This is a genomic window from Bradyrhizobium sp. 27S5 (assembly GCF_037217225.1).
GTDB lineage: Bacteria > Pseudomonadota > Alphaproteobacteria > Rhizobiales > Xanthobacteraceae > Bradyrhizobium > Bradyrhizobium septentrionale.
Map to the genome: position 1 here is coordinate 5,796,491 of NZ_CP147714.1, position 110,959 is coordinate 5,907,449.

The following is a 110,959-nucleotide window of genomic DNA, read 5'->3' on the forward strand; positions in this document are numbered from 1 at the left end:
GACGCTTGCGGTGATGCGCACGCGCGCCGCGCCCTTGGGCTGGGCACTGGTCGTCGGCGATCCCCTGACCGAACTCGACAAGGCCGACGTGCTCGGCGCGCTGCTGCAATATCCGGGCACATCAGGCGCGGTGCGCGACCTCAGGCCTGCGATCGCGTCGCTGCGCGCCAAGGGCGCGCTTGCGATCGTGGCGGCCGACCTGCTGTCGCTGACGCTGCTCACCTCGCCCGGCGAGCTCGGCGCCGACATCGCAATCGGCTCGGCGCAGCGGTTCGGCGTGCCGATGGGTTATGGCGGGCCGCACGCCGCCTACATGGCGGTGCGTGACACGCTGAAGCGCTCGCTGCCCGGCCGAATCGTCGGCCTGTCGGTGGATTCCCGCGGTGCACCCGCCTATCGGCTCGCGCTGCAGACCCGCGAGCAGCATATCCGCCGCGAGAAGGCGACCTCGAACATCTGCACCGCGCAGGTGCTGCTCGCCGTGATCGCCTCGATGTATGCGGTGTATCACGGCCCCGAGGGCCTCACCCATATCGCACGCAGCGTGCATCGCCGCGCCACCGTGCTTGCCGCAGGCCTGCGCAAGCTCGGCCTTGCGCCGACCAGCGACGCCTTCTTCGACACCGTGACGGTCGAGGCCGGTGCGAAGCAGATCGAGATCGTCTCCCGTGCGCTGGCGGAGCGGATCAATCTGCGCATCGGCGCAACCACGCTCGGCATCGCGCTCGACGAGACCACGACGCCGGAGACCGTCGAGGCGGTGTGGCGCGTGTTCGGCGGCAAGCTCAGCTATGCCGAGATCGAGGCGGCCGCACGCGAGGCGCTGCCGAAGGAGCTGCGGCGCAGCAGCGCCTTCCTGACCCATCCTGTGTTCAACACCCACCGCTCGGAGACCGAGCTGCTGCGCTACATGCGCAAGCTCAGCGATCGTGACCTCGCGCTCGACCGCGCCATGATCCCGCTTGGCTCCTGCACCATGAAGCTGAACGCCACCACCGAGATGATCCCGCTGACCTGGCCGGCGTTCGGCAATCTGCATCCGTTTGCGCCTGCGGATCAGGCCAAGGGCTATCACGCGCTTTTTAAGCGGCTGGAGGCTTGGCTGTGCGACATCACCGGCTATGACGCGGTGTCGCTGCAGCCGAACTCCGGCGCGCAGGGCGAATATGCCGGGCTTCTCGCCATCCGCGGCTATCATCTCGCGCGCGGCGAGCCGCACCGCAAGGTGTGTCTGATCCCCTCCTCCGCGCACGGCACCAATCCGGCCTCGGCCGCGATGGTCGGCATGGACGTCGTGGTGGTGGCCTGCGACGCGCGCGGCGATGTCGACGTCAATGATCTTCGGGCCAAGGCGGAGAAGCACTCGAAAGACCTCGCCGCCGTGATGATCACCTATCCGTCGACCCACGGCGTGTTCGAGGAGCATATCAGCGAGATCTGCGACATCGTGCATGCGCATGGCGGACAGGTCTATCTCGACGGCGCCAACATGAATGCGCAGGTCGGGCTGTCCCGGCCCGGCGACTACGGCGCCGATGTCAGCCATCTCAATTTGCACAAGACCTTCTGCATCCCGCATGGCGGCGGCGGCCCCGGCATGGGCCCGATCGGCGTCAAGGCGCATCTGGCGCCCTATTTGCCGGGCCATCCCGCAACCGACGGCACGGTTGCGCACGCCATCGGCCCGGTGTCGGCCGCGCCGTTCGGTTCGGCGTCGATCCTGACCATCTCCTACATCTACATCCTGATGATGGGCGGCGAAGGGCTGACGAGCGCCACGGAGATCGCGATCCTCAATGCGAATTACATCGCCGCGCGGCTGCAGCCGCATTTCCCGGTGCTGTATCGCAACGTCCGCGGCCGCGTCGCGCATGAGTGCATCGTCGATCCGCGGGCGCTGAAGACGACCAGCGGCGTTACCGTGGACGACATCGCCAAGCGGCTGATCGACTACGGCTTCCATGCGCCGACCATGAGCTTCCCGGTGGCGGGCACGCTGATGATCGAGCCGACGGAATCGGAATCGAAGTTCGAGATCGACCGCTTCTGCGACGCCATGATCGCGATCCGCAACGAGATCGCGGAGATCGAGAAGGGCCGCTGGAAGGTCGAGGCCTCGCCGCTGCGCCACGCGCCGCACACCGTCCACGACATCGCCGACGATGCCTGGAACCGGGCCTACAGCCGCGCCGAGGGCTGCTTCCCCGCGGGCGTGTCACGTTCCGACAAATACTGGAGCCCGGTCGGGCGCGTCGACAACGTCTATGGCGATCGCAATCTGGTGTGCTCGTGCCCGCCGGTGGAGGATTACGCGCAGGCGGCGGAGTAGCGCGGGCGATTAGCGTAGGTGCCGTAGGATGGGTAGAGCGCAGCGAAACCCATCACCAGTGCCAATCACGCTCAATGAACGATGGGTTTCGCTTCCACCTTCGCTCTTCGAGCTACGGCGGACAAGTCGCGGTACCCATCCTACGGTCTGGCAATCATAAGGCCCGGCGAGACTGCGGGGCGAACGACGGCGAGCAATGCCGCGGCAGGAGGATTCATGCGCCAGGAATTCTGGTTTCATTTCCCGTTTCGCGTCCGCTATTCCGAAGTCGACGCGCAGGCGGTGGTGTTCAACGCCCACTACCTGACCTATTTCGACACGGCGATCACCGAATATTTTCGCGCGATGGGCTACGACTATCTCGGCGAGGTGGCGCGAACCGACGTCGACTTTCATACCGTGAAGTCGGTCGTCGAATACAAGGCGCCGATCCGGTTCGACGAGGACATCGAGGTCTGCGTGCGGGTCGCGCGGATCGGCCGCTCCTCGATCGTGCTTGCGCTTGCGATCTTCGCCAAGGGCTCCGACGACCTTCGCGCCACCGGCGAAATCATCTGGGTCGCCACTGACCAGAAGACGCACCAATCGGTCGCCGTGACCGAGGACCTGCGGGCGCTGATCGCGAGCCGGGAAAAGGCGCTGGCGCAGGGGTAAGCCGACTGCCAATCCGCGTTGCGCGGATTGAGACACAACGGCCACTCCGCCATCGGGCGCTAGTGCTTCACCAGGGTTGGGCTCCAGCGCCAGAGATTGTCGTTGGTGAGGTGCGTGCCGCCCCACCAGCGATCGATCGGATTGTGACGACTGAAGTCCTCCTTATGGGCGAGGACAGCTTCGCCAAATTCAGTCAGCGACAGCCGGCTTCGCCGATAGGCCTCCATGCGCGCTCGCAAATTCTCAGGGGCGATGACGCGTAGCTCATCATCGAGCCCGGCGATCGCGGGCTGCGGCCCATGCGCGAGCCCTTGAAGCAGCGTCCCGATTTCCATGTCGGTGAATACCGCGCGTTGACCGAACCCGCGAAGGTAGAACAACCCGTTCGTACCCATGAAGCCCGCCGCAATCAGTTCGAGCAGTCGTAGTTCGGTCGCGCCAAGTCCCGATCTGCTCCACGGAAGCTCCTGGAGCAGGTCAAGCAGGGCCGGCCTCAGCAAGGGAAAGCCGCTGAGGTCTCGACATAGCGCATCGAAGCAAGCCTCGGGCGTTGCCGCGCGATAGGCCTGCCAGCAGATGCTTGCGGTCTCGAGGTCGGCAGGCCGTATGTTGATAAGCGGCACTTCGTTCCATCCGCGCCATGTCTCGTGCAGCGTCGACAGAGCGAAAGCGACCAGGCGCAATTTCAACTTGGCCGCCATCGCCGGGTAGGCCCGGAAATGATCGAGCAACCAAATCAGCTGCAATTGATCATTTGGGTCCGGATCGAACCAAAGCTCGACAATCTCGTAAGGTTCGCAGAATTCGATCAGCGCGAGATCCCTGCGCGCCCTGGCATCCTGAGGCCACTGGCTCCGCGTGCTCCAGTGCGACCAATGTCCGACCGGATCCTGGTCCGACCTTAATCCGAAGTAAGTCTCAAGCTCTCCTAGCGGCGGCAGTGGTCCGCCGACAAATCGAAAGCCGGATGTAATAGCGACCTCGGCGAGCCCCGAACGTGTGAGGCTAAGGCCGGACGGACTGGTCAGGATGAGGCGCTTCATCGGCACAACTCTCTCGACGCCGGCACCAAACGAAACGGGCGCCGAAGACGTCGGCAACTCAACGTCCTCAGCGCCCGCTTGCAGCGAAATCCTGCAGCCTTACGGCTTACTCCTCGGTCGGCTCCTCGCCCTCGGCGTCGCGCTCGGGCGTGCCGGCGAGGATCTGCTCGGAGATCAGGCCGGAGTTCTGCCGGATTGCGGCCTCGATCTTGGCGGTGATGTCGGGGTTCGCCTTCAGGAAGGCCTTGGAATTCTCGCGTCCCTGGCCGAGCCGCTGGCTGTCATAGGAGAACCAGGCGCCCGACTTCTCGACGATGCCGGCCTTGACGCCGAGGTCGAGGATCTCGCCCATCTTGGAGACGCCCTCGCCATACATGATGTCGAACTCGACCTGCTTGAAGGGCGGCGCCAGCTTGTTCTTCACCACCTTGACGCGGGTGGTGTTGCCGACCACTTCGTCGCGCTCCTTGATCGCGCCGATGCGGCGGATGTCGAGGCGGACCGAGGCATAGAACTTCAGCGCGTTGCCGCCGGTGGTGGTCTCCGGCGAACCATACATCACGCCGATCTTCATGCGGATCTGGTTGATGAAGATCACCATGGTGTGGGACTTGTTGATCGAGGCGGTGAGCTTGCGCAGCGCCTGGCTCATCAGGCGCGCCTGCAGGCCCGGCAGTGCATCGCCCATCTCGCCCTCGAGCTCGGCTTTCGGCACCAGCGCCGCGACCGAATCGACCACCAGCACGTCGACCGCACCGGAGCGCACCAGCGTGTCGCAGATTTCCAGCGCCTGCTCGCCGGTGTCAGGCTGCGAGATCAGCAGCTCGTCGATGTTGACGCCGAGCTTGCGCGCATAGACCGGGTCGAGCGCGTGTTCAGCGTCGATGAAGGCGCAGATGCCGCCCTTCTTCTGGCCTTCCGCCACCGTGTGCAGCGCCAGCGTGGTCTTGCCCGAGGACTCCGGCCCGTAGATCTCGACGACGCGGCCCTTCGGCAGCCCGCCGACGCCGAGCGCAATGTCGAGCCCGAGCGATCCCGAAGATATCGTCTCGACATCCATCGAGCGGTCGTTCTTGCCGAGCTTCATCACCGAACCCTTGCCGAACTGGCGCTCGATCTGGGAGAGCGCGGCTGAGAGGGCCTTGGACTTGTCCATGGAGGATCCTTCGACGATACGCAGGGCAGTAGCAGACATTGGGATGTGCTCCTTATGGCGGGGATTCGCTAGCGGGACAAACGGGTGATGAGATCGGGCGGAATGCGTTTTTGATTGGAACCTCGTACCACGTTTGTTCTATGTTCGCAATATGTTCTTTCTGGCAAATCGGTGCTGGCCTGCTTTATCCCCTGGTGGCCCGGTTTGAATCTTGGCGTGGTCCGTTTTGGATTAAGCGAACAGAAACCAAGGCTTGGCCGATGTTCTCAGTAGGACTACTGAGCGGCCCTATTCACTGTTCTGGGCATATAAATCTTGATGATGCTCAATCCGTTCTTGCGAGAACAAAAGATAGGGCCGTCCGTGACCGGGATGGACCGAACGGCCCCAGCCAGCCCGTAGTACCAAAATGGAAGAATGGGCCGACACTCCTAGTTACGGGACATCGGGCAACCGGTTGCGCGAGAGGCGTTGCTGAGCCCCTTTCACCGAGTGGCCAATGTCCCCAGGATTAGGATCGCCCAGCCCGAAACTAACCCACGATAACTTGGTTATAGAACATCACCGACACGATTTTGGGCGTCGGTGGCTGAGAGACCTATCGGGCTCCCGCCTTTCATTGGAATGGGAGCGCACTCCATGTGTGCGAAGTGTGTCGAGTTGGACGAAAGAAGCGTCCATTACGCTGCGCTCGCCCGAACGATCACGGATCGGCAGACCATCGACGGCATCGCGCAGTTAATTGCAGAGCACGAAGCCCAGAAGCGCAAGCTGCATCCGGAGCCGAAAGAGTAAGACCGCCCTCAGTTGGCGAACGCGCTTCGTTCCTGTTTTCAATTGATAGCCCCGCAAACGTCTCTGATATCCGCAGATTGTGCCAACGAGAGAAGCGGCGCTCTATTTGGCGACCGGGTGTGAACCTTTGGTTGCTCCGGCAAGACCGACCATCACCGGGATTTTGTTCGTACCCTCTCGGGGCTAGAGCCCAGCGCCGCCTGCAAGATTTTCAAGCGGGCGGCGTTGTGCTGTCCGGTGTCCTTCGATCACTCGAAACGGCCCCGGCGCGCGGGCTAGCGGGATACGCGCCGGGGCCGCCCCCTTGGGCGCTCCGTCCGGAGAGCGCAATTCACTGTATCGGGAAAAAGTGGCAACGGAGCCCGCCCTGGTGGATTACCTCATTTTGACAAGTGTCCTAATTTCCCGCTGCGAGGAACATCCCGTCTTTCGATCCGTTGATGATTCATCACCGCACCGCCCGTGGGCATCGACCGGGGATGAGATCGCCCGGTTAGTGCTCCCGCCCAATACCAGCAGGGTGCAGCGCCATGCAGAAGCGGCGTCGTTCCAGGCACTCGCAATCACTGCAAGAACGTCTTGCCGACGAGGCCATGCGCCTGCGCGAGGAAGCCAGCACGCTTCCCCCGATCCACCAAAAGAAGGAGACCTTGCTGAGGAAGGCGCGGCATGACGAGACCACCGCTCACTTGACGGAGTGGCTGATGTCCCAGGGTTTGCGGATGCCCCTCTAGATCAGGGAGGACGACCATGCAGGCGAACCACCACCATATCGATGGCGTGGAGGTTGCCTTTGTCTGCGCTGCGGCGGTGTCGCTGGTGGCCCTGTTCGTCAGCGTGGCCTGGCTCTTGTTGCGGTGACATCCAGCAGCGACATCCAGCCGGGGAACGCGGACGGCCGCGGGCTGTTCTGCGCTGCCTCATTCCTCGCTTCGACGATCCGAACGAAAAGGGCCCCGGCGAGGGGGACCCGCCGAGGCCAGAACAACTTAGTCACTCGATTCTAGACCTCACACCGACACTTTGCTGGGTGCGTTTGGAGTACCGGAGTCATACGGACCAAAGATGTGAACCTTGCGCCCTCCTCGTCCGTAGCTATCCAGGTCAGGATTTTGCCAACCCTCCTGGGGCTAGAACCAACGCCGTCCGTCGTATTTCAATGCGGGCGGCGTTGCTCATTTTTGGGCCCTGGACCAGCAGTCCGAGGAACGAACCGAAACCTGGAGAGTCGGTTCTCAAGCTCCCGGCCTTAGCCCCCAAGCCCACCGGGAGTAGCGATCCCCGGCGCTGTGAAACCTCCGGCGCCCGGGGATCGTTGGTTGGCGAAAGGCCGATGCAATCTTCAACAGGAAATGACGAATGCGATGACCGGTAGGGACCAGGCAATTGGCTGACGAAAGCCGCCTGCTCCACTAGGCTCGCCCCATGACCTGCTTGTCTCGTCACAAAATAGACGACCCCAGCGCGGGGGCCACGCTGAGGCCGAACTTCCCACATCGCCCGGTGCCGTCGGCGGACAGCAACCGAACCTGTGACAACTGGGCGCTGCTCATGTCGGTTCCTGTTCAGCCAACGTCGTCCGCATATATTTCAAGCGGGCAGCGTTGTGCCGGAAGACACGCTGAGGCCGGAAAACCGGAATCGTCGCGCGGCATCCTCACGCGGGACGCATTGCCGAAATCAATTAACGTGTTAAGATTTATCGACTCCGACAATCAGCCGACAAGAGCCCGGAGCGACGTCAATGCTGGCACCGCGGACCAGAGTTTTCCCAGATGCTCGAACGGCCGTCAGAAGAGTGCGCGGCGGCGATCAGGGTGAGACTCCAGCGACAATCAAGGTGAGACTGCGCCGATGGGGACGGACCGAAGGGAGGGCGCAGCCCGACCGGAGGACCGTCCCCATCGGCGTCGCGCGTTTTTGGACCCGTCTGGCGGCCGGGTGCGGCTGGTGCAAGCTGTTGGTTCGTCTCGACAAGAGGGAATCGATGCCTTGCCTGGCCTCCACATCACCGACCACCAGATGAGGCTGTACATGACGTACCGACTGACACTGTCCCCCGAGGCCGCCGCGGCCAAGGCGGGGTTCTCGAAGGCAAGCGCGTATCGAATCGAGGGCGATTGTCGCCCGCCATCGCAGAAGAAGACGCCGAGGGGCCGGCGCCGGTCCGATCCGCTCGGGCAGTATTGGGACGCCGAGATCGTTCCGATCCTGAAGGCTGCGCCCGGCATCCGCGTGATCGGCGTGCTGGACGAGCTGCGCCGACGGCATCATGACTTGAACCCGAACATCCGCCGCACGCTGGAGCGGCGCATCAACGCCTGGCGGGCGCTCAACGGCCCCGAACAGGACGTGATCTTCCGCCAGCAGCACGAGCCCGGCCGCCTGGGTCTGTCCGACTTCACCGACGTGAGCGCGCTCGGTATTACCATCGCGGGTGAGCCGCTCGATCACCGGCTCTATCACTTCCGGTTGGCGTTCTCCGGCTTCGAGCATGTCCATGTCGTGCTCGGCGGCGAAAGCTTCGTCGCCCTGGCGGAGGGCTTGCAGAACGCGCTGTGGGCGCTTGGCGGCGTGCCGCGGGAGCATCGCAGCGACAGCCTGTCGGCAGCATTCCGCAATCTGGCCGCCGACGCACGGGGGGATCTGACGCAGCGCTACGCCGGGCTGATGGGCCACTATGGCATGGCGCCAACGCGCAACAATGCGGGCATCGCACATGAGAACGGCTCGATCGAGAGCGCGCACGGCCATCTCAAGCGGGCACTGGAAGATGCGCTGTTGCTGCGGGGGACGCGCGAGTTCGCCAGTCTCGATGCGTACCGGGCTTTTGTCGACGAGATTGTCGGCCGGCGCAACGCCAACCTCGCCAAGCCGATCGCGCTCGAGAAGGAGGCCTTGGCGCCGCTGCCAAAAGGCCGCACGACCGACTTCGAGGAGAAAGTGATCCCGGTGACGTCGTCAGGCGGCTTCATCCTGCGGCGCGTATTCTACACCGTGCCTTCAAGATTGATCGGCCATCGCCTGCGTGTGCGCATCTTCGACGACCGGCTCGAATGCTTCCTTGGCGTCACGCCGGTCGTGACGCTGCGGCGCGGTCGGCCTGTGTCCGAGAGCCAGGGCGGTCATGTTGTGGATTACCGGCACGTCATCCATGCCCTGCGGCGCAAGCCGATGGCGCTCCTCAATCTCGTTTATCGCGACCAACTCTTCCCGCGTGCAGCTTACAAACGTCTGTTCGAGACCTTGCGGGAGCATGGTGATGACCGGCGCGCCTGCAAGGTGACGGTCGAGCTTCTGGCGCTGGCTCACGAGCGCGCCTGCGAAGCAGAACTCGCCGAGGTGATCGCGATGGATCTGGACGCCGGACAGTTACCCGATCTTGCCGCGCTGCGCGACCGCTTCCGACCCGAGGCGGCCTCGATCCCGCGTGTCGCCGTCAAGCTGGCGCCGCTCGACGTCTACGATGAACTCGCCTCCGTCAGCGTCATGTCGGGCCGCTCGAACCTGGGAGAGGCAGCATGACCGGTATCGCTACCTCCGTCGATGCTGCCCGTGTCGAGCTGCTTCTCAATGAGCTCCGCCTGCCGGGCGTCAAGGCGATCTGGCCGAAGCTCGCCGCACAGTCGGACAAGGAAGGGTGGCCTGCCGCCCGCTTCCTCGCCGCCCTTGCCGAGCACGAGGCGGCCGATCGCACCCGCCGTCGGATCGAGCGACACATGGTGGAAGCGCGTTTGCCCGCCGGCAAGACGCTCGCCACCTTCGACTTCGAAAGCGTGCCGATGCTATCAAAGGCACAGGCGATGGCGCTCGCCGCTGGCGACGCCTGGTTGAAGGCCGGCGCCAATTTGCTCTTGTTCGGTCCACCGGGCGGCGGCAAGACCCATCTCGGCACGGCGATCGGCCTGGCTCTCGTCGAGAACGGTTGGCGCGTTCTCTTCGCGCGCACCACTGATCTGGTGCAACGGCTGCAGGTCGCGCGGCGCGAGCTGGCGCTGGAGTCCGCGATCGCCAAACTCGATCGCTATGACCTCCTGATCCTCGACGACATCACATATGTGAGCAAGGATCAGGCGGAAACCAGTGTGCTGTTCGAGTTGATCGCCGCCCGCTACGAACGACGCTCGCTGCTGATCACGGCCAATCAGCCATTTGGCGAATGGGGGCGTATCTTCCCGGACCAGGCAATGACGTTGGCTGCCATCGATCGTTTGGTCCACCACGCCACGATCCTCGAGATGAACGTCGAAAGTTACCGTCGAAAAGTTGCCCTCGATCGCAAGCGCGGTCCAGGCCGGCCACCTGTTCACACGACCCCCAACGAACTCGACAAGACTGTGATTGACGCTGGCAGCGCCGCTTGATTGTCGCGCAGCGTCAATCAACGCTTGCCAAGTAGGCGGCCAGCGTCAATTATCTCCTGACTCGGCCGCCTCGTCTCATCTTGATTGACGCGCCGCTCTCATCCTGATTGTCGCGCTATAGAAGAGGAAGCGCTGAAGCTCGCGATTGCGTTCTTCTGTATCCTGGAGCCCGACAGGCGCGCGGAGGTTTTGGCGCTCGCGGAAAAATACGCCAGAGAAGCTCCGGTTGTCGCGGATCGCGTTCACTTCACCCTGCTCGACCACGTGAGGCATGAAAGCTATCCCGCTTCCGAGCGTCTTGATCCGAAGAAATCGATGTCCTGACCGGGACGGCACCGGCAGGTAACCAGAGCCTGCGCCCGGCCATCCTGACGGCTATTGCCGCCCCTGCTCCGACCCGAGTTCCCGGTTCGAGCGGCTGACGAAGCCGGTGCGGAAAGGCGGCCATCCAGCGATGGCTGACCGCAATCCGTAGTTCTCCGGGCAAGAACAAAGTTCCTGCGGCGGATGGTCCCACACACGCTGCGTGCCGCTTGGATAATCAAAGAGTTACCGACAGGCCTGACGACGCCGGACAACGGGTTTGGCACAATCTGCATAATACCTTAGTACCTCTCCTGACCCCCGAAAAAACTACGTAGCCTTCACGGGAAGACTCAAGGTTCCGCCAGTGTTCGTAACATTGGCGCGTCCAGCCGGCGCAACCTGCGCGTCGCGAGGCAGGCGATGCGGCCGGCGGACGGATCCTCTTTCAGGGTCCATCACGAGCCGCGAATGGGCGCGATGTTCACATTACCGTTTTACGGGTGTTGGTTATTGATACAACTTTTAGTTTAAGATTCGAAGACCGCCTTTCAATTGCGGAACCGGTCCAGATGATCCACAGGGGCGTCGAATTCAGTGTCACGCAGCTGGTGGCCGGCGTCTGGAGATGGCGCTTCCAGATCGGCGATCGGATCTTCACGGGCAGGACCGAGGCGAAACTCGACCTGCTGGCGATCCGCCGGGTGCAGCTGCGGATCGACCGCGAGCTGAACAAGGTCGGGCGGGGACGGACCCGCGGACGCAGCGATTGCGATTGAGGCGCAGTCTGTCCGGCAAGCGCCGGATGATTGTCTTGACGCGTTTTCTTCACGCGAACCGGCGTCGAAAACCCTCTAATCCGCGCTGGCCAGCCGCCGCATCGTGAACTCGATGTCGCCGCCAGGCAGCTCACGCCAGCTCTCGACGGCGCTCATATAGGCCGCCTTCGGGTAGCGCTTGAGAAAGTCACGCGCCCGCAGGCGGGCCTGATCACGCGGCAGGCTGAAGGTCTCGCGCAGATAGCCGTCATCCGGCTTGCGCCGCTCGGCCATCCGGCTGGCGAGATCGCGCGGACGAAACACCATTGCCGCAACTCCGGACCAACTGACGCCCCCAATATAGGCGCGGCGCCAGGAGATTCCGAGTCTGGGGGAGACGGACGAAGCCGCCCGAACCGGCGCTACTGGCTGCGCTGCGCCGAGCCTGCCGGCTGCGTGGAGCTTCCGGTCTTGGTCTTCGGCTTGACGGGATGGGCTGTCGCCTTCGGCGCGTCGCTGCGCACGACGCCCCAGGGATCGGACGCCCCCTTGGCATCGGGAATCTTGCTGAGCGAGTCCTTGTAGGCCTTGTCGTTGACCGCGTCCCGATCCTTCTCCTCCTGGGTCTTGCTTTTGACCTCGGGCATCAGGTTGACGTTCGGCATTTGCGCATAGGCCGGCGCCGACAGCAGCACCGCAACCGCAACCGCGCACAAAACTCTCATAACAACGCTCCTTGCATTTTCAGCAGCGGTATATCACCGCAAGAAAGCCGCCGCCAAGCGCGCCTGCCCCTGCCCTAGAGATGGTCTGACTTGCAGGATTTCGGCGACTGCACCCAGTCGTCCCAGATCGGACCGCAGCGCGTGCAACCGCTCAGCGCAAGCCCGATCGCAATCACGCCGCCCAGCATCGCCAACCTGCGGAACATGTACGCCCCCACCACTGACGAGGGGCAATTGGGCTATGGAACTGGGGCATTTTCAAGCCGGGCACGGCGCTTGCACGCCGCGCACGCGCACATCGGTTTGACCAGGCGGCCGCGCAAATTACACTGCGCAACAAAGCAGAAAAGGAATCGATCAAATGACTTTGGCGATGAGCTGGGACGAATGGACGCGGCACGACGGGACGGCGCTCGCCGAGCGCGTCCGGAACGGCGAGCTAACGCCCGGGGAGCTGGCGTCCCAGGCCGCCGCCGCCATCGCCAAGGTCGATCCCGCGCTGTCGGGCGTGGTCGAGCTGTTCGACGACGTGATCGCCGATCCCGCGCGCGACGGCGCCGATCTCAACGGACCGTTCGCCGGCCTGCCCTTTCTGATGAAGGATCTCGGCCCGACATTGAAGGGACGGCTGCAGGAGATGGGCTCGCTGATGATGCGCGGCAATCGCGCGGCGGCAGACACCTTCCTGACGGCGCAGCTGCGCAAGGCCGGCCTCAATTTGATCGGCCGCACCACCACGCCGGAGTTCGGGGTCTGCAGCTCGGCCGAAAACCCCGCCGTCTATGTCACGCGCAATCCCTGGAACACCGACTACACCACCTGCGGCTCGTCGGCCGGCAGCGCGGCGATGGTCGCCGCCGGCACTGTGCCGATCGCGCATGCGACCGACGGCGGCGGCTCGATCCGGATTCCCGCTGGCGTCAACGGCAATATCGGATTGAAGGTGTCGCGCGGCGTGTTCTCGCTCGCACCGCATCTGTCCGATCTCACCGGGCTGGTCTCGATCCAGGGCTGCCAGTCGCGCACGGTGCGCGACACCGCGGCTTTCGTCGACGCCTGCCGCGGCCCGGCGCCCGGCGAGTTCATGCCGTTCTGGACTCCGGCGGAGCCCTATACGGCAATGATCGCGCGCGACCCCGGCCGGCTCAGAATAGCGCTGTCGCACAGCTGGGGCGACTATCGCGCGACGCCGCATATCACAGCCGAGCTCGCGCGGGTCGGACGCTTCCTCGAGGGCCTCGGCCATCAGGTCGATTACGCGCTGCCGTCGATCGACTACGGGGACGCCTTCGCGGCCCAGACCACCTGCTACATCAGCAATTTCGCCGTCGTGATCAGCAACATGCTCGCCGCACGCGGAATGGAGCGGCCGCCGGCGGATTTGATCGAGCCGATCAATATCCGCATCTGGGAGCATGGCAGGCACTTTAGCTTCGCCGATCGCGCCCGCATGCAGGCAACCTTCAACACGACGGCGCGCGGCTTCGGCGCCTTCTTCGAGGATTGGGACATCATCCTGACGCCGATCACGGCGCTGCCGACGCCGAAGGTCGGCACCACGGAATATCTCACCATCAGCGACAATCCGTCGGTGCTCGACTGGTTCGGCAATCTCTGGCGCAACTTCGCCTTCACGCCGCTTGCCAATCTGTGCGGCATCCCGGCGATCTCGCTGCCGCTTGCAACCAACGAGCACGGCCTGCCGCTCGGCATCCAGGCGATCGGAAAGCAGGCCGATGACGGGCTGCTGCTGCAGCTCGCCGCCCAGATCGAACGGGCGATCGACGGCAAGTGGAATGACGGCAAGCGGCCTGGCGTGCATGTCACGCGCGACTAGGCAATAAAGAGCAAGCAAGAAACCAAGCGGAGGAAACGGAACGTCATGCAGCAGGCCGGTGAATTCGGGATCGACGACGCGCGACGCGTGCTCGGCGACGTCTTTGCGCCATGGGTGCAGGACCTCAATCTGTCGATCGAGCTGTTCGACTTTGCGCCGCCCGCCGGTGGCCGTGCCGACTGGCAGCCCGGCGCCATCCTGCGCATGCCGTTTTCCGAGCGGCTGTGCCGCCAGGGCGGCATCGTCTGCGGCCAGGCGCTGATGGCGTTCGCCGACACCGCGATGGTGCTCGCCAATCTCGCGGCCAACAAGGGCTATCGTCCGATGACGACGGTCGACCAGACCACGCATTTCATGCGCGCGGCGACCGCGTCCGATGTGCTGGCCGACGCCCGTGTGGTCCGGCTCGGCCGTACCATGAGCTTCGGCCGCGTCACGCTGCTCTCCGCCACCGACAACAAGCCGGTGGCGATGGTGTCGAGCGCATTCGCGATGCTGCCGGGATAGAGCACAATCCGGAAAAGTGCGAAGCGGTTTTCCCTCGCGACAAACGCTAGGCGTTTGCGCGGGGATTAGGCTCAAACAAGAAACGTCATTTGCCGAGAACGGCCTCGGCGGCATTGACGATGCTGATCGTCGGGTTCTTTCCGCAATAGGTGCCGAACTTCTTGGCATTCTCCGCGAACACATCGGTGTCGATGATCGCCTCGTCGGAATCGCCCTTGTACCAGCCGTCCATCCAGATCAGCACCATCTTGATGGTATCGTCGCCGCCTTCGACGAACTGCTTGCAGGTCATGGTCGACAGATCGAGGACGGTGGCCTTGGCCGGCGCGGACGACAGGGCAAGCGCGACGGCAAGCATGATCGAGGCAGTGAACTTCATCGCAATCTCCATGGACAATGATCTGAAATGAACAGGTCGCCGGAAGCCCAGCGCGTCCGCTCGCGACCTCGTAAGCGAAGCATTGCAGCGAACGCAAGCATGGCATCGCGCAGATCGTTCTGCACGTCGTTTCGGTGCACGGAGTGAGAATCCGTGTCGCCGATTTGTCATGTGACGCCTCAGCGAACGCGCAGTCGAGCTACACGACCTTGACGCGCCTCCTGCGCCAGCGCCAGAACAACCCGACAAGCACGATCAGCACCGCGCCGGCCGCGACTGCCTTCGCGGCAAATCGTCCGCCGGGACGATCAATCAAGCGCGCGAGAAGCGAAACACCCTCGCCCTGACGCGGCAGGCGAAATGCGACCACGCTGTCGCCGACCGATGTGCCGGCTTCGGAATGGCCACCGGCGCCGATGACGACATATTGCTCGCCCTTCCAGAGATAGGTCATCGGATTGGCGACGCCCGGCACCGGAAGCCGGCCGAGCCACAATTGCTTGCCCGATCTGGCATCGAACGCGCGCAGATAGGCATCCATCGCACCGGTGAAGACGAGCCCGCCCGCGGTGATCGCGACGCCATTGACCAGCGGCGTGCCGGTATCGAGCGCGATGCCGAGCGGCGCGAGATCCTCGCTGGTGCCGACCGACGAATGCCAGAGGATCTTGCCAGCCTTGATATCGACCGCCACCGTCTCGCCCCACGGCGGCTTGTTGCACGGCGAACCTACCGCCGACTTCGCCAGCGCCCGCGACATCGCAAACGGCGCGCCCTCCTGCTGGCCGAAATCATGGCCGGGCGGCGGATCGAAGCCCTTGGCCTGGTCGCGCGGGATCAACGTGATGATGTGCGCCGCATGGCTGACATTGGCGTAGAGGATCTGGTTGACCGGATCGAACGCTGCGCTGCCCCAGTTCACGCCGCCGCCGGTCATCGGATAGACGATCGTGCCTTGCGTCGACGGCGGCGTGTAAAGCCCCTCGTTGCGGGATTGCGCAAGCAGCTTCTCGCAAGCCGAGCTCCCGACGCCCGGCAGCAATCCGGCGACATCATCGGCCGTCATGCGTTGCGTCAGCAGCGGCGGCACGTGGGTCGGGAACGGCTGCGTCGGCGACAGTTTCTCGCCGTCGGCGCCGTTCTGCGGCACGGCGCGCTCCTCGACCGGCCACACCGGCTTGCCGGTGTCGCGATCGAGCACGAACACAAAGCCCTGCTTGGTCGGCTGGATCACGACGTCGCGCATGCCCGAACCGGTGTCGATCCGCGCCAATGTCGGCTGCGCCGGCAGGTCGTAGTCCCAGACGTCGTGATGCACGGTCTGGAATGCCCACACGAGCTCGCCGGTCTCGATCCGCAGCGCGACGACGGAATTGGCGTGCTCATCATTGCCGGGGCGCTTGCCGCCCCAGAAATCGGGACTGGGCGATGTCGTCGGCAGGAACACCAGGCCCCGCTCCTCGTCCACCGACATCGGCGCCCAGACATTGCTGTGACCGGCCTCGATCCCGTCATGCACCAGCGGATCGAACGTCCAGCGCGGCTGGCCGGTCCGCGCATCAAAGGCCCGCACCGCGCCGAGCGGCGCATCGACCCGCCGGTTGTCGCCGATCGCGGAGCCAACCACCACCACGCCGCGCCCCGTCACCGGCGCCGACGTGATTTGAAACTCGCCGGGCCATGCCAGCTTCATGCCGGCGTCGATCTTGATCTCGCCACCGTTGCCGAAATCGGCGCAAGGCTTGCCGGTTCTGGCGTCGAGCGCGATCAGGCGCGTGTCATTGGTGCCGGTGAAGATGCGTGACTTGCAGGCCGCGCCGTCAGCCGCACGATCATCCGTCCAGTGCGCGACGCCGCGGCAGACGAAGCGGTTGGCCGGCCGCTGCGCCATGCTGATTTTCGGATCGAACCGCCATTTCTGCGCACCGGTGCCGGGATCGAGCGCGATCACCTCGTTGAACGGCGTGCAGAGGATCAGGCTGTCCTCGACCAACAGCGGCGTCACCTCGAACTTGGTCCGCTTCATGACCTCGGGCGGGCGCGCGTCGAGATCGCCGGTGCGGAATTCCCAGCCACGCACCAGCGTGCCGACATTGTCTGACGTGATCTGCGTCAGCGGCGAGAAGCGCTGTCCGCCGCGGTCACCGCCCCAATACTCCCAGGCGAGCGCCGGCTGGCTACACAGCACCACCGCGGCAACCAGGCGAAACAACGACCGCATTGCGTCCTCCCGCGAGTTGCGATCATCAAGCGTCGCATCTCATGCGGGGAAAGCGTTTACGCGATCGGCGCGTCAGTATCCACCCCTGTGATATCCGCCGCCATCATTGCCGCGATAGCCACCACGACCGCCGCCGATGCCAATTCCGATTCCTATTCCGACAGGCGGCCCGACAGGCTCGTCGACCACGGCAGGAGGCGGACGGCGCGCCACCACGACGTCGTCCTCGACCACGACGCGCGGCGGGCGCTTGCCTGCGCGCCGCGGCGGATCGGGATCGACGCGCTTCTTGGCCGGCGCATCGGCCTTCTGCAACTGCGGCGGCGCGGCGTTGCAGGGACAGGTCGGCGCCGCCAGCGCGACATTCGTCGCGGGCACACTGACCGCAGCGGCCGGCGTCAGATCGGGACGATAGCGCAGCCGTTCGATCATCTTGCGCGCGGTGGCTGTAAGGTCGGTGTCAGGATATTGCGCGAGGAAGCCGCGAAAGGCCGCCGCCGTGTTGGCGAGAATGGCATCATTCCACGCCACCATCCGGCGATGCCGGTCGAGCCAGTCGCGCGCCTGCAGGCCGCGCGGCGTGCCGGCGAAGATCGCGGCGAAGGCCTCATAGGATTCGTCGGTGCCGTCGACCACGATCAACTCGCTTGCGGCCTCGATCGGCTTGCCCTGCAATTCGCGTTTCCATTCGTCGACGGTGCGTTTGGCGGCGGCGGGTTGCGGCGTGGCCGCGGGCGACGCCGAAGCCGAACCTGCCATGAAGCGGAAGTCGTCGGTGAGCGACGAGGAGTCCCATGGTGTCTGGCGGCCGTCGGTCACCTTGTACACCGCAAGGCGAACGCGCTTGAACGTGTCCTCGATCGGAATGCCCGGCTCCTTCGCCGAGGCCAGCAACGCGGTCGTATACGGGCTGTTGGCGCCGCTGCCGTCCTCGGCTTCCGCGCCCGGCGACGTCGAGAACGACACGAAGGTGCCGGGCGCGCCGACCCTGGCATCGACGATGGCAAGCCCGTGCCCCGCGGTCTTGCTGAGCTCCGGGAAAGGATTGTTGCGGCAGGCATCGAGCAGCACGATGCGCATCCGGCTCGGCACCGAGGTCAGCGTGTTCAGGATGTCGTTGAGGCGAACCGCCTGGATCGGGATGTCGGCCTCGCGCTTCGGATCGACATCGACCGGCACCAGATAGTTCTCGCCGTCGATCTGCAGGCCATGCCCGGCATAGAACACCAGCGCCACGGTGTCGGCGCCCTTCGCCGCCACCTGTCCGGCGAAGTCGCTGATCCGGGCGCGCATCTCGTCCTGCGACAGGTCAGATGCCGCCGTCACCGCAAATCCGGCATCGGTCAGCATCTGCGACATGGCGCTGGCGTCGTTGGCCGGATTGGGCAGCGCCGGCACGAACTTGTAGGCCGATTGCCCGATCACCAGCGCCAGACGGTTTTCCGCCAATGCCGGTACGGTGCCGAGCAGGATCGCAGCCGGAACGATCAGGCTGAGGAACGAACGGCGAAGCATGGCGGCCTCCGGCGGTGACGTCGGAAATGGGTCGAAAGCCGTCAGACCAAGGTTCAAGCCACGCGGCAACCGACGCCAGTTCCGCCGCAGAACTGTCGCGGGGGCCGACGAGCGCTTACTGTTTCGGCTTCTTGGCCGGATCGGCGGCCGGCTTGGTGACGCCCCAGGGATCGTATTTCTCCTTGGGTTCGGGGATGCGGTCGAGCGCGGCCTTGTAGGCCTTCTCGTCGACCTTTGGCTTCTGCTCGGTCTTCGCGTCGCCGCCCCCGCCCCCTCGCCGGCCCTGGGCCAGGGTTGGTGTCGCGACCAGCGCCAGAATGACGGCAGCAACCGTGAAGCTTTTCATGTCAGTCTCTCTCCCCCGCGGCCGCAGAAACATCCGGCAATACCGCTGCCCCAAACATAACTTGTCTCTCGACATTTGTTGATCGACAAAGCGCCGCGTGGCGCGAATTCAGCGTCACCAGGGGGGCGCAATCTGGGCCGCGGCACATTAAATTAGCTCCATGGGACAGGGACAGGTACATGTGGCGGCGCTGCTGGCCGGCGCCGCCTTGATGTTGAGTGGCTGCGGGCTGGCGGACAGCCACGCGGTGTGGCCTGAGATATTGAAGGTCAAGTCCACCGAGCCGGCGCCGCTCGAGGCGCCTCCGGATGTCAAACGGCTGGTCGCGAGCAAGCTGGATTCGGTGTTCACCGCCGGCTCACAGCCGACCCATGTGCGGGTTTCCGCCCCGCTGCACGACCCCGGCGGCACCGGCTGGACGGCGTGCGTGCAGGCCGAACTGACATCGGTGATCGGCAAGCCGCTCGGGACGCGGACCTATCGCGTGTTCATCAATAGTGGCGCGATCTTCGATCGCAGGCAGGTGGAAGCCGACGACAACTGCCTGACCGAGAATTACGAGCCGGTCGACGGCGCCGTTGCGGCGCAAGCGCAACAAAGCGCCAAACCGTGAGCCGCCCGCGACATGCTGAACGCGCGGTTAACATGACCTCTCAAATTGCCTGATGGCCTCAACGGCATTTTCCATTTCTTTCCGCTAGCGTTTCCCTGACGAACGCAGGCCGATCAGCCTCGCGCACCGGGGAAAACAGGGACGTGGCCGATATTGCTGACCAGGCAATGATCCGCCGTGCATCGCATGACGATGCCACGGAGAGGCATGTGCTGCCGCCGCTGTCGGGCGCGCCGGTCAGCGCATGGCGCGGCCTCGCCGAACGCGCGATCGAGGCCAATGGCTACTACCAGCCCGACTGGGAATTGGCGGTCGATGCCTCGGCGCGCGGCCGCACCGGCGCGTCGCTGCTCAGCGCTACCGGCGATGCCGGGCAATTGATCGGGCTGTTGCCGGTCGTTTCGATGCGGCGGATCTATCGCATTCCCCTGCCCGCGCTGGTCGGCGCCGAGCCCTATGGCACGCTGTGCACGCCGCTGCTCGACCGCGACGCCGCCGAGCAGGCGGTCGGCAAGATGCTGCAGCAGGCACGCGATGCGGGCGCGCATGCGCTGATCCTCCGCACCATGTCGCTGGAGGGCCCAGCCATGGCCGCCATCCGCGCGGTGCTCGCGCGGGACGGTTTGCAGCCGCGCCTGCTGAGCGCCTATCAGCGCGCGCAGCTCGATGCGACGCGCGATGCCGACCAATTGCTGCGCGACGCACTTGGGCCTAAGAAGCTGAAGGAGCTGCGCCGCCAGCGTCAACGCCTGGCCGACCATGGCGCGGTGCGCTTCGACGTCGCCCGCACGCCGCGAGAAGTTGCCACCGCGCTTGAGACCTTCCTGGTCCTCGAAGCCGGTGGCTGGAAGGGCCGGCGCGGCACGGCGCTCAGCCAGCATGCCGGCGATGAGGCCTTCATCCGCCGCGCGACGTCGGCAATGGCCGAAGCCGGCCGCTGCGAGATCCTCACGCTGTATGCGGGCGCGACGCCGGTCGCAGGCGGCATCGTGGTGCGCCACCAGGACCGCGCCTTCTTCTTCAAGATCGGCATCGACGAGCGCTTTGCGAAACATTCGCCCGGCGCGCAATTGACGCTGGAGCTGACGCGGCACCTCTGCGCCGATCCCGCGATCAATTCGGCCGATTCCACCGCAGCTCCCGGCCACCCCATGATCGATCCGATCTGGCGCGGCCGCTTCGCAATCGGCGACGTGCTGCTCCCGCTACGACGCCACGATCCGCTGCTACCGGCCATTCACGGCGCGCTGTCCATGCACAGGCGCGGCTACGAAGCCGTGCGTGACACTGTCAGGTGGATCCGCCAACGGCGCGCAACGCCCGGATAGCACGACGCCGCTTGCACCAGCCCGCGGATCGAAAGATTGCGCGCGACGGCCTCGGAGCGAGGTGCTCAGCGTTCCCTGAATGCCTCGGAGGCAACCTTGGTGAGCGGCGACAGCAGATAGCTGATGATACGGCGGTCGTCGGTCTTGACTTCCGCGGTCAGGGTCATGCCCGGGGTGAGCGGTATGATCACGTTATCGATCTTCATCGCCGATTCCTCCAGCGCCACCGTGACGAGGAACACAAAATTCTGCGGTTGCCCGGGAGCGCCCGGCGTGTTGGCCATCGCATTCACGGTGCTGGTGGGGTTGGCTTGCTGGCGCCGCGCCGTCTGCTCGTCGATCGCATCGTTGGCGACGTTGATGACCTTGCCATGCAGCGAGCCGAACCGGGTGAACGGGAACGTGTCGACCTTGACCACGACGTCCTGGCCGACCTTGATGAAGCCGATATCGGTGTTCGACACATAGACCTCAGCCTGCAGCCGCCCGCCATCCGGCACGATGGTCAGAAGCTGTTGGCCGGTCGTGACGACCTGGCCAAGCGTCGTGACGGCAAGCGCCTGCACGGTTCCGGAGGTCGGAGCAAGCAGCTTGGTGCGGGCCAGCTTGGTACTGGCCTTGGCATATTGCTGCACGGCGTCGTCGAGCTTTTTCTCGGCATCGGCAAGCTTCGTGCTGTTGTCGGCGATGAATGTCGCGAGATCCTTGTCCTTCTCGCCGCGCAGCTCGACGATCGCAGCCTCGGTCTCGAGCAGCTGGCCCTTGTCGCTGGCAAGCGACGAGCGTGACTTGTCCAGCGACTCCAGCGCATCGAACAGATTGATCTTGGTGCCGACCTCGAGCTTGAGCGATGCCTCGCGAACCGCCACGCGGTCCTGCAGCGTTTTGATCAGCTCGGTCTGATAGGCGATGCTCATGTTGAGGCGTTCGCGGGTCGCGTGCTTCTGCGCGATCTGCTTCTCCAGCGTCCCGATGGTCTCGGCGAGCTGGGAAAGATCTGCCGCCAGCACACGATTTTCGCGGCTGCGGAACGCAGGCGGCACGTCATCCTGCCATTCGACGTCCGCCACCGGGAACAGCGGCTTGACTGGCCAGGCCTTCGCCTGATCGATCGCCACCTTGCGGCGGGCGACCTCCGCGCGAAGCGCACTCGCCGCCTCGCTTTGCCGCCTCGCCTCGGCCTCGGCCTCGGCGGCATCAAATGCCATCAATTCCTGTCCGGCCTCGACGCGCATTCCGTTGGTCACCGACAACGAAACCACCGTGCCCGGATCAAAGGGCTGAATGAACTTGGTTTGTCCGGAAGGAACAATCTTGCCGAGCGCCACCGCATGCACGTCCAGCCTGCCGAACACCGACCAGGCTAGCGCGGCCGCCACGAAGGCGCAGATCGTGAGCATCAGCGCCACCTTGACCGGCGACGCGGGGGTTTCCAGGATCTCCAGCGCGGACGGCAGGAACTCGCGGTCGGCGCCGCGAACGTCCGACTTGAATGGAAAAAGAACCTGGCGAGCCGGTGTGACTTCCTTGCCCATCACTTTGTCCAATCATTCTGCATCGACCACAGACGGCCGTAGAGGCTGCCGCTGTTTGCGATCAGTTGGTCGTGATTTCCCTGTTCGACGATCCTGGCGTCCGACATGCCGATGATCCGGCTGCATGGCCGCACTGCGGCGAGCCGGTGCGCGATGATGATGACGGTGCGGCCCTTGGTGATGGCGCGCATGTTGTTCTGAATGATGCGCTCGCTTTCGTAGTCGAGCGCGCTGGTCGCCTCGTCGAGGATCAGGATCCGCGGGTTGGTCGCCAGCGCCCGGGCGATGGCGATGCGTTGACGCTGCCCGCCCGACAGGTTGCTGCCGCGCTCCTCGATCATCGTGTCGTAGCCCTGCGGCAGCGCCCCGATGAACTCGTCCGCGCCGCCCAGACGCGCGACGTGCATCACCTGCGCCCGCGTCATCGCCGGATTCGCCAACGCGATATTCTCGTGGATGGTGCGGTTGAACAGCAGGTTTTCCTGCAGCACGACACCGATCTGCCGGCGCAGCCAGCTTGGGTCGAGCTGCGCCACGTCCACGCCGTCAAGCAAGACCTGACCGCGCTCCGGCAAATACAGCCGCTGGATCAGCTTGGTCAGGGTCGACTTGCCCGAGCCCGAAGGCCCGACGATCCCGATCACCTCGCCAGCCTTGATCCTGAGCGAGATGTTGCGGAGAACCTCTGGACGGCCCGGCTGATAGCGGAACGACACGTCGCGCAACTCGATATCGCCTTTCGGCGGCGGCAGGGTCGGCAGGCTCGCCGGGATCGGCTCGACCGGCGTGTTGAGGATGTCGCCGAGGCGCTCGACCGACACCTGGACCTGCTGCAGATCCTGCCACAGCTGCGACAGCCGCAGGATCGGCTGCAGCACCTGGCTCGAGATCATGTTGAAGGCGATCAGTTCGCCGACGGTCATCGTCCCCGCGATCACCGCTTGCGCCCCGAACAGCAGGATCATCGCCGTGGTGAGCCTGCCGACATACTGGATCAGGTTCTGCCCGAGTGAGCCCAGCATCGACGCTTCGAAGGAGGTGCGGACATAGGCGGCCAGCCGGTCCTCCCACTCCGCCTGCATGATCGGCTCGACGCTCGCCGCCTTGAGCGTGAGGGCGCCGACGATCGACTCGACCAGGAATTGCTGGCTGCGTGCGCCGCGATTGAATTTTTCCCGGATCTTCTCGCGCAGGAACGGACGGATCAGGCCCGCGATCAGCACGTAGAGCGGCAGCGTCGCCAGCACCACGAGCGTCAGAGGCACCGAATAGAGGAACAGAACGCCGACAAAGACGAAGGTGAAGAACAAGTCGAGAAGCGACGTCAGTCCCTGGCCGGTCAGGAAGTTCCTGATGGTTTCGAGCTCGCGTACGCGCGCGATCGTCTGGCCGGTTGCGCGGGTCTCGAAATAGGCGATCGGAAGCCGGAACAGATGATGGAAAAGCCGCCGCCCGAGCTCGACATCGATGCGGTTGGTGGTGTGGCTCAAGGCATAGGTCCGCAGATATTGCAGCGTCGCCTCGAACAGGCCGAGCGACACCATCCCGACGACCAGCACGATCAGTGTCGACATGGCTTTGTGAACGAGCACCTTGTCGACCACGAGCTGGAAGAACAGTGGAGTGATCAGGCCGAAGATCTGCACGAAGAACGATGCCAGCAAGACGTGCGAGAGCACGCGCCGGTAGCGCCAGATCGACGGGAGGAACCAGCTGAAGCCGAACGTCTTCGGATTGACGCCGGCGCCGCCGGCGCGCCGCGTGATCAGGACGATGTTGCCGTCCCATTGCTGGGCCAACTGCTCGAGATCGACCTCGGCGCTGCTGCGGCGCACCGGATCGGCGAGACGGAACTGGCCGGCCTTGCCGCCTGGCGCGAGCACCAGGAAGCCGCCTTCCTTGAGCCCGATGACGGCCGGCAAGGGACAGCTGGTGAGGCGCTTCACCGTGGCATTGGCGATCCAGCGCGCCTTCAGCTCCAGGCGCTTTGCGGCCGCAACGAGGTCCGCGGACTCAGCGAGCCGTCCGGCCAGTCCCAGCTCGTGGCCGAGTTGCCGGGGATCGGCGGCGATGCGGAAATAGCCCGCCACCAAGGCCACGGAATACAGGCCGGTATCGACCTTCTCGACCGACGCCGGAGCGTCGTCGTTATCGCGGATTGCTGATTGCAACGTCATGACTATCCCTTGCTACAACCGCAAAACCGCTCTCAACACCGAGGACGCGCCCGACGCCGTCCTTTGCCGGTTTGCCGCGTCTGGCCGGATCGAACTGCCGGACAAACTCCGCCCATTCCGGCAGGCAGCGCCGTTTCAGGTCGTACCGATCGACGATCGTGCGGCGCGCGGCCTCCCGCAGGCTCCGGAACTGCGACGGCGCGGCCAGCGCCTCGATCGTGAGTTCGGCCAGCCTTTCTGAATCGAAGAAATTGACCAGCAGACCGTTCTCACCATCGACAATCACCTCTTCCACCGGCGCCGTCTTCGAGGCGATCACCAGCGCGCCGGCGCTCATCGCCTCCAGCATCGACCAGGACAGCACGAACGGATAGGTCAAATACAGGTGCGCGCTTGATATCTGCATCAGCGCAACGAACCTGTCGTACGGTATCGATCCGACAAAATGCACCCGATCGAGCGGCAGCGAATCCTGTACCTCTTCCAGGAAGATGTTCTTCCAGCTGCGGCCGTCCCTCGGCTTCGGTCCATACGAGGCGCCGTCGCCTCCGACGATCACGACCTGGGCGTTTTTCCGCTCTTCGAGGATCGCCGGCAGCGATCGCATGAAGATATGATAGCCCCGATAGGGCTCGAGATTGCGGTTGACGAAGGTGATGACTTCGTCCTGCAGGCCGAGCGACCGGCCGTTCGGCAGGACAAAGGTCGCCGCCGGATCGGGCGCCACCATGTCGGTGTCGATGCCCTCGTGCAGCACCTGGATCTTGGATTGCAGATGCGAGGGGTATCGCATCTTTTGCCACTGCGTCGGAGCGACCGCGGCGTCGGCGTCCGTCATCGCGAGCAGGATCGGCGCATTGCTCAAGCGCGCGGCAAAGCGCTCGTTGAATGACAATGTCGAGTGAAACTCGGGATCGAAACCGATATTCGCCCCGTCGGCCGAATAGTAGAACTCGGCATGGACGGCGAGCCTTGCAGACGGCCAGACATCGCGCACCGCCAGCGTTTCGCCCCAGCCGACATGGCCGAAAACCAGATCGGGCACGAACCCCTGCTCTCGCAACTTCAGCATCTCATCGGCGGCATGCCGCGCCCGCACCACGTGCTGCGAGAAGGAAGCCGCCAGCGGCGACGGTTTGCCGACATTCGCGTCATTGAAACGGTAGCGCCGGACCGGCACGATTTCCGGCCTGGTGTTGCGACTGTCGCAAAGCGCCAGGACCTGGTCGCCGGAGCGCTTCAGGAGCTGAGCAATGTGCCTGAATTGCGCTGGAAAATTCTGGTGGATGAAAAGAATGCGCATGACAATCGGGGTTCGGGGTTGAGGTGCTTTCCTAGCGCTGTTTCTCGACAAGCAAGGTTTTCGGCCGTCGCGATTTGGCGGTTTCGAACAATGAATAGGTCCGGCTGACGTAGTTGGTCACGGCCGACACGCCCTGCATGTATTCTCGCAGCTGCGGCGTCATATCCGCCTCGACCATGCGGACCGGCCGGGTTGGATCCTGGAATTCGAAGCGAACGTAGAACCAGGGATCGCCGCGCTTCAGCACCAGCTCCTTGCTGATGTCATGCCATTCGAAGGCCCACATCATCGGGCGCGGCCAGATATGAATCGGCAGCCGGCCGCCGATCATCACGCCCGGCAACGGCGTCGTGTAGTAGTGATTGAAGGCCGGTAACTGCATCATGTAGACCAGTTCGTCGGCCAGGAAGACGTACGGGCTCCCAATTTGCAGAATTGGCCGCTTCGGATGACGCCATTCCTTGGGGGAGTTGAGCTTGACCAGTTCCGCGAGTGCCTTCGGCCGGATCGAGGACATGTCACCGGCCGTGCTGCTGAGCTTTGGCTCATTGGTTTTCGGATCGATCGCGATCCGAAGCTGAATGTCGACCGGGCAGTTGACCTGGAAGATGCGCGCTTCGTGATCGATCACGGCGGGGCAGTATGTCACGGCCTTGGCGTGCGCGGTGCGCTTCTCTTCCCGGCTGAGCCGGCTCGGGGCCTCCCACATGAAGGTGGCCTTGTTGGTGTCAAGCGTCCAACCAACCTCGACGGCCCTGTTGAGAGACACCTTTCGCTTCAAGAAATCAAACATTCCCCTAACCTCAATACCGGCCATCATAGTTGCTTCGGCCGGTTCATGCACTTCCAACTTCGTCGCGTCGAGATCCCGCAAAACCACGGGCTAACCAACTTGAAACGCTCCGCGCCCGGCCGCTGCAAGAGCGGACGGGCGCTTTCGATCTGGGAAACTGGGGTTTTCGAACCATCCAGCCCGAATACGCGGCGGCGAAAAGGGGGCCCGGGAGAAAGCTCCCGGGCCCCCTCTCGTTAACTGACAATCGAGAAATTCGCCGCCGTGACCGTGGCTGCGGAAGCGCCGTTCAGCCAGACCGCAGTGTCGCCATCGACCTGGACGACGAAGTAGGCGCCGTTCTGGTAGGAGTGCGACAGCACGTCAGCGAACGAACTGAAGCCTGTGCCGTTCAGCTGCACGGTATCGGTGGCTGCGTTGAAGTCCTGAACCACCTCGACGCCCGGCACGTCGTTGGAGACAAACGTATTGTTGCCGCCGCCGCCGAAGTAGTAGTTCACGCCGGTGCCGCCATCGAAATAGTCGTTGCCGGCGCCGCCGAGCAGAACGTCAACGCCGGCACCGCCGTACATGGTGTCGTCGCCGTTGCCGCCGTAGAGATAGTCGTTGCCCTGGTCGCCGTACATGACGTCGTTGCCGTCGTCGCCATTCTCGACCGCCGAGCCCTGGGTGGCGATGATGACGTCGTTGCCCGTTCCGCCGTAGGCATTGCTGAGGTTGCCACTGCTCATGTAGAGCCAGTCGTCGCCGGCGTCGCCTTCGAGCAGATCGGCGCCGGCATCTCCGGTGATGGTGTCGTTGCCGTTGCCGCCATACGACGTATCGTTGCCGGTGCCGCCATACATCAAATCGTTGCCGTCACCGCCGAACAGGAGGTCATCGCCGCCGCCGCCTGCAAGGACATCGTTGCCGAGGCCACCGTACAGACCCGGCGTCACGGAACCGAAAGCGCCAGTGATGGCGGCGCCGCTGTCGCTACCGTCGCCACCGTAGATCGTGTCGTTGCCGTTTGAGCCATCCAAGCGGTCGCGGCCAGCACCGCCATCGATGATGTGGAGCTGCGTAGTCAGACCGCTCGAATCTTCCTGGATGTAATCGTCGCCGCTGCCGCCATACTCGAACTGGCTAACGGCGGTATTGCCACCCTGGATGAAATCGTTGCCGTCGCCGCCGTAGAAATTGCCGTAGGCCGTGCTGGACCAGAGGGCATAGATATAGTCGTTGCCCTGGCCGCCCTCCCAGTAGTCGAAACCGACGATGCTGCTTCCCAGCGTGTCGTTGCCCTGGCCACCATAGAGTGAATCGAAGTTGGCTGCGGGGGTAACGCTGTTGTCGGTGCTGTCGCCGTAAAACACGGGCATGGAATATCTCCGTCAATATTGGCTCTTCGTCGAGCCGGCCAAAAACTTAGAGGCGGCCAAATATGGGGAACCGCCGGGGGACGAAATGGCCTCGAAAGGCCGGTCTTCAAACAAGGCGTTAACCTAGCATCCAACTGTTTTGGTATCGGCGATGGTTGCAAGGTTCAATGCAATCGAAAATCACCTGCTTTAATTTCCAAGGCCGGCCGTAGAGATAGGCGACCGGCGCTTGGCACCAGAAGCCGGAGTTGCGAGGCCGCCTGCCCCGGCTCAAAACACCAAAAGAGGCTCGGAAGAAGGGTCCCGGACCCCGCCTCGCCGACTAACAATAGGGGAATTCGCCGCCGGGCACTGTGGTCGCGCTCACATTTGCGCTGATCAACAAACTGCCGTGTCGCGGCCGACCATGAAACATCTCCGTCAATATGCAGGCTCTTCGTCGAGCCGCTAAAAAAAGCGAGGGCGGCCACAAATCGAAGCCAACCCAAACGATGCCGGCCACGGGGGCCGAACCTCTCAAATACACCGTTACGCTAACACGGCGTTCGGCAGGCACGCTATCGCCCTCAGGTTGCAGGTTCAAGGAGACTGAAAAAAGAAATCAGGTTCCACTGCAACCGCCCCACCTGCTATCAATCTCCGGTATTGTTGATTTTGGATGCTCCGATGTCGTTTCCCCCAGCCGCGATTTTCTATCTCCCCGAAGCCTACTCGCTTGGCGACAAGCGCATCATGGGACGTCAGGCTGCTGGAGCGGGATTTCTCAAGGCGCTGGCGCGCGAGAAACCGGAACGGCTGTTCTGCTACACGCCAAAGCGGGAATTCGTCGATCAGTTCGCGACCGATATAAGGCGTTCCGGATCGGATACCACCACCATCGAATGGCTGCCGCCGCCGGCGCATCGACGTCTTGGCGAACCAGGGCTGCTGTATCTACCCGACCCCGGCCTCGGCCCGTACGCCTGGCGGCGGGCGCGGCATTCGCCTCGCGCCTATAGCCTGTGCGGCATCACGCACACGACGATGACCCATGTTGCGATGGGGATGCTGTCGTCGATGCCGCTCAGTCCGCTCGAGCATTGGGATGCGGTTATTTGCACCTCGCTTGCAGTGCACAAGAGCGTCGACCAGTTGCTTAAGGCGCAGGCCGCATTCCTGAAGGCGAGGCTGGGCGCGCGCCGAATGCCGATACCGCAGCTTCCGGTGATCCCGCTCGGGGTCAATTGCGCCGACTTCACCTTTCGCGAAGGCGAACGGCAACGCGCCAGGCAGATGTTGGGAATCGACGACGATGAGATCGTCCTGCTTTACGTCGGACGCCTGTCTTTCCATGCCAAGGCCCACCACGTTCCCATGCTGCTGGCGGCGGAACAGGCCAGCAAGGGACATAAGGTCGTGCTGGTGCTGGCCGGCTGGTTCAGCCGCGACGCCACCGAGGAGCTCTATGTCCGCGAGTGCGCCCAATTTGGCCCGTCTCTGCGGCGCATCTTCGTCGACGGGCGCAAGGCCAAGGATCTGAAGGCCGCATGGGCGGCGGCCGACATCTTCACCTCGCTCGCCGACAATTTTCAGGAGACGTTCGGCCTCACGCCGGTCGAGGCGATGGCCTCTGGCCTGCCGGTCGTGGTGTCGGACTGGAACGGCTACAAGGAGACCATTCGTCACGGCACCGACGGCTTCCGGGTGCCAACCCTCACTTTGCCGCCAGGTTCGGCCGAGTTCCTCGTCGAGCGGGCAGACTTCGGCTTCGACAATTACGACACCTATACCGCCCTCACGAGCCAGTTGATCGCAGTCGACATCCCCGCCGCCGCGACCGCCTATTCGACGCTGTTTGCCAATCCCGATCTGCGGCGGCAGATGGGAGCAGCGGGGCAGAAGCGCGCGCGCGATCACTATGACTGGTCGCAGATCATGAAGCTGTATGCACAGCTTTGGACCGAACTCGGAGCGCGCAGGCGAAGCAAGGTCGAAGGCACCGTGCCGGCAGGAGCGATCCGGCCGGACCGGCTCAATCCGTTCACGATGTTCAACTCCTATCCGACGCGAACGCTCGACGGCGCATGCGTATTCGCGCTGGGCGAAGGCGTGGACCGCAAGGAAGTGCAACGCAGGCTTTCCACCGAAAGTATCGCGCGGGCCGCTCAGGTAGTTGCCCGGCCGCAGGTTGTGGACGAGATCGTCGGCACCTTTGAAAAGCATGGCCCGTCGTTGTCGATGTCGGACCTGATCCGACACATGCCCAACGTACCCGGTGAATCTGTGGAACGAACGGTGATGGTTCTGACCAAATGCGGTGTCCTCACCCTGCAGTCAAAACCGAAAGCGACGCCTTCCGCGAGCAAACCGTGATCCGGCGGCTGGCTCGAGCAATGGCGCATCGCGGTGGCCGCATTCGCGGCCGCGAACGGTTTACCCTTTCCTAGCCATCCGGACACACCGGGAAACAATTGGCTCCCGCTGTCAGGTTGGTGTCAGCTGGCCCGACTAGCGTTGCAGCGCGCTGTTTCTCAGGCGGCGCGCGCCCTTGCTTGGAAGGCCTCATCCGATGGAAACATCGGGTGGGGCCTTCTGCCTGCGTGCCCGGCAGGACGACCGCGGATGATCGCGGCCCTCACTGCAACGGCGAGTGCGGCGCCGGCAGCATGATGGTCGAGTGCATCTCTTCCAGCAGCAGCGTGCCCTTGCTCAGGAATTCGAGCCAGGCCGGATCCTTCATCGCCCCGCCGCGCGCCGCGGCGCGGGCGTTGAGATCGGGATAGGCCCAGATATGGCAGACCTCGTTGGGCTGCCCGGAATCGGTGTGCCAGAGGCCGACGATCTTGGAGTATTTTTCGCGCTCCGGCAGCACGCCGGTGATCAGATCGAGCCATTGCTTGACGCCGCCGAGCGGCTTGGCGCGATAATTGCGGAATTCGTAGACGTTGCCCGTCGTCGCCGGCGCCACCGGCGGGATGATCGCATTCAGCAGCCGGACCTCCTGGCGCACCAAGAGCGGGCGGATCACCGGAATATACTCGCCGGTCCAGCGCGGATTCTTCGCGAGCTCGGCGCGCAGCCGGCTCCGCTCGTTGAGATCGGCGTAGCTCCACATGTGCATGACCTGATTGAGCGGACCGATCTCGGTGATCCAGTAGCCCTCGAGCTTGCCGAAATTGTCGCCGCGGATATCGCGCGAGATCGTGCTCGCCGCCTTCACCATCTCGCCGACGGTCCCTGGACGTACCGTGTAGGTGCGCAGCTCATAGATCATGGTTGTCTCCCTGATTGTTTGCGATGGATCGTGTGGGCAAGATGAAATGGGCAAGACGAAAAAGCCCGGCGTGAGCCGGGCTTTCGAAGAGGATTGCGGACTACTCGGCCGCCTGTGCGTTGATCTCGGCGGAGACCTGGCGGATGGCGCGGGCGAGCTGCTCGGCCGGCTGGGCGCCTGATACCGCGTATTTCTGCGCGAAGACGAAGGTCGGCACGCCGGAAATGCCCTTCTCGGCGGCCTCCTGGGCCTGCGCAGAGACCAGGGCCGTGTCCTCGTCGGTGGCAAGGCGCTTGCGGACGTCGTCGGCGTCGAGCCCGACATCGGCTGCCGCCTGCACCAGCACGTTGGTGTCGGTGAGATCGCCACCATCGCGGAAATAGAGCTCCATCAGCCGCTGCTTCATCTCGGCCGCCTTGCCCTCGGCCTCGGCCCAGTGGATCAGGCGGTGGCAGTCGATCGTGTTGGGCTGCCGCTTGACGAGCTCGGGATGGTAGGTCAGCCCTTCCTCATTGGCGGCGGCGACCACGCGGCCGGCGATGCCCTTGTAGGCCTCGACCGAGCCGAACTTGGCGGTGAGGTATTCGTCGCGGCTGATGCCCTCGCGGGGCACCCAATTGTTGAGGAAGAACGGCCGCCAGTGCACCTCGACCGGCACATCCGGCACCAGCTTGAGCGCATCCTCGATGCGATGTTTGCCGATATAGCACCAGGGGCAAACGACGTCGGAGACGATATCGAGGCGAAGCGGCTTCAGATCGCTCATGGCGGGGTTCCCGGCGGGATGGAACCCCAAAGTAGGCCGAAAGTGCCCCGAGACAAGCCGCTATTTCATACTGGCTGCCATCTGCCGCATCCGCTCGGCGGTCAGCTCATCGGCCGGAAAGAAGGTCTCCAGCGCCAGTTCCTGCAGCGTGATGTCGACCGGCGTGCCGAACACCATGGTGGTCGAGATGAAGCTCAGGATCTCGCCATTGAGGCGCAGCTTGAACGGGAGCGCGACATTGTTGTCGGGGGCGATCGGAGCCGATCGAGCCGGGATCGGGTAGGACTTCAGGTCCTGATAGAGCTTCAGCAGCTCCGGATCGGCGGTGGCCTCGCACTGGCGGTGCAGCCGCTCGAGCAGATGCGCGGCCCATTCCGGCAGGTTGACGGTGCGCGGCGCGAGCCCTTCCGGGTGGAAGGCGAGCCGCAGGATGTTGAAGGGCTGGCCGAGCAGCCGCTGCGGCACGCCCTCGAGCAACGGCGCCACCATGCGGTTGGCCGAGACCAGATTGTAGTGCCGGTCATAGGCCAGCGCCGGATGCGGCTCATGCGCCTTCAAGACCAGGTTGATCGCCTCGCGCGCCGATTTCAGCGCGGGATCGTCCAGCGGGCGTTGCGGGAATGCGGGGGCGAAACCCGCGGCGACCAGCAGCACGTTGCGTTCGCGTAGGGGCACGTCGAGGCGCTCCGCCAGTTTGAGGACCATGTCGCGCGACGGCGCCGAGCGGCCGGTCTCGACGAAGCTCAAATGCCGCGCCGAGATCTCGGCATCGACGGCAAGGTCGAGCTGGCTGAGATGACGGCGCTGCCGCCATTCGCGCAGGTGCTCGCCGATCAGGACGGGTTTTGCGGGCTCGGCCCGCGCCAAGGATGCATGTGCGTTCATGGTGCAAAACCTACCATGCGAAATTCGGTCGTTCCATTACGCCTGAGGTAATGGATATTGGTACTTAGCGCCTTGAGATTGCTGCACTTATTTTCCGATGGTTCGGCCGATACCAACAAAAATACCAACATTTCGAAGGCAACCGCCGACACTAAAAAGATTTTTTGCGAGCCCATTGGACATCGATCAGCAAAGCCGGCGACTGGTTCGCAACCTGACCAAAATCAGCGGTCTGCCAATTCTTTGTCGACTATCCCAGCGGCCTACTTCCGCGACAGATTTCGACCTAGAATAGCATCGATGTCCACACAACGGTCGAGCAGTGCTTCCTGCATCGCGGAGCTCCTGCTACCAAAATTTTCTCTTACGTTGCAGTGGCTCTGTTCGGAGCTCGCGCGACAATATTGCATTCAAGTTTCGAGGGATAAGGAGCGCGACTACCGCTATATTGAGATCAACCGGGCACTGCGGCCGATGTATCCCGAACTTTTCGGGACAACGATCCGCGGCATCGAGGAGATTGGCGGCACAGTCGAGCAGAACGTCGAGACCGACCTCCTTTCGGTCAATGACGAATTCACGACGTCGTTATGCCTTGTCCGGGCGCAGGAGACGATGGCTGGCTCACATCGCTGGAAGATCCGCTTCGATGCCGGCCTGCGCCCCGACATCACTGTCGCGATTCGGATGAACCAGATGAACAGCGCCATCCTCGACCGCTAGGCCTTTTCGCAGAGTCCATCGCCTGGTCGAACTTCAAGGTCGACCAACCTGTTGAGCTCTTCTTCCGTCAGGCGGACGAAATCGCCAACCATGTTGGCAACGAGATAGTGATTTAAACCCTGTACGCTCGAAATTAAACGGCAACAACGAAAGATCCTTGGTTGCCGTGCTGAAGCTTTCTACCCGGCAAAGAGTCAGGCTCACCCACTGGGGTGGATGCCTGCGAGCATCGCGTTCGGCTCGGTCAGCCACAGACCAAATGCGGCCGGCACTGTTTGGCCTTGTTGTGCGCGGTCGAGCCGGCATATTCGGCTCAGTTCCCGGCAAACACGGTCAGCGGCCGATCGTCGTCGAGCGCGAACCAGACGATGTCCCACGGGCTATCCGCACGTCGTCTGAATGCGTGCGCCTCGGGATGAGGAAGACGCTTCGGCGGCCTATGCCGGATGATGCGCTCAAGATCGTGGCGGAACCTCGAAGCAAGACAGCGCGGTCGCCTGAGCAGCGGGTTTACCTTGTTGCCGCTTTTTCCCGCCCAGACGGCCTCTTGGGGTATCTACTGCTTTCAGCTGCTTCCGCCGCCTCCGAACTCTATCTTGGCGTATAAGCCCGCATGTTCCCGCGATTTCTGGAAGTCAGATTGCAACTTTTCCTTGTAAGATCATCTCCTTTATGCTGGAGGATTGTAGTTTCCAGGCCGAGTGCCAGCGCCACCAAGCATTATTCAGCTTGGTCGCGCTGTGCGCTTGAGTGTCCTAATTCGAATTGCAAAGATGTCATCGCTGACGTTCCCCCTATGGACCGTTCTTGGCCTAGATCAAAGTGGCTAGTCCCGGCGAGCCAATAGACACCCCAGCGTCTCGGCGCTCATACTGCTCACATGGCAAAGATGGTGATGATTGTGAGCGCCTTCGGGTTGCTGACGTTCGCTGTCGCGCTCGCGACCATGCCTTATTTTTGATGCCCGGACGACGCGGCAGGCGGTCTCCCGATGGAAGCGGGGTCACCCACGCGGTGCGCTACTCTTGAATGTGCTTGAATTTCTCGATCCCGCGATATGCTGGCATATAGCCCCCCAAATAGGCGCGAGCGCAACACGCTCAGTCACCGATATGCCCCGGACCGAATTGTGCGGGATCGGTGCGGCCATCCCGTTAGGCCCCCCAGGTGCCAAACGCGCGCTTATTACTCGCCTTATTTGGCGGCGATACCTTTCCATCGACCACCGAGGGCACTTCCTCACCAGTCAGTCGCGGCTGAGCATCGCGACCCACCTAGCGTGATATCAAACGAGTCGTTTGTGGGATGCGTTGTCGCCACCTGGATCGCTGCGTCCGAAACCACTGCGAGGCCTTCGCCACTAATCGGCGAGAGGCTCGCCACGCTTCTGTTGATTCCAGATAGTTGAACACTCTACGCCAATACCCATATCCCCACGCAAACGTGCGGATCGACAAGAGCTTCTTCTTGTTCAAATGAAATAGACGTTCAACGACGGTCAGCTTTAAGACTTCTGCCGCAATGAAAACAACTGCTCCTGCGAAAAAATGGCCAGTCCCGATCAGATAGGCACTTAGTGGTTTCGCCGGCTCCAGCAGGATCACCGGAACCGCAAATAGCGCGAGCGAAGGATAAGGCCGCAGTGAAGTAACCCAGAGCCGTACACGCTCAAGCAGCTTTTGTTTAGCAATCCATGCCGCTATTGGGCGCGTTAAGTACAAAAAGACGCCATCGACGGCGAAATAGATGATGGCAATCACGAAAACAGGTGTGTTCCAAACTCGGGTCATGGACCCCTCCGCTGAGTTAAACGGCGAGAGACCGATCCGTTCCACAGAGGCCGGATAGAACGGCCAGCGGCCAGGGCCGGGAGTCTCGGCCAGAACGACATGCTTGGAGCGCATTAAGGCAAAAGCATTTGATCTGATGCCGTCCTTTGTGCGGTGAATTCAATCTGCGTTTGGAACATTGAATTACACAGCCATGTTGTCGCTACACACGAATGACTATTGCGGTCATCCAATCAACCCTCGGAGTGTCAGATGAGCAAAAAACGGAAACCCGCAACGACGTCAAAGCGCTCCCCCAGCACAATGAAGACAGCTGCCCAACGGGCCAATCAGGCTGTTATCAAAAGCTCGAAAAACACCCCCCTGCGCTCAGTTTCGTTAGGCTCGATTGAACTGCCCACTGAGTGTGATAACGACTCGACACAAGAGGCTCTTCCCGCTGAACCGGCGACAACCTCACAAGACGACTGCAAAGAAACGATGACGCATAACGATTCAAAGGAAGTGTTTGTTTTCTCGTCAGCCACGGCAAACGTGCGGGCTTATCAAGCAAAGTTCCTGGAAATGGCACAAGCCAACATGCAATTGGCTTTTGAATTCACCCAGAGGCTTGCGGCGATTAGGTCGCCCGTTGAACTTCTCAGTGTCATTGGAGAATTCGCAAGCAAGCGTATTGCACTGTTCCAGAAGTATTCGATAGAAATGGCTGAATTAGGTACCAAGCGGTGAAAGGCTAAGACTAAGGGTACCTGATTCTTCTCAAACAGCGAGATCTGCCTCAGCCCCACATCGCATCTAGGGAAGGCGCGAACATGCTCGCATCTTGACGGGCCATTTCGCTTGGCCGCATAGGCCATCGATATCAGATCTAGTCTGCGCCAAGTCGCCTGCCAACTCTTCTAGGACGGGGCTGTCTTAAGCGCCTAGCCGAGCCTCGTGGATGCAATGTCATGACCTCACGCTGAATCCTGCACGACACGCGCTGGTCTGGTCTATGAGAACCAGCCTCATTGTTGTTGGGCTGTGTGAATCACTTTCAGGCATTGCCGCGCAGACTCGATTTCCGCATCGGTCGCTCCCTTGGACCGCGCCCAGGATTCTGCAGCAGGCGCGGTGTATTTCGCCGCGTAAAAGCGAACCACCACGCAAGACACCCGATGAAAGTGTGGCATGTCGCCGGCGTACGCGGGCAAAGCATTCAAGCAAAGCAAAAGAAAAACGGCACTCCACGCCAAATCATGGCAGTCGCCTCCGTGGAACCCAAACTCCAATGCTCTTGCGACGGATCGGTTCCTCTGGCGCATGCTGCGCGGCATCGCGAGGCGTCAACGCTCAAAATGAATGTAGACCAAGTTCGTAACCATCCAGCCAACGCCCCCGCTCAACGGCACGGCAGCCCAATAAAGCCAACGGCTGACATTACGCACGCCTGTTGCCTGCACTTGCACATTCTGAACGGCCTGAACTGTCGGCCTCATGTCGGCGATGTCTTTCGTCCCCGTCGCGTTCTGCACTCCCATTGTTGTGATCTCGGCGCGTAGCGCGTCCACCTTCTGGTGCAGATCCTTCCGCCTACTCCGGCGCGGTGCTCCCGCAGGCTACGCCCTCGACGCGACCGATTCCCTCGCGGACGTCCTGGTATTAACAGACGGCGCGCCGCAGGTTGACCTTTGCCAGCACGGCGCGGTCGGTTTTACAGAGCCGCCGGATCTCGCCGGCGTCGAGCTGGCGGTCCGGCGTATCGACCGGCGCGCTCTCGCATGCTCATGCGGATGCGAGGTTGCGAGGCCATGTTCGAATAACGCCGCCTCGTCGTCACGGCGGATGCGCAACCCCTTGCTGTCTGGCCAGAGCCGTTTCATCGACCGGATCAGGCCAGGGATCTTGGCGAGCTCGCCGCCGCCGATCGCCGCCTTGATCTAGCGCATCCCGGTCCAGCGCGCGCCCGGCTTGTTAAATCCGCCGGCGTCATGATTAAACGCGATCGGGAGGATGACGCCGTTTTAATCCGGCGAGAGCTCGTCGAAGCCAGACAGCAGCCGCCGGCAGATCGCGAGATAGCGCGGAATATCATGGTTCGAGAAAACCTCGAGCGCGACGTCCCACGGGATATCGACGACAACGCGCAGCTTGCGCGCCAGTGCAGCCGCGGCCTGCCCCGTGACGCCGCAGCACTTCGCCAACGCCTTGAGCATGGCATCCGGAATCTTGCCGGACCAATCGGCCAGAAACTGCTGCCGCGTTTTCTGGCCGACGTCATAGCCACAGCCGATCGTCACGCCGAATTGTTCGCCCGGCCAAGGTCTGCCCGCTCAGATGCCTTGAATGCCAGGCTTCGCTGGTGACCTCGGCGGCGACGATCAGGTCAAAGGCCGCGCGGGAGGTCCCATGCAAATCGATAGCGCTCGCAGAAACCGCTGCGGAGGTTCATCGTGATAATCCTTTGTGGAATGAGGAGCGCGGCCCGGTCAGACCAGCTTCGCGCGAATTAGCAGTTGGTCGATCTGACCGTCGGAGGGGGTCCGCGATCAGACGCCGCAAGAGGCCAATAGGTCGCTGGATCGGGGTGGCTAGGTAAGCGGGCCATCAACGGAGCGGATGGTCAGCTCCGGTCAAAGGTCCTCGCAGGAAACTACTGCGCAACTCTTTTGTTGGCTCATATCCCATACAGAAGGAGCACTATGATGGATCGCGAACATGTGAAGGGCGCAGCTGACAAGGCAAAAGGCGCCATCAAAGAAGGTGCCGGCAAGCTCACTGGCGACAAGGACTTGGAAACCCAAGGCAAGATCGATAAGGCCAAGGGCTCCATCCACAACGCCGCGGGAGACGTGAAGGATGCAGCGCGGAACGCTGCTGACGCCGTTAAGAAATGAGCGGTAGGGATGACCAAGAATTGGCCGCCTTCGGGCGGCCTTTTCTTTGCCACCAGACGCTCCGGCCGAGTGGCCGCATCACGAATTCCCCTCCGCTGGCTGAATAATGTACAGATGTCCGCTTGGCTGCCCGTCCTATGCAAGCGGCAAAGCGATTACGCAGGCTAGCCCCTGGTCGCGCCAATCAAAACGCACCTCGCCCTTGAGCTGACCAATCATGTTTTCCAGAATGCGTGTGCCGAACCCGCGGTGTCTGGGCGGCGCGGCGGCAGGCCCACCCGACTCGATCCAACGCAAGCTCAGCCTTCCGTCCGGCGCTAGGAACCATAAGATTTCGACGCGGCCGCTCGCTGTCGATAGCGAGCCGTATTTTGCCGCGTTGGTCGCCAGTTCGTGCAAGGAGATTGCAACCGTCTGGGCCGTACTCGGCTCCAGCATAACAGCAGGGCCCTCAATTCGCACCCGCGCATCTTTCTCCCCGCTGCTGTAAGCCAAAAGCTCCTGCGTAGCGAGGCGGTGAAGCTCGGCTCCCGCCCATCGGGATTCCACGAACAGCGTATGGACCTTTGCGAGGGCATCGATTCGCCCTTCGATCAGTTTTTTCAGATCCTCCGACGTATCAGATTTAGAAAGGCGCACCGTCGCCAGCACGTTGGACAAGATGTTCTTTGTTCGATGCTCGGCCTCTCGCGCCAGATTGACAATTTGCGCCTCGCTTAGTTTGCGCTCCGTTATGTCCTGGAAGCAGTTGACGGCGCCGACAACGTTGCCGCCGCTATCCTTGATTGGTTCGATATCAACAAGTGCGATGCCGCGCGAGCCGTCAGGTCGTTCGATGTGCACTTCCTGCTGGCGCACAGAAACACCGGTGCGAAGAACATCTGCCATTGGGCATTGATGGTGCGGGAGCAAACTGCCGTCGGGGCGAAACATTCGATACGAGCCGCAATACCGTTCATTGGGATCGCCAAGTTTAGGCGAGCGGCCCCAGAGTTCGGCAGCACGGCGGTTGTATCGAAGAACGAGACCGTCGCGGTCACAAACATAGACGGCAAATGGGAGTTGTTCGAAGAAGCCCAAAATCAAGCCCGACGATTTCCCCGTCGAAGCCGACAAGAATGAAATTAAAACCGACAAAGGAAAGCCGATCGCGACGGCCGAAGACGAGCCGTTGGCAAAAGAAATCGCCGATCGCCTCAACGAACAGGCCAATCGGGAGGAGCAAGATCGGTGGTCAGCCTGACTTCGCCGTGCGCTCTGGCTATCGAGACGTTGCAGCAGTGAAGTCGACGAGGCCTACGAGACACTCGCCGGGGGTGCCATCGCGTCAGGAGAAAAGCGCGATTACGGGTCCTTGAGAACGACTCCTGAGTTTTGGATGTTCAGAGCGTCGAAAACACTGGACTGAACGGGTAACCTCGCTTCAACAGCGTAGCCCGGTGCGTCAAGATGGCGCCTCACGGCCTCTTCCGCATCTTGCCTGCCTGACACTCGAGAATAATAGGTCCGCGACGCTTCGAGATCACCAAACGAGCGTGATCTCACGTTGACCGCCCAGCCACTCGACATAAAACCTCCTAAGTTGACCGCCTCAAGCCCTTTCTCGGGCTCAATTGCCACCTCTCTCACGCAGCGGTGACGGAGCAGCGCCGCGCCTCGAAGACCGTGCAGGCCCGATCGGCTAAATTCTATTCCTCGCGAAGGGGTTTGTTCCTAGCGGCTCCGCTGCGCCACTTCCGCCCCGCCAGGTCTGCGGCAGCGTTGAAACATCGACTCGAGGCCGCCAATCTTGCGGCGATCTAAAGCCAGGCTGTTAAAACCGTGACCACCCGGAGCGTGCTGGGCACCTGGTCCGGAGGGCGCGGGAGCATCAGGAGCGCCGATCAGAACGCCACAGGAACCCTACTTTCGCAGAATGGTTTGCTCCTCATGTGAACCCCTACGGAGGAAGCCATGGGCTTTTTTACAAAAAGACATCAAAACCCTTGATGATCTCTTCGTCCACACGTTGCGGGACATTTATTACGCAGAGCAGCAGATAGCCAAGAACCTTCCCGACATGGTCGAGAAAGCGACAGACCAATTCCTAAAGACCGGCTTTGAAACTCACCTCGCCGAGACCAAGGGCCAGATCGCCCGGCTTGAAAAGGTCTTCCAGATGCATGGTGTCGAAGCCAAGGGCGTCAACTGCCCCGCCATCGACGGCATCCTGAAGGAAGCCAGCGAAGTTGCCGGCGACGTTGACGATAAGAGCGTGCTGGACGCCGCGCTGATCGCGGCAGCCCAAGCCGTCGAACACTATGAAATCACGCGCTACGGCACCCTGATCGCATGGGCGAACATGCTTGGCCGCAGCGACTGCGCCTCCGTCCTGCAGCAGAATCTCGACGAGGAAAAAGCAACGGACAGCAAGCTGAACACGATGGCGCTGAAGAGCGTGAACCGTAAGGCAGCGTAGTAGAGGCGTGTAAGCGGAAAACCAAGGGCTGCCCAGACCGGTCGGGCAGCCCTTTGCTTTTAAGTAACGAGCATGCTCCAGCCACAAAACCGGCACGCCCAATGACGAGATTTAGGAGGGAGGCATGCCGCGCGCGCTGAAAGAAGATAATGGGCCGATTTCCGTCCGCGAAGAGTGGCGCGCAAGGCGGAAGCTTCGCCGGGAAAAGCAGCGCCAAGACAACATCCGTCGCGCGGCCAAGATGCATGCCGCCCGGTTGAAGAGCGAAACGCATACCCCGAGACTCCCCCGCCCGCTGAAACAATCCCTCTACGTAGGATGCTCCGGCTGGCGCTACTGGAAATGGCGGGACTCGTTTTACGAAGGGGTGCCGCAGAACGACTGGTTCGAGCTTTACCTGAAGCGCTTCGACACCGTCGAAATCAACGCCTCGTTTTACTCGTGGCCCACTTGTCGCCGGTGTCCAGTCCTGGCGCCGCCAGCCCGGACGGAAAAAGTTCGTTTACACCGTAAAGGTCTGTGAACTCATCACGCACATCAAGACGTTCAAAGGAACGAAGACGCTGGTGAAGGACTTCGGGATGATCGCCGATATCCTGGGCGACCGGATGGGCTGCTTTCTGTTTCAGCTTCCGCCCAGCTATCGCTCCACTAGGGGCCGGCTCAATAACATTGTCGGCCAGCTTGATCCCGCCCGCCGCAACGTCGTGGAATTTCGGCACGCCAGCTGGTGGAATGAAGAGGTTTACCGCGCCTTCCGAGAGGCAGGCATCATCTTCTGCTCTTGCAGTGGGCCGAGACTACCGGACGTACTTATCCGGACCGCGGATGAAGTATATGTCAGGTTGCATGGTCCCAAGCGCTGGTATCGGCACGACTATCCAAAGGAAGAGCTGACGGTGTGGGCCGACAGGATTAAGGCCAGCCGAGCCAAACGAGCCTGGGTCTATTTCAATAACGATAATGACGCCTATGCGCCGAAAAACGCCAGCGCACTGCGGCGCATGTTGCGAAGCTTTGGGCCGCCAACCTCCGCGGCCTAACGCGTCTTTAGATGCTCACGCACCACATTTGCCCCAGTCCGGCCAGTTTCTTGCAACCGCTCGAGAGTTTCGGTGCCGATGTCGTCAGCTTCAGCCTTGAGCGTGTCGGAGGCTTCGCGCACGCTTTGAGCTACCGCTTCCGCCCGAGCATTCAGGTCCTCTTTGACGCTGTCGCTGAGCTCTCCGGCCCAATTGTTTTCGAATTCTGACCCACTGAACGCGCCGGCAACCGCCGCTCCAACCGTCAAACCTATTGCGCCGATCAGAAGCGGTTGTCTCTCGAGCAGCGCCGAGAAGGACGATTGGACCTGTGCGATCGTCTCCTTTCGCGGCAGCGCATCGCCGAGCTTGCCCAAGTTTTCCTGTGCATAGGTAACGCCTTCATCCAACCCCTGCTTGACTGCATCCGCGGCGCTCGACATGGCAGCCGACGCCGTGCTTTTCGCATCGCGCACGGTGTCGCCCAAGTGTTGTGATAATCCGGCTTCCGTTTCCGGAGCGGTCGGCGGACTGCTCGTGAATTTTGGCGCGCTCGGCCGCAGATTGGCTCCAATATCGGCGAGCGGTGCTGTTGCCCCACTCACCGATTTTGCCGCGTTCTTCAGCGTCTCGTTACCCAACAAGAGCCATACCGCACCTCCGCCGATCAGCGCGGCGGCAAGCGGATTTTCCCGAACCGCGTCCCTCAGATTGTCCAGAAAACCTGATTGTGTGCCGCTCATCTCACCATTTCCTTCACACTAATCTTGTCCTTCTCTAGCTGACGCATCGTTTCGCGAGGCGCCAAATTGCGGGCGTCCAGGCGGTTCATGCCGACGGCGAACAACACGCCGGCAACCGCTCCCGCAACGATCGCTGAGACAAGGTATGAACTCGGCTGCGACAAGCCGGCCGCGATCAAGGCTGCTGACAGCGAAAAAAGCGCCATGACGAGCGCGGGAATGACTAGAACGGCGCCCGCGGCGAAGAAGCCTGCAGCGCTGCCGATCTGCTGCACCTTCTCGCCCGCTTCGGCCTTGGCGAGATCAATCTCATTCTGGAAGAGCTTGGCGAACTGCGAGAGCGCCTCGCCGAGGAGGGTCGAAATCGCCTGAAGATCCGATTGAGTGTTCATGATGCATCCTCGCCGCCCGAGGATGTCTGGCTTCCTGACGCCTTGAAGAAGCGTATTGCGGCGAAGCCAGCGAGCACCGACAATCCGAGAAAGGCAGCCGGCTGCCGTTTCGCGAAGTCGGACGCCCCGTCCACGAGATCACGAAAAGTTCCATTGCGGATCTTCTCGGCAGCGTCTTCGACGTAGTCAGCGGCGGAATTGATGCCGCGCGCGGCAAATGGTGCGTCGCTTTCGAAAGCATGGCCGGCTTGCCGAATGTTTCCGGCGAGCCGGGTTACGAAATCTGCCCCGGAGCGCTGCTGCTCCTCGGCCTTGTCCTGGAAGCGATCCGCGGCTCCCTCCGCCACGTCCCGTGCCGCGTCGGCCGCCTCCTTGAACTTGTCACGCGCGGCCTCGGTTGAGGCCCGCAGCGCATCGCCCGCGCGTTGTTTGACGTCGGCGCCTGCTTCGGCGATTTGGTCCTTCAGAGTGTTAGAGGCGGTCGAGTCCTGCGCCTGAGAAGACGCGGCTTGTCGAATATGGGTATCAAATTCGCTCATGACGATTTCTCTTCGGTTCGAGAGGGATTGAATGCCGCCGTCACCATGTCGTCGGCTGCTTCCTTCAGTCTTTCGGACATATCCCGGGTCATCCGGCTGGCGTGTTTGCCAAGATCCGCATCCGATACGCTCTTCGCAGCCGCATCGGCGGCCGACAGTACCGCGTCCTTGGCCGTCACGAATCCCGACTGAGCTGCCTTGCCTGCCGCACGTTTGGCGCCATCGCTCGCCTCGCCGAGTGCGGAAGCTTCAGCCCTTGTGTTGGGAAGGGAGGCCGCAATAATCGCTCCGATCGCGACCCCCACACCGGCGATCAAGGTGGCGTTGTCGTGGAAGACCTGACGCACGGTTTCCGGCGCGGGGGTCGCCTTTTCGCGCGCGGTCGACCGGGCTCGATCGATGCTATCTTTTGCCGTGTCCGAGGCGGTATCGATGCCTGCTTTCACCCGATCGACGGTCTCGGATACCCGGTCTTTCAGGTCGCCGGCGAGCCCGGTCGCGGCGGCTTGGGCTTCGCTCGCCAGGTCGGCGGCCTTTCGCCCCATTGCGGATATCCCATCCGCCGTACCTTTCCCGAAGGATTGAGCGCGTTCGGCGGCATCACCTCCTAATTCCTTGGCCTTTTCGATCGTTGGCGCCGCCGCCTCAATGGCGCGGTTGCGAACGGTCTTCGACGTCAAGGCAAGGCCGGCACCGATCATCAGTAGGGGGAGTGGAAAACCCCGGGCCAGCCGCAGGACGGGCACCGCAACCGCAGTCCCCGCAGCGATGGTCTGCATCGGGTTTTCCATGGCTTGCTGCTTGAGCGAGTCGAGCCAGCCTTGGGTTTTTCGGCCGACGAACTCGGAGACTTCTGACTTAATCCCCTGCGGAGAAACCTTGTAGCGCAGGCCTTCAGCGGTGTCGGTGATTTGCTCTCTCAGCCGATCGACGGTCGTCGCGAGCTGCGCGCGGCTCCGCTCGGACGCGCGCCTCAATTCCTCAACGGATCTTGTCATGGCTGTCACCGATCTATCGTTCTTGTTTAAAAGCGAACTCACGTTTTGTTGAATCGTTCCTGCGAGAGGCGGCGGTTTACTGGAGTGCGCTTATCAGGCTTGGCCGCTCGGCGAAAAGACTTCTCGGAGTGGAGGCACATCCGTCCCAGATAAATGGCGATGAGCGATAGAGAGCGCGTTGTGACAAAATGCGCCCAGCCCGAGCTCGCGAAACGCTACCGCGTGAATAGCAGCGTGACGATTGCCGGCCACGCCGGTTTTGAGGGCTGCCAGCAAAATGCAAGGGCGGCGACGGGGCCCAGGACGGCATGGGTTTGGATCATGGCGTTGATCTCGGCATGCATTCGATCCAGCGAGTATTACCTGCGCTAAAGAAATTCTCTTCGAGGGCAGTGATAGACGAACGGCGCCGCTCTCTGGGAATTTCACCCTTCCAGCTTGTTGTACGGGTCAATCCACTTGTGCCATCCGGCAAACGCCGACTTATGGCGAGAGCCGCTGTTGTGCTGCGATCTTGGCGAACAGTTCTTCCTTGGTCTTATTGGTCGCTAGCTTGCTGATTAGCTCGCGCTCTTCCGCCTCGACACGAAGTGTTTTAAGTGCGCTTGCATGTCCTTCGGGGGCGGCTTCGGTTTGTGGGATTACAGAGAGCTACGGATTCCAATAGCCGTATAACAAGTGATTAGGGCATAGCGCCTTACCTTCGGTCGTCTGGACTTGTAATCTCACACGGCGTAATCGCAGTTGCTCATATCAACCTGCAGCAATCGCCGGTCTCCTCTTCGGACGATGGGTTAAATATCGCCGTCCCCCGTGGATCGCATATGGTGTCCAAGTGATCGGATCGGCCCCGGCCGAAGCACCATTGGTCAACGTCAAGAAACAGGACGCATCCGGCCTGTGGGACGTGAACAGCGATCAGCTTTGGCGCCTTTGCTGACAATCGTCTCCGTCACCCCTGCATCAGCTTTGAGCCACAGCGGACGTTCAGGACCAGTCCCTTGAGCTCCTCCAGAGGAACCGCCACCGGAATGGAACGTTGGCGCCGCAGTGATCAGCGTCAGGAGGTAATCATGTCTCGTGGAATGCCATCGATGACGGCGTTATTGGGTTTGCTGGCTCTGGCAGGATATCAGAACCGGGACAAGCTCGCGGAGATATTTAGGGGTGCAGGCACCCAGCCCGGCGCGAGATACTCTCAGGGGACACCCTTGGGTGGCCTGCTCGGCAATTTGAGCGGCGCGCTCGCGAGCGGCGGGATCGGGAAGCTATTGAGCGGCGGGCTCGGAGAGCTTGTCGAACGCTTCAATGAAAACGGCCACGGAGATGCCGCTGACTCTTGGGTAAAGAAGGGTCCAAATAAAGACCTTCCGCCCTCTCAGCTTAAGCAAGCTATCGGGCCGGATGTGCTAGCCGCTCTGGAGCACCAAACCGGACTGTCGCAGGAGGAGCTTTTAGCGAGACTGTCGCGAGAGCTTCCTGCGGCTGTTGATCAATACACTCCAGACGGGCAGCTCCCGCATTAAGACGCAAAGGATCTGACATGAGCATTTTGTGGACAATCATTATTGGCTTCTTAGCCGGCGTCATCGCGAAGTTCATCATGCCGGGAGACAACGAGCCGACCGGCTTTATTCTCACGGCCATTTTGGGAATCGTGGGCGCGTTCGTGGCGACCTATCTGGGCCAAGCGCTAGGTTGGTACGGCCCGGGCGAAGGTGCTGGGCTCATCGGCGCGGTGGTGGGCGCCATTATAGTTCTGCTCGTCTACGGCATGGTTGCTGGGCGTCGACGAGCTGTTTAGCGGAAGGGACGTCGCGTCATGGACTATCTGCAAAACGGGGCAGAGCTCCTGAGTCCGATGGCGTCGTTGCTCTCGTTAGCGATAGCGTTTCTGATCGCTAGTATCGCAGGCTGGTACATAGGCACTCTCTTGTTATTGCTCCGCCGCTGACCAGGCACGGCCTCAGCCGCAAAGGCGGCCTGCCATGAGAACTATCTCGCGGCCTCGAAAGCCTTGGGGCCCAAGGTTTGGCGGACCTGGCATCGCGGCATTTTCGTCCACACAATTACGCCCTGCCCCAATCAAGACCCGAGTTCCGGCGGAGAGGGTCGGTAGTATCGCGGCAGGCGCCCTTCGATGACCGGGATGAAGCGCAGCCACGGTGTAACGCCACGGCCCGTGCCCTCACTGTCCGGAACGTTGACACGGGAGAGCTTGGTCGGTTTGCAGCTTCCGCTATCAATTTGCAGGAACGGTGCGGGGCGGGCGGCGTTCCTCACGGATGACCGAACCACTTCCCCCGCTTATGGAAAGCTCGCTTCAAATCGCTTGGGACTTTCTCGGCGGTCTCGACGAGATTGACGATGCTCAGCGAACCGCCGAATTCCTCCTCGGGAGCATCAAGTCCCAGATGCTGAAGGCGAGAGAAGGAGGCTTGTGCTATCGAACCGCGCGATCGACAGTTTCCGTCGGCGGCAAGCGGCCACCAGTAGCGTCGGCACCAGCAAATCAAACCCTTCTATTTTGGAGGCGCGACCGTCGTTTTTGTCGATCCGTCCGGCGCCGGCTGCATCCCTGGCGGACTTTGACCCTGGGGACTTTCCGGCGGGGCTCCGCCTGTGCCTGTGTTGATTGGCCCAGTCCAACCTTGGGGCTGCAATTGACCTTTGTCTTCGGGCGCCGAGCGCCCGGTTGGCGTATTGACATCCCCCTTTGTAGCGGGCTGCGCCGTCGCTAATCCACAGGACAGCACAAGGCATATCGATGCTAATCGGGCTCGCACTGAAACCTCCATCTTCTTGCTGAGCAAACAAGCTGATATGCACCTCAGTTCCTGCGATGGCGCCAAATGTCAGATTGACAGCCGATGCACCCGATCCTTGAAAAAGTCGCTTCTTTGAAATTCATTAACTTTTGAACGGTCGCGATATGGGCAACCATCGCAAGACCGATCCGAAAGCGCTTACCCGGCGGGCTTTTCTTCCGGCTCTTTCGGCTCGTCCCGGTTTTCAGCTGTCCGCTCCTTATCCCCGGGCTTCTTCCCAGCCATGTTGCCGGGATTGAAATGATACTTGCCATCCGGATTTTCGCCGGGCTGCTTCTTATTGGGGTTTTTGTTACTTCCGTCCGTCATATCGCGCGTCCTTCGAAGAGAGGTGGCGTGCCGTGGCACCGGAGCGTCCTGAAGGAGCAACAGGAGGCTTCCCGTTTAGTTCCGGTGAGGTAGCCCCGAACACACATTTCGTTCCCATACGAAGATTCACTCGCCCCCAAAATGTCCTGATCGAAGGTGCCGCACCGCGGTGCTGTTATCGGACGTCCAAATTAGCACCAGGGCTCCAAATCGCGTCGTTTTTTCGGAACGACACGAAGCAGCAAACCTTTCCGCCGCTGGCACTGGACAGCGACCTCTTGGAGATAAACTCGACGAAGGTCCGTCACTATTGGACGGCGAATTCGCCGCGCCCTGAAGTCCAACGCGTGCGATGCTCACGGAACTTTCCTGACGCCGCAAGGGCGACACACTTACGTGAATCTTTGGCACGCTTCGGCGTCTTCCAGCCGTCTGAGCTGCTGCCGGTTTGATGGACACCGAGATTAGGTGTTTCATGAAGCCGGAGGTGGCGATGAAAAGACGGAAGTTCAGCCGCGAGTTCAAGGTCGAGGCGGTCAAGCTGGTGCGGGAACGTGGGGTGTCGGTGGCGCAAGCTGGCCGTGACCTGGATGTTCATGAGAATGTTCTCCGCAAATGGGTGAAGGAGTTGGGCTCCGACCCGGCGCAAGCCTTTCCCGGCCACGGGCAGATGAAGCCGGAGCAGCAGGAGATCGAGCGGCTGCGCCGTGAGGTCGCCAAGCTGAAGGCCGAGCGGGATATCCTAAAAAAGGCCGCAGCCTACTTCGCGAAGGAAGCGACATGAAGTTCGCCTTCGTCGCGAAGCACCGGACGATCTGGCCGGTGGCATGGCTATGCGATGCGCTGGGAGTGTCGCGGTCGGGCTTCCATGCCTGGCTGAACCGCTCTCCCAGCGCCAGATCCCGCAGCGACGAGGAGCTCGGCGGCAAGGTCAAGGCCAGCTTCGCCGCCAGCGACCGCACCTATGGCGCACGCCGGGTGTGGCGTGACCTGCTCGCCGACGGGGCGGATTGCGGCCTGCACCGGATTGAGCGGCTGATGCGCCTGCAAGGCTTGCGGGCGCGGCCGCGACGTCGGCGCTTACCGAAGGACAGCGGCGATCGACAGCTCGAGACCGTACCGGCGAACCTCCTTGACCGGCAGTTCGCCGCCGAGCGGCCGAACCAGAAGTGGATCGCCGACTTCACCTATCTCTGGACGGCCGAAGGCTGGCTCTATGTCGCAGCGGTGATCGACCTGTTCTCACGCCGCGTGGTGGGCTGGTCGATGAGTGCCGCCATGACGGCACAGCTCGTGACGGACGCATTGTTGATGGCCGTCTGGCGGCGCGGCAAGCCGGATGCGCTGTTGCATCACTCCGACCAGGGCAGCCAGTACACCAGCGAGCAGTTCCAGCGCCTGATGGCCGACCACGGCATCGTTTGCAGCATGAGCCGCTCCGGCAACGTCTGGGACAACGCGGCGATGGAGAGCTTCTTCTCCTCGCTCAAGACCGAGCGTACGGCCAACAAGATTTATCAAACCAGAGATGAGGCACGCGCCGATGTGTTCGACTACATCGAACGATTTTACAACACGACCCGCAGGCACTCGACCATCGGCTATCTCAGCCCGGTTGAGTTCGAGCGCAAGGTGGGATTAGCTTAAGCGGGTGTCCATCAAACCGGCAGCAGCTCAGTCGGGCGGACCGAATCCTGCGCCGCCCATTGGGAACGTCTCATCCTAGAGCGAATTGGGTCCAAGACCGGCGTGTCCGCCTCGGTCACGTCGGCCCGAGACGCCCCGTCCCTCGCGGGGCTCTCCTTTCCTGGAGATGTCACGCAGCGGATCGAAGCAATCATAAATCTGACCGCCTTCGCAGGTTTTATCGGTGTGGCGAGCTTTGCAAAACCCTGAACAGAGCCGTTGACGGATTGCGAAACCGGCTCACGATGCTGCACCGATGGATCCGACGCGAGCTCGTGGCGTCTGCTTAAAAGGGACGACTTCAAACCTATATCGTTGGCGAACGAAACCACTTCACCTTCCAATGCCGACCTTCACACTGCCGTCGGAATAGCATTGCCTCGGATTCATCTAGTGTGGCTGCGGATGCTTGAGAAAGAAACGCAGCATCTCCTTCGTTGCGTCCGGTCCCTCTGGATCCGTGTAAGACCCTGCCGGACTACCGCCGGACCAGGCGTGGCCCGCACCGTGGATATTCCAGTGCTCCAGGAACTCAATTTCGCCCTCGGCGTGGATCGTGCGGGTATACTTATGCCCGCCAGGCATCTGCCCGCGGCGCACCTTCTTTTGCGTCTTTGTGCTTCCGACCGCTTGTTCGACAGCCTGGGCCCCGTTGATGGGATGCACGATGGTGTCGCTGTCGCCGTGGAAAATAATGGCGGGGAGCGTCGGCCCGTCCGGAATGGCGCGGCTGCCGGGTCCGCCCCCTTGACGCATGGCGGCGAACGCCGAGGGCATGTCGTCGGCGGCTCCGTAGGCGAGACCGGAATGGATTCCAACCGCCGCGTACAGATCGCTGTAGGTGGCGCCCAGGACCGCCGCAGCGGCGCCTCCGGCTGAGAGTCCGGCGACGAAGATGCGCTTGGGATCGACCGAGTAGTCCTGCATGACTTGGCGGGTGATGCCCGCGATCAGCGAGGGCTCGCCTTTGTCACGGCTCTGGTCGTCCGGGCGAAACCAGTTCCAGCATTTGGACGGATTGGCGCTGCTAGGCTGCGCCGGATAGACCACCAGACACGTTTGTTCTTCTGCGATGAAGTTCATCCTGGTGCCGGCGGCGAAATCGTCCGGCGATTGGGTGCAGCCATGGAGCATCACCACCAGCGGAAGCGGCTGCCCCTGATGGTAACCGCTGGGAATGAAGAGCTTGTAGGTCCGGCTTCCGGCCTTGTCGCTGTAGGAGCCGTCGATGAACTTCGTTCCTTCCGGCGCGATGTCAGTCATCGAAGTGGGCGCATTCTTCGCGCCCTGCAGGCCGAGCCAGGTGCCGTCCTTCGCTCGATTGAACAAGGATCGACGCCGACGTGCCGCGTCAGAGGCAGAGGGCGCCTCTATCGGTGTTGCGCGGTCGGCGTTGCTGACGCCGTTGGCCTTGAGGTCGATGGTGTCCGACGCGCGGCCCGGAAGACTCATGGGGCTTGGGGCCGGCGATGCCGCCGCTGGAGCGCGCTCGCCGCGCAGCATCCGCTGCAGCAGCGCCGTGGCTTCCGTCAGTTGTCCCGCGCGGGTCAACCGGGTGGCTTCGCGGAGCGCGTCTCGGTTCAACATCGGCTTCACCTCGTTCTGTCGGCAAGAGCGGCCTTGACCGCGGGACTGGCATGGAGGGCTCCGAGCACGGAAACCGAAGCGATGGTAGCGCGGGCGAGATCGGCCGTGACGTCCTGCGCGATGGTGGCAAGACCGAGGACGTTGATGTGCAGCATCTCGCCGGCTCGCCGCGCCGCTTCGAGATCCGCGCGTGTGTAATTCCGCAGACCGAGGTCCAGGCCTTTGCGGGCCGTGGACTGCTTGACTACGTCAGCATGTCGCTCGAGCTGATTGCGGATCGCCGTCCGGATGAAGTCCGTACGATTCGAATAGAAACCATCCGTCACCATCAGGTCGATGTGGCCGAGGTCGACATATCCAAGATTGATAGTGATTTTCTCGGATTCCGGAGGCTTCGGCCTGAGTTCAAGCACAGAGGGCATGTGTTTTCCATCCGCAGGACATCTGCTTGGATGGTATATGGAGGCACCTGAACAAGACGCAAGGGCAGCACGGGTGGAACTTTAGGGATTCCGGTACGTCATCACCGCGGCATCGATCGGGCCGCCACTCGCGTTCATTCCCTGCCTGTCGACTACGTCGGGGGCCTATCAGCAGCGATAGATCCTACCTTATCTAGGCTCGAGAAAATGGCTTCGAACAAACCTCGCCGTCCTCTGGATCGCGCTACTGCGTTTGAAGACCCAGCAATCGCTGAAGATGGCCCGCTCGGCTCATGCGTACGTGCGCGGCAGCACGGCGCAATTCTTCTGGCCACCCCCGCAACCAGCTTGCTTGGGAGCGGCATCAGTGCCGCCGGCCAAGGTGCGGCCTCGGCTACCAGTCGATCTGGTCCCATGGACAGCTACGTTGACACTCTACTCCGGCCGGCTTCTCCGTCGGCCCAAGCGCCGGCAAACGACTCGCGCGGAGAACTGCTCAGATTGTTCATGTCGAGTTTCCAGACGGGCGGGGAAATGAAGCCGAACGATCGGGACTACCTTTCCAAGGTCGTGGCAGCGCGAACCGGGCTCGGCCAGGCTGAGGCCGACAAACGCATCAACGATGTCGTCACGCAACTCAAGGCTGACACTGATGCCGCACGAAAGGCGACGGCCCAGCTTGCGTTCTGGCTGACAGCGTCGCTGCTGTTGGGAGCCTTCTGCGCCAGTCTTGCCGCGACCGAAGGTGGTGGCTTGCGGGACGGTACATGGGGGTTCCTACGCCCGGCTTAGACCCGCAATGCACACCTGACAGGAGTAACCAATGCCGATCCTTCTCTGGTTAGTCGGAATACCGATTCCTCTCATCATCCTGATCCTGCTCCTGCGCTGATGCCGGACCTGAATCTCGTAACCTCTCAAACAACGGACACCCCATGGCCAAAAAGGCAATGCTGCTGAGCGACCTCTTCCACGAAACGCTCAAGGACATCTATTTCGCCGAGAACAAGATCGTCAAGACGCTTCCGAAGATGGCGAAGGCGGCTCAGTCGAAAGACCTGCAGAAAGCATTCACCAAGCATCTGCGTGAAACCGAAGGCCAGATCAAAAGGCTCAATCAGGTCTTCAAGATCATCGGCAAGCCAGCACGCGGAAAGACCTGCGCTGCTATCAACGGCATCACCGAAGAGGGGGCCGAGATCATGAAGAACTTTAAGGGTATGCCCGCCCTCGACGCCGGCTTGCTAGCGGCGGCTCAGGCCGTCGAGCATTACGAGATGTCGCGTTACGGGACGTTGCGGACCTGGGCCGAGGAACTCGGAATACCGGATGCCGCTCGGCTGCTGCAGGCAACGCTGGACGAGGAGAAGGCCACGGACTCGGCTCTCACCAAGCTCGCCAAAACCCTGGTTAATGTCGAAGCTGAGCATGAGCTCGCGGCATAAAAAGCCGTATACGTTAATTGCATTCATCGCGATCGCCGGGCTTCGACTGACGCCCGGCGTTTCCGCTGGTTGACTTCTGGAGGTTACCAACGCGCGGACATCGCAAGCTGGTCAGCAGTCTAAGGCTGAACAGGTCTATCAGTATCTGACCGGCGCGCGGTTTAAACAACGGGTTGAAGCCATCGTCGAGCGGTTTAGGGACATGCGTGACGACATCGACAAAGAGCGCAAGTTCATGTTGAAGGCCTGGGCCAAGCGTGAAGCCCAAGTCAGCGCAATGATCGAGTCCACCGTCGGCATGGTCGGTGACCTTCACGGTATCATGGGCCAGGCAATGCCTGAGATAGCCGCGATTGATGAACCGCCGATGTTAGAAGGTAAAGCTGCTTAGCTGGCTAAGGTCGTTAGAGTTCTCGGCTCCGTCTGCGGGGCCGAATTTTTCATTGTCGGCGCGACGTATTGGCAAGCAATCTCGGCGATCGGGTCGTCGCGCTTCATCCAATCCAGTGAATCAAAGCCCCAGCCGACGTCCAGAACGTCCATCCCAAGCCAAGCAAGGAAATCAGCGCCGCTGCCATCGCTATGACCAGCAGTAGACCGTCTTCCTGCAAGTACGCGACCGCAATCAGGACGACTATGACCCCGGGAATGACGTTGACTAAGGGCAACGGCCAGCCCGCCAACAAGGCCAGCAGAAATACGACCAATCCGATAATGCGGTCCGTAACGTCACGACGTGCGTTCCACCGTGGCCGGCTGATGCGCTCAATCGCTTGCAGTAGCGGACGCGTCCGGGCGGTGAACCGTTTGAACCGCTTGAAGTCGAACTGCCGCTTCGACACGAAACGTGGAAATGATGGAGCACTTCGGCCAAGCATCATCTCGACCGCCGGAAACAATAGAGCCAATGTCGCAATCGTAGCCACGCCAGGGACGATCACCAACAGCCCGAGCAACAGCAGGAGCAGTCCGAATGACCGCCTGTCCAGATGGCCAAGGAGCCATTCGAGGTCGACAGGCCCATCCGGTGCTTGCGCGACCAGTTCATCGAGGAGCTGAGAAGTATGGGTAGGCCCAGGAAGGGAAACAGACGAGGAAGGCATTACTCAGCAGGATGGTCGAACTCTGTAGTGATTGCAACGACTGCCAGAGGCGCCTAGGAAGCATTCATGGATAATGATTCCGACCAGGCGTGGCACGACCATGCGCCGACAAGCCCACTGCCCACCGGTCGTCGCCGCTGGCCATGGTTCCTGCTGATCATGGTCCTTGTCCTTGCAGGCGCTAGCGCTAGCGGCCTCTACGCCTGGCCCTTAGTCGCGCCGCTGCTCCCAACGCTTGGCCGCGGAGGTTCCGAGGCAGATACAGCCGCCTCCGACAAGGACGCATTACCGGGTCTCCTTGCGACCCAGCAGAAGCTCGAAGAAGACCTCGCCGCTATCGGCCGGTCGGTCGCCGACCAGCAGGAGCAGTTTAAGGCGATCGTTGACCAGTTGGCGGGCTTGACCTCGAAGGTCGAGGCTCTTCAGCATTCCGCACCTACTCCAGTGCCACCGCCCATTGCTGCCGAGCCAAGTACCGCGATTGCGCGACCTGCTCTTGCCGCGACCACTCAACCCGCACGGAAGCCGCAAAGGCTGCCACGCGGGAATGTCAAGCCCGCGGGTCCCGTCTCGACTGGCGGCGTTCCGCTCACTGCAGCACCCGGCGACGCGGTCCATTGATGCTCCCAGCAACACCCGAGATCGAGGCCATAGAAGAGCATCCGAGGACGAGAAGAAGGCCTGTTTGACACGCTGAGGCCCTAGGTGTTTCAGCTTGAGATCCGGAAATGCACTAGCCCGCAAGACACGCTCGCCGTGGACGACTAGCTTGACTTCGAAAGACGGAGCGCCAACTGATAAGGTTTCAGCGAAGAGCTTATCAGTTCCGAGAGTGGCCTTCGGCCCTCGCTCAAGCCCGATCGCAGGCAGTAAGTCCGACGCACCGAAGGTCACTTCAATAATTCGGTTACGTTTGTGCCAAGCGCCTTCGCTAGCTTCCCGAGCATGGTAACTGAAGCGCTGTAGTCGCCTGTCTCAAGCTGGCTGATATAGCTTCGATCCACCTTTGCGCGAAATGCGAGTTCTTCCTGGCTCCAATTCTTCGCATGGCGAAGACGCCTTAGATTTCGAGCAACAGTTTGCTTCATCTCGTCCATCGAGAACGAGATGCTTTTTGTTGAGCATATTCATCAATTGAGTATACTCAACAAAAATGGAGCGCACCCATGGCACTCGACTTCGAACCCTTTGTAGACCCGCCGATGCGGCAGCGGGAAATGCGTTTCACTTTGGATATCGCTCCCCTCAAACTGGCACGACACTGGCGGCGGTCAGAATCCCGAGCTGCGTGGTGGCAGAAGCGATTCCACTGCATTTGACAGCGTCGCTGACGAGTAAAGGAACGATCATTAGTCGCGCTGAAGTATCTCGGCTCTCCCAGATGACCTCGAACAATGGCTTCCAAGAAGTGCCATTGGCTGAGCTGGTCGAGCAAGTTCTGGCCGCAGATAACCTACGTAGGGATGAGATCGGAGAGCCGGAGCTTGATGCATTGCTTCACGTACTTGAGACTTCAATTCAACGCGTGAGAGCGACAATTGCACTCCTTAAATATCGTAAGCTCGATGATCAATACTCGCCAAGATGATCAGGTCTCATTTATTCGACCTTGCGCGTCACCACTCTTCGTTTGAATGCTGAATCACTGTCGAGGAATGCTTCCAAAATAAACGGTATCAGCTCCGCGACCTCCTCTCGGCTTCCATGCGTCTCCGCATAAAAATCCGCGTACCCACGCAATCGCTTTGCAAGTCCTGGCGCGACCAGAATGTTCATCTTAACTGGGGTCCGATCAGGCAGCTTTGCAAGCTTCATCCCTCATCTACCCTTCGCAACCGGCGGAACGTCCTGGTACGGCTTCAGCACCAGATCCTTCGAAACAATCACCCGCAGCGGCCATCCCGGCCGCACCGTAATCGTCGGCTGCACGTCGAGTTCGCGCTCCACTAGGCGCTGCCCCGCACGATTGGTCGTTTGCTGCGTGCTTTCACGCAAGGCCTTCACGAGGTCGCTTTCGTCATTGCCTATCGATAGTTGGGTCCCCACTCCGATCAAGGTGGCCAGCGCTACGCCCTTGAGCAATTGCCAGGTATGGAAGTCCACCTCATCCTCGAGGCCGGCGTAGCCCGCGACGTCAGTGGCCGGAAGGTTCTCGATCACGATCGAATTGCCGTTCGGCAAGATAAGCCTCGTCCAGACGACCAGCGCCCGCTTCTGGCCAAAGGCGACGACGCTGTCGTATTTGCCCACGAGCCGAGTCCCTTGCGGATAAAAGTGAGTTGGGTGTTCCGTCGAGTCTTATTTCGCCTTTTCCGAATTCTGTGATCGCGGCGGGCCCTAGTCGCGGCACGAGGGATCGACGCCGCGAGGCCGTGAAGCGAAGCGGCACGGTCTACGAAAGCCCGCCCGCAGCCGGCGGCCCGCAGGACTCTTTTGAATCGCCAAGGCGGTTCCAAGGATGCGAGAAAAGCCGGTCTGCTACAGGGTCCCAGCCGCCGGCCAGAGACCTATCCACAGGTGCTGCCGTGCCCGGTCCAATCTGATCGGATAAGGTTGGAAACCATCCGCCAGATAATTTGGGTCCGCCGTCCGATATGACTGTTCAACCGACCTTGGCCGAAATCGCCGGCATGCTGGAGCAGTCGCCCGACTACCGGGTGCTGCGCCGGCTGGTTCCACGCTCCGAATTCACCCCTAGCGACGGGCAATCGACCAGGACCGCGATCCTGCTCGACGTCGAGACCACGGGTCTCGATCCTGTCCGCGACGAGATCATCGAACTCGGGATGGTCAAGTTCAGCTATCTGGCCGATGGAAGGATCGGCCAGGTCATCGACACCTTCAGCTGCTTCAACCAGCCGTCGATGGCCATTCCCGCCGAGATCACCGCGCTGACCGGCATCACCGACGAGATGGTGGAAGGCCACAGCCTCGACGTCGAGCGCATCAACTCCTTCGCCTCCGATGCGGTCGTGACCATCGCCCACAATGCCGGCTTCGATCGCAAGTTCATGGAGCGTTACGCGCCCCTATTCATGCACAAGGCCTGGGCCTGCTCGGTCAGCGAGGTCGAATGGCGCAGCCATGGCTTCGAGGGATCGCGCCTGTCCTATCTCTTGATGAAGGCCGGGCTATTTCACGAAGCGCACCGGGCGGTCGACGATTGCCTTGCACTGCTCGAGATCCTCGCAATGGCCCTGCCCCAGCTCGATCGTACCGTGCTCTCTGTTCTGCTCGAGCGGGCCCGCCGCAAGACGATCAGGATCTGGGCCGAGCAGTCGCCGTTCGAGCTCAAGGACGAGCTCAAGCGGCGCGGGTATCGCTGGAGCGACGGCGCGGATGGCCGGCCGCGGTCCTGGTACATCGATGTCGACGAGCCCGATCAGGCACCCGAAATCGAATACCTGCAGAGAGCCATCTATCAAAGAGACGTCGAGATCCGGATCCAGATACTCACTGCGTTCGAGCGCTTTTCCGTAAGGGTCTGAACAATCTGCCCCCGGCCGGCGGTCGCAAGGAAGTTCGAACGCGACGCAGCGACGAGGTCCGCCGGCTGCCCGTAGTTGCCAGTGTTGCGATGAATGGCGAACCATCTCTGGTCACGGCTCACTCTGATTATTGATGCGCTACTTGCGTCACGATCGGCGACTGGGAAGGAGAGGAGCATAGGCCCATCGAGAGACGCCACACTGTCAACGCGGCGGTGGCGGGGAAAAGCGATTGCGCTTGACCGTTTGCTCCTATCTTTTGACTTGCAACCAGGGAGTATTTTGACGCGGCGTAATGCTCTCGTCGGCCAACCGGTGTCCAGACTATCGACGAGCCAGAAAAACCCCTAGCAGGAATGCGAAGGCGAGTGATTGAAGCGGAGCCGCTCTTGTCGCTTCGGTCAAGAGCTGCAGCCACCGATCCTGCTGCGGCAGAGGTTCGAACACGGCGTCTTCAGCCATTCGACGGATCGCTTCTGAAGCCTGATCTATTCGCTGCTCCGGCGTAGCAGTTGGTGCAATGGTACGCATCCGGTGACGGCCCCCGGTCAGCTCACCTTGGGCGGATGGCTGATTTGCGCTCAAGCAGCGTGGGCGACGCTCTGAGGGCGCCAATTCCAAGGCAGGAGTTCGTGAATGCGTTTGGCGGGATGATCCGGCAAGCGGCCGAGCACATCGGCGAGCCAAGCCTGCGGATCGATGTCGTTGAGCTTGGCGCTGGCGATGAGGGTGTAGATGGCCGCGGCGCGTCGGCCGCCCTCATCGGAGCCTGCGAAGGTCCAATTTCTTCTTCCCACGGCGACAGCTCGTAGCTCGCGCTCGGCGGCATTGTTCGACATGCAGAGCCGCCCGTCATTAAGGAAGCGGGTGAATGCGTCCCAGCGATTGAGGCAGTAATTGATCGCCTTGGTCGTGTCGTTGTTCTTGGAGAGCTTGGCGCGCTGCTCGCGCAACCACGCCTCCAGCTCAACGATCAGGGCGCGGCTACGCTCCTGGCGCACGCGCAGGCGCTCCTGCGGCGCAAGACCGTTGATCTCACGTTCGATGGCGAACAGGACATCGATGCGCTTGACCGCCTCGGCCGCGATCGGCGCCTTGCTGAGCCGTGCCAGATCAAAGAACTTGCGCCTGCCGTGCGCCCAGCACGCGGCCTCGATGATTGGGCCTGCTTTGCGATTGGCCTCGTAAAGCCTGCTGAACCCGGCGTAGGCGTCGGCCTGCATCAGTCCGGCATAGCCGGCCAGATGCTGCTCCGGATGCTCACCACCGCGGTCCGGCGAGTAGAAGAACACAGCCGCCGGCGGATCTGGCCCGGCAAACGGGCGGTCGTCGCGCACATAGGTCCAGAGCCGGCCGGTCCGGGTCTTGCCCTTGGCCAGGACCGGCACCGTGGTGTCGTCGGCGTGGATGCGCTCGGCCGCGAAGACGTGGCTCCGGATCGCATCTACCAGCGGCATCAGGGTTGCGGCGGAGGCGCCCACCCAGTCCGCGAGCGTCGACACGTCGAGGTCGACGCCTTCACGTTGATAGACGTCGCTCTGACGATTGAGCGGCAGGTGCAGGCCGTACTTGGCGAACAGGATATGGGCCAGCAGCTTGGGCCCCGCACGCCCGCGCGCAATCGGATGCGAGGGGGCCGGCGGCTGGGTGATCGCTTCGCAGGCCCGGCAGACGAGCTTCTCGCGCACATGCTGGATCACCTTCCACTGGCGCGGAATGAGCTCCAGCGTCTCGGTCACGTCCTCGCCGATCTTGCGCAACCGGCTATCGCCGCAGCATGGGCAGGTGGCAGGCACCGGATAGACAAGGCGTTCCCGCGGCAAATGCTCCGGCAGCGGCCGGCGGGCCGGCTTGCGGCGCTCGAACGATGGCACCGCAATCTTGTCGGCTGCCATCTGCGCCGCCGTCTCGGCTTGCGCCGCGTTCTCCTCCAGGTCGGCGAGCTGCAGCTCGAGCTGGTCCAGCAATGCGCCGCGCTCGGAGGACTGTCCGAACTGCTCGTGCCGCAGCTTCCTGATCGCGAGCTTGAGCTTCTCGATCAGCAGTGTCCGTGCCTGAGCCTCCGCCTCCGCGGCCAAGCGGGCCGCTCGCTCGGCGCGCAGCATCGCCTTCAGCGTCGCCACATCGTCGGGAAGAGAATCATCGGCGCCCATCGCCGACCAGAGAATCACAAGATGCGGTCTCTGTCCGAACTGCCGATCGTGCTATCGATTCAAATCCCAGCGATCAGCCAGCCGCCTGCGGCCGCCACGTGTGTTGCGGCATCCGCCAGTCAATGCCCTCCAGTAGGTAGCCAAGTTGGGCTGGGGTGATACTCACCACGCCATCAACCGGTGATGGCCAGAGAAAACGGCCGCGCTCTAGCCGCTTGGCGTAGAGCGACATGCCTAATCCATCGTGCCAGAGGATCTTGATCAGCTTGCCGCTCTTGCCTCGGAACACGTAGAGGTCGCCGCCGTGCGGGTCGCGCCTGAAGGCTTCCTGCACCAGCATGGCCAGCGAGTTCATGCCGCGACGCATGTCGGTGTGGCCGGTCGCAATCCACACCCGCACGCCCGACGGGATGGGGATCACCGCAGCCGTCCATCTGCCAGCGCCGCGACCACCGCCTTCAGCGTCGCCGCGTCGACCGCGCCAGTAATCCGCATCCGAGCTCCGGCCGCAAACTCGATCTCGATCGCCCCGCCGGCCGGCTCGACTGGACCAGGCGTCGCCCCCGATTCCGGTACCAGCATCGCCGGTATGAAGCTCGTGTGCTGATCGGCGGCATCCGCCGGCTCGGGACGAAACGCTCGCCGCCATCGCAGCAGCAACGAGCGCGAAACGCCATATCGCCGCGCCGTCGCCGCGACCTGGCGCGGCGCCTGTAAGCTCTCCAGGACGATCTTGAGCTTCTCATCCTCGGACCAGCGCCGTCGCCGGCCTGTATCCACTACTTCGAGCCGTTCGACTTGGGCACTGCGCCTATCACTGTCCATAAGGACAGTTCTCAACAACACGCCTCACTCGGCAAGGCGGCCTTCACCGGACGGATACGTGCAATGGGGTTTCCGTCAGTCATATACGCTTCCTTGCGCCCGGTCGCGGCGCTCGCCATCGTCCGTCATCACACGCACCAGTGGACTCCTCGCACGAGCGCTAACGTCCAGTGAACGCTGACTGTTCCTTGGCGTTCTGGGATTCGCTCCCGAATATTTGCCTTGGGCCAACTTCCAGGTTGATCGCCGCGGCATCGGCACGCTTCAATTCTTTTGCCACCATTTTGGCCTGCCCTTTGGTGACAAATACAAGCAGTAGCAGCCGGTATTGCGCCACATGGCAATACCCTCCTTCTGCATCGAAAGCCGCTCTAGCAGCTCTGACCTCGAGCCCCGGAGTTGGGGCCGTCCGTAACTTGGAAAAGCGGACGGCCCCTGCCAGCCACTTCCAATTGCCCCTGCCTCAAACAGAAGCGATAGCCGACCAAACAGGAACGTAAATCAGGTTGCTCCAGTTTCGCGCTGCAACGCGGCCATTCGTTTGCGTCTGACCTATTTGAGCTAAGGCCGCATCAGTTCGTCCGCCGTTAAGAAAGTGATGGTCTTCAGAATGCCGGGAGCCAGCGATTTAGTTCTCTCTACCCGGCCAGTATTTCGCCCTGGTGGCGATCCAGCGCTCCGCAGGCTGAAAATGAGGCGTCTTGATCGTCATGCCGCTGAATATGCGCTGCTGATCGTCAACATTCCAGTACGCTGCGGTTAGCAGAAATAGTCCATTTAGAGCATGACCTTCTGGCACAAGGTGTATGACCTAAACGGACTATCAAGATCGCAAAGGCGGTCGCAGGAGACATGCAACTCGCACGAGATTGGGCCAGCTCCGTATTCGCACGGATACAGCGACATGCCCTTGAGGCCCATGATGGATCGCTCGGCGAATAGCGTATGGGGAATTTCGCTATGCCAACGATGTCCAGGCAAGAGATAGATGCGCTCGCATGCAAATGTGACGTTTGCGGTCGCCGCATGGCCCTGTTGGCCGAACTACCGTCCGTTGGCAAGTACGAAGCCGTCCATGTATTTCGTTGCCATGGCTGCAATTCGGTGAAGTCGGAGCAAGAGGTTCGGCGCTAGTTCGAATACTCACCGCCGACTTCGATTGCGGCGCCAGGGCGCAGTCAAATCGGCCTACTGCAGCCCTGCCCTCGCTGACGCAACCAATCGCTTCGCCAGGTTGCGGTGGTGGTAACCATGCCGCTGCACGTCGTCGCGAATGCTGTGGCTGACGGACCGGACGAAACGCTTCTGTTTGCGCCATCGTCCGGAAATCGCCGAAGGGATAGATCCGCCTCGAGCAACAACCAGGAGCTCGTTGCTCCTGTTCAGATAAACGTCATACATGGAGTCCCCGCTTATGTGCGCATGCCCGATAGTTCCGAGCGGCTTCAATTGCGAAACCGCGGACCCTGCATGGCTTATTATGCCGGACGCCCTTCCAGGAGTCCCCGCAGTGCCTGGCGAGCGACACGCTGGAGAGCTCCAAGCGTCTTTTTCTCTTGCTGGACTGCCCGCAGCAGCTTCCGCGCAATGAACTTCCTGGTCTCGTGGCCACCGCCGTTCGGGAGGTCGCGGCAAGCGTCGTCCAGAACAACGTCGAGGTTAGCGGTCGTCCGCTCGTCAAACTTCTTCATGAAAATGCCCATTACAAAAAACAAGCATGCCAGCGAAGCACCAGGCGGTCGCTGCCTGTGGTGACTTCGCCAGGTCCGACAACAAGTCCGCTAGCATGAGCCCGACGAGGTTTGGCTAGCCAGTTGGGAATAGCAGTTTTCCCCGCTCTCCCCGTCATTCCCGCGCGGGGCAGCTTGAGGTATTGTTCCCGAATGAGCTCGTCGGACCGAGCGCGGAACAGCGGCGAGGCCCGCCAGCGCAAGATCATCCATATCGATATGGACGCGTTCTACGCGTCGGTGGAGCAACGGGACAATCCCGACCTGCGCGGCAAGCCATTGGCCGTAGGCGGCTCCGCGGAACGCGGTGTCGTGGCCGCAGCGAGCTATGAGGCCCGGAAGTTCGGGGTTCGCTCGGCAATGCCGTCGATCACCGCGAAGCGTCAGTGCCCGGACCTGATTTTCGTGAAGCCGCGGTTTGAGGTCTACAAGGCCGTCAGCCGGCAGATCCGGGACATTTTCGCCGAGCACACGAAAGTTTTCGAGCCGCTGTCGTTGGACGAGGCCTATCTCGACGTTACCGAGAACATTCAGAACATCCCGCTCGCAACCGAGATCGCGACCGCGATCAGAGCCAAGATCCTTGCCGAAACCGGGCTCACCGCCTCCGCCGGAATCTCGTACAACAAGTTCCTGGCGAAGCTCGCCTCCGACCAACGCAAGCCCAACGGTCAGTTCGTCATCACGCCCAAGATCGGACCCGGTTTCGTGGAGGATCTTTCCGTCGCCAAATTCCACGGCATCGGCCCGGCGACGACAGCCAAGTTCAACGCCCTCGGCATCTTCACAGGGCTGGACATCCGCAATCAATCACTCGAATTCTTGAGCGCGAACTTCGGCAAATCGGGCACCTACTATTACTGGATCTCACGCGGCGTCGACGAGCGCCCCGTGCGGGCAAATCGGGTCCGGAAGTCGATTGGCGCCGAGAACACATTCTCGGCCGATCTGGCCGCGTTCGATGCCCTGGCGGCGGAGCTCCAGCCGCTCATCGACAAGGTCTGGCGGCATTGCGAAAGCACCGGCACCCGCGGGCGCACAGTAACGCTAAAGGTCAAGTTCTTTGATTTCGAGATCATTACGCGCAGCCGATCGATATCAGCCCCGGTATCAAGCCGCGTTGACCTCGAGCGCCTGGCTATCGGCCTGCTGCTGCACGAAATGCCCTTCCGGAAGTCCGTACGCTTACTGGGCGTCTCGCTCTCCGCGCTCCATGACCAGGATCAAGCGGGACCTCAACTGGACCTGCCAATTTGACGCTATCGATCAATGCGGTCGGCTTTCTCGAAGACACGCTGGATGCCGAACCCATCACCACGTTGGACAGGCCGAGCCGCGGGCCCTTCGTCCCTCATATCCGTGCGCCCGCACACCCGCACAGTTCAACGGGCCGCAAGGTCATGGATGACCGGTCGCAGGCCGTCAGGCGTAATATCGAGCGTCGCAAGCGTGATCGGCAACTTGAACCGCCGAGGGCCGGCGCTGCCGGGATTGACGTAGAGTACGTTGTTGACTGTGTCGACCTTCGGCACGTGAGAATGGCCGGAGATGATGATGTCTATGCCGCGCTCAACGGGGTTGATTCGTAGCGTCTTGAGATCGTGCAATACGAAGATCGTCCGTCCCACAAGCCGTACGAGCTCAGTGTCAGCATAGGCGCTGGCCCAATCGCCGCTGTCGATGTTCCCCCTGATCGTTGTGACCGGCGCGATCCGGCGCAGCGCCGTGATAATGCCGGGCTGACCAATGTCACCGCCATGGATGATGTGGTCGACGCCAGCCAGCGCACGCTCCGCTTCTGGCCGCAACAGGCCGTGCGTATCCGAGATGATGCCGACCCTGAACGCCTTCGCGTTCGCCGGGATCGCGGTTTTCGCCGCGGGGGAACCGATGTTGTCCAAGAGGGATCGCCTTGATGGTAATGGTTGTGAAATCTGTCGCAACGCGGCTATTCGGAAAGGCCCGCGTAGCCTCTGCCAGGATCTCTTCATCCGGATAGCGCCCCGAGATGTGTGTCAGGACGAGTTGCTTGACGCCGTTTGCCGCCGCCAGTAATGCCGCCTCCGCCGCGGTGAGATGTCCGTAGTCACGCGCGAGCTCAGCATCGCGCGCCAGGAAGGTGGCTTCGATGATCAGCATGTCGGCCCCCTCCACATACTCCGCCAAACCGTCGGTCGTCTCGGTGTCGCCGACGATCACAAGTTTCCTGGCCCCTTCGGGCGGCCCCAGAACGCTCTCCGGAGCGATGGTTCGGCCGTCGGCCAGGGTGATCGAGCGGCCCTCAACCAAGTCCTTCCGGATCGGCCCGTCAGGCACGCCGAGTGCCGCCAGGCGGTCAGCGCGAAGGTGGCGGCGTGGCGGGCTCTTGAAGTCGAAAGCGTAGCTGTCGGTGTCGCGATGACGGACCGGGAAGCAGCCGACCGAAAATTCGTCGGCGTCGAGGACCAAGCCCGGCTGCAGCGGCACCAGCTCCAACGGGATCGGCGCTCTGCCTTCGCCCCAGAGCCCGGCCAACATCCTGACGACGACATCGAGCGTGCCTGGACTGCCGTGGATGGTCACGAGATCCTCGCTCTGACGCAGCCGAAGCGTTGAAAAGAGTCCTGGAATCCCGAGCACGTGGTCAAAATGCCCATGAGTGAGCAGGAGGCGATCCAGCCGCCGGAAGCCAGCGCCGCTGCGCAATAGCTGCCGCTGCGTCCCCTCCCCACAATCCACGAGGATCCGATGGCTTCCGGCCTCGACCAGAAGGCCCGGATGATTGCGTTCGGCGGATGGCACGCTGGCCGAGCTGCCGAGAAAAGTCAGGTTGAACATGATCAGGCCAACTTACCTCGCAAGCAGCGGGGCTTCAAAGCCTGCGAACGGAGCCCGCTCCAGAATAGACCTCGACACCGCCGAGAGCCGTCCTTCGGCAGTCCGCGGATCGGACAAGGGCGTGCCGCGGATAGATCCATCCATTCCAGCAATTCCGGCCGATTTGCCCATTTGCGCCCCATCTATCGACCGACCTCCGGCTGCCGGGAACCATCTCAAGGATTCGCGATTTCCTTCCTGCTAGACATTCGGCAGGAATTGGACCGCCTCCGCTGGTTAGCGAGACGTCATCATCAGCAACCAAACTCGGCTAATGGACATAAAGGCAAAAAAGCATCTTGCCCTTTGCTTTCTGGCGATCTTCAACGCCTTTCCAGCCGCCCATGCCCTTACCCTGGACGATATCAAGGCTAAGCTTGAGGCCGCGGGCTATACGCAAATCCGGGAGGTGCCATCCGGCAAGATCAAGACGTTCAAAGCAACGCGGAATGGAAAGGTTAGGTCCATTCTCGTCGATAGCACCGGTCATATCCAGGAGCTGCAATAGATCGCTGCCTCAACGCCGGCTTCACACGCGCAGCCGCAACGAGATTTCGCTACTGGCGAACGCCTTGTCCGGCGTTAGCACCACCATGTCGACTACAGTCATCGAGCCAGGCTGGCTGTAGACATATTTGATGTGCCAAAGCGGCCCGACATCAGGTGAGATGACAAAATCTCCGGATTCAAGCGCTCTGGCAATCGTCCTGACCGCCTCGCTATTCCTTATCGGAAGAGAAAACACCGCGTCCATAAGCGCAGCAAGACTCACACCGTCAGCGAGGAAGGCGCGGGCAACGTTGTCCCCGTGCGCATGTCGAAGAGCCGACACGATGGCGGCGACTGCTTCCGGGTTCTTCACTCTAGACGCCTTGCTGAGCCATAAGATGGCTGGCACTCGGACGTACCGGGCTGATCCCAACCTTCTTATAATCCAGCGGACCACCCATTGGTAAGGCTCCGAACCGGGTCGGGAAATCGAGCTACTCATCGATAGCGCTTCACACCAGGAGGAAGGCGGTCGGGTCGAAGGAAAGCACCATGACGCGCTTTTGCTCGAACGCTGACATGAGACGGCAATTCGCTCGCCGGCCCCTCAGGAAACCATCCTTAACCGCGATACCTACGCGCGAAGACGGCGATTTCCGCGAGCCAGCGGAGGCGCTACACAAATTGCAATGCCCCCTTGTCCGCGTCGGAGCCGTAAATATCTGTGGTGCAGGCAACTGATTATCCTCGCGGTAGCAAAATGGACCTGACCGAAATCCAGGATTACGCCATCCAGGCAAGAATGGCCCTCGCGGTCGGCGCGGGAACGTTCGATCGTGTATTCGCCGGGATCCGGTTCGCCGAGGTCGACGGACCGCTGCTTTACGTCTATGCCAAAGATGAGGCCACTGCATCGGAGATCGAGGACAATTTCGCCGTGCATATCTCGATCGTCGCGTCTCAAATTCTTTGCCAGGATATCGACGTCGTTGTCGTGCTGCCGAAGGTGCTTAATTAGCGCGAAAGGGCCCCCACTTGGGGGAGCCCTTCAAATCCATCAAATCAACGTTCAAATCAACATTAGTGCCGGTGTTTCATCAAAACGACCCCGCGGTGGTCGTGGTGATGATGCCAACCGCCGTGATGGCCGCTTCACGATGACTGCTCCGGCGTCTGCCGCCGGCCCTAAGCAGTGGCGCTCAGACCCTCAAGGACTGCAACGCATTCGGATTTCATGCCGTCCATGATGTCACGGATCGACCGTTCATCTTTGATCCTGCCGACCACTTGTCCCGCCATATAGCCCATGTAGTCGGCCGCATTGGCCAGTTCGAGCCGCTTCAGCGCTGGAGCGACGAGCAGTTTTTGAGCCGCCAGCGGCAGGGGCTCCGGTGCTCCCGGCTCATCCCACGCATCCGTCCACTTGCTGCGGAGCCCCCTCAGCGGTTTGCCGGTGTCGTACTTTCTCTGAATCGCGTCCTGCGAACGCGCCGCGATAAATCGCTTGCGCATATCAGGGGATAGCTCGCTCTCTGAAGATCCGAGCCAAATCGTGCCGCACCATACGCCCTCGGCGCCGAGTGCAAGGGCGGCTGCGATATGGCGCCCGCTGCCAACGCCACCCGCTGCAAGAACTGGTATCGGAGAGACGGCATCAACCACTTCTGGCCATAGCACCATGGAGGAGATCGTACCGGTATGCCCCCCGGCTTCGCTTCCCTGCGCGACGATCAGATCGACACCTGCGTGCACGTGCTTGAGCGCATGTTCGGCACTGCCTGCCATGGCGCCAACCCTGATGCCATGGCCGTGCAGCTTGTCGACGACATAGGCCGGAGGCGCCCCCATCGCGCTGAGCACAAACCGGGCCTGCGGATGTTTGACGACGATCTCCAGGACTTCGAGGACGCCCTCTTCCGTGTGACCATGGCCGGGCGGCTTTTCACGCAGCATCTGCGCCTCGACATCCGGGGGCAGCGCAGGTATGCCCGCATCATCGAGAATCTTCTCGACGAAATCGATATGCTCCTTCGGCAGCGCCTTGAGCCGCTCGGACAGCGGCACGACCTCGCCGACCTTGTTTGCGAAGAGGACGTCAATGCAGTACGGACGTCCGCCGGTCTTCTCATCCATGTCGGTGAGAATTCGCTCGAGTTCGTCCGGTTGATAGTAACTGGCCGCCAAAGCGCCCATGCCGCCGGCATTCGTCACCTCGATTGCGACCTCCGGCTTGTGCGTGAAGCCGAATATCGGGACCTCGATTCCGAACATTTCAGTGATGCGGTTGCGCATGGGCATTCCAATCTTCGAGTTGCAGGTAAACTCAGGACTGACCGAATCTTGGTCTGCGCTTTTCCTTGAACGACGTCGTCGCCTCCTTGTGGTCAGCGGTCTCGAATGTCACCTGTTCGAGGGCCATCGAAGCCTCCAGCAGCATGTTGACGCGCTCCTTGACGATCTGGTTGATCGACAGCTTGGTCCAGCGAATGGCCCAGGTCGGACCGTTCGCGAGTTCGACCGCGATCTCGCGAGCCCTCGCCAATACTTCCGCGCGCGGTGCGACATGATTGACCAACCCGATCCGCTCCGCTTCGTGGCCCTTCAGCAGCGTGCCGCGGATTAGGAACTCCTTGGCCTTGTTGATGCCGATCAGCAGCGGCCAGATCACGGTGCCGCCATCGCCCGCGACCAGGCCGACGCGCGAGACGTGGGTGTCGCCGATCCGGGCATCCTCCGCCATCACACTGATATCGCAGAGCAGCGCATGGGTAGCCGCAAGCCCGATGGCATCGCCATTGATCGCGGCAATGATCGGCTTGTCGAGCTCGAGCTGGCGGGTAACGCCGCGGCGGCTGATCATGGGGTCATGCACCTCGCCCTCTTCGAGTACGTCGCCCCCCGGCCGCTCCGACATCGCCTTGACGTCGCCACCGACGCTGAAGAAATCGCCGGCGCCGGTCAACACGACAACATTGACAGCCCGATCGTCGGCCAGATCGTCCCAGATCGTCCGCAACTCGCGGATCAGCTTCTGATTGATGGCATTGCGCGCCTGCGGGCGGTTCAAGGTCACCGTCGCGACCTTGTCCGCGATCTCGATCTTCAGGCACTCATATTTGGCGTACTGGCTCATCCCTGTCTCCGGCTTGTGATCATGCTCAGGCCTCGAGGCCCCGATCATCGAGTCTGCGGCTTCCTGCATCATCGCCAACGGCCTACGTCGCCCGACTGTGGAGCGGTCGTGGCCTCGTCCAACATCAAAGCGTCCGCGCGATAAGCTCCTTCATGACCTCATTGGAGCCGCCCCAGATCTTTTGAATTCGCCCGTCGCTCCACATCCTGGCGATCGGATAGTCGAGCATGTAGCCGTAGCCGCCGTGCAACTGGACACAGTTATCGATGACCTCGCACTGCTTCTCGGTCGCCCACCACTTTGCCATTGCCGCGGTTTCGCCATCGAGCGTTCCGGCGATCAGCCGGTCGATGCAAACTTCAACGAAGCTGCGTGTGACGGCCATCGCAGTCTTGGCCTCGGCCAGCACGATCCGCGTGTTCTGGAAATCGATCAGACGTTTGCCGAATACCTCGCGCTGCTTCACATAGGCCACGGTCTCGGCCAGCGCCGCTTCGCCCAGGGCCAGCGCCTGCATCGCGATGTTGATGCGTTCCTTCGCAAGCTGTTCCATCAGCTGATAGAAGCCGCGGCCTTCGACGCCTCCCAGCAGATTGGCAACCGGAACCCGCGCGTCCTCAAAGAACAGTTCAGCCGTGTCCTGTGCCTTGAGCCCGACCTTGTCCAGCCTGCGGCCGCGTTTGAATCCGGGCGTCTCACCGGCCTCAATCACCAGCAGGCTGAAGCCGCGGACACCGGCGTCCTCGCCTATATCAGTCTTGACCGCGAGGCAGATCAAGTCGGCGGTGTGACCGTGGGTGATGAACGTCTTTTGCCCGTTGACGATATACGTGTCGCCCTCGCGGCGCGCCCGGGTTCGGATCGCTCGCACATCGGACCCCGCACCGGGTTCGCTCATCGCAAGTGCCGCGACCAGATCACCGCGCGCCATGCGTGGCAACCAGCGGCGCTTCTGCTCTTCGGTGCCGTACTGCGCGAAGTACGGTGCCAGAATGACGTTCTGCAACGGGACGCTGAAATCGGGGAATGCGATCCGCGCCAATTCCTCGATGATGACAGCTTCGTGCCGGAAGCTGCCTCCGCCGCCTCCATATTCTTCAGGACTGCTGGCGCAGAGCAGCCCGAGCGCACCCGCCTTCCGCCACAGCTCCCGATCGATGTATCCCCTTGTCCGCCAAGGGTCGGCGTTCGGGACTACCTCTTCCGCCAGGAAGCGGCGGACGGTCGTGCGGAACAGATCGAGCCCATCGGGGTCGGATGACGCTAGCACGGGGGCGGCCACGATTATTGACCGACCAGAGGGCAGCCGCCCCGGTCGATGGGCCGCACCGCCTTGTCCGCCGGGATGACGGCAATCTGCTTGTAATAGTCCCACGGGCGCGTCGATTCCTTTGGCGACTTGACTTCAAACAAATAGAGATCCCTCATCACGCGGCCGTCGGCCCGCAGCTTGGCATCGCGCGACATGAAGTCGTTGATCGGCATCTCCCGCATCTTGGCCATGACCTTGTCGGGATCCTTCGAGCCGACCGCCTTGATCGCCTTCAAATAGTGATTGACGACGCTGAAGGCGCCGGCCTGGACCTGTGTCGGCATGGCGGCCATCCGCTCATAGAACCGTTTGGCGAAGGCGCGCGTCTCGTCGTTCTGGTCCCAGTAGAACGCCTCAGCCACGATGATGCCCTGTGCGTCCTTGAGGCCAACGCCGTGGATCGCATCGATCGTGGCCATCAGCGCCGCGAAGCGTTGTCCCCGCGACTTCACGCCAAATTCCTCACCCTGCTTGAGGACCGTCGCGAGATCGGCACCGGCCTCGACGAGCCCGATTACCTTTGCTTTGGAAGACTGGGCTTGCAGCAGAAACGACGAAAAGTCCGTCGATGCGGTCGGCGTGCGAACCGAGCCGATCACGGTACCGCCCTCGGCCTTGACCGCAGCGGAGGCGTCACCTTCAAGGCTCGCGCCGAACACGGTGTCGTTGGTCAGGAAGAACCAGCTGTTTTCGCCGCGGTTCACCAGGCCGCTGGTTGGCCCGTGGCCCAGCGAATAGGTGTCATAGGTCCACTGCGCCACATAGGGTGAGCATTTCGCTCCGGTCAGTTCGGAGCTCGCCGCAGCGTTGAAGAGAGCAAGCTTCTTCCTGGTCCGCGTCATATCGGCGATGGCGAGAGCCAGTCCCGAGAACGGAACGTCGATGATCGCATCGACATTCTCCTCGTCGTACCATTTTCTGGCGATCGCCACGCCGACATCGACTTTCAACTGGAAGTCCGCCGAAACGATCTCGACCGGCTTGCCGAGCACCAATCCGGCGTCTTCCGCGGCAAGCTTTGCCGCCTCGACACTGCCGCGGCCGCCCGCGGCCGAATAGACCGAGGATTGATCACCCAGAACGCCGATCTTCACCGGGGTGTCTGGCTGCGCCCATGCTACCGGCGCGAAACTCCAGCTCGCAACGAGCAGTGATGTGACCGCGGTTCCCGTCCTCTTCCGCAGCATGCCGACACCTCCCTAGTCTCGATCAGTTTCTTTTGCCCAGCCCATCATGGCATAATTTGTCGGACGTTCAACAAAATTGTTGTTGCCTTCCCGCGGCCCCGCTTTAGGATCGCCACAACGCCGAAAAAGCCGGAGCTGGCCATCAATGGCCCCGACTTCACATCGGCACGCGTCCGCGAGGCGCGCGTCCGACCAATGACAAGGCGACGGTCGCCGCTGCGTTCGAACGGGCTGAAGCGTCCGATCCGACCGCCGCGCGACGAATACGGGAGAGCGACGACAGGTGGCCGACACGATTTTCGAAGCATTTCGGGAGAGCGTTGCCGCGGCACCGCGCAATGAGTTTGTCTGCGTGCCCGTGGGAACATCCTATGCGCCCGATGGCCTTAAATGGACCTATGCCGAGGCGATGCAGCGCGTGCTGCCGCTCGTCGAACTCTACAGGCAGGCGGGATACGGAGGTGGACATCGCGTCGCCCTGCTCGTTGAGAACAGGCCCGATTACTTCCTTCACCTGCTCGCTCTCAACGCGGTCGGCTCCAGCGTCGTCCCTATCAACCCTGACCATCGCCACGCCGAGCTGCTCTACCAGATGAGGCACAGCGGCGCCGTGCTCGCGGTCGCCCTCCGCCGTCACATCGACCGGTTGACCGCGGTCGCAACTGAGCTGGCGAACCAGTTCGTTGTTGTTGCAGCAGACGACTTGCCGGAGCGGCTGCCCTCGCCTGCATGGTTCGCTCCGTCAGGATCTCTCGGTCGCGATACCGAGGCTGGCGTCTTCTACACATCGGGCACAACCGGTCGCCCGAAGGGCTGTCTGGTTACGAACGACTACTGGCTCTCGGCGGGCGAATGGTTCTTCACGCTCGCGAGGAGCGGCGGCCGCTTCTCCATCGAGCCCGGCAGGGACCGGCTGTTCAACCCGATGCCGGTGTTCCACGTCCACGCCGGAGTGGTTGCACTCATGCCGATGTTGCTGTCGCAAGGCTGCGTGATCCGCCCCGAACATTTTTCGGCGAAGCGGTGGTGGCGCGAGGTTTCGACCAGCCGCGCCACCATCGTCCACTACATCGGCGCCGTGCCGCAGGCCCTGATCGCGATGGACAGGTCCGCAGGTGAGCGGGCGCACAGCGTGAGATTTGGCTTTGGGGCGGGAATGGAGCCTGCCATCCATCGGGAATTCGAGGAACGCTTCGGAATCCCGCATTTCGAAGTCTGGGGTATGAGCGAGGTCGGACGGTGGACGGCTAATGATCACGAGCCGCGCCCGATCGGAGTCCGAGCAATCGGGCGTCCGGTCGCCCCCCTCGAGGCGAGAGTGGTCGATGAGCACGACCGCGAGGTGGCTTCCGGTACCGAGGGCGAGCTCGTCGTTCGACTGTCGGGCGAAGATCCCCGACGAGGCTTTTTCGCCGGTTATCTCGACGATGCGGCAGCGACCGAGGCGGGGTGGCGCGGCGGCTGGTGGCATTCAGGCGATATCGTCCGCCAAGACCAGGCCGGGATCATCTATTTTGTCGACCGGCGCAAGAACATGATCCGCAGAGCCGGCGAGAACATTGCCGCCACCGAAGTTGAAACCGTGCTGTGCCGGCATCCTGCCGTTCGCCAGATCGCGATCCTGGCCGTTCCTGACGAAAAGGCCGGAGAGGAGATCTTCGCCTGTGTCGTGCCGGCTTCGGGTCACACGGCCGACCTAAAGCTTGCCCAAGGCATCGTGGACTATTGCAACCAGCAGCTGGCCTACTACAAGGCGCCCGGGTGGATGCTGTTCCTGGACCGGATGCCCCTCACCGCGACTGAAAAGATCAACAAGGCGCAGATCTTCGCAGCCGGCCTTGACCCTCGAACCCTTGTTGGCGCGATTGACCTGCGTGCGATGAAGAAGCGCAAATAGCGGTCTGCCTCCCGCCGGCAAACGCGCGAAGAGCGCTACGGGGCCGCGCGCTGTGTTGGGAAGAATGCGTCGAGCAGATCGTGGCATGCCGCCTCTCCCTCTGCGGCCGAAACCGTCTTGGGATCGGCTGCCCATCCGGCCCAAAGACCTTCAGTAAGCTGGGTCAGGGTTAGCGCGAGGCGGTCAGGATTGATCTTGAGGCCGCGAGCATCGGCTGTGCGTTGCATGAGATGGGCCAGTCCGCGACGGTAGGGCCGATAGAGTTTTCGGTAGATCTCGGCGAGCTCGGGGGACCAGCGCGACGTGCTTGCAAGAGCCACCCAGACGAGAACCTTCTCGGGTGTGAACACCGGTGCGCGAAAGCTTGCCGTGACGATACCGCGCAGGCGTTCAAGCGGATCAGGACCGGCCGCGTCGGCCGCAGCTCGCGTGGCCTGCTCGAAGTCTTTCGCCACCTCGCCTACGGCATGCAGCAACAAGGCGTCCTTACCGGGGAAATAATGCGCAATCAGGCCGCGTGAGAAACCAGCCGCTTCGCAGATCGTCGCAACGGTCACATCCTTGTAGCCGTGCTCGGCAATCGCCTTCATCACCGCGACGACAAACTCCTGCCGTTTTGCCCCCTGGTCCGAGGATCCCACCGGACGCCCGCGCGTCCGCTTTTCCGCTTTATGCAAGCAGCGCCTCCTTCCTGTTCTGCTAACCGCACTAAATCACTGAATTTCTTTGGATGTCCATTCAATTTCCCGGAAATCGTACAAACGTACCCGTTGCCGGGTATCTGGTCTTGCCCGCCATGAGGGGGAAAAGCTGCAAGGCAGTGCGAGGTAGAATTGGCGCGCGGCGAATGCATCACCACCGAACATGCGGTGTTGGCCGGGCCGCGCCATACTGACCCGGGCAAGGAGCCGTACTGCCACAGCGGCAGCTCTACGACGCGGTGGAGCGGCCTGATCCTTCCATTGAAATCAAACACCGTGAGCTGCGAAATCCATCGCGCTGAGCTGTCACCAAATGGCGCTTGGCGCGGTCAGACGGACCAGGTGCCACAACACAGACGAAATCTGACCGCCATGCTGAACCGCCCAAGATTAGAGCCCAAGTTTGTCCTGGATCGCGGCTCTTGACTATTCGGAAGCGCTTTTTTCAGTCGGATGCGCGGCGGGAGCTTTCCGCCAGATTGATCGCGGGGATTCATTTTTGACGAAGGAGCAGCTCGCCCGAGACGCTGCAGAGATATTTCGATTGCTGCGAGCATTTCGTTCGATCAAGGATCCAGCTGGGCGTCGGCACGTTGTCGAGACTGTCGAGGCATTGGCCAACGGCCGCACAGCCAACAGATCACTCGACGATAAAGCCGGAAAGCCTCATGTCTGAGCAATGTGCAATCTCTACAGCATCACGACCAACCAGGCCGCGATCCTGAACCTGTTTCCGGTCGTCAACAGGTACGTCGGCAACCTAGCCCCTATGCCGGGCGTTTTCCCTGACTACCCAGCACCTATCGTCCGCAATGTTGGTGACGGGCGCGAGATGGTGCTTATGCGCTGGGGCATGCCACCGCCGCCTCGCACGGGTGGCCCACCGGTGACCAACATCCGCAACACGTCCTCGCCGCACTGGCGGGGCTGGCTGAAGCCAGAAAACCGCTGCCTGGTCCCGTTCAATAGCTTCGCCGAATACGCTCCGGAGCCTAACCCGGAGACGAAGAAAAAGGACGTCGTTTGGTTCGCGCTCAACGACGAGCGGCCGCTGACGGCCTTCGCTGGCATATGGACCGAGTTCAAGGGCGAACGCGGCACCAAGTCGAAGCCAATCCCCGGACCTCACCTCGTCTACGGCTTCCTGACGACCGAGCCCGATGCGGTTGTGGCGCCAATCCATCCCAAGGCCATGCCCGTCATCCTCACCACCGACGAGGAGCACGATGTCTGGATGCGCGCGCCATGGGATGAGGCAAAGGCGCTGCAGCGATCTTTGGGCGGCGACGCGCTTAAAATCGTCATGAGAGGCCCAGACAAGGAGATAGAGCCACCTTGGCATAATTTGGTCTGGAAGGCCGCTGCTGCTATAATTTCCGAACGGTTGACAGTGGCCCACGGCGGGCACATCCGATGACAAACAATCTAGTCATTCGGCGGGACAACCTGCCTGGCTCTGAAAAAGCTCGGCGGGCAGCACAGTATGTCCGGATGTCCACCGACGAGCAGGATTACTCAACTTTAAATCAGGAAGATGCGATTGCCGCATACGCCGCCGCTCACGGCATCCAAATCGTTCGGAAATATTCGGACGAAGCGCGTAGTGGCTTGGATTTGAACAGACGACCAGCCCTCAAGTCGCTGCTCAAAGACGTTCAGACTAAGCAGGCCGACTTCGAAGTCATTCTGGTCTACGATGTTAGTCGCTGGGGTCGCTTCCAAGATGCTGATGAAAGCGCGCACTACGAGTATCTCTGCAAGGAGAAAGGCATCCCGGTTATCTATTGCGCTGAAGATTTTGAGAACGATGGTAGCCTTGCGTCGACTTTGCTCAAGACTTTGCAAAGGGTGGACGCCGCGGGCTACAGCAGGCGCCTTTCCTCCAAAGTCTTTGCTGGGCACTGCACTCTAGGCAGTCGCGGCTTTTGGCAAGGAGCGCCCCCAGGATATGGTTTAAGACGGAGTTTGATTGACGCTAGGGGCTCTCCAAGAGTCACTTTGGCCCACGGAGAGCGAAAATTCATTCAATCCGACCGCGTTATTCTTGTTCCGGGGCCGGCCGATGAAGTAGCCCTAGTCCGGCGCATGTTCATATCTTTTGCATTCGACGGAAAGAATGAAATTCAAATAGCCAAAGAATTGAATGAGGAAGGGCACGTCAACGAATTCGGGAGGCCGTGGAATCGAACCACAATCTCGAACATGCTTTCAGACGAGAAGTACGTCGGCAACAACATCTACAATCGCACTTCATTCAAGCTGAAAATCAAGGCGGTGAAGAACCCGCCGGAGATGTGGATACGATCAGTCAACGCGTTTGGGGCAGTGGTCGACGAGCACCTGTTTCAGGCTGTACAACGGAGGTTCGCCGAACTCACAAGACGCAAGTCTGACCAGCACATGCTTGAAAATCTCAGCCACCTTCTAAAGCTAAAAGGTCGCCTGAATAGCACGCTTATCAACAATGCAGAGTCGATGCCGACAACTCAAAGCTATAAGAAGCGCTTCGGCAGCCTCGCAAACGCTTACGAGTTGATTGGATATCGTCCGAGCAAATTTTCCAATGGATCTGCTAAGCGAGAGACTTCATTGAAGCGCCAACGCATTCTGCAAGTGCTTTTCGCGGAGATGCGTCGCCTGGATTTGACAGCCCGCTTCGACTTCAATGCCAGAGCATACGTCGTGAACGACAAATTTAGAGTTCAAATTTACATGCTCCGATGCCTCAAGACCGAACCTGGGCATTTGCAGTGGATTCTAAGGCAACGCCGACAAACCAGTATTGATCTAGCAGTTTCCATTCGCATGGACGCTGCTGAAGGCATCCACGATTTCGTGTTATCGCGTTCTGTTGATTTACCGGGCCGCCAAGCGGGCACGCCCGTAGATGTAAGCCTTCTCGGTGGGGCCTGCTTTAAGACTGTAGAAGATCTGGCAAACGCATTAGCGGACGCTATCGGAAGAACTACGGAATAGCGATCGGCGCCTTCCTGTTTTTGCGCCTCTGTGAGAGCTGCCCGCGGCGGGTCAGTTTTGTGGAATGCCCTGGTAGCGGTAGCGATCCGCAGGCCCTCGCAGCCATTCTGCAGAGGTATGGCCGGCACCTTCCATTCTAGCGGCCACGACCAGTGTATGGCAGAAGCGGCCGCACGAGGCCAAATGAGCGGTCGGCCAGGCACCGGCTAAGCCGCACGTGACTGTTGATTGCGCGGCTTACTGAGCCTGTGGCCGAATAAGATCATCGGCCTCTCGAAAAACCGCCACGATGCCAGCGCCAAAAAGCAAACGACGATCAACGCGCCATATCGCATCGGTTCCTGAGACCAGAGCGGCGGAAGCGGCGGTCGAAGGTGGATGTATACGTAATAGAACACCAGCACATGGATCAAGTAGATCGAGTAAGACGCGTCTCCGAGCGCAACCAACACTTCACCAAAAACGGTCCTCGGCTTGAAGTTCGCCAATCCGATCAGCAGGCAGAACATCGGAAGCGGGTAAAAAGGTCGCGGGAGCAACCATAGCAGCATGAAGCCTGCGACAAGTGGCGCAACGACGCCTGCCCTGCCCGCTCGCGGATGAACTAGAAAAGCAAGGATCCCAAGGATAGCGTGTGGTCTGCCATCGCACACAAGCTCAAAAACGCGATCAGTGCGTAGGTGCCGAGCCTCGGCACAATCAGGGCTGCCGCGAGATAGAACGCGACCTCATGCTGCAGACTCCAACCCACGTCATAAAAGGGATTGCCTTCGGTCGGCAGCAATGTGAGCGAATAGAAGAACGCGCCGATCGTCTGGTTCGGACCCCTGCCGAGGTATCTCGTCAAATACAAATAGACGATCGATGTCCCGATCCACAGCGGCCATATCCTGAAGAACCGCTGCGTCACAAAGCTTGAGATTGCAAACCGTGGCGACGTCACGACCATGCAGATGACGAAGCCGCTTATCGTGAAGAAGAAATGGACGCCGAGTTCACCATAATCACGGAGCAAGGGAATTGGATAAGCGGTATCCGGCGGGAACTGCATCGTGACGTGCCAGGAATGGAAATAAGCCACGCTGAGCGCGGCTAAAGCTCTTCCGACCTGCAACCCTACCAGTTTCTGGCTCATTAATGGGGCACTCTTCAACCTCTTTGATGACGCCGGCCTAATGCACTCACACCCAACCGGCTCTTCGACGAAGCGCCAGTGCCGGATCTGGTTGACCGCGAAACCGGAAATCTCGACGGTGCCTTTCTCGCCCAGGATCGACAGCGAACCCTCGAGATCGGTCGGACGCGCCGCAGTGGTCGCCTCGATGATCCCGAGCGCGCCATTGCGGAACTTCAGCGTTGCGACCGCGGTGTCCTCGGTTTCGATCTTGGCCAGCGCCGTTGCCGCCCGGGCATGCACGCTCACCACATCGCCGAAGAACAACCTCCAGCATATCGACATGATGGCTCCCTCGATGTGATTGCCACCCAGGAGATCGGAATGACGCTTGGCGATGCGCCCGCACCCGAGTAGGCCAAATCTGATCATGCAACAGGCCCTGTCTTGTCTCGCAGCCGACCGTTGCAGCCAACCGAACAGCCGAGGGAACAAGCGGCCTTGCGAGCCGCACGGAAACGTCCATTACCCAGAAAACGTGGGATTAGGCAAGGCGTACAGGCACATCAGACTGAAGGGTCGGTCCCTCCCGCATTTTAGCAAATCGGCAGAATAGGCGTTGGAGCAAGACGTAGGGCTATATTCCGCTCGATCTCGATGCGGCGCTCTTCGACCTCAGGCGGTGAGACCTTTGGATCTGCGTCTTGCTAACCGTGCTAAAGGTCACGCTTAGGAAGGACCGCCTTGCGCCAACTGCGGTCCATCGACGATCCACTTCGACAACCACCAGCTTGCCGGCAGGTCGCGCCCACGCCCGTCTACTGCTGACGGTGAAGCACCCGGTTCGACGTGCTCACATCGTTTGTCTCGGGATTTTCTTTGATCTCCCGGTGTACACGTTGTGCACACGCCGCCCTCTAACCAATTGAAAAGCTTAAACTCTCGCTCCACCAGCACTCACCTGTCCTGCAACTTACGGTTCACGCCCGCCGAACTCAGGTGGCCCGACCCACTTTGAGCGCCTGCTTAAGTTGGCTGTCGCAGGATTATTCTTGATCTCCCGGTGCACACGTCGTGCACACATAGCGGACGCCTGCAGGAAACAAGGCATCGGGTTCGAGTCACGGACCGCTATCGCTGTTTCGTAAGCCCAGCTTTTCTTATCAAAGGACAGCGACCCAACCGCCTTCAGGACGCCATCGAAGCCAGCAATGTTTGACGATAGATCGTCCGGATCGCGTCGAATGCTGTTCGTATCTGCCTGAGGTCCAGGGCCGCGAGGCGGACACCGAGCCCCGCGGCTCCCGGTAGCACACTGGCCGCAGCGTACAATCTCGAAGTCCGACCCAGAGCGGCAGTCAGCGATGCCTGAAGGCGCGCCAGATCATGCGAAGCGGTGAGCACCAGAATCGCTGATCCAAAGGCCCGATAACCACGAAAGATGTCGGGATCCGGACGGTGCAGGCGCATCCGGTCGATCATCAAGGGCTCGCCGCCCGATCTCCGCAGGCAGAACGTCGATTCCAGTTCACGGAAACCACGGGCTTCTCCACCGGGATCGTGCATCGTGAATGCATCGACGACCAGGGTGCAGCCCTCCTTCGCGCAGTCGAGTTCCACAGACTGGCACAGCGCGGCATCCGGAAACAGGATGCGCGGCTCAGGCAAATATTCCAGACTGGCGCCGCCTGCGACGTAAAGTCTGACTGTTTCCATGGAGCGGGCAGCCGGGTCCGCACGATGTACGGATGTCGCGCCCTGATTGGTCAGGCAGACGGCAGTGCCGGGACTGAGCACGAGACGTTGTGCGAGGCTGTCCTCACCGTGAACTGCCCCGCTTCCCGTCTGTACGATCACGCTGAGGCAGCCCGGCCGATCCGGATCGAGATAGAAGCTGCGTGTCAGAACAAACGGCCAGGCGAACAGGCGCCGGTCAATGACCGTACGATCGGCGCGGCGGACAAAGCTCAGGTCGAGCAGCAGATCGTCGCTTGTCGCTACCGGCCTCACGTTCTGAACAGAACCTCGCGCTCGAGAAGATCGACGATCGCATCGATTCCCTCGCCGCGGCGGCAATTGGTGAGCAGCACCGGACGATCACCGCGGACACTCAATGCCTCCCGATGCATGCGCTCCAGGTCCACTCCGACATGAGGGGCCAGATCGACCTTGTTGATGACAAGGAGGTCGGCACGGATGACCCCGGGGCCGCGCTTGCGCGGGATATCGTCGCCGCCGGCTACATCGATGACGAACATCCAGAAATCCGTCAGATCGCGCGAAAACGTCGAAGCGAGATTATCGCCGCCGCTTTCGAGCAGAATGAGCTCGACGCCCGGGAAGCGCCGCTCCAGTTCGTCCGCAGCCTCAATGTTGAGCGTCGGGTCCTCGCGAATGACGGTGTGAGGGCACGCGCCCGCCTCGACAGCCGATACGCGCGTCGGATCGATCAGCCCGGAGCGCCTGATCCGCTCGGCGTCCTCAGCCGTGACAAGGTCGTTGGTGATGACCGCAATATCGATGCCGCGCTTCAGGAGTGCCGGAATCAGGCGCTCGACCAACGCCGTCTTGCCCGAACCAACCGGCCCTCCGATCCCGACCCGCGCGGCGGCGATGCGCGCCGCGGCTGATACGCTCTTCAGTGCGATCCGGTTCATCGGAGCATGTACCGCCTTGCAAGCGGCACCTTCGTTGCTGGGGGGCACATCAGAAGCCTGCCATCGGCGCGAACTTCGAAGGTCTGCGGATCGACCTCCACGTGCGGCATGGCCGCGTTCCGCACCATGTCGGTCTTCCGCAGCTTCCGTACATTCCTGATCTGAACGAGATCGCGCGTCAGGCCATGCCTGCGCCCGACATCAGCGTCCAGGGCAAGCTTTGAGACGAAGTTGACACCCAGCCGTTGCGGCGCGGCGCCGAGTGCCCCCCACATGCGTTTCTGAATCATCGGTTCCGACAGGCCAAGGCTGCCGTTGCCGTCGCCCATGGCGGCCCAGACGACAAAGCCGTTCTTGATCACCATGTAGGGCTTGATGCCGAAAGACGCGCGCGGCCACAGCACCAGATCGGCCATCTTGCCGACCTCGACCGAGCCAACCAAATGGTCGATGCCAACAGCGATTGCCGGGTTGATGGTGAGCTTGGCGATGTAACGCTTGATGCGTTCATTGTCTGCGCCGGCTGTTTTCTCCTCGGGCAGACGGCCGATGCGGTCCTTCATCACGCTGGCAAGCTGCCAGCATTTGGCGACGTTCTCCGCAAGACGCCCCATGCCCTGCGTATCCGTGCCGAAGATCGAGATGGCGCCCATGTCGTGGAGAAAGTCTTCCGCGGCCATCGATTGGGCGCGCACCCGCGCTTCGCCGAACATCACATCCTCGGGCGCATTGTAGTTGAGCTGGTGACAGATCATCGTCATCGGCACCCCCTCCTCCATGCCATAGGAAGTATAGGGGTTGGTCGGATTGGTGGACGACGGGATGACGTTGTCCCACGACACCACCTTGAGCAGATCCGGCGCATGGCCGCCGCCGGCGCCCTCCACGTGATACATGTGGATGGTGCGCCCGTCGACGGCGGCCATCGTATCCTCGCAGAAGCCGTACTCATTGATCGAATCGGTGTGGAGGTGGACCGCAAAATCGTTGCGATCGGCCGCCACGAGGCTCTGGTCAATCACGGCCGGCGCGGCGCCGAAATCCTCGTGAATCTTCACGGACATGCCGCCGGCGGCAACAGCCTCCTCGACGGCTTCGGGGTTGGAACCGCCGCGTCCAAACAACGCGTAGTTAAGGGGCGAGAACTCGATCGCCTGAAGGAAGCGTGCAAAGTGTGTGGCAGCCCCGCTGCCAACATCGAAGACCGGACCCGATCCGTTCCCTACCAATGTTGTTGTTCCGCCGGCGAGTGCATGGTCGGACTGCTCGGGCGAGATCAAGTGGGCGTGCGACTCGATCGCGCCGGCCGTGACAATGAACGGGCCGCCGGCGATCGGCGCGGTGGTGTGACCCACGACCATATCGGGATGCACGTCCGGCATCACGTCGGGATTGCCGGCCTTGCCGATGCCGACGATGCGACCGTCGCGGATGCCGATGTCGGCCTTCACGATACCGGTGACCGCATCGACGATCGTGGCATTCTTGATCACCACATCGAGGATCTTGTGCGATGACGTCCGATAACCATTGACGCCCTCGCCGTCGCGCAGGTTTTTTCCGGCGCCGACCAAGAGCTCATGTCCGTATGTGGCGTAGTCGTGCTCGATCTCAGCGAGCAGGCTGGTGTCGGCCAGCCGCACGAGATCGCCTTTGGTTGGACCGTAGAGTTCGCCATAGGCACGACGGGTCAGTATGGCCACGTTCAAGCTCCCTGATAGCCGCGAGCACGGGCGTGCTTGAGCGCATCATCGCGGGCGGACGGCACATCCAGCGGACCGTTGACGAGCCCGGCCTGTCCAAGCACGACCCGGTCACCCGAAATTGGTACCAGACGCACCGACTTGGTGACCCCCGGCTCGAAACGTACTCCGGCGCCGGCCGGCCGATCGATCTTCATGCCCCACGCCGCCGCGCGATCGAAACGCAAGGCACGATTGACCTCAAAGAAATGCGTGTGGCTGCGGACCTGGACATCGCGGTCGCCGGTATTGATCACCTCAATCGTGATAGCCGGCAGGTCTGCAAAGCTCTCGATGTTTTCGCCACCTGCGATTATCTCGCCGGGTACGAGGTCGTCGGCCGCAGGAGCGTTGCTGAGTGCGATTGGCTCGAACACCGCCATCACCTTGGTGCCTTCGGCAAACATGCATTCGATGTAGAGCATCGGGATCATCTGCGCGACGCCGGGCGCGACATCGTCCGTCGTCAGCAACCGCCCCGCCATATCACGGATTTCGGCGTAAGGCAGGTCGCGCCGCGCCGCCGTCATCACCTCGTCGGTTATGTAGGCGACCGCCTCGGGGTGACTCAGTCTGATCCCGAGTGAGCGGTTGCGACGCGCCATCTGCGCGGCATTGAAGATCACGAGACGATCCATCTCGGTCGGCGACAGATTCATCATGGCGAAGTCACCTCATCTAGGTCGTAAACATGCGAACATCCCGAAGCGGTCCGCGCGAGACTGCAATATCGATGAACGGCGTGAAGCTCGCGGGCGACGCGTCCGCCGGCGGTGTCTCTGCGAGCAGCTCTGCGAGCAGACCGCGTGCCGCTGACTGGCTTCGCTGGGCTTCCACATGGCCGATGATGCCGAGCCGCACGGCTGCACCGACAAGGCCGGTCACCAGCGTCCAGCCCGAGACCAGTTCGGCTGCATCCAGGTTGAAATTCGCATCCCGACCGACGACGGCCTGTGCGACCGGCAAATGACCGAGCCGCGCGTCCGATGACACCAGGGTGCGGTACGCGACCGACAGCGGCCCATCGAGTTTGACCCAAACCCCGAGCAGCGCCCTGCCCGCTCGGCGCGACCCTTCCCGCATCTCGGCCGATGGTGTTCCCGCCTCGGCGAGGCGGTCGACCGCAGCAATCGCGTCACATCCTGCCGCGTGAAAGGCCTTGCGCAGCAGGACGCGCTCCATGGTGGCCCATCGCCGCGCCAGCTGATCGGCGATGATGCGGTCCAGCTCATTGCGATTGGAGAGCATGCCGTCCGCGGCGAGCCCTTCGAGCCCCCAGGAGAACGCGAAGCCGCCGGCCGGATACGCGCTGTCGCCGAGTTGCAGCAGTGCCAGCGCCTGCAATCTATCGAACAGCATCGCTCTCCACCACCTCGCCCGCCTGGAGCAGCGGCATGATGCGCGCGCGATACGCCTCGAGCGGACCATCCAGCAGCACGACGAGCCAGTCACCGTCGAAGCGGACCCGCCAATGCAGATTTCCGGCATTCCATCCGAGCTTGAGCGCCGTCGCCTGATCCGCGGGTTTCAAGCGCCAGGTGTCCTGCTCGCCGAAACGGGCAATGATGGCGCGATCGTGCGAGAGAAAAAGCAGCCCGCCATCGACCAACTCTTCGTCACGATCCAGGCTGACCGCGCAGTCGGTTCCGCGATCGGTCATCAGGCGAAAGCGCTTGCGACCGACGTCCGCAGGCGGCACGAACAGCAGTTCGATCCCACCGTGATGCTCGATATGATGGAGGCGACCCGCATAGGTCGGATCGTCGGATCTCCCGATGATGCCATGAAGCCGTAACGTCACGATGTTCTCCCGCAATTGATCCGGCGCCGGCTTACCGGACCGTCGCCGACACCTCCTTCGACGTCACAAGCATGACCTCGCCGTCCAGGATTGGCTTGGCGATGCCGAAGAAGGTTGCGACGGCTGCCGACCCGTTATGGCGATCCATCGCAGCCTTGTTGGCGAAGCGCTCGTAGGTCGTGAAGAGGCAGGGATCTTCCTCGCTTTGCGAGATGAAGAACCCGATGGTATCGGGCTCCCTGGCCGCGACATGAGCCGCGACGTCAAGAAGCGCGTCGCGCATCGTGACCTCACGCCCGGATTTCGTCCTGATGACGGCGGTGATCGTGATCATCAGAACTTTCTCCAATCGCCATCGGCCTCAAAGGCCCTGGCCGCCTGATAAATGGTCGCCTCGTTGTAGTCCTTGGCGATCAGCATCAGGCCGACCGGAAGGCCGTCTGAGAGGCCGCAGGGCAACGACATGGCCGGGTGGCCGGTGACATCGAACGGGCTGGTCGTGGCGGTCATCTCAAAGGCGCGCTGGACAATTTCGGACAACGGCGCATCCTTCGCCGGAATTGGCGTCGCGACACAGGGCAAGGTCGGCATCAGGAGCAGGTCGTACGAACCGAACATCGCATCATAGGCGGCCTTGGCGGCGATCGCGATGTTGCGGGACTTCGCGTAGTAGCGGCCGCGATAATGACTGACGCCCCACTGTCCGACCAGCATACAGAGCTTCAGCGTTTCCGACAGATCGTCGGCACGGTTGCGCCAGGCGGAATGCGCGTCCAGCAGGCCCACATCGTAGAGCCCCTTCCAGTTGAAGCCCATGCCGTTGCCGATCATCATCTGGACCAGGAAGCCTTCCAGCGTAATCGGATTCCAGGCGGCGAGCGCGTGCGCGTGTTCGGGAATCGAAACTTCCGACACGCTGGCGCCAAGTCCGGCGAAACGCTCGGCCCCGGCCTTCACTTTCGCGACGACGCCTTCCTGCATGTTTGACGCCGAAAAGCCCTCCTTGAGCACACCGATCTTCAGGCCCTTGACGCCCCGCCCGAGCATCTCGGTGTAGCTCGTGACCTTCGGCGCATATTGCCGCGGATCAAGCCCGTCGGGACCGGCCAGCACCTCCAGCAGCAGCGCATTGTCGGAGACGTTCGCCGTCATCGGGCCGGTGTGGTCGATCGTCGATTCGATCGGCATCACGCCGGTATAGGGCACGAGGCCGTGCGTCGCCTTCATGCCGTAGATGCCGCAATAGGACGCTGGGATGCGAATCGAGCCACCCTGGTCGCCGCCGATCGACATGTCGACTTCGCCGGCCGCAACCAGCGCCGCGCTGCCCGAAGATGAACCGCCGGCGGAATAGCCCATCTTGAGAGGGTTATGAACCGGCGCCGGATCGGAGGTGTGGCTGCCGCCCGAGAGGCAGAAATGTTCGCATACGGCCTTGCCGACGATGGTGCCGCCGGCATCGAGAATCCGCGTCACGATCGTCGCGTCGGCTGCGGGGATGAAGCCTTCGAGGGTCGTCGAGCCGTTCATCATGGGAACGCCTGCAAGCGCGACGTTGTCCTTCAGGACGACTGTCCGGCCGGCGAGCTTGCCGCTCGGCGCGCCCTTCACCTCAGTCTTGATCGCCCAGGCACCGTATTTGTTGTCCTTCGGACCCGGCTTCGAGCCGGGCATGCGGGGGTATTTGACCGGCGGCAACGGATTCGGCAGTTCGTCGACGATGTCATAGGCATCAAACATGCCGCCCATCAATGCGAGATACTCTCCGGCTTCTTCGACCGACATGTTCATGTGCAGGCTCGCCGCGAGTTCAGCGACATCCTCGGCATTCGGGCGTTTGATAGACATGAGTCATCCTTTCTTGTGCAGACAAGCTGGCAGAGAAGACAGAAATCACCGATCGCAGTGGCCGGCGCAGCTGCGCCGGAATTGGCCTTAACTCGGACTCATGGCGGCATCCCGTGCCATCAGGCTTTTCCGGTCGAGCTGTCCCGTGATCCGTCCCTTCTGGATGTTGAGGACCCGGTCGGACAGCGTGGTAATGAACTCGAGATTCTGCTCGACGACGATCAGCGACATGCTCCAACGCTTCTTCAGCGCGAGCAGCGTCTCGGTGATCTCTTCGATGATTGATGGCTGGATACCCTCCGTCGGCTCGTCGAGCAGAATGAGCCGCGGCTTGGTGCAGAGACAGCGCGCCAGCGCGAGCAACTGCTGCTCGCCACCGGACAAGGCACCGCCGCGCCGATCGAGCAGTCGCACCAGACGCGGAAAGTCTTCCAGCACCGTATCAATGATACCGCGGTCTTCCCTTGGCGCAGCAGCGAGGCCCATGCGCAGGTTCTCGTAGACGCTCAAATCGGGGAAAATCTCCCTGCCCTGCGGCACCAGGCCGATGCCGAGTCGGGATCGCTCGTGCGGCTTCAAATGGGTGATCGTCTTGCCCGCGAAGGCGACCGTGCCTCCGGTCGTCGGCAGGTGGCCCATCAACGCGCGCAGCGTCGTGGTCTTGCCCATGCCGTTGTGGCCGAGAATGCCGAGATACTCGCCGTCCTGCACTGTCATATCGATGCCGAACAGGATCGGAATCCGGCCGTACCCCGATCTCAGGTCCTTGACCTCGAGCAGCGCGCTCATGCCGCCACCTTCTTGCCGAGATAGACGTCGCGCACCCGTTGATCCGCCAGCACCTTGCCCACGGTATCTTCGACCAGGACGCGCCCCTGATGAAACACGGTCACCTTCTTGGCGATCTGCTTGATGAACTCCATGTCGTGCTCGACGACGATGATGGCGTGCGTCCGGTTGATCTCGCGGATGATCGCCGCGGTGTGAGCGGTCTCCTCGTCGGTCATGCCGGCGGCCGGCTCGTCCAGCAGGATCAAATCGGGTTCGGCGGCAAGCACCATGCCGATCTCAACCCACTGCCGCTGACCATGCGACAATGTCGCGACGATGCGATCGGCGTGATCGGTCAGACGGATCATCTCCAGCACGGAATTAACGGCCGGCGGCTGCGCGCGCGGCGTCGCCTTGCGGCGAACCGCAAGCCAGATGTTCTCGCGCACCGACAGGCCGTTGAAGACGTTCGGCACCTGGGTCTTGATGCCGATCCCCATACGGGCGATCTGGTGCGACAGCCTGCCGGCGATGGCCTCGCCCCGGAACGCGATCGCGCCCGAGGTCGGGGTCAGCTGGCCGGTGAGCATCTTGAAGAAGGTGCTCTTGCCTGCGCCGTTGGGGCCAATCAGACAACGCAGTTCCATCTCGTCCAGCGTGAAGCTGATGTCGTCATTGGCGACCACGCCGCCAAACCGCATCGTGAGATGCTCGGCCTTGAGCAGAGGTACGAGATCGGCCATGGCTATTCTGCTCCAGCCGGCTGCGGCGCCACCGGCGATGACGGCAGCGACTGGTCCGCGCGAGGTGCCGCAGGCTTCGGCTCGGGCACCAGCCTGAGCAGAAGATCACGCACCGTCGGCACCAGCCCCTTGGGCAGCAGCAGCACGAAGACGATCAGGACGGCGCCAAGGACGAGATTGGCGTTCAACGCCTGCTGCGAGCCGATATAGGCGACAATGTACTCGATCAGCACGCAGCCGACGATTGGGCCGAGCAAGGTGCCGAGCCCGCCCACGGTGATCCAGATGATGATCTCGGCCGAGAGCGACAGGCTGAAAATGGTCGGACCGACGAACGCGCCCCAATTGACGTAGAGCGCGCCGGCAAGTCCCGCGATCGCACCGCCCAGGATGAAGGTGAGCAGCTTGACCAGTCGCGGGTCATAACCGAGCAAGGAGGCGCGGACCTCGTTCTCGCGCACGGCCACGATGACGCGCCCGGCCGGCAGCGACAGCAGAAGACGCAACAGCAGGAAGACCGCGAGCAGCGCGCCAGCCGTCGCCCACCAGGATTGTTCGGGCGACAGCATCTCGCCCGGATGGAACGGCACGTTGAAGGTCGGCACCGCCGGAATGCCGTTGAAGCCACCGAGCAAGGCCTGGCCGATCCGGTAGCTGTCACCGGACGTCGAGTTGATGCAGTTGAACAGGATCAGGGTGACGGTCAGCGTGATCACGCCGAGATAAACGTCGGAGATGCGGCCAAAGAAGACAAAATAGCCGAGGATCGCCGCGAACAGCAGTGGAATGATAACCGCGAGCAGGATCGCCGGCGTCGAGTCCTGAAAATTGACGGCGGCGATCGCGTAGGCGTAACCGCCCAACCCGAAGAATGCGGTCTGCCCGAACGACAGGATGCCGCCAAATCCCCAGATGAAGGCAAGGCTGAGCGCCAGCACCGACATCGCCGCGAACAGCGTCAACTGCATCAGCGCGAACAGTTCGATCACCGAAGGAACCAGCGCGATCGCAATGATCGCAACCACGACTGCACCGGCCTGGGCCGCGAGACGAAAGCGCGGGGACATCACAGCGTCCCCTTGAAGAAGCGGCCGGAGATGCCCTGCGGCAGCAAGCGGATCAGCACGATCGCCGCCGTGAACACCAGGACCTCGCCATAGACGGGGGTCGTGAAGTAGGCGCCGATCTGATTGACCGCACCGAACAGGCTCGCCGCCGACATCGTGCCCGACAGGATCGCCGCGCCGCCGCCGACCACCGTCATGAAGGTCTTGGCGACATAGGCGCCACCCATTCCGGGAGTGATGCCCGAGACCGGCGCCAGCAAGCCGCCGGCCAGGCCCGTGACCGCGGCGCCAACCGCGAAGGTGCTCATATAGACCCGCGCCGGGTTGACGCCCAGGGTTGCCGCCATCGCCGGGTTCTGCATCGTCGCGCGAGCGATCAGGCCCCACCTTGTGTAGCGCATGACGCCGTAGACCAGAGCCATCATGACGATCGCCATGCCCGCCAGGAACAGCGTGTAGTAGCTCGACTGATACGAGCCGATCGAGAAGCCACCAAGCGGGGTCGGCACGCCCTGCTGGGTATTGCCGTAGATCGTCGTGATGATGCCGATGATGGCAAGGCTCAGCCCCCAGGTCGCCAGCATCGAATCAACCAGGCGGCCGTAGAGAAAGCGGATGAGGCAACGTTCGATGATGAGGCCGACAACGCCGACAAACAGTGGCGCAACGATCAGAATCGCGATCCAGATGTTCACCCCGGCATTGGCCGAAATGACAGTCGCGTAGGCGCCGAGCATGATGAACTCGCCATGGGCAAGATTAATGATCTTCATCATGCCGAAGATGATCGCCAGTCCCAGGCACAGCAAAAACAGTGAGGCAATTCCGTTCAGAACGTCGAGCCCGAGTATGACGTAGATCGCCATTCGCAAGTCCTTCCGGCAGTCCAACGTGGTCCCGCCGAGCTGCGGGTCCCAGCGACTTCAGAGACTGATAATGTACTGCTTGATGTCGTTCGGGTTCTTGACCAGATCGCAGACGCTCGCGGTATCGGCAGGCTTGACGTCGGGGAAGCTCTCCAGCACCGACCATTTGCGGTCCTTCACCTCTGCGAGAAACGCGTTCCGGATCGTGTGATGGGTCGCCTTGTCGAGCGTGACCTTGCCGCTTGGTCCGTCGAACGCGACGGAATCCTCCAGCGCCGCGATCACCTTCATGCGGTCGATGCTGCGGGCCTTGCGCACACCGGCCGCCCAAAGCATGACGCCCTCGTAGGTACAGGCGGCGAGCTCGCTGATATAGGGCGTGTCGGAATGCGCCTTCTTGATCTTCTCGACGAAGCTCTTTGAGGCCGGCGTCGTCAGCTCCTCGAAATAGCCGTAGGCGCCGAGAATGGAATCGCTCTCGGCGGCGTCGAGCGTGGTCGGCTCGTTGACCAGGCCGAACGTGGTCGATGCGATCGGGATCTTCCCCTTCATGCCGGCCGACGTCCACTGCCGGTAGAACGCGGTATGGTTGCCGCCGACCAGCGCCGAGAGAATGAGGTCGGGTTTGGCGGCCTGGATCTTCGAGATCGTCGGGCCGAAGTTCGTGACGTCGAGCGGGAAGAAGTCGGTCGACAGCACTTCGCCGCCATTGTCCTTGACGTATTTGGTCATCCACTTCGCGGTGATCTGACCGTAATTGTAGTCGGCGGCAATGATGTAGGCCTTTTTGCCCGCCTTCTTCATCGCGGTCGGCACCAGCTTTTCCACGGTCTGCGCCGGCGTCGTCCCGGTGCAGAAGGTGTTGCGGTCGCAGACGCCGCCTTCATAGAGCACGTTGTAGAAGTACAGCACCTTGAAGCGATCGAAGGTCGGGCGCACCGCCTCGCGCGAGGCGGAGGTGATGCCGCCGTGGACCACATCGACCTTGTCCTTCACCGCAAGCTGCTGGGCAAATTGCGAATACATCTGGATATTCGACTGGGTGTCGTAGTGGATCACCTTCAGCGGCCGGCCGATCAGTCCACCACCCGCGTTGATCTCGTCCACGGCAAGCTGCAGAGCGTAGACCATCGGCGTACCGGAGGCCGCGATAGGACCGGACTGGTCGTGCAGGCTGCCGACGACGATCGGGTTTTCGGCGCCAAACGCTCCGGAACGGAAGACCGCGGGTGCCGAAACCAGCGTCGTCGTTGCAATGGCCGAGTGCTGCAGGAAGCGGCGACGGGAGAAAGTCATGAGAGCCCCAACTGGTTCTTGATACGGAAACTATTAAAAAGACAATATTTGAAAATGCAAGCGCTTTATCGACGCGCGACGATCGAGAAGTCGTAGCCGTCGAGCTGGGCGATAAAGATCGGATGGCGGCTTCCGACCACCGGGCGGGCTTCATCGCCGCGCGCCGTGCGTTGCTGGATGGTTCGCCCGTAAAAGCGGGCCAGTTCCCGCGCATCGCAGCTGCCCGCCTCCTCGATCAGGGCCGCGAGCGAATAGATGCCCTCGTAACAGGACTCCCCATAGGCATTGGCCGGGGGCGGACTATCGCCAAACGCGGTGTGGTACCGCTCCAGGAATGCACCGTTGTTGCGCGAACGAATGGACGCGAAATAGCTCGAGGCTGCGTAAAGATTCTCGGTCTCGTCGCTCTCGAGCCCGTAGATAATGGTCTCGTCGATCGCGGAGCAGAACCGCAGCACGCTCGAACTCAGGCCTGCTGCACAGAACGCCCGATTGAAGGCGATGCAGTCCAACCCCAGGAAGAGCGGCACGACCACGTCCGAACGTGTGGCCTTGATGCGGTCGAGGATCTCGTCGAAGTCATGCAAGCCAACGGGCAGATAATGCTCTCCCGTCACAGTTCCGCCGAAGCGGGCGATCAGCGCGCGCGCAATCTTGAGTGACGAACGCGGCCAGACATAGTCGTTTCCGCAGAGGAAATAGCGGCGCGCGCGCTTTGATTCCGAGAGCCACTGGATCGCAGGCGCGAGCAGCTCGTCCGCAGTTTCGCCGGTCGTCATGACGCCGAACGTCGACGACAACCCTTCGAACTGCGGCGTGTAGATGAACGGGACACGACCACGGGCTGCGCTCACCACGAAGTCCCGCGCAAAACTGGGCAACATCCCGACAATGCCGTGGGCGCCATGAATTTCGATTGCGTCGCGCGCTGCCTGGCCTGCGCTCACGCCGCTCTCACCGGCATTGATGATGCGCAGCTCGACCGGCCGGCGCAGGATGCCCGACATCCGGTTGATTTCATCGACTGCCAGACGTCCGCACGCCTCAGCTGACGGCGCCCACAGTCCTGCGGCGCCGCTTTGTGGGATGAGCAGACATATCCGAACGCTACGCAAAAGTGGCCTCTCCGTACTTCCGACGGACATACCACTCACGAATCATGCCAACCGCGATCACGCCCCCAACGGAGCCGGTTTTGCGGCAGAAGCGACCAATCTCGCCCCCGGCTGCCAGTCTTTCCGGCGTTTGCCGCCCAGTCAGCCCATTCATTGGGCAAGCACAAAGCGGGTTTGCTTTGCGCCACCGCCAATTTATAGTCGAAGTGAAATGTTGAAATATCAAATAAATTGACCAAGGGACAACGAGTGGATCTACCCGACCTCATCCGGGGCGTGAATCGTCAGCTGGAGCAGGCGCTGGAAGCCCGGCTCAAGCCGAGGGACGTGTCTCTCCATCAGTATCGCGTGCTCGAGGCGCTGGCGGAGCGGAACGGTCTGCCGATGGGCGATCTGGCGACCCGTCTCTTCGTCGATGGTCCGACACTTACAAAGATCATCGACAGAATGGTCGCCACGGCCGAAGTCTATCGCGGCCCCGATCCACTTGACCGACGCAAGGTCCTGATTTTTCTCTCGCGCAGCGGCGCTGCGCGCTTCGACGAAGTTGGCACGCTCGGTACCTCTGTTCAGCAAGATATCCTCGACCGGCTGGGTGCATCAGAAGCCGCGACGTTGACCGCGCTGCTCTCGGAGCTGCTGGCCTGTCCTCTCCCGCTACATCCTCGCTCGACTCGCGGACGAGAGACGTTCACTTACGAATGACAGAGCATAATAATCGGAACGGCTCGTCCATCAGGAACACCGACGGTTGCCTGACGATGGCCTTGGCCAGTGCGACCCGCTGCCGCTCGCTGCCGGACAACGCGCTTGGCTTCTTGGCAGATGGTCGACCTTCAGAAACTGCGCCGACGACGAGATGAGCGCCTTGGTCTCGTCTGCCGACAATCCCGCATGCCTGAGGCTCATCTGAATATTGGCCAGCGCCGTCAGATGCGGGATAGAGCAGCGCCGACTGAAACACCATCGCCACAGAACGCCTGCCGCGCGGACCTTAGTCGCCTCCTCGCCGCTCTCAGTCACGTCCAAGATTGGCTCCAACAGCACCCTGCGACACGGTTTGTGGCATATCGCCGCCCCAACCCTGCAAGTTCGGTTGCGGCACATAGTTCATGGAAGACGCTTCTGCTTGCGCGCTATCCTCATGGCCTTCAGGAATGCGGCATCGGCCCCTTCCGTGTCGGGCTCGGCTAGCGCCAGCTTTATCGGCGATCCACCGAGCGCGCCATGCCAACCGTCGCGAGGTTTGCGGAACGCCACCCTACCGGAGAAGCAGAGGCGGAGCGGTGCAATCAGTCTTCCGCCGTCACCATCCGCCACAGGGTCTCGACCAGCACTTCATGCGAAAGGCGAGTCACCGGAAAATGATCCTTAGGCTCTTCTCCGATCTCACTGGCTCACAATAGTCCTCAGCTCTTTCAGCCGTCCCATAATACTCGAAGCTTTCTTTGCTTTCACTAGAACGACGAGCGGAAGCCATGATTGATTGAATTGACATAGAGCCTTCTTCCTGCGGCAGGGACAGGGTGATCAGCCGAATACGGGAGGGATCGACGGCGATGATGGACGAGCCCCGCCACAAACGGAACCTGATTCCACTAAAAAAGGCCTTGGAGCGCGGCGGTTTCGGTCGAACCAAGGCCTACGAACTGATCAAGAGGGGGAAAATCGTCGCCTATAAAATGGAAGGCCAGACCATGGTCGATGCCGATTCCATCGACGCCTATCATATGACGCTTCCTCGCATTGAGCCGCGGACATAAGAAAAGGCGCTCTAAATTGACTGGTTCGCGAACCCCTCAGGGGATGCGATGATCGGCACAATCTTTCTTGGATCAGCAAAGCTATCGATGCGATCGGCCCAATGTTGCATCAGTTTGGTGCGCGAACCGATCAGCGCCAGCGGTCCGTGCCGCTTGTAGATCGCCCTTACTGAGTCGCTATCGAGATGCGCCAACTGCAATTCGATAATGTCGCCGTCCCAAACCTTGGCTTCATTGATCTCCTCATGGTGGCAGAGGGTCGAAAACGTAGTACGGAAGCCGTGGGCACAATGTTCCGTCTTGGTGTCGATGCCGAGCGCGCGCAGCCGATGACAGAGCGTTCTGCTGGACAGGGGCACATCCTTGGCGCAAGCGAATACGTAGCGCCGATTGCCCGTGATCTGCTGCACGCGCCGCAGGATCGCGAGGGATTGCCGTGACAGCGGCACGACATGGTCCCATCCGTTTTTCATCTTCGCCGCCGGGATGGTCCAACGCTTGCCGTCCCAATCGACCTCGGTCCACTCCATCTCATTGATCATGCCAGGGCGAGGGATCGTCAAGGCATCGAGCCGAAGAGCATCACCGACCACATCGCCAAATCTGGCGTTCTCCCATGACGGCATGATCAACCGGAAGAGACGAGCCACGTCCTGCAACTCAGTGACGCCGGGCCGAGGCGTCGAGACATTGACAGTGAGTTGCTTCTTGCAGGCACGGAACGGATTATATCCGTCGCCCTCAAGATCGGCGTAGTCGCAGACTTGTTCACCAATACTGTGGACCCGGTCTCGGGTCTCCAACCTCCCTTCAGCCTGCATTCGCCGGAAGAAGGCAAGCGTATCGGGGCGCTTGATATCTTGCCGGTGGAGCGCGCCGAAACGGTCCTTCAGATAGCCGGCCCACCGTTCGAGCAGCGCGAGTGTTTCGGGACTGCGCACAGTGATAAGCCTGCCACGCTTGATCTTCTCGGTCTTCTTTTCCGCAAGCCGTTCATCGATCCATACGCCAAAAGGGCGCTCGGCGGCCTGGCGATGCCGCTCGAATTGTTTTTCGATGGAGGGATCGACGGGTCTGTCTTGTGCGAGCAACGCTTTTGCCGCGTCACGTTTCTGACGGGCCGTGGAGAGCGAGACGGTACCGTCGTTGCCATTTCCGTAAGGCCCGATGGAATAGGTCTTCTGCCGACCGTGAAAGCGATAGGCCATGCGCCAGAGCTTGGAGCCGGCCTTGCCGGGCCTGCTCGGGTCCGGCGTGATCAAGAGATAGAGACCGCCGCCGGTCACGTCGGAAATCTTGGTAGCGCTCCACTCGCCGCTCTCAAACTTCGGCCGGGCGGCGCGGCAATCGACGTCGGTCCTGATCTGCTCGGGGTTAGCGACCCCAGTTTTGCGTGCCATCTGCCACGGCCCCTCGTGTTCGGAATTTCGAAAATAGCCGAGAACGTTTGTTCTCCCGATACCAACAAAAATACCAACAAATCGGATGGCTGGGAGCGGACGAGAACAAACAGTGACGAACACTGATGTACGAAGAATTGATTGTTTTTCAAGGGGTTACATGCATCCGCCGAACAACATCGAACACGTTAGGACCGTCCTGAACAGGCCCCTTGCTTACGCCTGAGGTAATCGAATTGGCGCGCGGGCCAGCTCATCTTCCACGGCACAGGAGATGACCATGCTGATGCTGTCCCTTATCCGCGCCTTCGCCGTCCTGATCCCGTGGTTGATCCATCTGGCCACCTGGCTCGTCGCGCGCTCGCTCAACATGCCGCAGCCGCTCGTGCACGACACCGGCCTGTTCGTGTTCGCGCAGGTCTATGCGGTGGAGATGAGGGTCGGCAAGGCACTCTGCCCGTTCCGCCTGTGGCGCCAGCTGCAGTCCCTATTCCGCTGACCAACCCGATCCCCAACCAGAGGAGAACCTGCCTTGATCCATTCGTCCCAGCTCTTGCGCCGCGCCCTGCTCGCCGATGCCATCTTCAGCGGCGTATCCGCCGTCGCGATGGTGCTCGATGCCGGTGCGCTGGCGTCATTCTTCAATCTGCCCGAAGCGCTGCTGCGCGAGACCGGGCTGTTCCTGGTCGCCTACACCGCGCTGGTCGGCTGGCTCGGCACGCGCGCTTCGGTGCCGAAGGCGGTGGTGATGCTGGTGGTCATAGGCAACGCCGCCTGGACGCTCGCCAGCATCGCGCTGCTGCTCTCGGGCGCGGTGTCGCCGAACCTGCTCGGGACGATCATGATCCTCGCCCAGGCGATCGCCACCGGCGTGTTCACCGAGTTGCAATATGTCGGGCTGCGCCGCAGTGGCGAGACTGTCGCAGCTTAAGCCGAATGGAAGCCGTGACGAGCGGCCGTCGCGGCAAACGCGGCGGCCGCTCCCGGTCGTCAGCTCAGAGCTACTGCGGCAATCATGCCCGCAAAGGTCAGCGCCAGGCCAATGATCAGCATCGGCACGAGGCTGTTGCCTGAAAACGGATTGGCCTGATCCTGTTGAAACCCCGTCCTGTCGATTGCACGCGTGATCGCTTTCGCCCTGTTCCTCATTGCACTGCTCCTGCTTCGTTTCGCCTGTAACGCTCGCCGACGCCGAGCATGACGCCTTGCCCGCTGGCGACGCCCATCTCGAGGCTAGCGGCGATGCGCCGCGCGCGATCGATGAAATGCTCCGCCGCCACGGACGGGCACAGCTCGGCTGCCGTTGCCTCAAACAGTTGGAGCCAGCGGTCGAAATGCACGGCATCGACCGGCAGCTTCATATGCTTGACCATCGGCGTACCGTGATAGCGCCCGGTCATCAGCGCGACCGAGGACCAGAACGCGCACATCTGCTCCAGATGCGGTTCCCAATCGCGGATCCTGGCGTCGAACACCGGCGCCAGCATCGGGTCGCGGCGCACCTTGGCGTAGAAGCCGTGCACGAGGCGCTCGATCATCGCCTCGGTGATCCCGGTTCGCTCGACGATCTGGGCCGTGATCTGCTCGCGCCGTTCTGCCCCTGTCATGACGGGCCTCCATAAATAGGTATTTCAAATACCCATTTAGCGGGCTATATCAGCCCTGCCAAGTTCTGTTTTCGAGGGCCTCCCATGCGCCTGACGTCGTTCACGGATTTTGCCCTGCGCGCGCTGATGCGGCTGGCCGGCGAGCCGGACCGGTCGTTCGCCACCAGCGAGATCGCGGCCGAATTCGGCATTTCCCGCAATCACCTCGCCAAGGTGGTGCGCGATCTCGCCGAGGCCGGCTTCATCACCACCCAGCGCGGCGTCGGGGGCGGGTTTGCGCTGGCGCGGCCGCCGCAGGCGATCACCCTCGGCGAGGTGGTGCGCGCGCTGGAGGGCGACAGCGCACTGGTCGAATGCTTCAGGGACGACGGAGGAGCCTGCGTGCTGCTGCCGCGCTGCCGGCTCAAAGCCAAGCTGGCGGCGGCCCGCGAGGCCTTTATGCGCGAGCTCGACGGCAGCACGCTGGCGGATTGCACCTACTTTCCACGCCAGCCCGCGAGGGCGTCATGACAGGAATCGCATTCGCTGACGGTACGTTCGAGGTCGATGCCAACGTCGTCGCCGAGGGGCTTGGCATCGGCGTGCCGTTGCTGCAGGCCGAGATGCGATCGGGAAAGATCACGACGCTGTCGGAACGCGGGGTCGACGCCGATGCGGGCCGGCATCGGCTGACCTTCTTTTCGGAACACCGCCGCTTGCGCCTCGTCATCGACGAGCGCGGCACGATCATCCAACGCTCGACACTCGATTTCGGCGACGCCCCGCTGCCGGCATCGGCGCGCAAGCCCGGCGGCTAACAATTGTTGCACTCCGACGGACAAGCGGACATCGCGCGTGCCAAAAGAGACCACCAGCCATTTGGGCACACGGTCTCATTCCGGAGACCGGTGTCAGGCGTAGAGCGCCCGCGCGCCACCACGCTTCGAGGCGACGCCCTTCTTGCCTGCGGCCTTCATATAGGAATGGCCGTTCAGGTGCTTGCCATTCAGCTTGCCGTTCGCCTTGGCGCCGTTTGGCTTGACCTTTGGCGCGGCTTTTTCCTTGGCCTTCGCCCTCTCCGCCGCAAGCTTCTCGGCCTTGCGCTCGGCCTTTTCCTTCAGCCGCAGCCGCTCCGCCCTCGCCTCCGCGCGCTTCTTCTTGCGCTTCTTCTCGCAGGCGTCGCACTTGCAGCCGATCGGCTTCAGATAGGCTTTGAAATAGTCGGTTCCATAATCGTAATTGATCTCGTCGCCCGGCTCGATGTTCTTGATCGCGCGGATGAACACCTTGCGCTTGCGTGGGCGGACGTCGGATTCCGCGTTCGGCCGGCAGGCATGGTTGATGTAGCGGGCGAGATTCTCGCGGATCGAGCCGTCGATGGTCCAGCGGTTGGTGAGCTCGAACAGATATTTGTTCTCGATCGCGTCCTCATCCTTCTTCTTCGAGTCGAGCAAGGGCCCGAAATAGCGGATGATCTTGTCGCCTTTCTTGATCGGCTTGGTGGCGAAAAGGCCGAGGCCGGTACGGGAACGGCCGACGCGATAGGGCTTGTTGGATGATATCGTGGGCATGACGATCGAGGTTACGGCACGCAAGGTGCACGCGACAAAAGTTGCGAAGCCGCCCTTCTAGGACGATTCCGCGCGTCTGTCAGGTGTTTCCCGCGTGTCTGTTGAACCTTCCCCAGATTGCGTATGTCAGAAACAAAGTAACGTGGATCGTAAGTCTCCCCTGATGAAATACCTTGCTTTTGCAACAGCCATTATGGCGCTTGCCAGCGCAAATCCTGGTCAGGCTGGCGCCGAAACGTTCAGCAGCAGCTACACCTCGACCGCACCGAAGGCCTGCCGCATGATCGGCAAGCCCAATGAGGAGGACGGCAGCGCCACGCGGGTCTGCCCGGGGAAATCCGGCCTTGTGGTGCTGATCAATGAGGGCGATCTGCGCGAAGTAGTCTCGGTCGGCCGAAATCGCGAGGCGGCAGCCAGGGAACCGGCGGCGCAAGCCTGGTTCGGCCCGTTCAGCTCGAGCGGCAACACCGTCGAATGGCGTGCGGCCGGCAGCAAGCCTTTTGCCATCATCCAGCGCTGGCTGATCGCCGACAACAGCGAGCAGGACAAGCGAGGCGGTCCCGTCTCGCGGGCGATGCTCGCTGTGACGCGGCTGCCGCCGGGCGAGGTCTGTCACGTCGCCTATGTCGACGTCGCGGCCAATCCCAACGCCAACGAGCTGGCGCGGCAGGCCGCCGAAGACTTCGCCCGCGATTTCAAATGTGGCGCGGATCAGGTGAAGACGATCGGCCAGAGCGGCCGCACCACGTCGCTGACAAAACGCTAGTACGCTACCGGGGCGACATCGGTTACGGCCGCGGCGGACGGCTTGAGGCCAACCGGAGCATCGCGATCAGCAACGTCTCCGGGGTCGTCCCCTCGGGTGACAGGTTCAGAATCTTGGAGAGCCGTCCGTCGAGCAGCAGCATGGTGAAGCCATGCACCAGCGACCAGGCCGAGGCGATCGCGGCAGCCTGCTCGAGCGAAAGCGAATCCCTGGAAATCTCCTCATGCCGGCTGGCACCGACGCCGCGGGCCAATCCTGCGAACGAGGCTTCGGACGATTCATGCAGCGATGGTCGCGAGTAATCCAGCCGTTCGCTGCGGAACATCAGCCCATACATGCCTGGATGCGCCTGCGCATAGGCGACGTAAGCCTTGGCGCTCGCCATTCCCTTCTCCGGCGGCGTCTCTGCGGACACGTTCGCCGCCGCCATCGCTTCGCCGAACTGCCGGAAGCCGATCGCAGCGAGTTCACTGAGCAAACCGGTGAGATCGCCGAAATGATGCGTGGGTGCGGCATGCGACACCCCGGCCTCGCGCGCCACCGCGCGCAATGTCAGCCCCGGCAGCCCGTCGCGCTCCAGCACGCGCTCGGCCGCCTTCAGCAGCGCCTCATGCAGATCGCCGTGATGATACGGCGCGTCATTGGCCCGGCGCCGCGCCGACCGGTCAGCGGTTGCACGCGCGACCCTGCGGGTGCGCGTCAGTGCCGGACGAGCGGCCTTGTTTTCCTTGGATAATCTTGTCATGCGGCTCTTATATGTCGCAATTTTTACACTGTAAAGATTTTGCTTGACGATCGGCCGCATCACCCGTACTGATATCTTTACGATGTAAAGATCATAACGGAGGGAGATGCGGATGCTCGATCAGGTGACATCAAATGCCGTGCGGACCAATCTGGCGCCGATCCCATTCGAGGCCGATGCGCCGTTCCTGAAGATCACCGGCGAACTGCCGCGCGAGCTGAACGGCACGCTCTATCGCAACGGCCCCAATCCGCAGTTCGACGCGCCGGGCGCGCATTGGTTCGTCGGCGACGGCATGCTGCACGCCTTCCATCTCGAGAACGGCCGCGCCAGCTACCGCAACCGCTGGGTCCGCACCCCGAAATGGCAGGCCGAGCACGACGCTGGCCGCGCCCTGTATGGCGGCTTCGGCCGCAAGCTGCCGGATGCGCCGGCGTCCGCACCGACCGATGGCGGCGTCGCCAACACCAACATCATCTTCCATGGCGGCCGCCTGCTCGCGCTCGAGGAAGGCCATCTGCCGACTGAGATCGAGCCGGACACGCTGAAGCGCACCGGCTATTGCGACTACAAGGGCGCGATCTCCGGTCCCTTCACCGCGCATCCCAAGATCGATCCGGTCACCGGCGAGCTGGTGTTCTTCGGCTACAACGCCGCCGGCCCCCTGACGCCCGCGCTGTCGTTCGGTTCGGTGAGTTCATCCGGCGTAGTGACCCGGTTCGAACGCTTTGAGGCGCCCTATGCCAGCATGGTGCACGACTTCATCGTCACCGAGAACCATGTGCTGTTTCCGATCCTGCCGATCACCGGCAGCATGCAGCGCGCGATGCGCGGCCAGGCGCCCTACGCCTGGGAGCCGGAGAAAGGCGCCTATGTCGGCGTGATGAAGCGCAGCGGCGCATCTAAGGACATCATCTGGTTCCGCGCCGAGACCTGCTACGTCTTCCACGTCATGAACGCGTGGGAGGACGGCAACCGCATCGTTGCCGACGTGATGCAGTTCGAGGAAGCGCCGCTGTTCAACCATCCCGATGGCTCGCCGACCGACCCGAGGAAGAACCGCGCGCGCTATTGCCGCTGGACCTTCGACCTCTCGGGCAACACCGACCGCTTCACGCAGACCTATCTCGACGACCTCACCGGCGAATTCCCCCGCGTCGACGATCGCCGCGCGGGGCTTGCCAGCAATCACGGCTGGTACGCCTGCGCCAATCCCGACCTGCCGATGTTCGGCGCGCTGTCGGGCATCGTGCATGTCGACGGCAGGGGCAAGCGGCTCGGCCACTATCTCCTGCCCGCCGGCGATACGATCTCCGAGCCCGTGTTCGTCGAGCGCGACTCCGACGCCGCCGAGGGCGACGGCTGGCTGCTCGCCGTGGTCTGGCGCGCCCGCGAAAACCGCAGCGACCTCGCCGTGTTCAACGCCACCGACGTCGAGGCGGGCCCGACTGCGCTGGTCCATCTCGGTCACCGCGTGCCGGACGGATTCCACGGCAACTGGGTGGGTGCGGAGTAAGCCGCGCGCCCGAGAGCCTCCATTCCTCCACGCGTCATGCCCGGGCTTGTCCCGGGCATCCACGTCTTTGTCAGCTCCTTAATGAAAGACGTGGATGGCCGGGACATAGGCGAGCGGAAGCGACGCCGTCCTCCGGACGCTAAGCCCGGCCACGACGGCAGAAAGCGTGCGCCAAGCGGCACTACCAACACATCAAATTGAAAATACTCAAGTTTTCTCTACGACCTCACGATTTTGACACTGTAAAGATTTCGCTTGACGCCCCGCTCACCCACCTCTAGGGTATCTTTACGATGTAAAGATTAGCCGGATGAGGCCTTCGATGACGATCTTCCTGATCCTCGCTCCCTACGGCGCCTTCGCCACGCTGATGCTGGTGGCCTCGGCCAATTTGAGCCTGCTCTGTGCCGCGCTGATCTGCCTTGCCGTCATCGCCTTCGATATCGCGCGCGGGCGCAGCATCAAGATCCTCGGCGTCGGTTCGGTGATCGTGTTCACCGCGGTCGGCTGCTATCTCTCCTTCGTCGATGCGACGCCGAGCAGCATCGCCGTGAAGATCGCCGTCGATGCCGGCATGCTGCTGGTGACGCTGTTCTCGATCCTGATCGGCCATCCCTTCACGCGGCAATACGCGCTCGAACAGGTCGCTGCCGAGATCGCGAAGCTGCCCGGCTTCACCCACGCCAACTATCTGATCACAGGTGCCTGGGCTGCCGCGACGCTGCTGATGCTGATCGGCAACATCGCGGTGCTCTACGTGCCGGCCCTGCCGCTGTGGACGGGTCTCCTGATCGCCTTCGCCGCACGCAACGCCGCGGTGTGCTTCACCCGCTGGTATCCGCAATATCGCGCGGCCAAGTACGGCGCACCGCCGGCCCGCGCGCTGCCGTCGCACTGAACGCTGCTATAACAACACCAGACCAATCACCCGCCCGAGGAAACGGAAACCACGACGATGAAGAGCGTATTTGCCAGGCTTGCGAGCGACTTTCTCTCCACCATCGTTTTCCTGGTGGTCTATCTCGCCACCGACAATGTCCTGATCGCCACCGGCGTTGCGATCGCGGGCGCGATTGCGCAAGTGGTCTATGCGCGCGTGAAGGGACAGGCGCTCGGCTACATGACCTGGGCAAGCCTCGCGCTGGTGATCGTGCTTGGCAGCGCCACGTTGCTCACCAACGATCCACGCTTCGTGCTGGCGAAGCCCGCGATCGGCCACATCGCGATCGGCGCGATCATGCTCAAGCGCGGCTGGATGCTGCGCTATCTGCCGCCGATCGTGATCGAGACCATTCCGGAATACGCCACCCTCGCCGGCTATGCCTGGGCTGCGCTGATGTTCGTGCTCGCCGCCGGCACCATCGCGATCGCAGCGACCGGCGACATGAAGCTGTGGGCGTTCTACGTGTCGGTGGTGCTGCTCGGCGCCAAGATCGTTGCCTTCGCGATCCAGTACGTCGCCTTCCGCTTCCTGGTCGGAAGCCGGCTGCGCGCCGCCGCCCGCGCCTGATCGCCGCAGCCGCGAACTAGGCGCGCGCGGCAAGATGAGCTATACCCGCGCACGCCCTGGAGCACCGGCTCTGACTGCGTCAGAGCCAATGCTCCAGGTTCTTGTTTGACGCGTTTTCTTCACGCGAACCGGTACCCACTTCGCTTGAAAACGCTTTTACCATGAGGGGAGACATATCAATGGCGGTGGACGGAAACTGGAATCTGACGATGACGACGCCGATGGGCGAGCGCAGGGCGACGCTGTCGCTGGCGAGCTCGGGCGGCACGCTCACCGGCACGCAGGGCGCCGAGGGCAATTCCACCGAGATCTTCGACGGCTCCGTGAACGGCGACAACGTCACCTGGAAGGTTTCCATCACCAACCCAATGCCGCTGACGCTCGAATTCACCGGCAAGGTTTCCGGCGACGGCATCGCCGGCGAGATGGGCATCGGCCCGATGGGCAGCTTCCCCTTCACCGGCACCCGGGCGTAAGCGCCGGGTCCACATCCCGACCGGCTCACACAAGAAGCCGAAGCGCGCTGACGATTCAACCTGATCTCAGCGCGCTATCGGCTCTCAGCGACGGACGCTGGCGGGCTCGTTACGATACGCCCTTTGAATGGTGCTGCGCTCGATCTCCGCGGCTGCTGCGGCCGCTTCGTCCGCTGATTTCCGTATATTGCCCATGTTCGCCACCGCGGCGGCCGCCATTGCAGGATGGATGCGCGACATCTCGAACTGCCGGCGCTCGAGGGTGGAAGCGACACGCTCTTGCATCGCGACGAGATACAGGTCCCGGATCTTGGGGTTATCCGCGAGGTTCTTGGCATAGTCCTCGGTGCGCCCCTTGGCGCCGTCCAGCCTCAGCTTGACGCGCGTCGCAGCGCCCTTCTCCTCAGCCGAGAGCTCGGCAGTGTAGCGGAACAATTCTTCGCTCTTCCTGCGGACGATCCAGACAACCTGCGCGTCGCCGATGTTGCGGACCACGTCCAGGGACTGGCTGCCGAACACAAAGGGCGGCAGCTCCGCTTTCGCGAGGTCCTGCCGCGCCTGGGTGATCGGCACGGGATAGACCGTGCCATCCGCCGGGTTTGGAAAGATGTAGTACAGATAGCCCACCACGCAGGCCACGAGAAATGCACCGAAAGCAAACTTCATCGTCAACTCCCTTTATCGATTTCCATTAATCGTCGACGCGGAACACCAGGCCCGTCTCGAGCCCGGCGCGCTGCACTTGGCAAATCTTGTCCTTCCCGGGCCCGACGCGCTGGACGTCGAATTTGCGGCCTTCGAGGATCGCGGCGACCTGCTCCTGAACGGCCGGACGAAGCGGCTGCTGGAAGGCCGGCCGCCTGTAGGATTGCGACCCGTCATACGCCTCGCCGTTGCCGGCCGAAGGCATACGTATCTCGACCTTGGTCTGGTTCTCGCTGAAGGCCGTCAGCACTGCGGTGAAGCGCACGAGCTCGCGGCCGCTGCTGTGAACCCGCCAGGTGACCTCGTAGCCCGGGATGCCTGACGGCGTCACATGGACCAGAATTCCGCACTGCTTGGCGTAGACCATGTCGGCAAGCTTGTCGTTGGACAGGCGCCGATAGGCCTCGCTGACGCTCACGTCATACACGCCGGGCGGCCGCTCCTTGTTGCAGCCGGCGAGGCCGAGTGCCGCGAACACAAGCGCCGCCCGTCCAATCCGCTGTATCGCCGAATGTGTCATGTCACCCACGCCCACTACCCTTGGATGAGCGCGGAGGGTCGACGACAAACGTTAAGGGTCCTTGGCCGAAATCGGTTGCTTTGCTCGCGCCCCACAACCCTGCGCGTGGCAGAACGTCGCAGTCGCCGCAGCGTGGTTAACAGCAGCGATACGGCGCGGGCTTGCCGCTAGAACCAGATCTGCATCGACACGCTGTGCGCATCCAATGGCGGCGTCCCTTCCGGAACGCTTCCGCAAGGCTCGCACGCTGCGAGCGCCACCGCGCAGGCGTCCAGCACATCGTCGCGCTTGGCTCCGCTGCCGATCCGCTCCTCCGTGAGCCAGCGATCGATGTCGCGAAAGCCCGCGCGCTTGAGCAGCTTGTGGCGAAGCGCATCGCCCTCCTCCGACTTCTTGCGCGGCAGCGGCGTGCCGCCGTTCAGCCGCAGGAACACCAGTTCGGGATGCACCTCGCGGATGTCGCGCGCGGCGTTCGCGCGCACGAACGCGTCGACCTCCATGATCTTGTTGCCCAGATGCCAGAGCTGCCGCGAGACGCGGGTCTGGCCGCGGCGCAGCGCTTCTTCGTTCGCCTTACCGGGATCGCGAAACTCCTCCCACAGCCAGCGCCGTGCCCCGGTAAAGACGCGCGAGAAATGCGGACGCAGGCGCTCTCGGGCGAGACGGTCACACGCGCGCTCGCCGTCATCAGTCATGCCGATCGGGATATCGATCCCGGCACGATCGAACGGACGCGCCAGTGCGTCCGCAATATCGGAGTGAAAGGAAATCGTGCGGTGGTCGCCGTCGATGCTGACGGCGACCCAGCCCTTGGAAAATCCGTCGAGGCCTGTCGCCCTCAACCCGGATCCTCAACCGAGATTCAATTCCTTGAAGAAGTCGTTGCCCTTGTCATCGATGATGATGAAGGCCGGGAAGTCGACCACTTCGATGCGCCAGATCGCTTCCATGCCGAGCTCGGGATACTCGACCACCTCGACCTTCTTGATGCAGTGCTCGGCGAGGTTCGCCGCGGCACCGCCGATCGAGCCGAGATAGAAGCCGCCGTGCTTCTTGCAGGCCTCGCGCACCGCGACGGCGCGGTTGCCCTTGGCGACCATCACCATCGAGCCGCCTGCAGCCTGGAACTGATCGACGAAGGAGTCCATGCGTCCCGCCGTGGTCGGGCCGAACGCGCCGGAGGCGTAGCCCTCGGGCGTCTTGGCCGGACCCGCGTAGTAGACCGGGTGGTTCTTGAAATAATCCGGCAGCGGCTCGCCCTTCTCCAGCCGCTCGCGCAGCTTGGCGTGGGCCGAATCGCGCGCCACGATCATGGTGCCGGTCATCGAGACGCGGGTCTTGGTCGGATATTGCGACAGCGTCGCGAGAATGTCCTTCATCGGCTTGTTGAGGTCGATCTTGACGACCTCGCCGCCGAGCGACTGCTCGACCGCGGGCAGATACTGCGCCGGGTTGTGCTCGAGCTCCTCGAGATAGACGCCGTCCTTGGTGATCTTGCCGAGCACCTGACGGTCCGCCGAGCAGGACACGCCAAGCCCGATCGGCAGCGAGGCGCCGTGGCGCGGCATACGGATCACGCGCACGTCGTGGCAGAAATATTTGCCGCCGAACTGCGCGCCCACCCCCAAGCTTTGCGTCATCTTGAGGATTTCCTGCTCCATCTTGAGATCGCGGAACGCATTGCCGTCGGCCGAGCCGTGGGTCGGCAGCGCATCGAGATAGCGCGCCGAGGCGAGCTTCACCGTCTTCATGCAGAGCTCGGCGGAGGTGCCGCCGATCACGATCGCAAGGTGGTACGGAGGACAGGCCGCGGTGCCGAGCGTCAGCACCTTCTCCTTCAGGAAGGCCAGCAGCCGGTCCTTGGTCAGCACCGAGGGCGTCGCCTGGAACAGAAAACTCTTGTTGGCGGAGCCGCCGCCCTTGGCCATGAACATGAACTTGTAGGCGTCGTCGCCCTCGGCGTAGATCTCGCACTGCGCCGGCATGTTGTTGGAGGTGTTCTTCTCCTCATACATCGACAAGGGAGCGACCTGCGAATAGCGCAGGTTGCGGCGCAGATACGCATCGCGCGCGCCTTCGGACAGCGCCGCCTCGTCGTCGCCGTCGCTGATGACGTTAAAACCCTTCTTGCCCATGATGATCGCGGTGCCGGTGTCCTGGCACATCGGCAGCACGCCGCCTGCCGCGATGTTGGCGTTCTTGAGGAAGTCGAAGGCGACGAACTTGTCGTTGTCGCTGGCTTCCTTGTCCTCGAGGATCGAGCGCAGCTGCTTCAGATGGCCCGGCCGCAGATAGTGATTGATCTCGCCGAACGCGGCCTCGGAAAGCGCCCGCAGCGCCTCCCGCGACACTACCAGCATGTCCTTGCCCAGGACCTTCTCGACCCGGACGCCTTCGCTCGTGACCTTCTTGTAGGGCGTGGTGTCCGCACCAAGCGGGAACAGCGGGGTGTGCTTGTAGGGCGGAACGGGCTTCTGCTGGTCGGGAAAGGCGGTGGGGGCGTTCATGAGCTGCTCGTTTGGGCTGCGCGTCGGTTCGAAAGGCCGGTGCTGGCCGCGGGGCCGCCGGCAATGTAAGCCGTTCTAAGCCTTTTTCGGACAAAGGAAAGGGAAGCCGGCCGCCGTCCAGCCATGCGCTGAAACGGCAATCCGCGTGCTATCTTTCATCGCGCCGTAATCTCAGGTTGCGACAACGCCGGGCAAATGCCGAGACGGCCAACGAGGCCACAAGGAGGCCATCATGAAGACAGCGCTTTTCGTCTGGTTCGCGGCGCTGGCCCTGTTGATGGCGGTTCCGATTGACGCCAACGCAGCCCGCCTCGGCAAGACGTGCGGCGGCATTGCCGGCCTGCAATGCGGCGCCGGCAAGTTCTGCCAGTTCAAGCCAGGGACCTGCGGCCGCTTCGACCAGACCGGCACCTGCGCCTTCCGCCCGACGATCTGCAACAAGATTTTCCTGCCGGTCTGCGGCTGCGACGGCAAGACCTACGGCAATGATTGCGAGCGCCGGGCCGCCGGGGCGTCCAAGGCGCGGGATGGGAAGTGCGCGTCCTGAGGCAGGTGGCTAACCGTCGGTCTTTTCGGGGAACGGAAAGGCACTCGGACTGCCATCGGCAATTGATTGCAGGCGCGAGGCCGCCGGAGCGTCCAAGCACAACGGCAAGTGCAAGGCGCCTGGCTAGAGCATGATCCGGAAAAGTGCGAAGCGGTTTTCCGAAAAGATCATGCTCAAACAAAGAGCTAAAGCGCGATGACGATTCAACCTAATCTCGTCGCGCTTTAGGCAAACGGCGCCGGACGGCGCTGTGTGACCGCTCCCGCGGTCACCGCACATATTGACGCGCTCCGCGGGAGCCTGCATGTACCTTCGCGTATTTTTGTACCGCGGGGGTATTTCGTGACAGCATCGTTGCGCCGACGCTTGCCTTTGAGCATCCGCTCCATTTTGCCGGCCGCGCTGTTGGCGCTGGCGACAGCCATCACTGCCGCGCCTGCTTATGCCGATCCCTGCCAAGACATCGCCAAGCAGCTCGCCGGCCAGATCGACGGGCTGAAGGTCAATTTCACGGCCGCCAACATCACCTACCTGACGCATCCGGCGGCCAAGGAATTGTCGCTCGGCTGCCGCGGCAAGGACTATTCGATCGAGCTCTATGCCAAGACCGATCGCAAGATGAGGCCGGAGTTCTTCAACCTGGTCGGCTCCGCCACGGCGCTGGTCTTCACCGTGCCGAAGGACGACGCCGTGACCGGCACCTCGCGCTGCCTGAAGCGCATGGGCATTTTGCGAGGCAACACCATCACGATGCGCTATCGCCGCCTCAATCTGGAATGCACGCGCAACCGGACCGACGCCTCGATCACCGTCCGCCGCGGCAACAACGAGTGAGCCGTCAGGCTTCGGCGGCGACGCGTCCGATCGCATCGACGATCTTGCCCCAGCCCGGGCTCATCATGTCGAAGGCGTAGCGGTTGCCGGGGAACACGAAACCGTCATGCACCATGCGGACCTGCGTGCCGCCCTCGACAGTCGTCAACGTCCAGGTGACGACCGAGTCGAGCTTCGAGCCGTATTCCGGATTGGTGTCGGCGCCGCCCTTCCAGGAGTAGCGCAGCAGGCGCGGCGGATCGCAGTCCAGCACCTCGCAATGCACGACGCCGTCCCAGTCGCCGATCGGCCTGGTGCGGAAATTGAACCGGTGTCCGACCACGGCAACGAAATCGTTCGGCATCAGCCATTTCACCAGCAAGTCGCTCGTGGTCAGCGTCCGCCAGATCCTGTCGGCGGCGTAAGGCAGCACCTTCTCGACGGTGATCGCGTGCGTCTCAGGCATCACTCACTCTCCTTCAACAATTTCTCTAGATTTGCGAAACGCTCGGCCCAGAACGTCTCGTAGTGCCCGAGCCAGTCGATCAGCGGGCCGAGCCCCTTCGGCGCGACGCGATAATGGATATGCCGACCCTCGCGCCGTTCGGCGACGAGCCCGGCATCGCGCAGCGCGCGCAGATGCTGCGACACCGCCGGCTGCGACACCTTTGAGCCCTGCACCAGTCCGGTCGCGGCCACCTCGCCTTCCCGTGCGATCCGCTCGAACACCGCCCGCCGCGTCGGGTCCGCGAGGGTCTTGAGCACATTGGTCAGCTGCATGGCGGCGGTCATGAATTTATATAAGCAGTTACTTATATGTTTGTCAATGCAGAGGCAAACGACGCAGGAACGCCTCGCCTGCTCCGAAAGTTGATCGCTGCGGTCGCATGTCTGCCGCGAAAACAGTGCGATAATCGGGATCGGAATTGTGCGGAGCCGCCCATGATCGCAAAGCTCCTCCTGCAGAACACTTTCTTCGTCATCGCCATGGCCGCGCTGCTGTTTGCCTTCGCCGGCACGCCGCACTGGCCTGGCGCGTGGGCCTATCTGATCGCCTCGGCGCTGATCGGGCCGGCCTGCGGGCTGTGGCTCGCCAGGGTCGATCCCGGGCTGCTGGCCGAGCGCATGCGTCTGACCGCGCGTGAAGGCCAGCCCACCGAGGACAAGCGCTTCATGCTGGTGTTCGTCGTCGTCGCGGTGCTGTGGTTCGTCGCGATGGGGCTCGACCGGCGCTTTGGCGGCGCCAATGCCAGCGTGCCGCTGATCGTGCTCGGCCTCGTGCTGTATCTGGTCTCGACCGTGCTGATCCTCTGGGTGTTCCGCACCAATTCGTTCGCCGCGCCGGTCGTAAAGGTGCAGACCGAGCGCCACCATCAGGTGATCTCGACCGGTCCCTACGCGCTGGTCCGCCATCCAATGTATACGAGCGTGATGCTGTTCTTCATCGGCGTGCCGCTGATGCTCGGCTCCTGGTGGGGTCTTGCCTTCGTGCCGGTGTTCTTCGTGATGTTTGCGATCCGCACCGGGATCGAGGAGCGGACGCTGGTGGCGGGTTTGTCAGGCTATGCCGATTATGCGGCACGGGTGCGCTATCGCCTCGTGCCCGGGCTGTGGTGAGGAACGATCATGGCGGAGAACAAGACCTATACCGGCGGCTGCCATTGCGGCCAGGTCCGCTTCGAATGCACCACCGATATGGCCATGGTGACCGCCTGCAACTGTTCGATCTGCACCAAGAAGGGCCTGCACTTCGTGTTCATGCCGCCAACGAGCTTCCAGCTTCGCGCCGGCGCCGAGAATTTGAAGGAATATCTGTTCAACCGCCATGCGATCTGCCACCAGCTTTGCGTCGATTGCGGCGTCGAGGTGTTCGCACGCGGCAACAAGCCTGACGGCACCGACATCGTGGCGCTCAATGTCAACTGCATCGACGGAATCGATCTGTCGAAGATCACGATGACGCCGGTGGATGGGCGGAACCGGTGACTGCGAAGCAGTCATTCCGGGGCACGCGAAGCGAACCCGGAATGACGGCATCCAGCGCCTTGTAACGCCGGAAGATCCCCTCCTCGTTGAACGGAATCCGCCGCTCGCTGGCCAGATACGCCTTGATGTTCGGCCGCTCGGCGACGCGATCGCGCAGCGCGATCAGGCGCGGGACCTTCTTTTCAAACGCCGCCATCCGCTTCGGAAACGCGTAGCGCAGGCCTTCCACGATCTGGAACAGCGAGAGGTCGACATAGGTCACGCGGCGGCCGGTGACGAACGCGCCGCCATTCGCCTGCACGAGGTCCTCGAAATAGCCGAGATATTTTGGCACTCGCGACGCCCAGAATTCTTCCGTGCGCTTTTTCGCCGGCGCCTTCTGGTCCTCGTAATACAGCGACGGGCCGAGCGGATGATGGGTGTCGTGGATCTCCAGCACGAAGTCCGTAATCGTCAGCTGCAGCTGGTGCAGCCAGAGCTTGCCACCTTCCGCCTTCGGGGCGAGGCCGTGGCGCGCGCCGAGATAGAGCAGGATGTTGGCGGTCTGCCCGATCACGAGGCTGCCGGCCTTGAGGAACGGCGGCGCAAACGGCGGCGTGCCCTTGTGCGCGTCCATCATCTTCATCATGGCGCCCGTGCCGCCCTTGCCGCGCGCGACGTCGGTGTAACCGGCGTCCGCATCCTCGAGCGCGAGGCGGACATATTCGCCGCGGCCCTGGATCATCGGCCAGTAGTAAAGCTGATAGTGCATGCACTTACCTCCAAAAACTTTCACCGCGTCGCTTCTCGTCAGCTCGATCGTAGCCGTGCAGAGCTCGGATCGTCCACCGTGGACAGGCTGCCTGTCCGAACCACGCAGAGACTGCTAAGGTTCCGACGTCGAAATCTTCGATGAAGGATCATCTGATGGCGGA

General features: G+C 62.0%; 119 protein-coding genes and 4 pseudogenes (2 of these 123 cut by a window edge). 47 read left to right on the plus strand and 76 right to left on the minus strand.

The window, feature by feature from the left end:
- A protein-coding gene (gene gcvP, locus WDM24_RS27380) for an aminomethyl-transferring glycine dehydrogenase (protein WP_338827939.1) crosses the window boundary here: on the plus strand, positions 1-2,329 show its 3' portion. Its footprint begins 545 nt before the window's first position; only the last 2,329 of its 2,874 coding nucleotides appear in the window; its start codon lies beyond the left edge, outside the window; it ends in the stop codon at positions 2,327-2,329.
- Positions 2,330-2,545: 216 nt separating this feature from the next.
- Positions 2,546-2,983 (plus strand): thioesterase family protein, encoded by a 438-nt coding sequence (locus WDM24_RS27385; protein ID WP_338827941.1) that lies wholly within the window; start codon positions 2,546-2,548, stop codon positions 2,981-2,983.
- A 59-nt stretch (positions 2,984-3,042) separates the two neighbouring features.
- On the opposite strand, the gene WDM24_RS27390 is transcribed toward WDM24_RS27385, so the two are convergent.
- On the minus strand, positions 3,043-4,026 hold the full coding sequence (locus WDM24_RS27390; protein ID WP_338827942.1) for a hypothetical protein: 984 nt from the start codon (positions 4,024-4,026) through the stop codon (positions 3,043-3,045).
- Positions 4,027-4,132: 106 nt separating this feature from the next.
- Positions 4,133-5,221, minus strand: coding sequence for a recombinase RecA (gene recA, locus WDM24_RS27395; protein WP_166207076.1), 1,089 nt, complete (start codon positions 5,219-5,221; stop codon positions 4,133-4,135).
- Positions 5,222-5,821: 600 nt separating this feature from the next.
- On the opposite strand from recA, the gene WDM24_RS27400 reads away from it, so the two are divergent.
- From WDM24_RS27400 to istB, 4 genes are all read left to right on the plus strand, one after another.
- Positions 5,822-5,977: a hypothetical protein gene (locus WDM24_RS27400; RefSeq protein WP_338690777.1), complete on the plus strand. Its 156-nt coding sequence runs from the start codon at positions 5,822-5,824 to the stop codon at positions 5,975-5,977.
- A gap of 530 nt (positions 5,978-6,507) precedes the next feature.
- Entirely contained in the window at positions 6,508-6,711 is a 204-nt protein-coding gene (locus WDM24_RS27405; protein WP_338827944.1) for a hypothetical protein, read from the plus strand.
- 1,258 nt (positions 6,712-7,969) lie between these two features.
- Positions 7,970-9,502 (plus strand): IS21 family transposase, encoded by a 1,533-nt coding sequence (gene istA / locus WDM24_RS27410; protein WP_422389058.1) that lies wholly within the window; start codon positions 7,970-7,972, stop codon positions 9,500-9,502.
- Positions 9,499-10,341, plus strand: a complete 843-nt coding sequence (gene istB / locus WDM24_RS27415) for an IS21-like element helper ATPase IstB (protein WP_176535476.1) — start codon at positions 9,499-9,501, stop codon at positions 10,339-10,341. The genes istA and istB overlap by 4 nt, the downstream gene beginning before the upstream one ends.
- Positions 10,342-10,416: 75 nt before the next feature.
- Here istB and WDM24_RS27420 read toward each other — a convergent pair whose 3' ends face one another.
- The gene (locus WDM24_RS27420; RefSeq protein ID WP_338827945.1) at positions 10,417-10,614 is read right to left on the minus strand and encodes a hypothetical protein; all 198 of its coding nucleotides are present in this window, start codon (positions 10,612-10,614) and stop codon (positions 10,417-10,419) included.
- A 602-nt stretch (positions 10,615-11,216) separates the two neighbouring features.
- Here WDM24_RS27420 and WDM24_RS27425 point away from each other — a divergent pair.
- Entirely contained in the window at positions 11,217-11,423 is a 207-nt protein-coding gene (locus WDM24_RS27425) for a hypothetical protein (RefSeq protein WP_338827946.1), read from the plus strand.
- 75 nt (positions 11,424-11,498) lie between these two features.
- Here WDM24_RS27425 and WDM24_RS27430 read toward each other — a convergent pair whose 3' ends face one another.
- From WDM24_RS27430 to WDM24_RS27440, 3 genes are all read right to left on the minus strand, one after another.
- Positions 11,499-11,729 (minus strand): hypothetical protein, encoded by a 231-nt coding sequence (locus WDM24_RS27430; RefSeq protein WP_166207085.1) that lies wholly within the window; start codon positions 11,727-11,729, stop codon positions 11,499-11,501.
- Between the two features lie 95 nt (positions 11,730-11,824).
- Positions 11,825-12,127, minus strand: a complete 303-nt coding sequence (locus WDM24_RS27435) for a hypothetical protein (protein WP_338690785.1) — start codon at positions 12,125-12,127, stop codon at positions 11,825-11,827.
- 74 nt (positions 12,128-12,201) lie between these two features.
- The gene (locus WDM24_RS27440; protein WP_029085458.1) at positions 12,202-12,333 is read right to left on the minus strand and encodes a hypothetical protein; all 132 of its coding nucleotides are present in this window, start codon (positions 12,331-12,333) and stop codon (positions 12,202-12,204) included.
- Positions 12,334-12,488: 155 nt separating this feature from the next.
- Between WDM24_RS27440 and WDM24_RS27445 the strand changes: the two genes are divergently transcribed.
- Together WDM24_RS27445 and WDM24_RS27450 are read left to right on the plus strand one after the other, a co-directional pair.
- Positions 12,489-13,964 (plus strand): amidase, encoded by a 1,476-nt coding sequence (locus WDM24_RS27445; RefSeq protein ID WP_338827947.1) that lies wholly within the window; start codon positions 12,489-12,491, stop codon positions 13,962-13,964.
- Between the two features lie 45 nt (positions 13,965-14,009).
- Positions 14,010-14,471, plus strand: coding sequence for a PaaI family thioesterase (locus WDM24_RS27450; RefSeq protein WP_338827949.1), 462 nt, complete (start codon positions 14,010-14,012; stop codon positions 14,469-14,471).
- Positions 14,472-14,556: 85 nt separating this feature from the next.
- Here WDM24_RS27450 and WDM24_RS27455 read toward each other — a convergent pair whose 3' ends face one another.
- The 4 genes from WDM24_RS27455 to WDM24_RS27470 form a co-directional block, all read right to left on the minus strand.
- A complete protein-coding gene (locus WDM24_RS27455) occupies positions 14,557-14,850 on the minus strand; it encodes an HdeA/HdeB family chaperone (RefSeq protein ID WP_338827951.1) in 294 nt (97 codons plus the stop codon).
- 199 nt (positions 14,851-15,049) lie between these two features.
- Positions 15,050-17,071: a pyrroloquinoline quinone-dependent dehydrogenase gene (locus WDM24_RS27460; protein ID WP_338827952.1), complete on the minus strand. Its 2,022-nt coding sequence runs from the start codon at positions 17,069-17,071 to the stop codon at positions 15,050-15,052.
- 72 nt (positions 17,072-17,143) lie between these two features.
- Positions 17,144-18,586 (minus strand): caspase family protein, encoded by a 1,443-nt coding sequence (locus WDM24_RS27465; RefSeq protein WP_338827954.1) that lies wholly within the window; start codon positions 18,584-18,586, stop codon positions 17,144-17,146.
- 115 nt (positions 18,587-18,701) lie between these two features.
- Complete coding sequence (locus WDM24_RS27470) at positions 18,702-18,932, minus strand: hypothetical protein (RefSeq protein ID WP_166207121.1); 231 nt, start codon at positions 18,930-18,932, stop codon at positions 18,702-18,704.
- 181 nt (positions 18,933-19,113) lie between these two features.
- On the opposite strand from WDM24_RS27470, the gene WDM24_RS27475 reads away from it, so the two are divergent.
- Positions 19,114-19,545 carry a hypothetical protein gene (locus WDM24_RS27475; RefSeq protein WP_338827956.1) on the plus strand — a complete coding sequence of 144 codons (432 nt, stop codon included), beginning with the start codon at positions 19,114-19,116 and terminating at the stop codon, positions 19,543-19,545.
- A gap of 143 nt (positions 19,546-19,688) precedes the next feature.
- Entirely contained in the window at positions 19,689-20,873 is a 1,185-nt protein-coding gene (locus WDM24_RS27480) for a GNAT family N-acetyltransferase (RefSeq protein WP_338827958.1), read from the plus strand.
- A 65-nt stretch (positions 20,874-20,938) separates the two neighbouring features.
- On the opposite strand, the gene WDM24_RS27485 is transcribed toward WDM24_RS27480, so the two are convergent.
- The 5 genes from WDM24_RS27485 to WDM24_RS27505 form a co-directional block, all read right to left on the minus strand.
- A complete protein-coding gene (locus WDM24_RS27485) occupies positions 20,939-22,408 on the minus strand; it encodes an HlyD family type I secretion periplasmic adaptor subunit (RefSeq protein WP_166298180.1) in 1,470 nt (489 codons plus the stop codon).
- On the minus strand, positions 22,408-24,585 hold the full coding sequence (locus WDM24_RS27490) for a type I secretion system permease/ATPase (protein ID WP_338827960.1): 2,178 nt from the start codon (positions 24,583-24,585) through the stop codon (positions 22,408-22,410). The genes WDM24_RS27485 and WDM24_RS27490 overlap by 1 nt, the downstream gene beginning before the upstream one ends.
- A complete protein-coding gene (locus tag WDM24_RS27495; protein WP_338827961.1) occupies positions 24,557-25,888 on the minus strand; it encodes a glycosyltransferase in 1,332 nt (443 codons plus the stop codon). Before WDM24_RS27495 ends, WDM24_RS27490 begins: the two co-directional genes overlap by 29 nt.
- 31 nt (positions 25,889-25,919) lie before the next feature.
- The gene (locus WDM24_RS27500) at positions 25,920-26,657 is read right to left on the minus strand and encodes a hypothetical protein (protein WP_224496859.1); all 738 of its coding nucleotides are present in this window, start codon (positions 26,655-26,657) and stop codon (positions 25,920-25,922) included.
- Between the two features lie 260 nt (positions 26,658-26,917).
- On the minus strand, positions 26,918-28,042 hold the full coding sequence (locus WDM24_RS27505; protein WP_338827962.1) for a calcium-binding protein: 1,125 nt from the start codon (positions 28,040-28,042) through the stop codon (positions 26,918-26,920).
- A 645-nt stretch (positions 28,043-28,687) separates the two neighbouring features.
- Here WDM24_RS27505 and WDM24_RS27510 point away from each other — a divergent pair.
- The gene (locus tag WDM24_RS27510) at positions 28,688-30,394 is read left to right on the plus strand and encodes a glycosyltransferase family 4 protein (RefSeq protein ID WP_338827964.1); all 1,707 of its coding nucleotides are present in this window, start codon (positions 28,688-28,690) and stop codon (positions 30,392-30,394) included.
- Positions 30,395-30,656: 262 nt separating this feature from the next.
- Here WDM24_RS27510 and WDM24_RS27515 read toward each other — a convergent pair whose 3' ends face one another.
- The 3 genes from WDM24_RS27515 to WDM24_RS27525 form a co-directional block, all read right to left on the minus strand.
- A complete protein-coding gene (locus tag WDM24_RS27515) occupies positions 30,657-31,295 on the minus strand; it encodes an NIPSNAP family protein (protein ID WP_338827965.1) in 639 nt (212 codons plus the stop codon).
- 100 nt (positions 31,296-31,395) lie between these two features.
- On the minus strand, positions 31,396-32,061 hold the full coding sequence (locus WDM24_RS27520; RefSeq protein WP_338690818.1) for a DsbA family oxidoreductase: 666 nt from the start codon (positions 32,059-32,061) through the stop codon (positions 31,396-31,398).
- 60 nt (positions 32,062-32,121) lie between these two features.
- The gene (locus tag WDM24_RS27525) at positions 32,122-32,946 is read right to left on the minus strand and encodes a helix-turn-helix transcriptional regulator (RefSeq protein WP_338827967.1); all 825 of its coding nucleotides are present in this window, start codon (positions 32,944-32,946) and stop codon (positions 32,122-32,124) included.
- Between the two features lie 300 nt (positions 32,947-33,246).
- Here WDM24_RS27525 and WDM24_RS27530 point away from each other — a divergent pair, with 300 nt between their 5' ends.
- The gene (locus tag WDM24_RS27530; RefSeq protein WP_338827968.1) at positions 33,247-33,669 is read left to right on the plus strand and encodes a hypothetical protein; all 423 of its coding nucleotides are present in this window, start codon (positions 33,247-33,249) and stop codon (positions 33,667-33,669) included.
- Positions 33,670-34,943: 1,274 nt separating this feature from the next.
- Here WDM24_RS27530 and WDM24_RS27535 read toward each other — a convergent pair.
- On the minus strand, positions 34,944-35,459 hold the full coding sequence (locus tag WDM24_RS27535) for a hypothetical protein (RefSeq protein ID WP_338827970.1): 516 nt from the start codon (positions 35,457-35,459) through the stop codon (positions 34,944-34,946).
- 252 nt (positions 35,460-35,711) lie between these two features.
- Here WDM24_RS27535 and WDM24_RS27540 point away from each other — a divergent pair, with 252 nt between their 5' ends.
- A complete protein-coding gene (locus tag WDM24_RS27540; RefSeq protein ID WP_338827972.1) occupies positions 35,712-36,188 on the plus strand; it encodes a phasin family protein in 477 nt (158 codons plus the stop codon).
- Positions 36,189-37,462: 1,274 nt separating this feature from the next.
- On the opposite strand, the gene WDM24_RS27545 is transcribed toward WDM24_RS27540, so the two are convergent.
- Positions 37,463-37,738, minus strand: a complete 276-nt coding sequence (locus tag WDM24_RS27545) for a hypothetical protein (protein WP_338827974.1) — start codon at positions 37,736-37,738, stop codon at positions 37,463-37,465.
- A gap of 405 nt (positions 37,739-38,143) precedes the next feature.
- On the opposite strand from WDM24_RS27545, the gene WDM24_RS27550 reads away from it, so the two are divergent.
- Positions 38,144-38,335, plus strand: coding sequence for a CsbD family protein (locus WDM24_RS27550; protein WP_338827976.1), 192 nt, complete (start codon positions 38,144-38,146; stop codon positions 38,333-38,335).
- A gap of 135 nt (positions 38,336-38,470) precedes the next feature.
- Here WDM24_RS27550 and WDM24_RS27555 read toward each other — a convergent pair whose 3' ends face one another.
- Positions 38,471-39,535 (minus strand): HWE histidine kinase domain-containing protein, encoded by a 1,065-nt coding sequence (locus WDM24_RS27555; RefSeq protein ID WP_338827978.1) that lies wholly within the window; start codon positions 39,533-39,535, stop codon positions 38,471-38,473.
- Between the two features lie 715 nt (positions 39,536-40,250).
- Between WDM24_RS27555 and WDM24_RS27560 the strand changes: the two genes are divergently transcribed.
- The 3 genes and pseudogenes from WDM24_RS27560 to WDM24_RS27570 all read left to right on the plus strand — a co-directional run.
- Complete coding sequence (locus tag WDM24_RS27560) at positions 40,251-40,793, plus strand: ferritin-like domain-containing protein (protein ID WP_338827979.1); 543 nt, start codon at positions 40,251-40,253, stop codon at positions 40,791-40,793.
- Between the two features lie 241 nt (positions 40,794-41,034).
- Positions 41,035-41,316 (plus strand): DUF72 domain-containing protein, encoded by a 282-nt coding sequence (locus WDM24_RS27565; protein ID WP_338832455.1) that lies wholly within the window; start codon positions 41,035-41,037, stop codon positions 41,314-41,316.
- Positions 41,300-41,836 (plus strand): annotated as a pseudogene (locus WDM24_RS27570) (DUF72 domain-containing protein); the annotation flags it as partial. The gene WDM24_RS27565 and the pseudogene WDM24_RS27570, both read left to right, overlap by 17 nt.
- Here the strand turns inward: WDM24_RS27570 and WDM24_RS27575 are convergent.
- Genes WDM24_RS27575 through WDM24_RS27590 form a run of 4 tightly spaced genes read right to left on the minus strand, consistent with a single transcriptional unit; the run spans position 41,833 to position 44,487 of the window.
- Entirely contained in the window at positions 41,833-42,558 is a 726-nt protein-coding gene (locus WDM24_RS27575; protein ID WP_338827981.1) for a hypothetical protein, read from the minus strand. The pseudogene WDM24_RS27570 and the gene WDM24_RS27575 sit on opposite strands and share 4 nt — an antisense overlap.
- Positions 42,555-42,950, minus strand: coding sequence for a phage holin family protein (locus WDM24_RS27580; protein WP_338827983.1), 396 nt, complete (start codon positions 42,948-42,950; stop codon positions 42,555-42,557). Before WDM24_RS27580 ends, WDM24_RS27575 begins: the two co-directional genes overlap by 4 nt.
- On the minus strand, positions 42,947-43,489 hold the full coding sequence (locus tag WDM24_RS27585) for a hypothetical protein (RefSeq protein ID WP_166298185.1): 543 nt from the start codon (positions 43,487-43,489) through the stop codon (positions 42,947-42,949). The genes WDM24_RS27580 and WDM24_RS27585 overlap by 4 nt, the downstream gene beginning before the upstream one ends.
- Entirely contained in the window at positions 43,486-44,487 is a 1,002-nt protein-coding gene (locus WDM24_RS27590; RefSeq protein ID WP_166297943.1) for a DUF3618 domain-containing protein, read from the minus strand. The genes WDM24_RS27585 and WDM24_RS27590 overlap by 4 nt, the downstream gene beginning before the upstream one ends.
- A 1,073-nt stretch (positions 44,488-45,560) precedes the next feature.
- Here WDM24_RS27590 and WDM24_RS27595 point away from each other — a divergent pair.
- Together WDM24_RS27595 and WDM24_RS27600 are read left to right on the plus strand one after the other, a co-directional pair.
- Positions 45,561-46,013 carry a YidB family protein gene (locus WDM24_RS27595; RefSeq protein ID WP_338827986.1) on the plus strand — a complete coding sequence of 151 codons (453 nt, stop codon included), beginning with the start codon at positions 45,561-45,563 and terminating at the stop codon, positions 46,011-46,013.
- 17 nt (positions 46,014-46,030) lie between these two features.
- Positions 46,031-46,291 (plus strand): GlsB/YeaQ/YmgE family stress response membrane protein, encoded by a 261-nt coding sequence (locus WDM24_RS27600; RefSeq protein ID WP_166298187.1) that lies wholly within the window; start codon positions 46,031-46,033, stop codon positions 46,289-46,291.
- A 1,162-nt stretch (positions 46,292-47,453) separates the two neighbouring features.
- Here the strand turns inward: WDM24_RS27600 and WDM24_RS27605 are convergent.
- On the minus strand, positions 47,454-47,624 hold the full coding sequence (locus WDM24_RS27605) for a hypothetical protein (protein WP_166298188.1): 171 nt from the start codon (positions 47,622-47,624) through the stop codon (positions 47,454-47,456).
- A 493-nt stretch (positions 47,625-48,117) separates the two neighbouring features.
- Between WDM24_RS27605 and WDM24_RS27610 the strand changes: the two genes are divergently transcribed.
- Positions 48,118-49,271 (plus strand): IS3 family transposase gene (locus WDM24_RS27610; protein ID WP_338832275.1). Its coding sequence is split into 2 segments (ribosomal slippage): positions 48,118-48,367 and positions 48,367-49,271, totalling 1,155 coding nucleotides; the frame shifts between segments, so codons are not numbered across the junction.
- 429 nt (positions 49,272-49,700) lie between these two features.
- Here WDM24_RS27610 and WDM24_RS27615 read toward each other — a convergent pair.
- Positions 49,701-50,897, minus strand: coding sequence for a PHB depolymerase family esterase (locus WDM24_RS27615; protein WP_338827989.1), 1,197 nt, complete (start codon positions 50,895-50,897; stop codon positions 49,701-49,703).
- 5 nt (positions 50,898-50,902) lie between these two features.
- Entirely contained in the window at positions 50,903-51,319 is a 417-nt protein-coding gene (locus WDM24_RS27620) for a CopG family transcriptional regulator (RefSeq protein WP_166298190.1), read from the minus strand.
- Between the two features lie 414 nt (positions 51,320-51,733).
- Here WDM24_RS27620 and WDM24_RS27625 point away from each other — a divergent pair, with 414 nt between their 5' ends.
- The 3 genes from WDM24_RS27625 to WDM24_RS27635 all read left to right on the plus strand — a co-directional run bounded on the left by WDM24_RS27625 (position 51,734) and on the right by WDM24_RS27635 (position 53,155).
- Entirely contained in the window at positions 51,734-52,111 is a 378-nt protein-coding gene (locus tag WDM24_RS27625; RefSeq protein ID WP_338827990.1) for a hypothetical protein, read from the plus strand.
- Between the two features lie 143 nt (positions 52,112-52,254).
- Positions 52,255-52,764 (plus strand): ferritin-like domain-containing protein, encoded by a 510-nt coding sequence (locus WDM24_RS27630; RefSeq protein WP_338827992.1) that lies wholly within the window; start codon positions 52,255-52,257, stop codon positions 52,762-52,764.
- A gap of 76 nt (positions 52,765-52,840) precedes the next feature.
- A complete protein-coding gene (locus WDM24_RS27635; protein ID WP_338832456.1) occupies positions 52,841-53,155 on the plus strand; it encodes a DUF2130 domain-containing protein in 315 nt (104 codons plus the stop codon).
- 103 nt (positions 53,156-53,258) lie between these two features.
- Here the strand turns inward: WDM24_RS27635 and WDM24_RS27640 are convergent, their stop codons facing one another.
- The 3 genes from WDM24_RS27640 to WDM24_RS27650 form a co-directional block, all read right to left on the minus strand.
- On the minus strand, positions 53,259-53,867 hold the full coding sequence (locus tag WDM24_RS27640) for an exopolysaccharide biosynthesis protein (RefSeq protein ID WP_338827993.1): 609 nt from the start codon (positions 53,865-53,867) through the stop codon (positions 53,259-53,261).
- A gap of 285 nt (positions 53,868-54,152) precedes the next feature.
- Positions 54,153-54,296 (minus strand): hypothetical protein, encoded by a 144-nt coding sequence (locus tag WDM24_RS27645; RefSeq protein WP_338827994.1) that lies wholly within the window; start codon positions 54,294-54,296, stop codon positions 54,153-54,155.
- 461 nt (positions 54,297-54,757) lie between these two features.
- On the minus strand, positions 54,758-54,964 hold the full coding sequence (locus tag WDM24_RS27650; protein ID WP_338827995.1) for a helix-turn-helix transcriptional regulator: 207 nt from the start codon (positions 54,962-54,964) through the stop codon (positions 54,758-54,760).
- Positions 54,965-55,158: 194 nt separating this feature from the next.
- Between WDM24_RS27650 and WDM24_RS27655 the strand changes: the two genes are divergently transcribed.
- A complete protein-coding gene (locus WDM24_RS27655) occupies positions 55,159-55,455 on the plus strand; it encodes a hypothetical protein (protein ID WP_166298072.1) in 297 nt (98 codons plus the stop codon).
- An 11-nt stretch (positions 55,456-55,466) separates the two neighbouring features.
- Here the strand turns inward: WDM24_RS27655 and WDM24_RS27660 are convergent, their stop codons facing one another.
- On the minus strand, positions 55,467-55,682 hold the full coding sequence (locus WDM24_RS27660; RefSeq protein ID WP_166298073.1) for a DUF2274 domain-containing protein: 216 nt from the start codon (positions 55,680-55,682) through the stop codon (positions 55,467-55,469).
- A 3-nt stretch (positions 55,683-55,685) separates the two neighbouring features.
- Positions 55,686-56,141: pseudogene (locus WDM24_RS27665) on the minus strand (TrbI/VirB10 family protein); the annotation flags it as partial.
- Positions 56,142-56,461: 320 nt separating this feature from the next.
- Between WDM24_RS27665 and WDM24_RS27670 the strand changes: the two are divergent.
- Positions 56,462-57,355 (plus strand): 3'-5' exonuclease, encoded by an 894-nt coding sequence (locus tag WDM24_RS27670; RefSeq protein WP_338827997.1) that lies wholly within the window; start codon positions 56,462-56,464, stop codon positions 57,353-57,355.
- Between the two features lie 581 nt (positions 57,356-57,936).
- On the opposite strand, the gene tnpC is transcribed toward WDM24_RS27670, so the two are convergent.
- The 5 genes from tnpC to WDM24_RS27695 all read right to left on the minus strand — a co-directional run bounded on the left by tnpC (position 57,937) and on the right by WDM24_RS27695 (position 62,024).
- Complete coding sequence (gene tnpC / locus WDM24_RS27675) at positions 57,937-59,508, minus strand: IS66 family transposase (protein ID WP_338832434.1); 1,572 nt, start codon at positions 59,506-59,508, stop codon at positions 57,937-57,939.
- A gap of 73 nt (positions 59,509-59,581) precedes the next feature.
- Complete coding sequence (gene tnpB, locus WDM24_RS27680; RefSeq protein ID WP_338827160.1) at positions 59,582-59,929, minus strand: IS66 family insertion sequence element accessory protein TnpB; 348 nt, start codon at positions 59,927-59,929, stop codon at positions 59,582-59,584.
- The gene (gene tnpA, locus WDM24_RS27685) at positions 59,926-60,333 is read right to left on the minus strand and encodes an IS66-like element accessory protein TnpA (protein ID WP_338827159.1); all 408 of its coding nucleotides are present in this window, start codon (positions 60,331-60,333) and stop codon (positions 59,926-59,928) included. Before tnpA ends, tnpB begins: the two co-directional genes overlap by 4 nt.
- A 160-nt stretch (positions 60,334-60,493) precedes the next feature.
- Positions 60,494-60,670, minus strand: a complete 177-nt coding sequence (locus WDM24_RS27690) for a hypothetical protein (protein ID WP_338827998.1) — start codon at positions 60,668-60,670, stop codon at positions 60,494-60,496.
- 1,141 nt (positions 60,671-61,811) lie between these two features.
- Positions 61,812-62,024, minus strand: a complete 213-nt coding sequence (locus WDM24_RS27695; RefSeq protein ID WP_338827999.1) for a hypothetical protein — start codon at positions 62,022-62,024, stop codon at positions 61,812-61,814.
- Positions 62,025-62,216: 192 nt separating this feature from the next.
- Here WDM24_RS27695 and dinB point away from each other — a divergent pair, with 192 nt between their 5' ends.
- Complete coding sequence (dinB, locus tag WDM24_RS27700) at positions 62,217-63,320, plus strand: DNA polymerase IV (protein ID WP_338828001.1); 1,104 nt, start codon at positions 62,217-62,219, stop codon at positions 63,318-63,320.
- A 125-nt stretch (positions 63,321-63,445) separates the two neighbouring features.
- Here dinB and WDM24_RS27705 read toward each other — a convergent pair whose 3' ends face one another.
- The 4 genes and pseudogenes from WDM24_RS27705 to WDM24_RS27720 form a co-directional block, all read right to left on the minus strand.
- Positions 63,446-63,871, minus strand: coding sequence for a metallophosphoesterase family protein (locus WDM24_RS27705; RefSeq protein WP_338828002.1), 426 nt, complete (start codon positions 63,869-63,871; stop codon positions 63,446-63,448).
- Between the two features lie 106 nt (positions 63,872-63,977).
- A pseudogene (locus WDM24_RS27710) lies at positions 63,978-64,880 on the minus strand (ribonuclease Z); the annotation flags it as partial.
- A gap of 310 nt (positions 64,881-65,190) precedes the next feature.
- Positions 65,191-65,409 (minus strand): hypothetical protein, encoded by a 219-nt coding sequence (locus tag WDM24_RS27715; protein WP_338828003.1) that lies wholly within the window; start codon positions 65,407-65,409, stop codon positions 65,191-65,193.
- Positions 65,410-65,448: 39 nt separating this feature from the next.
- Positions 65,449-65,781, minus strand: a complete 333-nt coding sequence (locus WDM24_RS27720) for a hypothetical protein (protein ID WP_224741490.1) — start codon at positions 65,779-65,781, stop codon at positions 65,449-65,451.
- A 387-nt stretch (positions 65,782-66,168) separates the two neighbouring features.
- Between WDM24_RS27720 and WDM24_RS27725 the strand changes: the two genes are divergently transcribed.
- On the plus strand, positions 66,169-66,426 hold the full coding sequence (locus WDM24_RS27725; RefSeq protein ID WP_029082564.1) for a hypothetical protein: 258 nt from the start codon (positions 66,169-66,171) through the stop codon (positions 66,424-66,426).
- 167 nt (positions 66,427-66,593) lie between these two features.
- Here the strand turns inward: WDM24_RS27725 and WDM24_RS27730 are convergent, their stop codons facing one another.
- From WDM24_RS27730 to WDM24_RS27745, 4 genes are all read right to left on the minus strand, one after another.
- Complete coding sequence (locus WDM24_RS27730) at positions 66,594-67,700, minus strand: nitronate monooxygenase family protein (protein WP_338828004.1); 1,107 nt, start codon at positions 67,698-67,700, stop codon at positions 66,594-66,596.
- Positions 67,701-67,731: 31 nt separating this feature from the next.
- Positions 67,732-68,541, minus strand: coding sequence for an enoyl-CoA hydratase/isomerase family protein (locus tag WDM24_RS27735; protein WP_338828005.1), 810 nt, complete (start codon positions 68,539-68,541; stop codon positions 67,732-67,734).
- A 124-nt stretch (positions 68,542-68,665) separates the two neighbouring features.
- The gene (locus tag WDM24_RS27740; protein ID WP_338828006.1) at positions 68,666-69,823 is read right to left on the minus strand and encodes an acyl-CoA dehydrogenase family protein; all 1,158 of its coding nucleotides are present in this window, start codon (positions 69,821-69,823) and stop codon (positions 68,666-68,668) included.
- A gap of 2 nt (positions 69,824-69,825) precedes the next feature.
- The gene (locus WDM24_RS27745; RefSeq protein ID WP_414645772.1) at positions 69,826-71,037 is read right to left on the minus strand and encodes an ABC transporter substrate-binding protein; all 1,212 of its coding nucleotides are present in this window, start codon (positions 71,035-71,037) and stop codon (positions 69,826-69,828) included.
- Positions 71,038-71,323: 286 nt separating this feature from the next.
- On the opposite strand from WDM24_RS27745, the gene WDM24_RS27750 reads away from it, so the two are divergent.
- A complete protein-coding gene (locus tag WDM24_RS27750) occupies positions 71,324-72,937 on the plus strand; it encodes an AMP-binding protein (protein WP_338828009.1) in 1,614 nt (537 codons plus the stop codon).
- 35 nt (positions 72,938-72,972) lie between these two features.
- Here WDM24_RS27750 and WDM24_RS27755 read toward each other — a convergent pair whose 3' ends face one another.
- The gene (locus tag WDM24_RS27755; protein ID WP_338828010.1) at positions 72,973-73,614 is read right to left on the minus strand and encodes a TetR family transcriptional regulator C-terminal domain-containing protein; all 642 of its coding nucleotides are present in this window, start codon (positions 73,612-73,614) and stop codon (positions 72,973-72,975) included.
- A 703-nt stretch (positions 73,615-74,317) separates the two neighbouring features.
- Here WDM24_RS27755 and WDM24_RS27760 point away from each other — a divergent pair.
- Together WDM24_RS27760 and WDM24_RS27765 are read left to right on the plus strand one after the other, a co-directional pair.
- Positions 74,318-75,055: an SOS response-associated peptidase gene (locus WDM24_RS27760; protein ID WP_338828011.1), complete on the plus strand. Its 738-nt coding sequence runs from the start codon at positions 74,318-74,320 to the stop codon at positions 75,053-75,055.
- A complete protein-coding gene (locus WDM24_RS27765; RefSeq protein WP_338828013.1) occupies positions 75,052-76,614 on the plus strand; it encodes a recombinase family protein in 1,563 nt (520 codons plus the stop codon). Before WDM24_RS27760 ends, WDM24_RS27765 begins: the two co-directional genes overlap by 4 nt.
- 206 nt (positions 76,615-76,820) lie before the next feature.
- Here WDM24_RS27765 and WDM24_RS27770 read toward each other — a convergent pair whose 3' ends face one another.
- The 16 genes from WDM24_RS27770 to WDM24_RS27845 all read right to left on the minus strand — a co-directional run bounded on the left by WDM24_RS27770 (position 76,821) and on the right by WDM24_RS27845 (position 91,634).
- A complete protein-coding gene (locus WDM24_RS27770) occupies positions 76,821-77,165 on the minus strand; it encodes an acyltransferase family protein (RefSeq protein WP_338828014.1) in 345 nt (114 codons plus the stop codon).
- A 53-nt stretch (positions 77,166-77,218) separates the two neighbouring features.
- Positions 77,219-78,160, minus strand: a complete 942-nt coding sequence (locus tag WDM24_RS27775) for an acyltransferase family protein (protein WP_338828016.1) — start codon at positions 78,158-78,160, stop codon at positions 77,219-77,221.
- 756 nt (positions 78,161-78,916) lie between these two features.
- Positions 78,917-79,738, minus strand: a complete 822-nt coding sequence (locus WDM24_RS27780) for an urease accessory protein UreD (protein WP_338828018.1) — start codon at positions 79,736-79,738, stop codon at positions 78,917-78,919.
- Positions 79,735-80,385, minus strand: a complete 651-nt coding sequence (gene ureG / locus WDM24_RS27785; protein WP_338828020.1) for an urease accessory protein UreG — start codon at positions 80,383-80,385, stop codon at positions 79,735-79,737. The genes WDM24_RS27780 and ureG overlap by 4 nt, the downstream gene beginning before the upstream one ends.
- Positions 80,382-82,088 (minus strand): urease subunit alpha, encoded by a 1,707-nt coding sequence (ureC, locus tag WDM24_RS27790; protein WP_338828021.1) that lies wholly within the window; start codon positions 82,086-82,088, stop codon positions 80,382-80,384. The genes ureG and ureC overlap by 4 nt, the downstream gene beginning before the upstream one ends.
- A gap of 2 nt (positions 82,089-82,090) precedes the next feature.
- Entirely contained in the window at positions 82,091-82,789 is a 699-nt protein-coding gene (gene ureB / locus WDM24_RS27795) for an urease subunit beta (RefSeq protein ID WP_338828023.1), read from the minus strand.
- A 16-nt stretch (positions 82,790-82,805) separates the two neighbouring features.
- Entirely contained in the window at positions 82,806-83,486 is a 681-nt protein-coding gene (locus WDM24_RS27800; RefSeq protein ID WP_338828024.1) for an urease accessory protein UreF, read from the minus strand.
- On the minus strand, positions 83,473-83,943 hold the full coding sequence (ureE, locus tag WDM24_RS27805) for an urease accessory protein UreE (RefSeq protein ID WP_338828026.1): 471 nt from the start codon (positions 83,941-83,943) through the stop codon (positions 83,473-83,475). The genes WDM24_RS27800 and ureE overlap by 14 nt, the downstream gene beginning before the upstream one ends.
- 16 nt (positions 83,944-83,959) lie before the next feature.
- Positions 83,960-84,262, minus strand: a complete 303-nt coding sequence (locus tag WDM24_RS27810; RefSeq protein WP_029082582.1) for a putative quinol monooxygenase — start codon at positions 84,260-84,262, stop codon at positions 83,960-83,962.
- Positions 84,262-85,776 carry an amidase gene (locus tag WDM24_RS27815; RefSeq protein WP_166306170.1) on the minus strand — a complete coding sequence of 505 codons (1,515 nt, stop codon included), beginning with the start codon at positions 85,774-85,776 and terminating at the stop codon, positions 84,262-84,264. The genes WDM24_RS27810 and WDM24_RS27815 overlap by 1 nt, the downstream gene beginning before the upstream one ends.
- Positions 85,777-85,863: 87 nt before the next feature.
- Positions 85,864-86,565 (minus strand): ABC transporter ATP-binding protein, encoded by a 702-nt coding sequence (locus WDM24_RS27820; protein WP_338828029.1) that lies wholly within the window; start codon positions 86,563-86,565, stop codon positions 85,864-85,866.
- Positions 86,562-87,290, minus strand: coding sequence for an ATP-binding cassette domain-containing protein (locus WDM24_RS27825; RefSeq protein WP_166306164.1), 729 nt, complete (start codon positions 87,288-87,290; stop codon positions 86,562-86,564). Before WDM24_RS27825 ends, WDM24_RS27820 begins: the two co-directional genes overlap by 4 nt.
- Positions 87,291-87,292: 2 nt before the next feature.
- A complete protein-coding gene (locus WDM24_RS27830; RefSeq protein WP_166306161.1) occupies positions 87,293-88,357 on the minus strand; it encodes a branched-chain amino acid ABC transporter permease in 1,065 nt (354 codons plus the stop codon).
- Entirely contained in the window at positions 88,357-89,223 is an 867-nt protein-coding gene (locus WDM24_RS27835; RefSeq protein ID WP_338828032.1) for a branched-chain amino acid ABC transporter permease, read from the minus strand. The genes WDM24_RS27830 and WDM24_RS27835 overlap by 1 nt, the downstream gene beginning before the upstream one ends.
- 57 nt (positions 89,224-89,280) lie before the next feature.
- A complete protein-coding gene (locus WDM24_RS27840) occupies positions 89,281-90,519 on the minus strand; it encodes an ABC transporter substrate-binding protein (RefSeq protein ID WP_338828034.1) in 1,239 nt (412 codons plus the stop codon).
- 65 nt (positions 90,520-90,584) lie between these two features.
- Positions 90,585-91,634, minus strand: a complete 1,050-nt coding sequence (locus WDM24_RS27845; protein ID WP_166306152.1) for a substrate-binding domain-containing protein — start codon at positions 91,632-91,634, stop codon at positions 90,585-90,587.
- A 249-nt stretch (positions 91,635-91,883) separates the two neighbouring features.
- Here WDM24_RS27845 and WDM24_RS27850 point away from each other — a divergent pair, with 249 nt between their 5' ends.
- Positions 91,884-92,339 (plus strand): MarR family winged helix-turn-helix transcriptional regulator, encoded by a 456-nt coding sequence (locus WDM24_RS27850; protein ID WP_338828036.1) that lies wholly within the window; start codon positions 91,884-91,886, stop codon positions 92,337-92,339.
- On the opposite strand, the gene WDM24_RS27855 is transcribed toward WDM24_RS27850, so the two are convergent.
- Positions 92,326-92,601: an ATP-binding cassette domain-containing protein gene (locus WDM24_RS27855; protein WP_224742036.1), complete on the minus strand. Its 276-nt coding sequence runs from the start codon at positions 92,599-92,601 to the stop codon at positions 92,326-92,328. The genes WDM24_RS27850 and WDM24_RS27855 overlap by 14 nt on opposite strands.
- A 592-nt stretch (positions 92,602-93,193) precedes the next feature.
- Between WDM24_RS27855 and WDM24_RS27860 the strand changes: the two genes are divergently transcribed.
- Positions 93,194-93,397: a hypothetical protein gene (locus tag WDM24_RS27860; protein ID WP_338828038.1), complete on the plus strand. Its 204-nt coding sequence runs from the start codon at positions 93,194-93,196 to the stop codon at positions 93,395-93,397.
- 11 nt (positions 93,398-93,408) lie between these two features.
- Here WDM24_RS27860 and WDM24_RS27865 read toward each other — a convergent pair whose 3' ends face one another.
- Entirely contained in the window at positions 93,409-94,797 is a 1,389-nt protein-coding gene (locus tag WDM24_RS27865) for a tyrosine-type recombinase/integrase (RefSeq protein WP_338828040.1), read from the minus strand.
- 274 nt (positions 94,798-95,071) lie between these two features.
- On the opposite strand from WDM24_RS27865, the gene WDM24_RS27870 reads away from it, so the two are divergent.
- Positions 95,072-95,296 carry a hypothetical protein gene (locus WDM24_RS27870; protein WP_338690822.1) on the plus strand — a complete coding sequence of 75 codons (225 nt, stop codon included), beginning with the start codon at positions 95,072-95,074 and terminating at the stop codon, positions 95,294-95,296.
- Between the two features lie 33 nt (positions 95,297-95,329).
- Positions 95,330-95,728, plus strand: coding sequence for a hypothetical protein (locus WDM24_RS27875; RefSeq protein WP_338828042.1), 399 nt, complete (start codon positions 95,330-95,332; stop codon positions 95,726-95,728).
- Positions 95,729-95,787: 59 nt separating this feature from the next.
- Here WDM24_RS27875 and WDM24_RS27880 read toward each other — a convergent pair whose 3' ends face one another.
- Together WDM24_RS27880 and WDM24_RS27885 are read right to left on the minus strand one after the other, a co-directional pair.
- Positions 95,788-95,946 carry a hypothetical protein gene (locus WDM24_RS27880; RefSeq protein ID WP_338828043.1) on the minus strand — a complete coding sequence of 53 codons (159 nt, stop codon included), beginning with the start codon at positions 95,944-95,946 and terminating at the stop codon, positions 95,788-95,790.
- Entirely contained in the window at positions 95,943-96,404 is a 462-nt protein-coding gene (locus WDM24_RS27885; protein WP_338828044.1) for a group III truncated hemoglobin, read from the minus strand. Before WDM24_RS27885 ends, WDM24_RS27880 begins: the two co-directional genes overlap by 4 nt.
- Before the next feature lie 84 nt (positions 96,405-96,488).
- Here WDM24_RS27885 and WDM24_RS27890 point away from each other — a divergent pair, with 84 nt between their 5' ends.
- A complete protein-coding gene (locus WDM24_RS27890; protein ID WP_166306131.1) occupies positions 96,489-96,914 on the plus strand; it encodes an RrF2 family transcriptional regulator in 426 nt (141 codons plus the stop codon).
- Entirely contained in the window at positions 96,911-97,201 is a 291-nt protein-coding gene (locus WDM24_RS27895) for a DUF6522 family protein (RefSeq protein WP_166306128.1), read from the plus strand. Before WDM24_RS27890 ends, WDM24_RS27895 begins: the two co-directional genes overlap by 4 nt.
- Positions 97,202-97,294: 93 nt before the next feature.
- Here WDM24_RS27895 and WDM24_RS27900 read toward each other — a convergent pair whose 3' ends face one another.
- Positions 97,295-97,954 carry an SET domain-containing protein gene (locus WDM24_RS27900; RefSeq protein WP_338828045.1) on the minus strand — a complete coding sequence of 220 codons (660 nt, stop codon included), beginning with the start codon at positions 97,952-97,954 and terminating at the stop codon, positions 97,295-97,297.
- A gap of 163 nt (positions 97,955-98,117) precedes the next feature.
- On the opposite strand from WDM24_RS27900, the gene WDM24_RS27905 reads away from it, so the two are divergent.
- Complete coding sequence (locus WDM24_RS27905) at positions 98,118-98,720, plus strand: hypothetical protein (RefSeq protein WP_338690836.1); 603 nt, start codon at positions 98,118-98,120, stop codon at positions 98,718-98,720.
- 22 nt (positions 98,721-98,742) lie between these two features.
- Here the strand turns inward: WDM24_RS27905 and WDM24_RS27910 are convergent, their stop codons facing one another.
- Entirely contained in the window at positions 98,743-99,465 is a 723-nt protein-coding gene (locus WDM24_RS27910; protein WP_338828047.1) for a TetR/AcrR family transcriptional regulator, read from the minus strand.
- 112 nt (positions 99,466-99,577) lie between these two features.
- Here WDM24_RS27910 and WDM24_RS27915 point away from each other — a divergent pair, with 112 nt between their 5' ends.
- The 4 genes from WDM24_RS27915 to WDM24_RS27930 all read left to right on the plus strand — a co-directional run bounded on the left by WDM24_RS27915 (position 99,578) and on the right by WDM24_RS27930 (position 102,967).
- Positions 99,578-100,981 (plus strand): carotenoid oxygenase family protein, encoded by a 1,404-nt coding sequence (locus WDM24_RS27915; RefSeq protein ID WP_338828049.1) that lies wholly within the window; start codon positions 99,578-99,580, stop codon positions 100,979-100,981.
- 322 nt (positions 100,982-101,303) lie between these two features.
- Positions 101,304-101,879: a hypothetical protein gene (locus WDM24_RS27920; protein ID WP_338828051.1), complete on the plus strand. Its 576-nt coding sequence runs from the start codon at positions 101,304-101,306 to the stop codon at positions 101,877-101,879.
- A gap of 57 nt (positions 101,880-101,936) precedes the next feature.
- Positions 101,937-102,491, plus strand: coding sequence for an inner membrane-spanning protein YciB (locus tag WDM24_RS27925; protein WP_338828052.1), 555 nt, complete (start codon positions 101,937-101,939; stop codon positions 102,489-102,491).
- 179 nt (positions 102,492-102,670) lie between these two features.
- Positions 102,671-102,967, plus strand: a complete 297-nt coding sequence (locus WDM24_RS27930) for a hypothetical protein (RefSeq protein WP_338828054.1) — start codon at positions 102,671-102,673, stop codon at positions 102,965-102,967.
- An 84-nt stretch (positions 102,968-103,051) separates the two neighbouring features.
- Here the strand turns inward: WDM24_RS27930 and WDM24_RS27935 are convergent, their stop codons facing one another.
- The 4 genes from WDM24_RS27935 to WDM24_RS27950 form a co-directional block, all read right to left on the minus strand.
- Positions 103,052-103,633: a hypothetical protein gene (locus WDM24_RS27935; protein WP_029085431.1), complete on the minus strand. Its 582-nt coding sequence runs from the start codon at positions 103,631-103,633 to the stop codon at positions 103,052-103,054.
- Positions 103,634-103,658: 25 nt separating this feature from the next.
- Positions 103,659-104,201, minus strand: a complete 543-nt coding sequence (locus WDM24_RS27940; RefSeq protein WP_338828057.1) for a hypothetical protein — start codon at positions 104,199-104,201, stop codon at positions 103,659-103,661.
- Positions 104,202-104,359: 158 nt separating this feature from the next.
- The gene (locus tag WDM24_RS27945) at positions 104,360-105,034 is read right to left on the minus strand and encodes a DUF429 domain-containing protein (RefSeq protein WP_338828059.1); all 675 of its coding nucleotides are present in this window, start codon (positions 105,032-105,034) and stop codon (positions 104,360-104,362) included.
- Positions 105,035-105,043: 9 nt separating this feature from the next.
- Positions 105,044-106,699 (minus strand): fumarate hydratase, encoded by a 1,656-nt coding sequence (locus tag WDM24_RS27950; protein ID WP_338828060.1) that lies wholly within the window; start codon positions 106,697-106,699, stop codon positions 105,044-105,046.
- Between the two features lie 232 nt (positions 106,700-106,931).
- Here WDM24_RS27950 and WDM24_RS27955 point away from each other — a divergent pair, with 232 nt between their 5' ends.
- Complete coding sequence (locus tag WDM24_RS27955) at positions 106,932-107,246, plus strand: Kazal-type serine protease inhibitor family protein (RefSeq protein WP_338690844.1); 315 nt, start codon at positions 106,932-106,934, stop codon at positions 107,244-107,246.
- Positions 107,247-107,618: 372 nt separating this feature from the next.
- Positions 107,619-108,080 (plus strand): hypothetical protein, encoded by a 462-nt coding sequence (locus WDM24_RS27960; protein WP_338828061.1) that lies wholly within the window; start codon positions 107,619-107,621, stop codon positions 108,078-108,080.
- Positions 108,081-108,084: 4 nt separating this feature from the next.
- Here WDM24_RS27960 and WDM24_RS27965 read toward each other — a convergent pair whose 3' ends face one another.
- The gene (locus tag WDM24_RS27965; RefSeq protein ID WP_166306092.1) at positions 108,085-108,525 is read right to left on the minus strand and encodes an SRPBCC family protein; all 441 of its coding nucleotides are present in this window, start codon (positions 108,523-108,525) and stop codon (positions 108,085-108,087) included.
- Positions 108,525-108,851: an ArsR/SmtB family transcription factor gene (locus tag WDM24_RS27970; protein ID WP_029085424.1), complete on the minus strand. Its 327-nt coding sequence runs from the start codon at positions 108,849-108,851 to the stop codon at positions 108,525-108,527. Before WDM24_RS27970 ends, WDM24_RS27965 begins: the two co-directional genes overlap by 1 nt.
- Before the next feature lie 150 nt (positions 108,852-109,001).
- Between WDM24_RS27970 and WDM24_RS27975 the strand changes: the two genes are divergently transcribed.
- Complete coding sequence (locus WDM24_RS27975; RefSeq protein WP_338828062.1) at positions 109,002-109,676, plus strand: isoprenylcysteine carboxylmethyltransferase family protein; 675 nt, start codon at positions 109,002-109,004, stop codon at positions 109,674-109,676.
- 9 nt (positions 109,677-109,685) lie between these two features.
- Positions 109,686-110,045: a GFA family protein gene (locus WDM24_RS27980; RefSeq protein WP_338690847.1), complete on the plus strand. Its 360-nt coding sequence runs from the start codon at positions 109,686-109,688 to the stop codon at positions 110,043-110,045.
- Between the two features lie 49 nt (positions 110,046-110,094).
- Here WDM24_RS27980 and WDM24_RS27985 read toward each other — a convergent pair.
- Positions 110,095-110,796, minus strand: a pseudogene (locus WDM24_RS27985) (glutathione S-transferase); the annotation flags it as partial.
- Between the two features lie 155 nt (positions 110,797-110,951).
- On the opposite strand from WDM24_RS27985, the gene WDM24_RS27990 reads away from it, so the two are divergent.
- On the plus strand, positions 110,952-110,959 hold the 5' portion of the coding sequence (locus WDM24_RS27990) for a DUF3606 domain-containing protein (protein WP_338832457.1). 388 nt of this gene lie beyond the right edge of the window; only the first 8 of its 396 coding nucleotides appear in the window; the start codon lies at positions 110,952-110,954; its stop codon lies off the right edge, out of view.

What these genes read in the sequence shown, in the direction of transcription:
- WDM24_RS27470 (WP_166207121.1), bottom strand. Translation starts at nt 18,932, where the DNA reads ATGAAAAGCTTCACGGTTGCTGCCGTCATTCTGGCGCTGGTCGCGACA.
- WDM24_RS27820 (WP_338828029.1), bottom strand. Translation starts at nt 86,565, where the DNA reads ATGAGCGCGCTGCTCGAGGTCAAGGACCTGAGATCGGGGTACGGCCGG.
- tnpA (WP_338827159.1), bottom strand. Translation starts at nt 60,333, where the DNA reads ATGGACAGTGATAGGCGCAGTGCCCAAGTCGAACGGCTCGAAGTAGTG.
- WDM24_RS27640 (WP_338827993.1), bottom strand. Translation starts at nt 53,867, where the DNA reads ATGCCTTCCTCGTCTGTTTCCCTTCCTGGGCCTACCCATACTTCTCAG.
- WDM24_RS27645 (WP_338827994.1), bottom strand. Translation starts at nt 54,296, where the DNA reads ATGCTGAAGAGCCTCGACCTTCGAGGTCAAGCCCGCCAACTGGTCAAC.
- WDM24_RS27505 (WP_338827962.1), bottom strand. Translation starts at nt 28,042, where the DNA reads ATGCCCGTGTTTTACGGCGACAGCACCGACAACAGCGTTACCCCCGCA.
- WDM24_RS27935 (WP_029085431.1), bottom strand. Translation starts at nt 103,633, where the DNA reads ATGAAGTTTGCTTTCGGTGCATTTCTCGTGGCCTGCGTGGTGGGCTAT.
- WDM24_RS27730 (WP_338828004.1), bottom strand. Translation starts at nt 67,700, where the DNA reads ATGCGCAACCGCATCACTGAAATGTTCGGAATCGAGGTCCCGATATTC.
- dinB (WP_338828001.1), top strand. Translation starts at nt 62,217, where the DNA reads ATGAGCTCGTCGGACCGAGCGCGGAACAGCGGCGAGGCCCGCCAGCGC.
- WDM24_RS27880 (WP_338828043.1), bottom strand. Translation starts at nt 95,946, where the DNA reads ATGAGGAACAGGGCGAAAGCGATCACGCGTGCAATCGACAGGACGGGG.
- WDM24_RS27525 (WP_338827967.1), bottom strand. Translation starts at nt 32,946, where the DNA reads ATGAACGCACATGCATCCTTGGCGCGGGCCGAGCCCGCAAAACCCGTC.
- WDM24_RS27980 (WP_338690847.1), top strand. Translation starts at nt 109,686, where the DNA reads ATGGCGGAGAACAAGACCTATACCGGCGGCTGCCATTGCGGCCAGGTC.
- ureB (WP_338828023.1), bottom strand. Translation starts at nt 82,789, where the DNA reads ATGATGAATCTGTCGCCGACCGAGATGGATCGTCTCGTGATCTTCAAT.
- istB (WP_176535476.1), top strand. Translation starts at nt 9,499, where the DNA reads ATGACCGGTATCGCTACCTCCGTCGATGCTGCCCGTGTCGAGCTGCTT.
- WDM24_RS27950 (WP_338828060.1), bottom strand. Translation starts at nt 106,699, where the DNA reads ATGAACGCCCCCACCGCCTTTCCCGACCAGCAGAAGCCCGTTCCGCCC.
- WDM24_RS27430 (WP_166207085.1), bottom strand. Translation starts at nt 11,729, where the DNA reads ATGGTGTTTCGTCCGCGCGATCTCGCCAGCCGGATGGCCGAGCGGCGC.
- WDM24_RS27495 (WP_338827961.1), bottom strand. Translation starts at nt 25,888, where the DNA reads ATGCGCATTCTTTTCATCCACCAGAATTTTCCAGCGCAATTCAGGCAC.
- WDM24_RS27855 (WP_224742036.1), bottom strand. Translation starts at nt 92,601, where the DNA reads ATGGTGTTTCAGTCGGCGCTGCTCTATCCCGCATCTGACGGCGCTGGC.
- WDM24_RS27865 (WP_338828040.1), bottom strand. Translation starts at nt 94,797, where the DNA reads ATGGCACGCAAAACTGGGGTCGCTAACCCCGAGCAGATCAGGACCGAC.
- WDM24_RS27445 (WP_338827947.1), top strand. Translation starts at nt 12,489, where the DNA reads ATGACTTTGGCGATGAGCTGGGACGAATGGACGCGGCACGACGGGACG.
- WDM24_RS27620 (WP_166298190.1), bottom strand. Translation starts at nt 51,319, where the DNA reads ATGCCCTCTGTGCTTGAACTCAGGCCGAAGCCTCCGGAATCCGAGAAA.
- WDM24_RS27890 (WP_166306131.1), top strand. Translation starts at nt 96,489, where the DNA reads ATGCGCCTGACGTCGTTCACGGATTTTGCCCTGCGCGCGCTGATGCGG.
- WDM24_RS27440 (WP_029085458.1), bottom strand. Translation starts at nt 12,333, where the DNA reads ATGTTCCGCAGGTTGGCGATGCTGGGCGGCGTGATTGCGATCGGGCTT.
- WDM24_RS27860 (WP_338828038.1), top strand. Translation starts at nt 93,194, where the DNA reads ATGATGGACGAGCCCCGCCACAAACGGAACCTGATTCCACTAAAAAAG.
- WDM24_RS27625 (WP_338827990.1), top strand. Translation starts at nt 51,734, where the DNA reads ATGGACAGCTACGTTGACACTCTACTCCGGCCGGCTTCTCCGTCGGCC.
- WDM24_RS27560 (WP_338827979.1), top strand. Translation starts at nt 40,251, where the DNA reads ATGGTTTGCTCCTCATGTGAACCCCTACGGAGGAAGCCATGGGCTTTT.
- WDM24_RS27975 (WP_338828062.1), top strand. Translation starts at nt 109,002, where the DNA reads ATGATCGCAAAGCTCCTCCTGCAGAACACTTTCTTCGTCATCGCCATG.
- WDM24_RS27815 (WP_166306170.1), bottom strand. Translation starts at nt 85,776, where the DNA reads ATGTCTATCAAACGCCCGAATGCCGAGGATGTCGCTGAACTCGCGGCG.
- WDM24_RS27575 (WP_338827981.1), bottom strand. Translation starts at nt 42,558, where the DNA reads ATGAGCGGCACACAATCAGGTTTTCTGGACAATCTGAGGGACGCGGTT.
- WDM24_RS27660 (WP_166298073.1), bottom strand. Translation starts at nt 55,682, where the DNA reads ATGAAGCTTGCAAAGCTGCCTGATCGGACCCCAGTTAAGATGAACATT.
- WDM24_RS27715 (WP_338828003.1), bottom strand. Translation starts at nt 65,409, where the DNA reads ATGACCGGTGCTATCGACGAGAATGGACCTAACCTTTCCATTCCGCGT.
- WDM24_RS27910 (WP_338828047.1), bottom strand. Translation starts at nt 99,465, where the DNA reads ATGACAAGATTATCCAAGGAAAACAAGGCCGCTCGTCCGGCACTGACG.
- WDM24_RS27485 (WP_166298180.1), bottom strand. Translation starts at nt 22,408, where the DNA reads ATGGGCAAGGAAGTCACACCGGCTCGCCAGGTTCTTTTTCCATTCAAG.
- WDM24_RS27835 (WP_338828032.1), bottom strand. Translation starts at nt 89,223, where the DNA reads ATGGCGATCTACGTCATACTCGGGCTCGACGTTCTGAACGGAATTGCC.
- WDM24_RS27725 (WP_029082564.1), top strand. Translation starts at nt 66,169, where the DNA reads ATGGACCTGACCGAAATCCAGGATTACGCCATCCAGGCAAGAATGGCC.
- WDM24_RS27930 (WP_338828054.1), top strand. Translation starts at nt 102,671, where the DNA reads ATGGCGGTGGACGGAAACTGGAATCTGACGATGACGACGCCGATGGGC.
- WDM24_RS27840 (WP_338828034.1), bottom strand. Translation starts at nt 90,519, where the DNA reads ATGACTTTCTCCCGTCGCCGCTTCCTGCAGCACTCGGCCATTGCAACG.
- recA (WP_166207076.1), bottom strand. Translation starts at nt 5,221, where the DNA reads ATGTCTGCTACTGCCCTGCGTATCGTCGAAGGATCCTCCATGGACAAG.
- WDM24_RS27420 (WP_338827945.1), bottom strand. Translation starts at nt 10,614, where the DNA reads ATGCCTCACGTGGTCGAGCAGGGTGAAGTGAACGCGATCCGCGACAAC.
- WDM24_RS27490 (WP_338827960.1), bottom strand. Translation starts at nt 24,585, where the DNA reads ATGACGTTGCAATCAGCAATCCGCGATAACGACGACGCTCCGGCGTCG.
- WDM24_RS27515 (WP_338827965.1), bottom strand. Translation starts at nt 31,295, where the DNA reads ATGATCTATGAGCTGCGCACCTACACGGTACGTCCAGGGACCGTCGGC.
- WDM24_RS27905 (WP_338690836.1), top strand. Translation starts at nt 98,118, where the DNA reads ATGAAATACCTTGCTTTTGCAACAGCCATTATGGCGCTTGCCAGCGCA.
- WDM24_RS27630 (WP_338827992.1), top strand. Translation starts at nt 52,255, where the DNA reads ATGGCCAAAAAGGCAATGCTGCTGAGCGACCTCTTCCACGAAACGCTC.
- WDM24_RS27800 (WP_338828024.1), bottom strand. Translation starts at nt 83,486, where the DNA reads ATGCTGTTCGATAGATTGCAGGCGCTGGCACTGCTGCAACTCGGCGAC.
- WDM24_RS27385 (WP_338827941.1), top strand. Translation starts at nt 2,546, where the DNA reads ATGCGCCAGGAATTCTGGTTTCATTTCCCGTTTCGCGTCCGCTATTCC.
- WDM24_RS27425 (WP_338827946.1), top strand. Translation starts at nt 11,217, where the DNA reads ATGATCCACAGGGGCGTCGAATTCAGTGTCACGCAGCTGGTGGCCGGC.
- WDM24_RS27460 (WP_338827952.1), bottom strand. Translation starts at nt 17,071, where the DNA reads ATGCGGTCGTTGTTTCGCCTGGTTGCCGCGGTGGTGCTGTGTAGCCAG.
- WDM24_RS27595 (WP_338827986.1), top strand. Translation starts at nt 45,561, where the DNA reads ATGTCTCGTGGAATGCCATCGATGACGGCGTTATTGGGTTTGCTGGCT.
- WDM24_RS27900 (WP_338828045.1), bottom strand. Translation starts at nt 97,954, where the DNA reads ATGCCCACGATATCATCCAACAAGCCCTATCGCGTCGGCCGTTCCCGT.
- WDM24_RS27735 (WP_338828005.1), bottom strand. Translation starts at nt 68,541, where the DNA reads ATGAGCCAGTACGCCAAATATGAGTGCCTGAAGATCGAGATCGCGGAC.
- WDM24_RS27405 (WP_338827944.1), top strand. Translation starts at nt 6,508, where the DNA reads ATGCAGAAGCGGCGTCGTTCCAGGCACTCGCAATCACTGCAAGAACGT.
- ureG (WP_338828020.1), bottom strand. Translation starts at nt 80,385, where the DNA reads ATGAACCGGATCGCACTGAAGAGCGTATCAGCCGCGGCGCGCATCGCC.
- WDM24_RS27580 (WP_338827983.1), bottom strand. Translation starts at nt 42,950, where the DNA reads ATGAACACTCAATCGGATCTTCAGGCGATTTCGACCCTCCTCGGCGAG.
- WDM24_RS27695 (WP_338827999.1), bottom strand. Translation starts at nt 62,024, where the DNA reads ATGAAGAAGTTTGACGAGCGGACGACCGCTAACCTCGACGTTGTTCTG.
- WDM24_RS27390 (WP_338827942.1), bottom strand. Translation starts at nt 4,026, where the DNA reads ATGAAGCGCCTCATCCTGACCAGTCCGTCCGGCCTTAGCCTCACACGT.
- WDM24_RS27895 (WP_166306128.1), top strand. Translation starts at nt 96,911, where the DNA reads ATGACAGGAATCGCATTCGCTGACGGTACGTTCGAGGTCGATGCCAAC.
- WDM24_RS27670 (WP_338827997.1), top strand. Translation starts at nt 56,462, where the DNA reads ATGACTGTTCAACCGACCTTGGCCGAAATCGCCGGCATGCTGGAGCAG.
- WDM24_RS27970 (WP_029085424.1), bottom strand. Translation starts at nt 108,851, where the DNA reads ATGACCGCCGCCATGCAGCTGACCAATGTGCTCAAGACCCTCGCGGAC.
- WDM24_RS27605 (WP_166298188.1), bottom strand. Translation starts at nt 47,624, where the DNA reads ATGACGGACGGAAGTAACAAAAACCCCAATAAGAAGCAGCCCGGCGAA.
- WDM24_RS27565 (WP_338832455.1), top strand. Translation starts at nt 41,035, where the DNA reads ATGCATGCCGCCCGGTTGAAGAGCGAAACGCATACCCCGAGACTCCCC.
- WDM24_RS27885 (WP_338828044.1), bottom strand. Translation starts at nt 96,404, where the DNA reads ATGACAGGGGCAGAACGGCGCGAGCAGATCACGGCCCAGATCGTCGAG.
- WDM24_RS27550 (WP_338827976.1), top strand. Translation starts at nt 38,144, where the DNA reads ATGGATCGCGAACATGTGAAGGGCGCAGCTGACAAGGCAAAAGGCGCC.
- WDM24_RS27920 (WP_338828051.1), top strand. Translation starts at nt 101,304, where the DNA reads ATGACGATCTTCCTGATCCTCGCTCCCTACGGCGCCTTCGCCACGCTG.
- WDM24_RS27870 (WP_338690822.1), top strand. Translation starts at nt 95,072, where the DNA reads ATGACCATGCTGATGCTGTCCCTTATCCGCGCCTTCGCCGTCCTGATC.
- WDM24_RS27810 (WP_029082582.1), bottom strand. Translation starts at nt 84,262, where the DNA reads ATGATCACGATCACCGCCGTCATCAGGACGAAATCCGGGCGTGAGGTC.
- WDM24_RS27530 (WP_338827968.1), top strand. Translation starts at nt 33,247, where the DNA reads ATGTCCACACAACGGTCGAGCAGTGCTTCCTGCATCGCGGAGCTCCTG.
- WDM24_RS27765 (WP_338828013.1), top strand. Translation starts at nt 75,052, where the DNA reads ATGACAAACAATCTAGTCATTCGGCGGGACAACCTGCCTGGCTCTGAA.
- WDM24_RS27520 (WP_338690818.1), bottom strand. Translation starts at nt 32,061, where the DNA reads ATGAGCGATCTGAAGCCGCTTCGCCTCGATATCGTCTCCGACGTCGTT.
- WDM24_RS27540 (WP_338827972.1), top strand. Translation starts at nt 35,712, where the DNA reads ATGAGCAAAAAACGGAAACCCGCAACGACGTCAAAGCGCTCCCCCAGC.
- WDM24_RS27915 (WP_338828049.1), top strand. Translation starts at nt 99,578, where the DNA reads ATGCTCGATCAGGTGACATCAAATGCCGTGCGGACCAATCTGGCGCCG.
- WDM24_RS27770 (WP_338828014.1), bottom strand. Translation starts at nt 77,165, where the DNA reads ATGCTGCTATGGTTGCTCCCGCGACCTTTTTACCCGCTTCCGATGTTC.
- WDM24_RS27465 (WP_338827954.1), bottom strand. Translation starts at nt 18,586, where the DNA reads ATGCTTCGCCGTTCGTTCCTCAGCCTGATCGTTCCGGCTGCGATCCTG.
- WDM24_RS27600 (WP_166298187.1), top strand. Translation starts at nt 46,031, where the DNA reads ATGAGCATTTTGTGGACAATCATTATTGGCTTCTTAGCCGGCGTCATC.
- WDM24_RS27590 (WP_166297943.1), bottom strand. Translation starts at nt 44,487, where the DNA reads ATGACAAGATCCGTTGAGGAATTGAGGCGCGCGTCCGAGCGGAGCCGC.
- tnpC (WP_338832434.1), bottom strand. Translation starts at nt 59,508, where the DNA reads ATGGGCGCCGATGATTCTCTTCCCGACGATGTGGCGACGCTGAAGGCG.
- WDM24_RS27760 (WP_338828011.1), top strand. Translation starts at nt 74,318, where the DNA reads ATGTGCAATCTCTACAGCATCACGACCAACCAGGCCGCGATCCTGAAC.
- WDM24_RS27965 (WP_166306092.1), bottom strand. Translation starts at nt 108,525, where the DNA reads ATGCCTGAGACGCACGCGATCACCGTCGAGAAGGTGCTGCCTTACGCC.
- WDM24_RS27400 (WP_338690777.1), top strand. Translation starts at nt 5,822, where the DNA reads ATGTGTGCGAAGTGTGTCGAGTTGGACGAAAGAAGCGTCCATTACGCT.
- WDM24_RS27830 (WP_166306161.1), bottom strand. Translation starts at nt 88,357, where the DNA reads ATGTCCCCGCGCTTTCGTCTCGCGGCCCAGGCCGGTGCAGTCGTGGTT.
- WDM24_RS27585 (WP_166298185.1), bottom strand. Translation starts at nt 43,489, where the DNA reads ATGAGCGAATTTGATACCCATATTCGACAAGCCGCGTCTTCTCAGGCG.
- WDM24_RS27455 (WP_338827951.1), bottom strand. Translation starts at nt 14,850, where the DNA reads ATGAAGTTCACTGCCTCGATCATGCTTGCCGTCGCGCTTGCCCTGTCG.
- WDM24_RS27435 (WP_338690785.1), bottom strand. Translation starts at nt 12,127, where the DNA reads ATGAGAGTTTTGTGCGCGGTTGCGGTTGCGGTGCTGCTGTCGGCGCCG.
- WDM24_RS27775 (WP_338828016.1), bottom strand. Translation starts at nt 78,160, where the DNA reads ATGATCAGATTTGGCCTACTCGGGTGCGGGCGCATCGCCAAGCGTCAT.
- WDM24_RS27825 (WP_166306164.1), bottom strand. Translation starts at nt 87,290, where the DNA reads ATGGCCGATCTCGTACCTCTGCTCAAGGCCGAGCATCTCACGATGCGG.
- WDM24_RS27925 (WP_338828052.1), top strand. Translation starts at nt 101,937, where the DNA reads ATGAAGAGCGTATTTGCCAGGCTTGCGAGCGACTTTCTCTCCACCATC.
- WDM24_RS27650 (WP_338827995.1), bottom strand. Translation starts at nt 54,964, where the DNA reads ATGGACGAGATGAAGCAAACTGTTGCTCGAAATCTAAGGCGTCTTCGC.
- WDM24_RS27450 (WP_338827949.1), top strand. Translation starts at nt 14,010, where the DNA reads ATGCAGCAGGCCGGTGAATTCGGGATCGACGACGCGCGACGCGTGCTC.
- WDM24_RS27615 (WP_338827989.1), bottom strand. Translation starts at nt 50,897, where the DNA reads ATGTTGAACCGAGACGCGCTCCGCGAAGCCACCCGGTTGACCCGCGCG.
- WDM24_RS27955 (WP_338690844.1), top strand. Translation starts at nt 106,932, where the DNA reads ATGAAGACAGCGCTTTTCGTCTGGTTCGCGGCGCTGGCCCTGTTGATG.
- WDM24_RS27535 (WP_338827970.1), bottom strand. Translation starts at nt 35,459, where the DNA reads ATGACCCGAGTTTGGAACACACCTGTTTTCGTGATTGCCATCATCTAT.